Annotated in this window: 108 protein-coding genes and 1 riboswitch (2 of these 109 cut by a window edge); of the genes, 4 read left to right on the forward strand and 104 right to left on the reverse strand. The window is 44.4% G+C overall.

Features of this window, described 5'->3' with window-relative positions:
- From ACJ28U_RS09835 to ACJ28U_RS09855, 5 genes are all read right to left on the reverse strand, one after another.
- On the reverse strand, window positions 1–1,049 hold the 5' portion of the coding sequence (locus ACJ28U_RS09835; RefSeq protein ID WP_106443900.1) for a tetratricopeptide repeat protein. Its footprint begins 235 nt before the window's first position; only the first 1,049 of its 1,284 coding nucleotides appear in the window; its start codon is at window positions 1,047–1,049; its stop codon lies off the left edge, out of view.
- A 95-nt stretch (window positions 1,050–1,144) separates the two neighbouring features.
- Window positions 1,145–1,294: a hypothetical protein gene (locus ACJ28U_RS09840; RefSeq protein WP_010371675.1), complete on the reverse strand. Its 150-nt coding sequence runs from the start codon at window positions 1,292–1,294 to the stop codon at window positions 1,145–1,147.
- A 55-nt stretch (window positions 1,295–1,349) separates the two neighbouring features.
- Window positions 1,350–3,053 carry a hypothetical protein gene (locus tag ACJ28U_RS09845; protein WP_407619145.1) on the reverse strand — a complete coding sequence of 568 codons (1,704 nt, stop codon included), beginning with the start codon at window positions 3,051–3,053 and terminating at the stop codon, window positions 1,350–1,352.
- Window positions 3,054–3,155: 102 nt separating this feature from the next.
- Entirely contained in the window at window positions 3,156–3,782 is a 627-nt protein-coding gene (locus ACJ28U_RS09850; RefSeq protein ID WP_407619146.1) for a hypothetical protein, read from the reverse strand.
- Between the two features lie 26 nt (window positions 3,783–3,808).
- On the reverse strand, window positions 3,809–4,195 hold the full coding sequence (locus ACJ28U_RS09855) for a hypothetical protein (RefSeq protein ID WP_407619147.1): 387 nt from the start codon (window positions 4,193–4,195) through the stop codon (window positions 3,809–3,811).
- Window positions 4,196–4,345: 150 nt separating this feature from the next.
- On the opposite strand from ACJ28U_RS09855, the gene ACJ28U_RS09860 reads away from it, so the two are divergent.
- The gene (locus ACJ28U_RS09860; protein ID WP_407619148.1) at window positions 4,346–4,816 is read left to right on the forward strand and encodes an NUDIX hydrolase; all 471 of its coding nucleotides are present in this window, start codon (window positions 4,346–4,348) and stop codon (window positions 4,814–4,816) included.
- Between the two features lie 83 nt (window positions 4,817–4,899).
- Here ACJ28U_RS09860 and ACJ28U_RS09865 read toward each other — a convergent pair whose 3' ends face one another.
- From ACJ28U_RS09865 to ACJ28U_RS09985, 25 genes are all read right to left on the reverse strand, one after another.
- The gene (locus ACJ28U_RS09865; RefSeq protein WP_010371688.1) at window positions 4,900–5,277 is read right to left on the reverse strand and encodes a hypothetical protein; all 378 of its coding nucleotides are present in this window, start codon (window positions 5,275–5,277) and stop codon (window positions 4,900–4,902) included.
- 258 nt (window positions 5,278–5,535) lie between these two features.
- Entirely contained in the window at window positions 5,536–5,679 is a 144-nt protein-coding gene (locus ACJ28U_RS09870) for a hypothetical protein (protein WP_407619149.1), read from the reverse strand.
- A gap of 52 nt (window positions 5,680–5,731) precedes the next feature.
- Window positions 5,732–6,265, reverse strand: a complete 534-nt coding sequence (locus ACJ28U_RS09875) for a hypothetical protein (RefSeq protein ID WP_407619150.1) — start codon at window positions 6,263–6,265, stop codon at window positions 5,732–5,734.
- 117 nt (window positions 6,266–6,382) lie between these two features.
- The gene (locus tag ACJ28U_RS09880; protein WP_407619151.1) at window positions 6,383–9,568 is read right to left on the reverse strand and encodes an AAA family ATPase; all 3,186 of its coding nucleotides are present in this window, start codon (window positions 9,566–9,568) and stop codon (window positions 6,383–6,385) included.
- 2 nt (window positions 9,569–9,570) lie between these two features.
- Complete coding sequence (locus tag ACJ28U_RS09885; RefSeq protein ID WP_407619152.1) at window positions 9,571–10,740, reverse strand: exonuclease SbcCD subunit D; 1,170 nt, start codon at window positions 10,738–10,740, stop codon at window positions 9,571–9,573.
- Between the two features lie 70 nt (window positions 10,741–10,810).
- Window positions 10,811–11,743: an L-lactate dehydrogenase gene (locus ACJ28U_RS09890; RefSeq protein WP_407619153.1), complete on the reverse strand. Its 933-nt coding sequence runs from the start codon at window positions 11,741–11,743 to the stop codon at window positions 10,811–10,813.
- Between the two features lie 76 nt (window positions 11,744–11,819).
- Window positions 11,820–13,028 carry an MFS transporter gene (locus ACJ28U_RS09895; protein ID WP_407619154.1) on the reverse strand — a complete coding sequence of 403 codons (1,209 nt, stop codon included), beginning with the start codon at window positions 13,026–13,028 and terminating at the stop codon, window positions 11,820–11,822.
- 110 nt (window positions 13,029–13,138) lie between these two features.
- Window positions 13,139–13,657, reverse strand: coding sequence for an ECF transporter S component (locus tag ACJ28U_RS09900; RefSeq protein ID WP_407619155.1), 519 nt, complete (start codon window positions 13,655–13,657; stop codon window positions 13,139–13,141).
- A gap of 3 nt (window positions 13,658–13,660) precedes the next feature.
- Window positions 13,661–14,455, reverse strand: coding sequence for a bifunctional hydroxymethylpyrimidine kinase/phosphomethylpyrimidine kinase (locus ACJ28U_RS09905; protein WP_407619224.1), 795 nt, complete (start codon window positions 14,453–14,455; stop codon window positions 13,661–13,663).
- Window positions 14,456–14,635: 180 nt separating this feature from the next.
- Complete coding sequence (locus tag ACJ28U_RS09910) at window positions 14,636–14,911, reverse strand: HU family DNA-binding protein (RefSeq protein WP_407619156.1); 276 nt, start codon at window positions 14,909–14,911, stop codon at window positions 14,636–14,638.
- 246 nt (window positions 14,912–15,157) lie between these two features.
- A complete protein-coding gene (gene der / locus ACJ28U_RS09915) occupies window positions 15,158–16,468 on the reverse strand; it encodes a ribosome biogenesis GTPase Der (protein WP_043707484.1) in 1,311 nt (436 codons plus the stop codon).
- 185 nt (window positions 16,469–16,653) lie between these two features.
- Complete coding sequence (gene rpsA / locus ACJ28U_RS09920) at window positions 16,654–17,886, reverse strand: 30S ribosomal protein S1 (protein ID WP_010371718.1); 1,233 nt, start codon at window positions 17,884–17,886, stop codon at window positions 16,654–16,656.
- Between the two features lie 99 nt (window positions 17,887–17,985).
- Window positions 17,986–18,660 carry a (d)CMP kinase gene (gene cmk / locus ACJ28U_RS09925; RefSeq protein WP_407619157.1) on the reverse strand — a complete coding sequence of 225 codons (675 nt, stop codon included), beginning with the start codon at window positions 18,658–18,660 and terminating at the stop codon, window positions 17,986–17,988.
- 92 nt (window positions 18,661–18,752) lie between these two features.
- Window positions 18,753–19,397, reverse strand: a complete 645-nt coding sequence (locus ACJ28U_RS09930; protein ID WP_407619158.1) for a LysM peptidoglycan-binding domain-containing protein — start codon at window positions 19,395–19,397, stop codon at window positions 18,753–18,755.
- Between the two features lie 80 nt (window positions 19,398–19,477).
- Window positions 19,478–20,920, reverse strand: coding sequence for a RecQ family ATP-dependent DNA helicase (locus ACJ28U_RS09935; protein ID WP_407619159.1), 1,443 nt, complete (start codon window positions 20,918–20,920; stop codon window positions 19,478–19,480).
- Complete coding sequence (locus tag ACJ28U_RS09940; RefSeq protein WP_407619160.1) at window positions 20,913–21,965, reverse strand: hypothetical protein; 1,053 nt, start codon at window positions 21,963–21,965, stop codon at window positions 20,913–20,915. Before ACJ28U_RS09940 ends, ACJ28U_RS09935 begins: the two co-directional genes overlap by 8 nt.
- Before the next feature lie 130 nt (window positions 21,966–22,095).
- Window positions 22,096–22,674 carry an ECF transporter S component gene (locus ACJ28U_RS09945; RefSeq protein ID WP_407619161.1) on the reverse strand — a complete coding sequence of 193 codons (579 nt, stop codon included), beginning with the start codon at window positions 22,672–22,674 and terminating at the stop codon, window positions 22,096–22,098.
- Window positions 22,675–22,761: 87 nt separating this feature from the next.
- Window positions 22,762–22,893, reverse strand: a riboswitch (FMN riboswitch).
- 26 nt (window positions 22,894–22,919) lie between these two features.
- Window positions 22,920–23,438 carry a hypothetical protein gene (locus tag ACJ28U_RS09950; RefSeq protein WP_010371735.1) on the reverse strand — a complete coding sequence of 173 codons (519 nt, stop codon included), beginning with the start codon at window positions 23,436–23,438 and terminating at the stop codon, window positions 22,920–22,922.
- A gap of 87 nt (window positions 23,439–23,525) precedes the next feature.
- Complete coding sequence (locus tag ACJ28U_RS09955) at window positions 23,526–24,116, reverse strand: TMEM175 family protein (RefSeq protein WP_407619162.1); 591 nt, start codon at window positions 24,114–24,116, stop codon at window positions 23,526–23,528.
- Between the two features lie 45 nt (window positions 24,117–24,161).
- The gene (locus tag ACJ28U_RS09960) at window positions 24,162–24,929 is read right to left on the reverse strand and encodes a pseudouridine synthase (RefSeq protein WP_010371741.1); all 768 of its coding nucleotides are present in this window, start codon (window positions 24,927–24,929) and stop codon (window positions 24,162–24,164) included.
- A gap of 5 nt (window positions 24,930–24,934) precedes the next feature.
- The gene (gene scpB / locus ACJ28U_RS09965; RefSeq protein WP_407619163.1) at window positions 24,935–25,570 is read right to left on the reverse strand and encodes an SMC-Scp complex subunit ScpB; all 636 of its coding nucleotides are present in this window, start codon (window positions 25,568–25,570) and stop codon (window positions 24,935–24,937) included.
- On the reverse strand, window positions 25,560–26,342 hold the full coding sequence (locus tag ACJ28U_RS09970; protein ID WP_407619164.1) for a segregation and condensation protein A: 783 nt from the start codon (window positions 26,340–26,342) through the stop codon (window positions 25,560–25,562). Before ACJ28U_RS09970 ends, scpB begins: the two co-directional genes overlap by 11 nt.
- Window positions 26,335–26,706 (reverse strand): reductase, encoded by a 372-nt coding sequence (locus ACJ28U_RS09975; RefSeq protein WP_407619165.1) that lies wholly within the window; start codon window positions 26,704–26,706, stop codon window positions 26,335–26,337. The genes ACJ28U_RS09970 and ACJ28U_RS09975 overlap by 8 nt, the downstream gene beginning before the upstream one ends.
- Window positions 26,707–26,719: 13 nt before the next feature.
- On the reverse strand, window positions 26,720–27,631 hold the full coding sequence (xerD, locus tag ACJ28U_RS09980) for a site-specific tyrosine recombinase XerD (RefSeq protein WP_407619166.1): 912 nt from the start codon (window positions 27,629–27,631) through the stop codon (window positions 26,720–26,722).
- A 1-nt stretch (window position 27,632) separates the two neighbouring features.
- Window positions 27,633–28,508, reverse strand: a complete 876-nt coding sequence (locus ACJ28U_RS09985) for a S1 RNA-binding domain-containing protein (RefSeq protein WP_407619167.1) — start codon at window positions 28,506–28,508, stop codon at window positions 27,633–27,635.
- A gap of 231 nt (window positions 28,509–28,739) precedes the next feature.
- On the opposite strand from ACJ28U_RS09985, the gene ACJ28U_RS09990 reads away from it, so the two are divergent.
- The gene (locus ACJ28U_RS09990; protein WP_407619168.1) at window positions 28,740–29,291 is read left to right on the forward strand and encodes a hypothetical protein; all 552 of its coding nucleotides are present in this window, start codon (window positions 28,740–28,742) and stop codon (window positions 29,289–29,291) included.
- A 55-nt stretch (window positions 29,292–29,346) separates the two neighbouring features.
- Here ACJ28U_RS09990 and ACJ28U_RS09995 read toward each other — a convergent pair whose 3' ends face one another.
- From ACJ28U_RS09995 to ACJ28U_RS10155, 33 genes are all read right to left on the reverse strand, one after another.
- On the reverse strand, window positions 29,347–30,312 hold the full coding sequence (locus ACJ28U_RS09995; RefSeq protein ID WP_407619169.1) for a cation:proton antiporter: 966 nt from the start codon (window positions 30,310–30,312) through the stop codon (window positions 29,347–29,349).
- A 111-nt stretch (window positions 30,313–30,423) separates the two neighbouring features.
- The gene (locus ACJ28U_RS10000) at window positions 30,424–30,594 is read right to left on the reverse strand and encodes a type II toxin-antitoxin system RelB/DinJ family antitoxin (protein WP_003607683.1); all 171 of its coding nucleotides are present in this window, start codon (window positions 30,592–30,594) and stop codon (window positions 30,424–30,426) included.
- Window positions 30,595–30,739: 145 nt separating this feature from the next.
- Window positions 30,740–31,186, reverse strand: a complete 447-nt coding sequence (gene dtd, locus ACJ28U_RS10005; protein WP_407619170.1) for a D-aminoacyl-tRNA deacylase — start codon at window positions 31,184–31,186, stop codon at window positions 30,740–30,742.
- A complete protein-coding gene (locus tag ACJ28U_RS10010) occupies window positions 31,186–33,420 on the reverse strand; it encodes a bifunctional (p)ppGpp synthetase/guanosine-3',5'-bis(diphosphate) 3'-pyrophosphohydrolase (protein ID WP_010371771.1) in 2,235 nt (744 codons plus the stop codon). Before ACJ28U_RS10010 ends, dtd begins: the two co-directional genes overlap by 1 nt.
- 204 nt (window positions 33,421–33,624) lie before the next feature.
- The gene (locus ACJ28U_RS10015; protein WP_407619171.1) at window positions 33,625–37,029 is read right to left on the reverse strand and encodes a DNA polymerase III subunit alpha; all 3,405 of its coding nucleotides are present in this window, start codon (window positions 37,027–37,029) and stop codon (window positions 33,625–33,627) included.
- 101 nt (window positions 37,030–37,130) lie between these two features.
- On the reverse strand, window positions 37,131–37,331 hold the full coding sequence (locus tag ACJ28U_RS10020; protein ID WP_010371776.1) for a YjzD family protein: 201 nt from the start codon (window positions 37,329–37,331) through the stop codon (window positions 37,131–37,133).
- A 104-nt stretch (window positions 37,332–37,435) separates the two neighbouring features.
- A complete protein-coding gene (locus tag ACJ28U_RS10025; protein WP_407619172.1) occupies window positions 37,436–37,933 on the reverse strand; it encodes a dihydrofolate reductase in 498 nt (165 codons plus the stop codon).
- 6 nt (window positions 37,934–37,939) lie between these two features.
- Complete coding sequence (locus ACJ28U_RS10030) at window positions 37,940–39,829, reverse strand: ABC-F family ATP-binding cassette domain-containing protein (protein ID WP_407619173.1); 1,890 nt, start codon at window positions 39,827–39,829, stop codon at window positions 37,940–37,942.
- 3 nt (window positions 39,830–39,832) lie between these two features.
- Entirely contained in the window at window positions 39,833–41,050 is a 1,218-nt protein-coding gene (locus tag ACJ28U_RS10035) for a CCA tRNA nucleotidyltransferase (RefSeq protein WP_407619174.1), read from the reverse strand.
- Between the two features lie 1,327 nt (window positions 41,051–42,377).
- The gene (locus ACJ28U_RS10040) at window positions 42,378–43,010 is read right to left on the reverse strand and encodes a hypothetical protein (protein ID WP_407619175.1); all 633 of its coding nucleotides are present in this window, start codon (window positions 43,008–43,010) and stop codon (window positions 42,378–42,380) included.
- Between the two features lie 2 nt (window positions 43,011–43,012).
- Window positions 43,013–43,630, reverse strand: coding sequence for an ATP-binding cassette domain-containing protein (locus tag ACJ28U_RS10045; RefSeq protein ID WP_043707454.1), 618 nt, complete (start codon window positions 43,628–43,630; stop codon window positions 43,013–43,015).
- Window positions 43,627–45,666: a hypothetical protein gene (locus ACJ28U_RS10050; protein ID WP_407619176.1), complete on the reverse strand. Its 2,040-nt coding sequence runs from the start codon at window positions 45,664–45,666 to the stop codon at window positions 43,627–43,629. The genes ACJ28U_RS10045 and ACJ28U_RS10050 overlap by 4 nt, the downstream gene beginning before the upstream one ends.
- 327 nt (window positions 45,667–45,993) lie before the next feature.
- Entirely contained in the window at window positions 45,994–47,811 is a 1,818-nt protein-coding gene (glmS, locus tag ACJ28U_RS10055; RefSeq protein ID WP_407619177.1) for a glutamine--fructose-6-phosphate transaminase (isomerizing), read from the reverse strand.
- Between the two features lie 508 nt (window positions 47,812–48,319).
- Window positions 48,320–49,525, reverse strand: coding sequence for an ammonium transporter (locus tag ACJ28U_RS10060; protein WP_407619178.1), 1,206 nt, complete (start codon window positions 49,523–49,525; stop codon window positions 48,320–48,322).
- 177 nt (window positions 49,526–49,702) lie between these two features.
- Window positions 49,703–50,185 (reverse strand): hypothetical protein, encoded by a 483-nt coding sequence (locus ACJ28U_RS10065; protein ID WP_407619179.1) that lies wholly within the window; start codon window positions 50,183–50,185, stop codon window positions 49,703–49,705.
- A gap of 8 nt (window positions 50,186–50,193) precedes the next feature.
- A complete protein-coding gene (locus ACJ28U_RS10070) occupies window positions 50,194–51,300 on the reverse strand; it encodes a C39 family peptidase (protein WP_407619180.1) in 1,107 nt (368 codons plus the stop codon).
- Window positions 51,301–51,423: 123 nt separating this feature from the next.
- On the reverse strand, window positions 51,424–52,575 hold the full coding sequence (locus ACJ28U_RS10075) for an LCP family protein (RefSeq protein ID WP_407619181.1): 1,152 nt from the start codon (window positions 52,573–52,575) through the stop codon (window positions 51,424–51,426).
- A 619-nt stretch (window positions 52,576–53,194) separates the two neighbouring features.
- Complete coding sequence (locus ACJ28U_RS10080; RefSeq protein ID WP_407619182.1) at window positions 53,195–54,106, reverse strand: glycosyltransferase; 912 nt, start codon at window positions 54,104–54,106, stop codon at window positions 53,195–53,197.
- A complete protein-coding gene (locus ACJ28U_RS10085) occupies window positions 54,099–55,640 on the reverse strand; it encodes a lipopolysaccharide biosynthesis protein (RefSeq protein WP_407619183.1) in 1,542 nt (513 codons plus the stop codon). Before ACJ28U_RS10085 ends, ACJ28U_RS10080 begins: the two co-directional genes overlap by 8 nt.
- Window positions 55,637–56,764: an EpsG family protein gene (locus tag ACJ28U_RS10090; protein WP_407619184.1), complete on the reverse strand. Its 1,128-nt coding sequence runs from the start codon at window positions 56,762–56,764 to the stop codon at window positions 55,637–55,639. The genes ACJ28U_RS10085 and ACJ28U_RS10090 overlap by 4 nt, the downstream gene beginning before the upstream one ends.
- A gap of 3 nt (window positions 56,765–56,767) precedes the next feature.
- The gene (locus ACJ28U_RS10095; RefSeq protein ID WP_407619185.1) at window positions 56,768–57,706 is read right to left on the reverse strand and encodes a glycosyltransferase family 2 protein; all 939 of its coding nucleotides are present in this window, start codon (window positions 57,704–57,706) and stop codon (window positions 56,768–56,770) included.
- On the reverse strand, window positions 57,696–58,706 hold the full coding sequence (locus tag ACJ28U_RS10100) for a stealth family protein (protein WP_407619186.1): 1,011 nt from the start codon (window positions 58,704–58,706) through the stop codon (window positions 57,696–57,698). The genes ACJ28U_RS10095 and ACJ28U_RS10100 overlap by 11 nt, the downstream gene beginning before the upstream one ends.
- Entirely contained in the window at window positions 58,703–59,866 is a 1,164-nt protein-coding gene (locus ACJ28U_RS10105) for a glycosyltransferase (RefSeq protein WP_407619187.1), read from the reverse strand. Before ACJ28U_RS10105 ends, ACJ28U_RS10100 begins: the two co-directional genes overlap by 4 nt.
- 17 nt (window positions 59,867–59,883) lie before the next feature.
- Window positions 59,884–60,438 (reverse strand): sugar transferase, encoded by a 555-nt coding sequence (locus ACJ28U_RS10110; protein WP_407619188.1) that lies wholly within the window; start codon window positions 60,436–60,438, stop codon window positions 59,884–59,886.
- A gap of 35 nt (window positions 60,439–60,473) precedes the next feature.
- The gene (locus ACJ28U_RS10115; RefSeq protein ID WP_407619189.1) at window positions 60,474–61,196 is read right to left on the reverse strand and encodes a CpsD/CapB family tyrosine-protein kinase; all 723 of its coding nucleotides are present in this window, start codon (window positions 61,194–61,196) and stop codon (window positions 60,474–60,476) included.
- A 12-nt stretch (window positions 61,197–61,208) separates the two neighbouring features.
- Window positions 61,209–62,072, reverse strand: coding sequence for a YveK family protein (locus tag ACJ28U_RS10120; protein WP_407619190.1), 864 nt, complete (start codon window positions 62,070–62,072; stop codon window positions 61,209–61,211).
- Between the two features lie 347 nt (window positions 62,073–62,419).
- The gene (locus ACJ28U_RS10125) at window positions 62,420–63,187 is read right to left on the reverse strand and encodes a tyrosine-protein phosphatase (RefSeq protein ID WP_407619191.1); all 768 of its coding nucleotides are present in this window, start codon (window positions 63,185–63,187) and stop codon (window positions 62,420–62,422) included.
- Between the two features lie 124 nt (window positions 63,188–63,311).
- Window positions 63,312–63,869 carry a ribosome recycling factor gene (frr, locus tag ACJ28U_RS10130; RefSeq protein ID WP_010371853.1) on the reverse strand — a complete coding sequence of 186 codons (558 nt, stop codon included), beginning with the start codon at window positions 63,867–63,869 and terminating at the stop codon, window positions 63,312–63,314.
- 1 nt (window position 63,870) lies between these two features.
- Window positions 63,871–64,593 (reverse strand): UMP kinase, encoded by a 723-nt coding sequence (gene pyrH, locus ACJ28U_RS10135; RefSeq protein ID WP_010371856.1) that lies wholly within the window; start codon window positions 64,591–64,593, stop codon window positions 63,871–63,873.
- Window positions 64,594–64,616: 23 nt separating this feature from the next.
- Window positions 64,617–65,495, reverse strand: coding sequence for a translation elongation factor Ts (gene tsf / locus ACJ28U_RS10140; protein WP_407619192.1), 879 nt, complete (start codon window positions 65,493–65,495; stop codon window positions 64,617–64,619).
- A 183-nt stretch (window positions 65,496–65,678) separates the two neighbouring features.
- The gene (rpsB, locus tag ACJ28U_RS10145; RefSeq protein ID WP_010371861.1) at window positions 65,679–66,455 is read right to left on the reverse strand and encodes a 30S ribosomal protein S2; all 777 of its coding nucleotides are present in this window, start codon (window positions 66,453–66,455) and stop codon (window positions 65,679–65,681) included.
- Between the two features lie 152 nt (window positions 66,456–66,607).
- Window positions 66,608–66,898, reverse strand: coding sequence for a GIY-YIG nuclease family protein (locus ACJ28U_RS10150; protein ID WP_407619193.1), 291 nt, complete (start codon window positions 66,896–66,898; stop codon window positions 66,608–66,610).
- The gene (locus tag ACJ28U_RS10155; protein ID WP_010371867.1) at window positions 66,891–67,652 is read right to left on the reverse strand and encodes a tRNA1(Val) (adenine(37)-N6)-methyltransferase; all 762 of its coding nucleotides are present in this window, start codon (window positions 67,650–67,652) and stop codon (window positions 66,891–66,893) included. The genes ACJ28U_RS10150 and ACJ28U_RS10155 overlap by 8 nt, the downstream gene beginning before the upstream one ends.
- Window positions 67,653–67,730: 78 nt before the next feature.
- Here ACJ28U_RS10155 and ACJ28U_RS10160 point away from each other — a divergent pair, with 78 nt between their 5' ends.
- Window positions 67,731–68,375, forward strand: coding sequence for a 1-acyl-sn-glycerol-3-phosphate acyltransferase (locus tag ACJ28U_RS10160; protein ID WP_010371869.1), 645 nt, complete (start codon window positions 67,731–67,733; stop codon window positions 68,373–68,375).
- A gap of 43 nt (window positions 68,376–68,418) precedes the next feature.
- On the opposite strand, the gene ACJ28U_RS10165 is transcribed toward ACJ28U_RS10160, so the two are convergent.
- The 5 genes from ACJ28U_RS10165 to ACJ28U_RS10185 form a co-directional block, all read right to left on the reverse strand.
- Window positions 68,419–70,086: an NlpC/P60 family protein gene (locus tag ACJ28U_RS10165; RefSeq protein WP_407619194.1), complete on the reverse strand. Its 1,668-nt coding sequence runs from the start codon at window positions 70,084–70,086 to the stop codon at window positions 68,419–68,421.
- Window positions 70,087–70,221: 135 nt separating this feature from the next.
- Window positions 70,222–71,199, reverse strand: a complete 978-nt coding sequence (locus ACJ28U_RS10170; protein WP_010371873.1) for an NlpC/P60 family protein — start codon at window positions 71,197–71,199, stop codon at window positions 70,222–70,224.
- A gap of 131 nt (window positions 71,200–71,330) precedes the next feature.
- On the reverse strand, window positions 71,331–72,383 hold the full coding sequence (locus tag ACJ28U_RS10175; protein WP_407619195.1) for an acyltransferase family protein: 1,053 nt from the start codon (window positions 72,381–72,383) through the stop codon (window positions 71,331–71,333).
- 59 nt (window positions 72,384–72,442) lie between these two features.
- Window positions 72,443–72,670, reverse strand: coding sequence for a YneF family protein (locus tag ACJ28U_RS10180; RefSeq protein WP_010371877.1), 228 nt, complete (start codon window positions 72,668–72,670; stop codon window positions 72,443–72,445).
- Between the two features lie 91 nt (window positions 72,671–72,761).
- Window positions 72,762–73,016 (reverse strand): DUF896 domain-containing protein, encoded by a 255-nt coding sequence (locus ACJ28U_RS10185; RefSeq protein ID WP_010371879.1) that lies wholly within the window; start codon window positions 73,014–73,016, stop codon window positions 72,762–72,764.
- A gap of 116 nt (window positions 73,017–73,132) precedes the next feature.
- On the opposite strand from ACJ28U_RS10185, the gene lexA reads away from it, so the two are divergent.
- A complete protein-coding gene (lexA, locus tag ACJ28U_RS10190; protein ID WP_134658982.1) occupies window positions 73,133–73,765 on the forward strand; it encodes a transcriptional repressor LexA in 633 nt (210 codons plus the stop codon).
- A gap of 54 nt (window positions 73,766–73,819) precedes the next feature.
- Here the strand turns inward: lexA and ACJ28U_RS10195 are convergent, their stop codons facing one another.
- The 36 genes from ACJ28U_RS10195 to ACJ28U_RS10370 form a co-directional block, all read right to left on the reverse strand.
- Complete coding sequence (locus ACJ28U_RS10195) at window positions 73,820–75,769, reverse strand: LTA synthase family protein (protein WP_407619196.1); 1,950 nt, start codon at window positions 75,767–75,769, stop codon at window positions 73,820–73,822.
- Between the two features lie 164 nt (window positions 75,770–75,933).
- A complete protein-coding gene (locus ACJ28U_RS10200) occupies window positions 75,934–76,950 on the reverse strand; it encodes a hypothetical protein (protein WP_407619197.1) in 1,017 nt (338 codons plus the stop codon).
- Window positions 76,951–77,003: 53 nt separating this feature from the next.
- Window positions 77,004–77,519, reverse strand: coding sequence for an adenine phosphoribosyltransferase (locus ACJ28U_RS10205; RefSeq protein ID WP_029237453.1), 516 nt, complete (start codon window positions 77,517–77,519; stop codon window positions 77,004–77,006).
- A 4-nt stretch (window positions 77,520–77,523) separates the two neighbouring features.
- Window positions 77,524–79,830, reverse strand: a complete 2,307-nt coding sequence (gene recJ / locus ACJ28U_RS10210; RefSeq protein WP_407619198.1) for a single-stranded-DNA-specific exonuclease RecJ — start codon at window positions 79,828–79,830, stop codon at window positions 77,524–77,526.
- A 16-nt stretch (window positions 79,831–79,846) separates the two neighbouring features.
- Complete coding sequence (gene rnz, locus ACJ28U_RS10215) at window positions 79,847–80,830, reverse strand: ribonuclease Z (RefSeq protein ID WP_407619199.1); 984 nt, start codon at window positions 80,828–80,830, stop codon at window positions 79,847–79,849.
- A gap of 114 nt (window positions 80,831–80,944) precedes the next feature.
- Complete coding sequence (locus ACJ28U_RS10220; protein ID WP_134658994.1) at window positions 80,945–81,673, reverse strand: hypothetical protein; 729 nt, start codon at window positions 81,671–81,673, stop codon at window positions 80,945–80,947.
- A 13-nt stretch (window positions 81,674–81,686) separates the two neighbouring features.
- The gene (locus tag ACJ28U_RS10225; protein WP_010371904.1) at window positions 81,687–81,959 is read right to left on the reverse strand and encodes a hypothetical protein; all 273 of its coding nucleotides are present in this window, start codon (window positions 81,957–81,959) and stop codon (window positions 81,687–81,689) included.
- A gap of 92 nt (window positions 81,960–82,051) precedes the next feature.
- A complete protein-coding gene (locus ACJ28U_RS10230; RefSeq protein WP_106443946.1) occupies window positions 82,052–82,963 on the reverse strand; it encodes a DnaJ C-terminal domain-containing protein in 912 nt (303 codons plus the stop codon).
- A 116-nt stretch (window positions 82,964–83,079) separates the two neighbouring features.
- Window positions 83,080–84,909, reverse strand: coding sequence for a molecular chaperone DnaK (gene dnaK / locus ACJ28U_RS10235; protein ID WP_106443947.1), 1,830 nt, complete (start codon window positions 84,907–84,909; stop codon window positions 83,080–83,082).
- Window positions 84,910–84,965: 56 nt separating this feature from the next.
- A complete protein-coding gene (grpE, locus tag ACJ28U_RS10240; RefSeq protein WP_010371913.1) occupies window positions 84,966–85,508 on the reverse strand; it encodes a nucleotide exchange factor GrpE in 543 nt (180 codons plus the stop codon).
- A 15-nt stretch (window positions 85,509–85,523) separates the two neighbouring features.
- A complete protein-coding gene (gene hrcA, locus ACJ28U_RS10245; RefSeq protein WP_010371916.1) occupies window positions 85,524–86,549 on the reverse strand; it encodes a heat-inducible transcriptional repressor HrcA in 1,026 nt (341 codons plus the stop codon).
- A gap of 193 nt (window positions 86,550–86,742) precedes the next feature.
- Window positions 86,743–87,696 (reverse strand): 1,4-beta-N-acetylmuramidase, encoded by a 954-nt coding sequence (locus tag ACJ28U_RS10250; protein ID WP_106443950.1) that lies wholly within the window; start codon window positions 87,694–87,696, stop codon window positions 86,743–86,745.
- A gap of 274 nt (window positions 87,697–87,970) precedes the next feature.
- The gene (locus ACJ28U_RS10255; protein ID WP_106443951.1) at window positions 87,971–88,609 is read right to left on the reverse strand and encodes a DUF421 domain-containing protein; all 639 of its coding nucleotides are present in this window, start codon (window positions 88,607–88,609) and stop codon (window positions 87,971–87,973) included.
- On the reverse strand, window positions 88,609–89,055 hold the full coding sequence (locus ACJ28U_RS10260) for a DUF3290 family protein (RefSeq protein WP_010371923.1): 447 nt from the start codon (window positions 89,053–89,055) through the stop codon (window positions 88,609–88,611). Before ACJ28U_RS10260 ends, ACJ28U_RS10255 begins: the two co-directional genes overlap by 1 nt.
- Before the next feature lie 117 nt (window positions 89,056–89,172).
- Window positions 89,173–91,107 (reverse strand): GDSL-type esterase/lipase family protein, encoded by a 1,935-nt coding sequence (locus ACJ28U_RS10265; RefSeq protein ID WP_407619200.1) that lies wholly within the window; start codon window positions 91,105–91,107, stop codon window positions 89,173–89,175.
- A gap of 155 nt (window positions 91,108–91,262) precedes the next feature.
- Window positions 91,263–92,156, reverse strand: coding sequence for a glycosyltransferase family 2 protein (locus ACJ28U_RS10270; protein ID WP_407619201.1), 894 nt, complete (start codon window positions 92,154–92,156; stop codon window positions 91,263–91,265).
- A gap of 8 nt (window positions 92,157–92,164) precedes the next feature.
- Window positions 92,165–93,064: a glycosyltransferase family 2 protein gene (locus ACJ28U_RS10275; RefSeq protein ID WP_043707414.1), complete on the reverse strand. Its 900-nt coding sequence runs from the start codon at window positions 93,062–93,064 to the stop codon at window positions 92,165–92,167.
- Window positions 93,065–93,159: 95 nt separating this feature from the next.
- A complete protein-coding gene (locus ACJ28U_RS10280; protein ID WP_407619202.1) occupies window positions 93,160–94,941 on the reverse strand; it encodes a hypothetical protein in 1,782 nt (593 codons plus the stop codon).
- Between the two features lie 10 nt (window positions 94,942–94,951).
- Window positions 94,952–95,881, reverse strand: coding sequence for a glycosyltransferase family 2 protein (locus tag ACJ28U_RS10285; protein WP_407619203.1), 930 nt, complete (start codon window positions 95,879–95,881; stop codon window positions 94,952–94,954).
- Window positions 95,882–95,975: 94 nt separating this feature from the next.
- The gene (locus ACJ28U_RS10290) at window positions 95,976–97,430 is read right to left on the reverse strand and encodes a flippase (RefSeq protein ID WP_063083280.1); all 1,455 of its coding nucleotides are present in this window, start codon (window positions 97,428–97,430) and stop codon (window positions 95,976–95,978) included.
- A 49-nt stretch (window positions 97,431–97,479) separates the two neighbouring features.
- Window positions 97,480–98,586 (reverse strand): glucosaminidase domain-containing protein, encoded by a 1,107-nt coding sequence (locus ACJ28U_RS10295; protein WP_407619204.1) that lies wholly within the window; start codon window positions 98,584–98,586, stop codon window positions 97,480–97,482.
- Window positions 98,587–98,720: 134 nt separating this feature from the next.
- Window positions 98,721–99,791 (reverse strand): acyltransferase, encoded by a 1,071-nt coding sequence (locus ACJ28U_RS10300; RefSeq protein ID WP_407619205.1) that lies wholly within the window; start codon window positions 99,789–99,791, stop codon window positions 98,721–98,723.
- An 88-nt stretch (window positions 99,792–99,879) separates the two neighbouring features.
- On the reverse strand, window positions 99,880–101,580 hold the full coding sequence (locus ACJ28U_RS10305; protein WP_407619206.1) for a hypothetical protein: 1,701 nt from the start codon (window positions 101,578–101,580) through the stop codon (window positions 99,880–99,882).
- Window positions 101,581–101,645: 65 nt separating this feature from the next.
- Complete coding sequence (gene glf, locus ACJ28U_RS10310; protein ID WP_407619207.1) at window positions 101,646–102,824, reverse strand: UDP-galactopyranose mutase; 1,179 nt, start codon at window positions 102,822–102,824, stop codon at window positions 101,646–101,648.
- A gap of 160 nt (window positions 102,825–102,984) precedes the next feature.
- Window positions 102,985–103,758 carry a DUF4422 domain-containing protein gene (locus ACJ28U_RS10315; RefSeq protein WP_216807993.1) on the reverse strand — a complete coding sequence of 258 codons (774 nt, stop codon included), beginning with the start codon at window positions 103,756–103,758 and terminating at the stop codon, window positions 102,985–102,987.
- 4 nt (window positions 103,759–103,762) lie between these two features.
- Entirely contained in the window at window positions 103,763–105,142 is a 1,380-nt protein-coding gene (locus tag ACJ28U_RS10320) for a hypothetical protein (protein ID WP_407619208.1), read from the reverse strand.
- A gap of 15 nt (window positions 105,143–105,157) precedes the next feature.
- On the reverse strand, window positions 105,158–105,790 hold the full coding sequence (locus ACJ28U_RS10325) for a YveK family protein (protein WP_407619209.1): 633 nt from the start codon (window positions 105,788–105,790) through the stop codon (window positions 105,158–105,160).
- A 143-nt stretch (window positions 105,791–105,933) separates the two neighbouring features.
- Window positions 105,934–106,557 (reverse strand): sugar transferase, encoded by a 624-nt coding sequence (locus ACJ28U_RS10330; RefSeq protein WP_010371962.1) that lies wholly within the window; start codon window positions 106,555–106,557, stop codon window positions 105,934–105,936.
- Window positions 106,558–106,587: 30 nt separating this feature from the next.
- Window positions 106,588–107,370: a type I methionyl aminopeptidase gene (gene map, locus ACJ28U_RS10335; protein WP_043707401.1), complete on the reverse strand. Its 783-nt coding sequence runs from the start codon at window positions 107,368–107,370 to the stop codon at window positions 106,588–106,590.
- A gap of 156 nt (window positions 107,371–107,526) precedes the next feature.
- Window positions 107,527–108,117: a hypothetical protein gene (locus ACJ28U_RS10340; protein WP_407619210.1), complete on the reverse strand. Its 591-nt coding sequence runs from the start codon at window positions 108,115–108,117 to the stop codon at window positions 107,527–107,529.
- Between the two features lie 72 nt (window positions 108,118–108,189).
- Window positions 108,190–109,530: a GH25 family lysozyme gene (locus tag ACJ28U_RS10345; RefSeq protein ID WP_407619211.1), complete on the reverse strand. Its 1,341-nt coding sequence runs from the start codon at window positions 109,528–109,530 to the stop codon at window positions 108,190–108,192.
- 205 nt (window positions 109,531–109,735) lie between these two features.
- Complete coding sequence (locus tag ACJ28U_RS10350) at window positions 109,736–110,734, reverse strand: NlpC/P60 family protein (RefSeq protein WP_407619212.1); 999 nt, start codon at window positions 110,732–110,734, stop codon at window positions 109,736–109,738.
- Window positions 110,735–110,885: 151 nt separating this feature from the next.
- Entirely contained in the window at window positions 110,886–112,007 is a 1,122-nt protein-coding gene (locus ACJ28U_RS10355) for a glucosaminidase domain-containing protein (RefSeq protein WP_407619213.1), read from the reverse strand.
- A gap of 167 nt (window positions 112,008–112,174) precedes the next feature.
- Window positions 112,175–113,323 carry an acyltransferase family protein gene (locus ACJ28U_RS10360; RefSeq protein ID WP_407619214.1) on the reverse strand — a complete coding sequence of 383 codons (1,149 nt, stop codon included), beginning with the start codon at window positions 113,321–113,323 and terminating at the stop codon, window positions 112,175–112,177.
- Window positions 113,324–113,371: 48 nt separating this feature from the next.
- Window positions 113,372–114,733 carry an O-antigen ligase gene (locus tag ACJ28U_RS10365; protein ID WP_271681341.1) on the reverse strand — a complete coding sequence of 454 codons (1,362 nt, stop codon included), beginning with the start codon at window positions 114,731–114,733 and terminating at the stop codon, window positions 113,372–113,374.
- 12 nt (window positions 114,734–114,745) lie between these two features.
- Window positions 114,746–115,343, reverse strand: partial view of a hypothetical protein gene (locus ACJ28U_RS10370; RefSeq protein WP_407619215.1) — the 3' portion only. 50 nt of this gene lie beyond the right edge of the window; 598 of the gene's 648 nt are visible here — the last part of the coding sequence; its start codon lies beyond the right edge, outside the window — the gene reads right to left on this strand; it ends in the stop codon at window positions 114,746–114,748.

The following is a 115,343-nucleotide window of genomic DNA, read 5'->3' on the forward strand; positions in this document are numbered from 1 at the left end:
AAGTTCCAGTACAATTGTGGATCGGTTTCAGAATCATCTTCACCTAAGAACGCATTCAACAAGTTAATGTTTCCCACGTGATCACCCATGGCAACCAATAGGTTTGAATAGCCAATCGTCAACGTCAAATCCTCTGGATTATTCTCAAGCGCTTCACGATAAATACGATCAGCTTCTTCATCTTCTCCTTGGATTTGTGCAACAGCTGCCGCACGTTGGTAAAGGGTGGTGTTAAAGGCGTCGACCGCAATACCAGCTTGGTATGTAATCAACGCTTGTTCTTGATCATTTGTATCTTCATACAATTGACCAAGTGGTTCATACAATCCAGCGTATGACGGATCAATTTCTTGCAATTCTTCTAGGGCATCAATCGCCTTATCAGCCGTTTCAGGGTCTGCCGCATAGGTCATTCCCAATTGGAAACGAACATCTGGCGTCAAATCAGTCGTCTTGATTTGCTCAAGGTAGCCCAAAGCGTTCTTGAAGTTACCTACCAGTGCGTAAGCCACACCAATTCGTGACGCAATGTCCAAACCAGAGAAGCGACGCTCACCAGCTTGTAGCAACTCGCGGTAGAACGGAATGGCTGTATTGTATTGCCCCGTCGCAAAGTAGAACTCGGCCAAGGCAAACTTGATGATTGACTCTTCTGGTGCCAAATCATAAGCTTCACGGAGCTTTGCTTCAGCCGCTTCATTCAATCCTTCAGATTGATACAAGTCAGCTAGCACTAACAATGATTCAATGTAAGCATTTGACTCTGGAGAAATTTCAGCCAAATAAGCAATCGCTTCATCTGTCTTATCCTCGTCAATTGCAATATCAGCCAACGCCGTACGCAATTGATCTTCATCCGGATACTTCTCCAACAACTTCTGGTAAGCGCGCTTCGCTTGGCTTGAGAATCCCAAACCATATAGCTCCTCGGCCAATGAGTAAACTGTGTCATCGTCATCATAACGCAATGATGACGCAAATGACTTCTTTGCATCCTCCAATTGTCCACCAGACAATTCATCAAGCATGCGTTCTGCAAATGTTGCCATAAGTACCACTCTTCCTTCTTGTTTAAAGTCAACAATTTATCATACAGAAAACGCGTCAGGATTGCCAATAAAAAGGGTATCCTGACGCACTTTGGCTACTTGGTTTCTGTTGCCGTCGCTTTCGCCTTAGCACGTGCTTTTTCTAGCAACGCTTGACGTGCCGACTGCTTTTGATCACGCGTTACAGCACCCTTAGACGCTGCCCCACGCGCGAAGTCATTTGACTTGATGGTTCCCTTACCCATTCTGACATACCTCTCTTGTATAAAACGGTACTTCTATTATACAAGTCCAACGTCCTTACTTCAAAGATTTGTTCGTCAGCGCAATGACATTCGCAACAGAGGCCCCCTTCACTGTCTTGGCCTTAATCTGAACGTCATCCCCAGCTTGTAACAGCAGTGCGGTCTGCGCCTTTGATGGATCTAACGTAAAGAGCGTGTCATCATCAACTAACTTAAAAATAACAACTTGTTTATCATCAAGCGTCGCATTAGCATTGACGCGCGCTACCTTACCAGTGATTGTTTCCGTCTTAATGCTATCATCGTTGGCACTGGCAGTTTGGACGCTACCCGCTAACGCATTTCGGTAAGAAGCCAAGGCATCGGCAGAATTCGCCCCTTCACCAATGACATTTTGATCCGCCCCCTTAATGTAGGCGTACTCGCGGAAGCGTTCGTTTTGATCCATCATCGACACGACCCAAGTTGGCGTGCCATCAATGTTCATAATAACCGGGTTTGAGCCGTGCCATTTATTCTGAGGATGCAATTGCTTAGCAACCTTCATCGCCCCATCCGAATCCATGATACCAACGTTCTTACCAACGTAGAACGTCAAGTCACCAGTCCGCGTATTAATCAACGAGTATCCCTTATCCGAATCAGCGTTCGAGGTTACCGTCGTAAAGTCGTCGAAGTATGAGATTGACCGATCGTTATTAAAGACCGGTGTCACACCACTTTCTGACCCGTTTTCAGTGGGCTTAATTTGGTTCTTGTGCCGGAAATTGAAGGCGTATGGGTTACCATACGTGCGGTTCATCCGTGTAGCTGCCTCTGGGGATACCCCCGCGTCCACCCACTTTGGCAAGTCCTTAGTTGCATAAACCGTCGTCTTACCCGTGTCCGCATTGGTCAACGACACATGAATATCATTAAACACCAACTGTCCCGCCCAACGAACATTCAGCAGGGTTTGCACCCAGCATGGTTGCCCATCGTTGTCGATTTCCAAAATTGGTTCACCAACTTGTTCAAACTTCGGATTGCGCATATAAATTTTGCGAGCAATATTATGTGAGAACCAGCTGGTTTCAGAATAATCCAACTTTTCTTTGACAAAGTGAGCTGTATCGTTAATGTCAGTCGCTGAAATAATGAAATATCCTGGCAATGTGCGATTCATAAACCAGGACATAAACCCAGCGAATTCGACTGGTGCCACGTAATAAGGCTTGCCATTAATGTACTGGGCTGACAAATCCCCCAAACGGTACATAGATGAATCCGGCACTTGTGAAAAAGCCTTCTTCATCATGTTCTGCGATGCTTGTGCCGAAAGCGCAATTGGTTGATCGTCTTTTGTCAAAGGCGCCTCTTTTTTCACCGTCGCTTTAACAGAGTCATACATTGGCCGCACAGTGACTGCCTGCGAAATACCTGCCGCTAATGAAATCACAAACGCGACAATTGGAATCACAAACGGCCAGATGGTTAATCCGGCAAAACTAATACGGCTACCACGCTTAGTTACCCGTTCAACAACTTGTGCTGAAGCACCTGCAAACAGTGTCCATAGCACAAGAGCCGTTGTTTCAATGGCCACTGGACTCACTAACTGCGAGAGTGTTGGTACCGGCATGAGCCAATACACATAAATCGCATTTAGAACCGTCACAGCAATAAACGTCCAAATTGTTAGTTTAGAAATCTTGAACTTAATTGCCCAGACTAACGTAACCAACGCCGTTAGCTCGAGCACCAGAAATGATGTTAACATATCCTACCCCTAATCCATGTAATACCTTAATACTACCGTAGTTCAGACGTGGTGCCTAGACAGAAAAACGCCGACTATTTGTCAGCGTTTTTCTTTGGTTCCTTATTCTGAATCGTGTTGTGACTTCAGGTTTAGTTTAGGCAATTCTGCATGTTGATGGCCGAAATCCAACTCCGGAATACCGTGTGCCAGCATATGGGCATTTCGGTGTTCAAACTGCGCATCTTCCCACGCCGCATCGACTTCCTGCCACGACCCCGTTTGGGCCAAAATCTCACGATATTTAGCTGGCATTTGTTGCGCGCCAATGGCCACTAGGGTATCTGCATGCGCTTGTAATGCTGGACTAAATGCTGCGTGTGGTTCAGCCAACCAAGCAAACAGGCCAATTGTTTCAATTTCCAACGGGGTATAATCCGTTTCAGCAACCGGCGTGAATGTATCTGGTTCAAGGTGCATCGCTTTTGGCGCAACCAACATCTTCGGTGCAACTTCCCACTCAAAGAAACCCGGCACGTCTGTTGATGGTGTCACGCGGTTGATGGTCACAACCCCTAACTGGTAGCCCAGCGCAAGTCCTAAGGTATACTCATCCGGTAATGGTTCGTCACCAGACACCATTAAAAATTCGGTCACATCAGCGGCTGGTTCATATGGAAAAGCTAACAACGCTTGCTGACCCAGCAAGACATCGTTGGCAATTGGTTGTGGCACAACAAGAGCTTTCATTACTCATTCCTCAATCTGTTTCAGTTTTAATCTTCAAAGAGTTCCGCCAAGCGGTTCATTAGGTAGGCTTCCGCCGCTTCGACGGCATCTTCTAATTCCTCAGCATCATCTTCAGTAAAATTCCCAACAGCCTCGCGATTATGTAAATTACGGATTGTTAACAATGTTGTGCGCTCGCCGTCTGATAACCCCGTATTCAGATTCTCCAAGGCGAGACTCACCATGTCATCGGTGGCTGGTAATTCAGCAAACACTAAAAATGATTGCATAATCTTACGGCGCTCTGATTCATATTCAGCGTGGATGTCTTCTTCCGGGCGTTGGGCTTTGGCAACTTCTGCCGTTTCACGCTCAGTCACTTGGTCTAGGTACAAAACCGTCCCTAGCTCTATATCAAATTCATCAAACGTCATATCAACCTCCTGTACGTTGCTGTGGCCCTTATTGTAACATATTCACAGAAGTAAGTTAGCCAACCAAACTAGTAAAAGCGTTGATCGAAGCGTCCAAGCCACTATGATACAATGAGCTTTAGTTAAAACCTTGGGGGTCCTATGATGGTGATGGAAAATTATTTTAAAGCGCTGCGTGAAAAAATCGGCCATGATGAAATCATTATGCCAGGTGTCGCCGGTGTTCTATTCGATGACACACGTACAAAAGTTTTGCTGGAAAAACGTGGTGATGGTGAAGTTGGCTGGAGTTTGGTTGCCGGCATGCAAAACCTAGGCGAATCTTCGGTGACCACGATTATTCGGGAATTTAAGGAAGAAGCCGGCATCGATGTGGCGGTAACAGCCTTAATCGGCGTTGACTCAAATTTTCACCACACTTTCCCAAGCGGTGATCAAGCCCAAATACCCATGACTTTGTACGAAGTTAAACAGACCGGTGGTGAACTGCGCGCGGATGGGGATGAGACCTTATCACTCGCGTTCGTCCCGCTAGCTGATAATCCCAAAATGTACAACGTCCAACACCAACTAGTAATCGAACAATTACAGCGTCAGGCACCTTATGGTTGGTTTTTCTAATAACTATAATCAACTGCCACTATTTTTAGCACATCAACAAAAGGCCAGCCCAGAAAATTCTGAGCTGGCCTTTTCATTGATAGTTAATCTATTACCTGACCAATCGTTGCCAATACATTAGCCCGGTAATCTGTTGACGTCGCATTTAATTGACGCATCTTGTAATAGGCATCCTTGTAATCAAAATCACCACGGCGCGTTGCTGCGTAAACCATTAACAAGTTGCAAGCGTCAGTTAACGAGTCCATTGGACGCAACTCGCCACCCGCTTCTAACGTACGGATGTCGGTCATATAGTCTTCGTGATCAAACTCATACCACGTTTGCATCTGCAACAAGACACCAGTTGCCCATCCTTCTTCGCGGACAATCGAAGACATCGTTTGTCCTGCTCGCATCTTCCGTAAAACATTATTAAATCGGTTGTTCACATTCAGAATACTTGTCGCAATTAATGCCATTTGTCATTACCTCTACATCAAAATCTTTCTGAATTTATCTTACCACAAGTTTGTGAAATAAAGAACAATAATTACAACGAATAGCAATTGAACACGCTTACAAAGCGGTTTTTAATTGTGAAAACCTTTTCATTTTGTGATTAGTCCGACAAAATGAAAAGGTGTCTGGCTTAAAATCAGCCAGGCACCTTTTATAACAGCAATTATTGGATACGTCAGCGGTGTAACCCCGTCGACATTCCCAGTCTGCTTTATTGTTTACTTATCTTCTGCCAAAAAGGCATCAATTTCTGCTGCTGAATCAACCAACTCAACGTGAATTAAACCACGCTTCAATTGTAACTCGGTTTCCTTCGTCAATCGGGTTGCTTGCTTCTTTGCTAACTTTTCAGACTTCTTCATGAGACGGCCTCTTTTCATTTAATACCTTTATTATACACGAAGAGGCATACTCTTAATTTTCATTTGTTCGATGCAACTTTGCAAAGCACGTCATCACCCAGTGTTCAACATCAGCTGCTGCCGTTGAAAAGGTCACCGCATACCAAACGCCGAGCACCAATGCCATCAAACCAACTGTAAACATTACTGACCACACACCACTAATGCCCATATTAGGGAAAACAAAATAATCCAGTAACATAAAAATTATTGGACTCGCAATCACCAAGGTTAAGGTCATCATTAAGTCATTTTCGTGTTGGGTCCGCGCTTTGTCGGCCGCCGCGTACAAATCATGAGTTAACTCATGCAACCCAGTTGCCGTCAAAATTTGTACCTGGTCCTGTACCGCAATCGGTAAAGCTTGCTTGATCAAAATAGCAGCCATCATGCTATCGCCTGCAGCACGCGGCGCCAAGAAACGCGCGCGGCGCTTAGGTAGCATCGCGTACAAATCCGTTGCATTTAATTTTTCAGCGTAAATACCATCTTCATTTTGAGCAAATACGATTATCTCGTCTGCCAATGGTTGTACAACAAAAAACATCGCACACACCTCCATCACTAAGCCGTTAAATTTCTCTCCGAAGGACCATTATTCCCCTATTCACTAACAAAAGCAATGCGTTTGTTCTAGAAATTCCGGTAAAGCGGTTTCATTGGTTTAGACCATTCTATATGTCAGACGACTGCGTCCATCCCCAAGTTTCGTAACAACCATCTGCTGCTGAATTTGGCGTTTCATTGATTCCACGTGCGAAATGACACCAATCAAGCGACCACTTTGTTCAACCATCGAGAGTGCTTCCAAGGCCTGATTCAATGTGTTACTGTCCAGTGAACCAAATCCTTCATCAATAAATAGTGCATCAATTTTGGCACCACCAGCCCGTCGTTGCACAATCTCTGCCATCGACAACGCAATCGACAACGCTGCAATAAATGATTCACCACCTGACAACGTACTTGTCGACCGGACCTTACCCCCATCTTGATCATAGATATCAATATCTAGCCCGTTCTGGTTCGCTCGTCCTGCCTGTCGACTTGATAGCACGAATTGGTACCGACCACCTGATAACGTACCAATATAGTGTTCGTTCGCATAGGTTAAAACTTCATACAAGAAACTACGTAATACATAAGGTTCCAAACGTAGATGTAACAAATTATTACCATCGACTGCCTGAGTCAATTTAATCAAATCAGCCGACTTTGCCGTAATGGCATCAATGTCCGTTTGCAATTTCAAAATTGTAGTCTGTTGCTGTTGCAAAGCCTCTAATAGCCATTCTGCTTTATTTAAACTTTCGGTTGCTTCAGCTAAAGCAGTTTGCTTTTGCGTCAATTCAGCTTGTAACTGTGACAAATTGGGCCGTTCTTGGCCAGCAGTTAACGTCTGGCTCTGCGCAATGGCTGTCGCGACCGTCTCACGTTGCGTGTCATAAGCAGCTATTTGCCGTTCTAATTGGATTAATTCATCCGGTTGATTCTGAAGGCGTTCTAACAACACCTTAAACGCCCGTTCATCCGCAACCGGACCGTCAGTAATCGCAACGCCGAGACGACCCTTTGCCCCTTCTAATGCCGTTTGGTACGTATCTTGCTCTTGACTTAAGACTATCCGTCGCTGCGAAAGCTCTGCCTGCGTCTGTTCAGCAGAGCGAATTTTCTCGTCAGCGCTCTGGACAGCTTGTTGATAGGTCGCAATTTTTTCAGACAGCGCCTGCTGTTCGACCTCATAATCACTGACTGTTGTAAGCTGTCCGTCCGAATTCAGATCGTCTTGTTCACTGTCATTTTCAGCCAGCTGCGTCGTAATGCCCGATAATTGCGTTTGCGTCCGTGCTAGATTCTTCTTAACAGATGCAATCTCCTCCGTCAGAGTCGCTAACGTCGCTGTCAGGTATTCTTGTTTAGTGACCTGATCTGATAGGTGCTGACGTACTTGTGCAATGACAGTCTGTACGGTTGACGTATCATACGTGTCTGGCAACAAATTGTCTGGGAACACGGTTGCCCATGCTGTGAAAAATTGATTATACTCACTAGCAAATCCGTCTCGTTCTGACGTAAGTTGCTTTGCCAACGCATCATACTGTTGTTTGGTTTGTGTGGCGTCCGTCGTCAAACTCGCTTCAGTCGCGATTGCTTGTTGCTCGGCAGTCTCAGCCTCATCAACAGCCGCCATCGCCACCTTAATTTCAGCATATGAGGTGCTACCAACGTGCGGGTCAGCTCCCTCGCCAGTATAAATCTGGCCACAAACCATGCAAGCCTCACCAATTTTCAATTCACTGTGAAGTTGTTTAATCATGAGTTCCCGGCGCAATGTCGCCTTCGCTTCACGCATCGCAATGACATCCTGCAGATTAGCTTTAGCCGTATCTAGCTTACGTGTTACCTGCATCAAATTCTCAGCCTGTTGCGCGACTTTTTTCTCAGTCTGTTGCAATCGTTCATCAGTCCGTTGTAGCTCATCAGCTTGGGCAGCAAAAACCAACAATTGCTCACGCGATGCTGAAACAGACGCTACTGTCGCCAAAGATGTTTGTAGCGCAACTTCCTTGGCAGTTAATTCAGCCAATTGGGTCGTTAACTGAGCTTCGTTAGTTTGTAGCGTTTGCCGTTGCTGGGCCAACTGAGCCGCTTGCGCAATCAGCATTGCCAGACGCTGCGCATTAGGCAACAAAGTTCGTGTAATTCTTGTCAAACGCGCTTCAACAGTCTTGATATCAGCTGCTTGTGTTAAAAGTTCCGCTTTAGTAGCCTTCGCCACTGAAAGGCTATTGGTTGTAGTGGCTTCGCGTGTCGCCAACTGTGTTAATTCAGTTGCAACCCGCGCTAGTTGTTCTTCATATCGCGTCACATCATTCATGATGCTTTGCTGCTGGGTTCCCCACTGCAATAGCGTCGCTTGCTGCCGTTGCTCATTAATTTGCTCGGCTTGTTCATCAAGCTGTTGCTGCTTAGCCGTATTTTCAGCCAACAACTCAAATTGACGATTTAATTGTTCGGCCGCTTTCACCCGTTCCTGCGATTGCGCAACGGCCGTAGTTGCCGTCGCCTTTTCAGTTTCACGGGCCGTCACTATGTCTGTTAACCGCGCAATATAAGCAGTTAAAGCGGTAATTTTCTCAACGGCCGTCGGTGCGCTATCTGCAATTGCTGGATCATCCCACGAAATTTGCGACAACGCCACATCCCGTTGGGTCTCAAGATTCGTGACTTGTTTTAACGTGTCTTTTTGTTGTTCCTTCAACGACTCCGTGAACTGATTAAAAACTTCCGTCCCAAATAGACTCCGCAAAATGGTCATCTTATCATCGCTCTGAGCGGCCAAAAATTCACGGAACTGATTCTGTGGTAACAAAATGATTTTGCGGAATTGGTCTGCATTTAGATGCAATAATTCTTGAATCGCATCCCGCACAACCGGAATTTTCTCGCCCATCGCCGCGATAGGCACTTGTAAAGTTTCGTCAACCTCAGTCAATGACACTTCGGCTTTACGTTCAGTGGTATCATCGTCGGATTTCGCACCACGCTTTTTCTTTAATTGTTGCGTCGGTTTGCGACTAATTCGATAGTACCGTCCATTGTGCTCAAACCAAAAAGTCACAACCGTTTCCGCTGTTGTGGGCGCAAATTCACTACGCATTTCCTCTGGCTTACGTTCACTGGTCCCTTCACCAAACAAGGCGTAGGTCATCCCATCGAACATTGTTGTTTTACCGGCACCGGTATCGCCAGTGATCAAAAACAATTTCGATTCTGTAAATCGCTCAAAATCAACCGTCGTTTGTTCGTAGGGCCCAAAATATTGTAACGCTAATTTAATTGGACGCATCTTTATCCCTCTTCCTGTTGGCGTAACTGTACTAGTGTATCTGCGATAACACGTTCTTGCGCTGCGGTTAGTGATTCTTGTGTGACTTCTTGGTAGAAGGTCGTAATCAAATCATCATCGGACACATCATCGGCAACGACTTCTGGAATAACCTGATCAACCATCGTGAGTGCCGGTAAGTCATACTGCACTTCGACGACATCCCCATAAATGTCAACCAACGTTGCGCGTGCATTCGTTGTGTGTGCAACGCCCTGAATGCGAATACTAAAAAAGTTGGCATGATTTCTAGCATACTGTTGATAAAATTCAGGACTTATCAAGGTCTCAAACGGCGCTGATAGGACAATCAAATCTTTGGTCGGTGTAATTGGGTGCCAAGTCGTGCGGACCGCGTCGGGTGTGATATCAACAATAAAAACCCCTTTCTCCGTTTGCGCTTCCTTGGTATTGAATTTAACAGGTGATCCAGCATACTGAATTGTTTTAGTTGGACTAGCTTCACGTAAATGCAAGTGGCCCAACGCCACGTAGTCAAATGCTGAAAATTGGTCAGCAGTGATGCCCTTCAATCCACCGACGCGTGAATTCGTTTCACTAGTAAATTCATAGTCTTCATTACCTGCGCCTGTCACATAATAATGGGTGACCAAAATATGTTGCTTATGTGGATCAAATGTTGCCACCATATCTTGCACAATCCGGTTCATAACCTGTTCAATACTTTGGTACGCCGCCAATTCGTCTTCCGGGATTTGATAATAAACACGCGCGGTTGTTGGTTCAATAAATGGTAGTAAATAAATTTGCGCTTCTGGCGTTTCCACTGGTTTAAATGCACCCGCTAGCGTTGTATTAAGGAATAACCCGGTTTGCTCACGCCACTCATGGCCCGCTCCCAGACGTGTCGCACCGTCGTGATTCCCAGAGACTGCGTAAATCGGTAAATGATGGGTCAGGTTCATTTCTTTCAGCATCCGCTCCAAGGCCGTCACGGCCTGTGTTGATGCAATCGCGCGATCATAAAGGTCGCCAGCAATAATGACCCCGTCGACTTTTTCAGCAATCGCAATGTCTAACATCTTTTTAAAGGCAGCTTCCTGCTCTGATAACAAACTGAAGCCACCTAATTCTTTACCGATGTGCCAATCAGCTGTATGTAATAATTTCATGTATCTCTCATTTCTCAAATGAAAAAGGCGACCAAACACGCACAGCTTGTTTGGGTCACCTTTCAGCGTCTTACAATGTGTCGACAATCTCGTCAAACTTTTCTTGGATAAAGTCACGTGATGCTAATAACTTTTCTTGCTCATCAGTCGTTAAGTCTAGATTAGCTTCTGCTAACACGCCGTCACGGCCAATCACCGCCGGGTATGACAAATAAATGCCCATGTCATCACGTCGGTTTGAAACCACTAATTCCGCATGCGCATCAGCCATCACAGCTTTTGCAATCCGAACCGCAGCCGTTGCGACACCATAACTCGTATAACCTTTACCGTTTAACACAGTAAAGCCTCCCTTACGCGCTTCTGCCTCGATACCGGCCAAGTCAATATCACCCGCATCGGCCAACTTAGCAATTGGTTGACCAAGCACTTGCACGGTTGACCACGCGACAAATTGTGAATTACCGTGTTCACCTAAGTTATAGCCGGATACTGAACGAGGGTCTAGATCAAACGCCTCATCCACCGCACGTTGCATTCGCGCCGTGTCTAGCAAGGTTCCCGTACCAATCACCTTATGTGTTGGAAATCCAGTAACTTGCTGGAATAATGCGGTAATAACGTCGACCGGGTTTGAAATCACAATTAGCACCCCAGTAAAGCCCGATTCTTTTAAATTGGTTCCCACCGATTGCACCATACTACTCGTAAACTTTAGTTCCGCAAATCGATCACCGCTTGGATTGTCCTGTTGCAACTTAATGTTCCCTAACGTCGAAATCACAACATCCGCGTCTTCCAACGCTGACCAATCATTAATTGTGATATTACCATGCATTTCTAAATTAGCCATCGCATCCTGAAAGTCCAGTTGATCCGCCATTACCTTACGCTCGTTAGCGTCGATAAATACGTAATCATCTGCGACCCCTTGTGCAATTAACGCGTGTGCCACTGCACTACCGACGTTCCCCAACCCGATAATTCCGACTTTACGTGCCATATCATCCTCCAAAGTTTTAATAATTTCATTATACCGAAAACGGCCATTGTTCTCCACCGAACAACAGCCGTTACCTTTATGCTTTAAATAAATGTTTCGTTGCCGCCATCAACAATGCAGCTGCAATCATCAAAATCACCAAAATTAGATAAACAATATTCTGAATTTCGCCAGCTGGGTTTGCCGTAAAGGCCATCCCGTAAAGCATTGGTCCAAACGCAGACATGAAGTAGCCACCAGCCTGAGCCATTCCGGATAGTCGCGCAGTTTCAACTGGTGAATCCGTCTTTGCAGCAAACATGGTCATCGTGTAAAGGAAGAAGAACGACGTCGCAAAACCAATCAAGACGGTTAATGTCCACCAATATGCCAGCGATGACGTATCCTGATTAAACAACATAACTGCACCGACCAACGACAACACACCTGCAATAGCAATTGCCATCATCGTCCCACGGCGACGCATATGAACAAGAATGTTTGGTACGATTATCGAAATCGGCATACCGATAAATGAGTAAAACGACATAATAACTGAAATCGCCCCTGCTGACACGTGATGATGGGCCATCATCGTTGGTAACCAAGCAACTCCCGTGTAATTAATTGTGGCCTGTACACCGAAGACAATCAGAAATGGCCATGCCCGTACATTGGTCCAAATACGCTTTTTCGGCGCCACAGCTTGTTTTACAGTCGCGGCTGTTTTCACTTTTTCTGGCACTAACCGTGCTGTATAGAACCAAAAGCCCAAGACAATTGCCGGCAATAGCACCAACAACCACATCACAGCATGCCAACCGAACGTCGCAACAACCGGTGCAGTTAATAGACTAAAAGCAGCTGACCCAACCATAATTGTGGGTGAGTAAAGCGATGTATAGACGCCGACTTTATGTGAAAAATATGCAGCCACAAATGAAGGCATAAAGACATTTAAATGGGCAATACCAATTCCCACAAACACCGTGCCTAACAGCATCGTTGGCATCGTCACAATTAGTCGCAGTGCCGTTCCCAGGAAAATACTTGCAATTGACAAGAACAACGCTTTTTTTAGGCCAAACACAGCCATTGTTTTGGATGCAAAGTTTGAGATTAACAAAAACATCACCAGTGGAATCGTTGTTAAGATACCTAACTGACCGCTAGGAACACCTAACTCCGACGATATTTGCGACAACATCAATGGCAATGTCGTAATTGGCGACCGCATAATTAATCCGATCAACATGACACTTGCTGCTAATGCAATGCCCGTTGGTAAAACTTGTTTCTTACTCATGTACCCGCTCCTAAACCTTTTAAATCAAGATATCTAGCATACCATTCTTTCCAATATGAAAAAAGCCACCAGACGTCTCAATCCGGTGACTTTTTTGTTACTTTACAAAGTTAGTGATTTTTGGGCATCAAAATCTTGCGCAATGGTACGCTCAGCAACAAGGCCAAGATAAACCCGGCCAAAACTTGCATGATGTTGGCTGGTACATCGGCTAGTCCCGCCAAAAAGGCTGGACCAAGCTGCATTTTTGCACCACCGTTCAACCAGATTAAGAATGAACCGGCTAACCAGTACCCAACGACCATCACCAAACCGCCTAAGAAATTGCCGAGGACGCGCTTCCCAATCGAAGGATTTAACCCATACTTTCCAATCACCCAGCCTTCACCGCCGTGAATAAGCAATGAAAAGAACATCCACTGTGGATACCCAGCCAGCAAATCAAGCAATAAACCCGTTAGCCCACCGACCATCGCGCCGGTTCTTGACCCATAGTGCCAAGCTGCGATAAAAATACCCGTTTCCACCAGTGACACAAAACCTGTTGGCGTCGGTATTTTGGCGACATAACTTAAGACAATATTGATAGCGACAATCACGGCCGCAATAGTTAATTGTTTAGTCTTCATTTTTTATCCCTCACTCAAACGTCGTGCCGCCTGCCAAACATTACCAACCGGTAACGCGTCATTCAACGGTACGCCGTGTTTGATACCTTCGTACACAAATGCTTTTGCATCTGAAACCGCATGGGCCGTTGTTGCCCCAGCAGCTAACTGACTAGCAATTGCGGAAGAAAACGTGCAACCAGCCCCATTATTGTAGGCATTAGCCACCTTTTTTGTCTTAAACGTCTGCAGCTCATCAGCCCCCACTAAAACATCAACTGCTTCCTGACCGGCTAAACGCTTACCGCCCTTTACCACGACAGATTGGGCGCCCATTTGCTGCATAATACGAGCTGCATCAGTCATATCCGCGGCTGTTTTAATCGTTCGACCGCTTAACAATTCTGCTTCAACTAAGTTCGGTGTGGCAATAGTCGCCAACGGCAATAATTCTGCTTGAATAGCTTTCACCAATTCATTGACATTCGTCGTGCTTGTCTCTTTAAAAGCCATCACCGGATCAATTATAACTGGTAGGTGGCTGGCATATGTTTTCAAATACTTCGCAACCAGTTTAACGTGTGCGACAGTCGGTAGCAAGCCAACCTTCACGCCGGCAATATCGTCAATCGCAAAAATTGAGTCAAGCTGAGCCTCTAAAACGGCAATCGGCACGGGATGAATGGTGAAATCATCTGGCGTGACAGTCACAATGCTGGTGATAGCACTAAGCCCAAAGTAACCATATTCATTAAACGTTGCTAAATCGGCTTGAATGCCCCCACCAGCCAAAACATCCGAACCTGCAATCGTTAACATTTTTGTTGGTTTCAATCTGCCATACCTCCACATCGATATCAATAAGATTAAGTTTAGCACAGAATTTTATGAGAATGTATGAAAAAATAAAAAGAGTGAATATTGTCATTCACTCTTTCCATATTACCTACTTATTAGGTCCCACAAACAGACGTGAATCCCAATATAGCGGGCTTTAAATTACTTGATAGCGTCCTTCAATGCCTTACCAGGCTTAAAGGCAGGAATCTTTGATGCCGCGATCTCGATTTCCTCACCCGTTTGTGGGTTGCGACCCTTACGAGCTGCACGTGTACGAACTTCGAAGTTACCAAAACCAATCAATTGTACCTTGTCACCCTTTGCCAAATTATCTTGGATTGATGCAAAGACAGCATCAACTGCTGCCGTTGCGTCCTTCTTAGTCAAACCAGTTGTCGTTGCAACGTCGTTTACCAATTCTTGCTTGTTAGCCATGTTAATATCCTCCTGCTTGATAGCTGATTGGGATTCCCAATGTACGAAATGAAACTCGTTGTTCCCTTATTTCGATATTTAGAATAGCATAGTTACACGGCCTTAACAAGCGATTGTTTGCTTAAAACGTTGATACAGCGCGCTTTTCATCCTTTTTCAACAAATATTCATGTTTCACCATTATTTTTCGTACAAAAAGCGAAAAAGCACCAAATCCGAACGGACCGGTGCTTTTTAATCACTTGCTTACGTACGAGCACGCTTAATCAAGTGAATTGGTGTTCCTGTAAAGTCGAATGACTTACGAATTTGATTCTCGAGGAATCGTGCGTAAGAGAAGTGCATCAATTCTGGATCGTTAACAAACACCACAAAAGTTGGTGGTTGAATGGCAACCTGTGTCGCATAGTAAACACGCAAACGCTTACCATTGACAGTTGGCGTTGGGTTCAAAGCCAACGCATCCATAATCACTTCATTCAGCGTTGCAGATTGCACACGCTTTTGGTGGTTTTCGTTAACCTGCTTAATCAACTCAGGCAACTTGTTCAAACGTTGCTTCGTCTTGGCTGAAACGAAAATAATTGGTGCGTATGACAAGTATTGGAACTCATCACGAATCTGATTTTCAAAGTCAGACATCGTGTGATTATCCTTTTCAAGCGTATCCCACTTATTAACCACGATGATAATGGCACGTCCAGCTTCGTGCGCATAACCTGCAACGTGCTTGTCTTGCTCACGAATACCTTCTTCAGCGTTCAAAACCATCAAAACAACGTTAGAATCATCAATTGCACGCATCGCACGCATCACTGAATACTTTTCAGTTGATTCATAGACCTTACCACGCTTACGAATACCAGCAGTGTCAACCATGACAAACTCATCACCGTCAGCAGACGTAAATCGCGTGTCAATGGCATCACGGGTCGTTCCTGAGATATCAGAAACAATGACACGTTCTTCGCCCAGGATGGCATTAACAAGTGATGACTTACCAACATTGGGACGACCAATGAATGAGAATCGGATTGAATCATCATCGGCTTCGGTGTCCGTTTCTGGGAAGTGTGAGACAACTTGATCTAACAAGTCTCCCAACCCAGTTCCGTGAGAACCAGAGATTGGGAATGGATCACCAAATCCCAACGCATAGAACTCATAGATTTCTGAACGCATTTCAATGTTATCGACCTTATTAACGGCCAATACGACTGGCTTTTTTGAACGGTACAAAATTTTTGCAACGCGTTCGTCAGCTTCTGTTAAACCTTCTTGCGCAGAAACCATGAAAACAATCACATCAGCTTCATCAATCGCAATCTCAGCTTGTTGGACAATTTGCGTCATAAATGGCTCATCAGCCATGTCAATTCCACCAGTATCAATCAGACGGAATTCGCGGGTCAACCATTCTGCGCGCGTATAAATACGATCACGCGTAACGCCTGGTGTGTCCTCAACAATTGAGATACGATCACCAGCAATACGGTTAAAAATAGTTGACTTACCGACGTTTGGGCGGCCGACAACGGCCACAACAGGAAATCCCATGTTACCCTCTTTTCTGTCAGCGCACCGAGGCGGCCGACGTGTTCATTACTATTTTCGATTATACTGTTTAATACAGCATGTGTCTGTTATCGTGTGACCAGCACAAAAAATAGCCCATTTACGAAATTAAGCGTGCGTTAGGACAACCCAACACACGCTTAATTTTTTAAGCTATTAAAAGCTGATTAGTTGAAGTCCTTGAAGATATCTCCAAAGGCATCACCCAACGTAGCTGAACCCTCTTCTTCTGAAGTTGAGTAGTTAGTTGGAGCTTGTTCTTGGCGAGGACGACGTTGGCGACGAGGACGATCGTTGTTTGATTGACCTTCTTCGCGAGCAGGAGCCTCTTCCAAAGCCTTGATTGACAATGACAAACGTTGCTTGTCAGGGTTTACTTCCAAAACCTTAACCTTAACCTTGTCACCGGCCTTCAAAACATCACTTGGGTTAGCAATGTGCTTGTGTGAGATTTGTGAAACGTGAACCAAACCTTCAACACCAGGGAATACTTCAACAAAGGCACCAAAGTCAACAACGCGCTTAACAGTGCCTTCCAAAACAGTTCCTTCTGGAGCTTCTGAAGCAGCAGCTTCCCAAGGACCAGGTTGCGTAGCCTTGATTGACAATGAGATACGTTCCTTTTCAGGATCCAATCCCAAAACCTTAACCTTAACATCTTCACCAACTGACAAAACGTCTGAAGGTTGTGAAACGCGCTCGTGTGAGATTTCAGATACGTGTACCAATCCGTCTACACCACCAAGGTCGATGAATGCACCGAAGTTAGTCATGCGGGCAACCTTACCTTCAACGACGTCACCAACTGACAATTCGTTGAATACACGTGCCAATGCTGCTGAACGCTCTTCGTTCAAAACATCACGACGTGACAAGATCAAGCGGCTGTCAGCAGCGTTGATCTCAATAATCTTCGCGCGAATAGTTTGACCCTTGTATTGGTTCAAATCTTGCACGAAACGGTTCTCGATCATTGAAGCAGGTACGAATCCACGTACACCTTCAACGTCAACAACCAATCCACCCTTAACGACTTGCGTTACAGGTGCTTCCACAATGTCATCAACATTGTGCTTGCTTGCGATTTCTTCCCAAGCACGACGAGCTTCCAAACGACGCTTTGACAATAGGTATGATCCACCTTCCTTGTCAGAACCGATAGTTGAAACCACTACCAAATCCAAAACGTCTCCTACCTTGACAAGGTCATTAACGTTAGCATCACGGTCAGCCGTCAATTCGCGCATTGGGATAACACCCTCAACACCGGCACCTTCGATACCTACGATAACTTGACGAGCATCGTCAATTGCCAAGACTTCACCCTTAACTACATCGCCAACTTTAACTTCGGCTACGCTGTCAAGAGCTGCCAATAGCTCGTTGTTCTCTTCGTTCATTACAATATATCCTCCTGGTCACACGACTCTAGTAGTTATTATACCTAATCCTTTTATAAAATACTAGTAGTCACAGCCAACTTTCTTTACTAATTTATATTATTTGTTTGTTTTCGTCGCGATGATATCCTTGACCGCCGCCACAACACCATCAATTGACAGACCCGTTGTATCTAATTCAACTGCGTCGTCCGCCTTCTTGAGCGGTGAAATTTCACGGTGTGAGTCTAGATAATCACGCTTTTCAATCGCGACTTCCAGCTCAGCCAACGTGGTGTTCATACCCTTAGCTTGATTTTCTTTAAAACGACGTTGAGCTCGTTCTGCGACTGATGCAATCAAGAAAATCTTAACTTCCGCATTCGGCAAGACGGTTGTACCAATATCACGGCCATCCATGACAACGCCACCCTTAGCAGCAATGTCACGTTGCAAAGCGGTCATTGCTTCACGAACAGCCGCATATGCAGAGACCGCTGAAACATTGGCTGTCACTTCAACAGAACGAATAGCATCGGTCACCTCTGTGCCATTCAAGAAAACCCGTTGCACAGGTTCACCTGGTTCAAAAGTAATTGTTAGATCTGGCAATAGTGCTGTGACCCCGGCTTCATCTTCTGGCTTAACGCCAGCCTGAAAAGCAGCTAGCGTAATTGCGCGATACATAGCACCGGTATCAACATACACAAAGTTTAAATCTGATGCCAAAATTTTGGCAATCGTTGACTTACCTGCTGACGCAGGCCCGTCAATCGCAATTTGAATCGGATTCATTTCAGTAAGTTCCTCACTCGTTAATTTAACAATTAATTGTACGCTATTTGAGGACAAAATAAAAGAGACACAATCATTGTGTCTCCTTATTTTTACTTCACTTTTAGCGATTGCCCGTAATAACTCGAATAATTTGCCGCCGTTAAACCTGGATTCAACGCGTACAGTGCTTCAGGGGTTGTCCCGTTTGCAACGGCAAAACTGTACAAAGTACCTGACTCAAATTTTACACTTCCTGCCTCATCAGTTTCCGATGAAGACGATGACGCTGATGACGAACTAGCTGATGATGAGGATACTTCCTCAGAACTCATGCTACTTGTTGCGGCATTCGCAACGCTTTCTGACTCAGCAATCGCCTTAGACGATGCCGCGGCTTCTTTTGCTGCCTTTTCGCTAGCTGCCTTCGCTGCCTTTTTCGACGCCTGTGTGGCTGCCTGCTTTGCCCGTGACTCTGACTTAGCCGTTTCCGTTACTTTACTTGTAGTCGTCGTGGTCTTAGTTGATGTTGCAGCTGGCAATTCCGTGTTAGTGGTCGCATCTACCGGCTTATTCAACGCTTGCAAATACTTGTAAACGGGCACAAATGACAGAGCAATCACAATCAATACCAAAATTCCAACAACCATGCTGACACGTTGTGACTTACGTCGATTTTGTGTACGTGAGTATTGCTCAGGCGTGTCTTCTTTAAAAGACGCTTCCCATGGCTGTTGTTCATTATTTTTCTCGGTCATGATTGGTCTCCTTACTTCTCTTTTGATTACACCTTAGTCTACACTAACAGCTCATCAAAATTTAGTGTCACACCCATTCCTTAACCTAAATTAAAAAGTTTTGCCACTTGCGCACGCCAATCCGTCACACCAACTGGTTGTTCATCCTGTGCCGTCGCAACTAACGCAAGTTCTTCAGGGTGCCAATCATGTGCACCTACCGATTCAGTATTTGGTGCACCAGTCGTCTCATCCCCAAAGTGCGTCAGTAACGTCGCGCGGAGACCAGACGGTGACTTAGCATACCCAACCAAACGTGCCAAATCAGACTGGCGTTGTTGCCGACGTTGATCAAACATGTCCGCAATTTGGTCTGCCGTTAGCCCTTGCTTGGTATAAAAGTCTAACAAATTAGCCTTATCTTTACCGATTTCATCAGTTCCAAAGCGCTTTTCAAGGTAGCCAAAAATCACTTCACGCGTTGGAATTGTACTATCAATCATATGCAATTGCATCGTTTCATCACCGGGTACATACAACAAAACAGCTGCTGATTGCTCGCCGTCGCGTCCTGCACGTCCGATTTCTTGTAGATAATTTGCTAAATCATTGCTCAAATGATAGTGAATGACATAGCGCACATCATCTTTATCAATGCCCATACCAAAGGCTGATGTTGCCGTAATCACATCAATTTGCCCCAGCATAAATTGTTGTTGAATACGGTAACGCGACATTGTATCCAACCCTGCATGATAGGCAGCCACACGTTGGCCGGTTGTTTCACGTAACCATTCAGCCATTGAAGTTGCTAACTTACGACTCGAAAAGTAAACAATGCCCGGCCCCTTCAACTGTCGCACTAATTCAGCCAAGCGTTCACGCTTTTGGCCTTCATTATCTAGCTGTTCTGTGTGTAAATAAATATTCGGACGATCCACTGATTGGCGATAAATAAACCAATCTTCCGGTGCTAGCCCAAATGGTGTTGTGATATCTGTCATCATTTGCGGAGTGGCTGTCGCAGTTAATAACAAAAGTTGTGGTTGGCCAAGTTTCTGGTGAACTTGTGGCAAGGCCAGATAATCAGGCCGAAAATCAGGGCCCCAACTCACAATCGTGTGTGCTTCATCAACAACCAACAAATTAATCTTTACTTTTCGTAAAGCTGATTGGACCACTGTCTGACCGAGCATTTCAGGTGACACAAACAAAAACTTATACTGGTCCAAACCCCGCAAAATTGTACGGCGGGCATCTTGGGGCAATGTTGAATTTAACGCTACCACCTTAGATTCACCCGCATAATTCAAACGAGCCACTTGGTCTTGCATCAAAGACAGCAATGGTGTCACGATGACAACTAACCCTTCACGTAGATTACCCATCATTTGATAAATAAGTGACTTGCCACCACCGGTTGGCAACATCGCCAATGTATTTTTACCAGCAGTTAACGCTTCCAAGACCTCTGCTTGACCAGGCTTGAAGCTGGTAAAACCAAACTTGTCAGTCAAGACGGCAGTCAATGCTTCCTTATCCACGAGCAGCCACCTCCATTTTGGTTAAGTAAATTTCATATAAACGGAATAAGAAGAACTCACGTGGATCATCTGAAGTCCGTACCGTTGTAAATTCCCAATCATCAATTGGACCAACTAATTTTTCTTCAAAATAACTCACAACATCTGGCGTTAAGTAGTTTTTATAAGGAAAATCACGGATTGGCAACCAAATAGCCGCCGTTAATAAATGTTCACGAATTGTCCCGACTTTCAATCGGCGACTCTTCACCATTTCGTCCATCGGACGTCCTGCGATTACACCGTTATATGACGCTTGCACGCTGTTTGGCAACAAAGGCCGGTGTGCAACTGCATCCCACAATAACTTTAAAGGTGTATTCGCACCACGTTGTAATTCCTCAGACCAAATCGCATACTGATCTAATTGCCAGAAATAAAAATCTTCATCCGTCCATGTTGCTGGGAAGCCAAGTTGTTCAAAATTGAGACCCGGTGTGTTGTGACCGACCCACGTAGCAACTAAACGATCGGCATCCTCTTGCGGCCGACGCTGTAAGAAACGCTGAATTGTTAAGGCCCACGTAGCAACCAGGCGTGGCGAATTCATATTTGCGTACCATTGCTTCACCGCCAGCATTGTGCGCGGATCGATTTGCAAAGGATAGTACTTCTTATTTTCGTATGCGACCTCAGAGACGACTTGGTTGGCTAGCCAAAAAGCTTGCATAAATGTCAGAACGTCATACTTAAGCAAAACAGCTAAGTGCTCGGGCACATAATGCGCGGTTTGGTATGCCATTTGCGCTTCCTGACCGGCTGCGGTCAACACGTACTGACCTTCTGTTACTTCGGACAGCAGACCCTCTGTTACCAACGTTGCAATGCGCTGATCAAAAACTACCTTGTCCAAGCGAGGCATCAAACCTGAGATTTGCAATAAATCATAACGCAGACCCCAATACTCCGTTGACACCGTTGCTTGACGCTTCAATAAACCAAAAATCACCCTGTGCCGGCGAGGTTCATCTGCCGAAAACAGGGTGATCAAGAAATCATTTGTCAACTGCTTGACCACCTCTCACTATTTTCTACTCAGTTTAAAGAAGAAATATCAGTCGTGCAAGCAATTTAGGATAAAGTGTCCGGCTATTGCGCGGGTTTTTACACACCAGCATGACCAGCCGTCATTGGAATTAATTTAATTGTGAATGCGTGTTCGTGATGACCCGTCGCAAAGCCACAAAGACCAGACCAGCCACCGCAGTTAGGATGATACCTTCAATCAAGTTAAACGGAATTACCATCCAAAGCAAATATGTTCCCAGACCAATCGTTGCCTTAATATCGAAATTAGCAAACATCGCGTACAACGGTACCGCATAAACATAATTCAAGATGACCATTGCCAACATCAATCCGACGGTTCCCAAGATTGATCCTGCGATAAAGCGTTTAACAGTCAACTCACGGTGTCCCACCATCAACATAATGACCGTCAATAAAACACCCATCGCGACAATATTCATTGGTAACCCAATGTAGTCATTCACACCCGAATTATTTAAAAGCACTTTCAATAGTGATCGTAAAATTAAAATTGCGTAACCGCTCTTTAAATCAAGCATGAGCGCACCAATCAGAACCGGTACAAACGAAAAATCAATCTTTAAAAAAGTTGCACCAGGTATTAATGGGAATTGTGGAAATACCATTAATACAAACGAAATGGCCGCCAATAAGGCGATAACCGTTAATCGACGCGTCTTGTTCATGAAACAAATCCTCCACCTGGCATACTAAAAGGCCGGCTTCTTCACGCCAGGGCGACGTAAAAAAACCGACCATTACCAGTCAATTTATAAGTTCTTCTGCATACCAGACTTTACTGTCGGTCATGGAATCGCACCATGTCAACCGCATTCGCGGGTCGCGGACTTACTGCGTTGCAGCTTACCGCCGGTCGGGAATTTCACCCTGCCCTGAAGATATTAAATTATTGGTGTAACCTTACCACGCATTAACCATCTAAGTCAACCTTATGACGGAGCTTGTCATATGTGTGCTTTTCATTATTCAACAAATCATAAATCCGCCGAATTTGCGGTGCAAACCACTTCAGTGTCAAATCTTGGGTACCTTGCAACGTTTGAATTTGTAGGCGTCCTCGAATTAAACCCGTATCTGGGTTAATCGTATTCACTTGATCCAAAGTCATTCGTAATGAATCCAAATGGAATGGTCGCCAATGTGCAAAATACAACGTTCCTGAATCACCAAGCGCAAAAGCATACCACTTATAGCGGCCGGTTGGCTCACCAGCATCCGTTAAGCCAGCCATCTTAGTTAAAAAGGCCACCACAACTGTTTCATCATCAGCCAACGAGCTCTCAATATTCTTGAAATGCTTACGTCCTAACCAGCCCATTGGCTTCCATAGCAATGGCCAGCCAGCAACCTTGTGGCTTTTTGCGAAATCATACATGCCTTCGCCGGTCTTCATAAAATTACGACCCGTTCTTGTATCCGGTGTTGCCATGGTTTATACCTCCGTTTTTCGTGCATATCAGCATTATTGATCAAACCGAAATGACCCGTTTGTTAATATTCTATCAGAATTTTACCATTACAAATCTTCCAAAGCTCTGACGTGAACGACTGCCCGTAAGAACAGCCAACCACCCGAAACAACCAAGACCATCCCGCCGGTGACTGGTGGCCAAATAAAAGCCAACCCAGTGCCGATTAATCCAATTGCAATCAAGCCAATTCGACTACGATTCACCCGTCGCATCCGCTTTTGTACAACTGGATTTGCCATGTGCTTCGACACAATGTGGCTCAAGTTGAACAACGCGCCCACCGATAAGACATAAACTAACCCATAAGTCACACTTGGCGCAACACTATTTGGAAATTCACCAAACCACGCAGTCGTTATCGGCACCAACGACATTGGTAACAGTGTCAATACATTAATCCAGAGCAACCCACTATCAACTTTCTTTAAATTGCTGATAATCAGATGGTGACTAACCCAAAAACTCGCAGTAATAATAAAGCTCACCAAATAAGCTAAAAAGGTGCTCATCCAGGCATCATTCATAATCGCCGTCCAATTACCATTCGATGGTATCTTTAAATCCAATACCATGATCGTAATGATAATTGCGAAAACCCCATCACTAAATGCTTCTAATCGTCCTTTTTCCATCATCCTCTACTCCTACAAAAAACGACGGCCAACGCCGTCTTTTTTAGCTTACCAACGCCCTGCAGACTTTCGGTATTGCTTGCCGGCCTTCAAGGCTTGCACTTCTTCATAACGTAGTGGTCGGTATTCACCAGGTGTCAACCCTGCCAAATCCAACATACCGTAACGTTCACGGGTCAACTTTAATACTTCGTGACCGACCGCCTTCATCATTTCCTTGACCTGGTGGTACTTACCCTCGTGAATCGTCAACTTGACAATTGCCGTGTGATTCTTGGTATTCGTCGACGTGATTTCAGCACGAGCTGGCGCAGCCTTAAACGTTGTATAACGACCATTTTGCTTTGTTCGCACCGTCACTCCATGACGTAATTGTTCAAGTTGTTCGTTCGTTGGAATGCCCTTCACCTTTGCCACATAGACCTTATCAATGCGGTAACTTGGGTGCATCAAGCGGTTCGCGAGCTCACCGTCATTTGTCAGCAACAAAACACCGGTCGTGTCATAATCTAAACGACCCACTGGATAGACACGCTCTGGTTCATCCACAATATCCATTACCGTTTGACGGCCCTTATCATCATTTGTCGTCGTAACGACCCCACGTGGCTTATTCAACAAGAAATAAACCAACTTTTCTCGTGAGTCGATTGGTTCACCACTTACTTCGATTTTATCTGATGGTTCTACCTTGGTACCTAACTCACGAACTGTCTTACCGTTCACTGTCACTTTACCGTCTAAAATTAATTGTTCAGACGCACGACGTGAGGCAACACCCGCTTGAGCCATTACTTTTTGCAATCGTTCTGCCATAGGTATTAATTATCTCTTTCTGCTGTTTCAGCTAACTCAGACAAATCAACGTCAAACGCTGATTGTCCACTTTCTTCAGGCATTAATGGCAACGCAACATCTTGCTTTGCCCGTAATGCATCTAGTGCTTCTGCGGTAACAAGGGGTGGCAATTCTTCTAAATCGCCCAAACCGAAGTAATTTAAGAAGTACTCCGTTGTACCATATAGAATTGGCCGGCCCGGTTCATTAGCACGTCCACGACCTTCAACTAGGTTACGCAGCGCTAATTTTTGAATAGTTGCTTGTGATTGCACACCGCGAATCTCGTCCACTTCGACTCGCGTAATCGGTTGTTTATAAGCGATAATTGCAAGCACTTCTAATGAAGCCTGTGAAAGCGCCGTCGTTAACGGTGCTGTAAAATAACGATGAATCGTATCAGCTAGCACCGTCTTCGTGACCAGTTGATACCGTTCGTCAGTTTTCAACACGTCCAGCGCGCTACTATCATCAGTAGCATACTTCGCTGCCAAATCCTCAAGCAACCCAATCACAGCTGGCTTTGCAAAACCAGTGGCTGCCGCCATTTCTGCTACGGTGATACCTTCATCCCCAGCCACGAAGAGCAACCCTTCAATTTGCTGTAGACTATTCTTCATCGTCCAGTTCCTCATTCTCATCATATGGCACGTCACCCAGTTGTAACTGGATGGTGCCGAATTCATTTTCCTGTGTAACAACCAAATTTTGATGACGCACAAGTTCGAGCATCGCCAAAAAGGTCGTTACAAGTTTATCACGACTATCATCTTCACCAAAAAATGATGCGAACGTGCGCTTTTCGCCAGGCGTCATATCTGCCATCATGCGTGACATTTGCTCGCGAATTGACCAAGTCTCGCCACGTAAAGTTCTAGGTCGCACTTGCTTTTTCGTCCGATTAGCAACCATCTGATTGAACGCCAGTTGCAAATCAAAGAGACCCAAACCTTCAGGGAGCGGCGCCACCTCAATATCTTCCGGAATAACCATCGGCGCCCGCGAAAATTGTAATTGTCGCCCCTCTTCACGTTCACGCAAATCGTCAGCTGCCTGTTGATAACGTTGATATTCCAATAATTGGGCCATCAATGCTTCACGTGGATCCTCCTCATACACAAACTCCGCCAGATCCTGATCATATGTCAATTCTTCATTCTTAGGAATCAAATATGTAGATTTAATCGACATCAGAGTTGCAGCCATTACCAAAAACTCGCCTGCAATATCTAAATTGCGTTCTTCGGCTTGATGCAAAAAATCTAAATATTGCTCTGTGATGGCCACGATTGGGATATCTAAAATATCCATTTCATTTACTTTAATTAGATGGAGTAATAAATCAAGTGGGCCATCGAACTCATCCAAATGATAGGTTACTTCTTCAGCCATTCGCTAATTTCCGCCATTCCGTTAAAATCGGTTGAGTTGCAATGGTGCCCACTAGCACTTTGTCTGCATACCGCATTTGCAGCGCTTCATAGATTTCTGCACCAACCTGATTACGTTCATTATCGGCAACTTCAGGGCCAAAAACCACTAAACGTAATACCGCGGAGTCAAAAATCTTCTCGATACCAACCACTGCCACGTAATGCTGGGTTATCGGAGACTGCCACAACAAAATGTCTCGGCAATCGTCAGCTTGATACCATTCAATCTCACGTTGCACCGATGCAACATCATGTAGGCGTGGCAAATATGAAAGCAAGCCCATTGCAATTTTGGGTTGATCTTTTCGAACAACGACTAACATGTTGCCTCCTTAATCAAGCGCGCGGGTGACTCTTTTGATACACCTCAGTCAAACGCTTATTTGAAATATGTGTATAAATTTGGGTCGTAGATATGTCAGCATGCCCCAGTAATTCTTGCACAATGCGTAAATCTGCCCCATTTTCCAAAATATGAGTAGCAAAAGAGTGACGTAAGGTGTGTGGTGACACATCTTTAGTGATGCCCGCAGCTATCACCCACTGTTTAATGAGTTTCCACACACCCTGTCGCGTCAATTGGTGACCATGATCGTTTAGGAAAATCACCTGTTCATCCTGTTGTCGGCCAAGAAAGGGGCGTCCATCCGCTAAATAACGTTGTAGCCAATGCGTTGCAACATCACCAATCGGAATAATACGTTCTTTATCACCTTTTCCGACCGTTTGAATCAATCCTAAGTCGAGGTGTAAATTATCCAAACGCAAATTCACTAATTCACTCACACGCAAGCCAGTGGCATACATCACTTCTAACATCGTTCGATTGCGCAGACCCAACGTTGTATTGGTATCTGGTACCGCCAACAACGCTTCCACTTCGCTCAATGTTAAGACAGCTGGTAAATGCTGTGCCTTTTTAGGTGGATCAACTTGGGTCATCGGATCCGTTGTTGTCCAACCGCTATCAGTTGCAAATTGGAAAAACTTCCTTAAAGTCGACACCATGTGAATCACAGAGTTCCGTGACTTCCCCTGCGTTTCCATTTCACCTAGAAAAGCCATTATCGTAAAACGATCAACTCGAGTGAGTGGCAATGATTTTTCCTTGTCGATTAAATAAGTAAAAAAATGTGTCAAATCTTGCCGGTATGATGTACGCGTGTTGGCTGACAACCCCCGCTCTACCGTCAAATAGTGCAGGTAGTCAACCATATTATCTTCGTATGGACCTACCTGTTTGGACATCTTACTCGCCGTCACTCTCTTCAACCAAGAACAGTCCATTTTCATTTTGGGTAATCTTGCGTTGCTTATACAAGTTTCCAACCGCCCGCTTGAACTGTGACTTTGACATACCAAAATACTTCTTAATTTGCTTTGGGTCTGACTTGTCTGTAAATGGCAAGCTCTTTGTTGATGAACGCTGTAACAACGTCAACAACATCGCTGCATCATCAGAAATTGCCTCATATGCACGTGGTCGTAACGACAAGTTCAAGACACCATCATCACGGACACCGATAACACGCGCATCGACTTCCTCACCAAGACGAGGTTCGCGTTGACGTTCATCCGGGTGAATAAAGCCAAAGTTATAGTCCGGTGTAATGACCAGCGTACCAACCATCTTCAAACGGTAAACCGTCGCTTTAACTTGCTTGTTCTTCATATCTGGCTTAGCTGGAATACGTACTGCTTGCAAGATGTCTGCCGAAGCAAGTTCACCCCACAAACGATCCTTCTTATCAATACGCAATGTAATCATCAGCTTGTCACCACGTTGGGGCCACAATTCTTTAATCGTTGGCAACTCGTCCAACGACACAACAACATCCTTATTTGGTAACCCAATATTGACAAACACGCCCAAATCACGTCGGATATCCGTTACAGTGCCCCAAGCAAAGTGCCCCAAGCGAACGTCTGGAATATTTTTTGTGATTTGTAAATTATGCTTCTCATTTTCGTAAGCAAACCCTGAAACAACGCCACCAACCTTAAGTGGCTTCAACAATTCCGCCTTGTCGATTTCATACGTTAAACCATCAACTTGTGCGAAATAGTACTTGTCATTTTCATCTGTCACCTTAGCTGAGATGATATCGCCAATTTTGTGTGTCATATTTATTTTCTCCATATATCTCTTTACATCAGCTGCATCAACCACTCACAGGTCGTCCGATGCCACAGCGCTGGCAAAGCCGTTTTCACTGACATGCCGTCAGTAAACCTATTTTCTGTCTAACCTCTAGTTTACCAGATGCCCGCGATAATATGTAAACTAATTCTGCATTTTTGCGCAAGTTTTGTTAAAATAAGTAGACATTAAATTTTGAAAGCGAGATTTCCCCTCATGAAGGCAGTTGGAATGGAACCCCAAGTCTTGATCGACATTCTTGTCGGTGCCAAGATTGGTGTTGTTTACCCCTTTGGAACTGATCACCGTGGTGATTTAGTTGTTACATCATACGCACTTAAGCAAGCTGGTTTACCATCAAGCATGGCCGGCGCCGTTGTGCAATTGGAAGACGTTGAAGAAACGGCACCAGGTAACTTCGTCTGGAAGTTCAATCCAGACGTGACGTTGATTCGTCCTTTTAAGGTCCACGGCACAATGGAATTGTTCGATGTCGATGATGACTTGATTCACGCTGAACCAACAAACTGGTTCAACGTCGAAAAGGAAAACGAAGGCCACGCCAAGATTGCTGACTGGATGGATAGCTACGTAGCTACGCACCCTGACATCGATCGTATTCCTCGCGCCGAAATTCCTGACGATATCGCCGCATTGGCTATTTCATTCGATGAATGGCGTGAAGCCTACTTCAACTTCTTGTTTAAGCCATTGAAGGCGCAAAAGCAAGAATTGCGTACAAAGCGCTACGATGTCGACCCATTGTAAGCGTATTTAAAAAGCTGCCTGAATCGCAAAGATTCACAGGCAGCTTTTTTATTTTTTACCGTACTTTTTTGATAAGTGGGCGCATCATCAATGGCGCAATCAAAGTTGACGCAATGATTACGACAACAATTTCACCAAAAACTTTACCAGATAAAATACCACCAGTTGCCCCGATTTGAGCAATCACCAACGCCATTTCACCACGTGACACCATACCGGCACCAATTGCATTTCCAGTGTGCTTATCAAGCCCCGCCATTCGCGCGCCGATACCAGCACCATAATACTTAGTTGCCACAGCAAATACCGTCAGTACCACCATCGCTATCCACGTCTTTGACAGATCATGAAAGACCACATTCAGTCCGATTGAACCAAAAAAGATTGGAAAGACCGTCCATTGGCCAAACACTTCGCTAGCATGCAAAATTTTATCTGATCGAGAAGATTGACGTAGCAATACACCAAATGCAAATGCAACAATTGGCATAATGGTGTTTAAACCAAGTCCTGAACCCCCAATAAATAACGAATATGCCGTGACTAGCAACAATGCCATAATGTCATCCAGCACCGCAGCGCCTAAGATAACCGCACCCATTTGTGTACCAAGTTTACCTTGTTCACCCAGCACCGAAATGGTAATTGAAATTGATGTCGCTGCGAACACAACACCCCAAAACAGCGCAATTTGCCAGTCATAACCAAATACCAACGCAATGACTGGGAAAACAATCAATGGTGCAATAACACCCATTAACGCTGTAAAATTCGCTGCTTTGAAATTATCACGTAATTGACGCGCATCCGTTTCAAGCCCGGCGTTAACCATTAACAACAGCACACCAAACTCTGACACAATGTGCATCAAATGCGAAGGTTCAACCCAATGTAGCAAAGCAGGCCCCACAACCACCCCCGCTATCAATTGGCCAACAACCTTCGCCATTCGTAATTTGGTTGCTACCCAGCCAAACGCTAGCGTAATCACCAACAACAACACCATCAATATAATTTCCATAAAACCTACCTCCAAATCACAAAAAAGCGCGCACTTCTAATCCCCCCTGGTTACCCACCCAGGAAACTTGAAGCACACGCCCAACCGATATCTCTATTCACTTTAAACAAATTACTGATTGCGAGAGAACAAGTTACTAAATGGTGACTCACCAGTGTTCGCAACTTGCGTCAAGAAAATCTTAATGGCCGTTTGAGTTGTCAAACCTTGTGACTTGAAAATCTCATCAGCCTTATCCTTGACGTTGTCCTCAACGCGCAATTGAATCAACTTCTCTGCCATAACATTACATCCCTTCGCAAATGCTTAAATTTGTATAAACATATTGTAGCATATATCGGACTTACAATACTATCAATATCATTGCATATTACTAGGGGATTGTAGGGCTAATCTATGATTTTTATTTGACGTAGCCTAAAATCAGCTATTTATTATCCGTATCAAACACAATTGTTACGGGTCCGTCATTCACCAGGCTGACTTTCATATCCGCCCCAAATTCACCAGTTTCAACGTGAGCACCAGTTGCTGCTAATTTTGTATTAAATCGGTCATACATCTTATTAGCAAAATCTGGGGCACCCGCCGCCGTAAAACTTGGGCGATTACCCTTACGCGTATCGGCATAGAGCGTAAATTGCGAAATCGATAAAATCGCACCATCAACATCCGTTAAGCTAAGATTCATTTTACCAGCTTGGTCTTCAAATACTCTTAAATTAGTGATTTTACGTACCAAATAATCCAATTCTGCATCTGTATCAGCATCTTGAACACCAACCAGTAGCATAAACCCTTGCTTGATAGCGCCAATCTGATTACCAGCTACAGTAACACTGGCTTCTGACACGCGTTGTAGAATAACCTTCATTACTTAAACGCTCGCTTTACTTCGTAGACATCTTTGACATTCTTAATTGAATCCATAATATGTTCCAATTGGTCCAAATTTCGGACACCGACACTCATTGAAATATTAACGTTGTTGTTATGATCGATGCGACCATTTACAAAGTTTAATGACTTTGTTGTGTTGTTGACCGTCCGAATCACGTCATTCAACAATTTGTTGCGGTTGGTTGCTGTCACTGCCAAATCCGCCTCATATTCGTTCTTAGTGTCGCCGTCTGGCTTTTCCCAAGCTACGTCAACCAAGCGTTGACCTTCTGTCTCAGCAGCACGTAAATTAGGGCAACCCAAACGGTGAACTGAAACACCGCGACCCTTGGTTACATAACCAATTACTTCGTCACCAGGTACTGGCGTGCAGCAACGGCCTAACCGAACCAGCAAATTGTCAACACCTTGAATAACAATTCGATCTTCGCCGTGCTGTGGCTTTTCCTTGGCACGCTTTGAATCGTTCTCAATTGTTTGATGCTCTTCCAAAATAGCTCGTTGTTCAGCAACCTGACGTGCTTCTTCCAATTCTGCACGTTTCTCTTCTGTAAACTTGTTTGCGACCCCTTGGGGCTTCAAATCACCAAAGCCAAGTGACGCATACATATCATCAACGCTCAAGAAATGTAACTTTTCGGCCGACTTCACTTCGTTTTCAGCTGACATCAATTCATCAACATCAAAGCCTTCCTCGTTGAGCCAGTCAGCCACCATCTTCTTACCGGCTGCAATATTTTCCGCTTTATCTTGCTTACGGAAATACTGCTTGATTTTATTGCGAGCGCGACGTGTTGAAACCAAATTCATCCAATCGCGGTTTGGTTTAGCATTTTGTGAGGTCACAATCTCAACAATGTCACCCGTCTTAATTGGGTAATCAAGTGGCACCATACGGTCATTAACCTTAGCACCCGTTGTGTGATTACCAACATTTGTGTGGATACTGTACGCCATGTCTAATGGTCCTGCCCCCTTGGCAAGCTCAATAACATCGCCCTTTGGCGTAAAGGCGAATACTCGGTCAGTAAACAAATCACCCTTTACGGACTCCATGAAATCATCCGCATCGCGAGCGTCTTCTTGTAATTCCAAAATGCCTTGAATCACATTCAGCTTTTGCTGATCGGCATTTTGGACATCAGCACCCGCAAAATTACCTTCTTTATACGCCCAGTGTGCAGCCACACCAAATTCAGCAACTTCATGCATCTGGTACGTACGAATTTGAACTTCAAGTGGACGACCACCTGGTCCAATCACTGATGTGTGTAGTGATTGATACCCATTGGCCTTTGGCAACGCGATATAATCCTTAAAGCGACCTGGCATTGGTGTCCAGCGGGCGTGGATAGCCCCCAAAACAGCATATGTCTCCGGAATCGTGTCCACCAGCACACGAATCGCCAACAAGTCGTAAATTTCGTCGAATTTTTTCTTCTTATCAACCATCTTGCGATAGATTGAGTAAATGTGCTTTGGACGACCATAAACTTCAGCATGCTTCAAGTGCAATTCGGTAATCGCGTGTTCAATGTCATCAACCGCTTGGTCAACAATCTCTAACCGTTCTTGACGTCGTAATTGCATTGACTTCGCAATGTCGTGATAGGCTTCTGGTTCTAGATAGCGTAACGACATATCTTCCAGTTCCCACTTAATCGTCATAATTCCCAAGCGATCAGCAAGTGGTGCGTAAATTTCCAACGTTTCCGATGCAATCCGCTTCTGCTTTTCCTCACGCAACGCACTCAAAGTGCGCATGTTGTGCAAACGGTCCGCCAATTTCACAATAATGACACGAATGTCATGTGACATCGCTAAGAGTAATTTACGGTGATTTTCAGCTAATTGCTCCCGTGATGATTTGTATTCAATCTTTGAAAGCTTTGACACCCCATCAACAATAACCGCAACATCATGACCAAACTCACGCTCAACATCTTCTAAAGTTGCGTCTGTATCTTCGACAACGTCATGCAAATATCCCGCCACTACCGTATCCGGATCCATGTGTAAATCAGCCAAAATACCGGCTACTTGGATTGGATGAATGATGTAAGGTTCACCAGACTTACGCTTTTGTTCTTGATGGAGATTGCACGCAAAATCATAGGCTTTATCAACCTTTTTAACATGCTCCTCATTCATATAGCCGGCAACCAAGTCGTGCACTTCTTGTGCGGTTAACACTTTTGCTTCTGCCATAGATTTATCCTCTGTTTTCCAGATCAACACCGATTGGGATTCATACCCGCAGCGTCTAATCCGTATTTATCCACCTGGATAGTTACTGTCTATTGTAACGCACTTTATCCGGCTTTTGATAGCCCTTTGTATTACAGCTTGACGACAGTGTTCGTTTTTAGCCAAAAAGACGACCTATCATCTGATAAGTCGTCCGAATTGTTCTTAGTCTAACTGAAATACCACATTATTGGCCCCTAAAATCTGTTGCAAAGCGTTTAAGGTATCATCCCCATCGGTTAACCAATTTTGTTGGCCAAGTGCTAACTTTTTACCCGTTGCCTCATAGACTGCCAAAACTGGATTTTTGCCATGATGTGACTGAATCACAACATTTAACGCGTCAAGCGCGCCTGCTGCCTCAGCGGCGGCTGTTATTTTCAAATACCACCGCCCAGTTGCCCGACTGGTTAGCGCTTCCGGTTGTCCTTGATTATCGGCACCACCAAAGCGTTTAATGGCTTCTCCCGCATCCATCACCGTATTCGCCACGATTTGGATGTCGTCACGTCCGCGTTGCTGTTCGACTTTACCCGTCACAACGAGTACTTTTTCCGGTTCCAATAACGCTGCTGATCGCATAAACAATTGTGGGAACAACGTGATAGAAATCGAACCTGTTAGGTCCATGCCATCAACAAATGCCATTTGATCCCCTTTTTTAGTGCGAATCTTTTTGACATTTTCGACATACACAATAATCGTTGCCTGGTTCATTCCTACTGCCAGCGAGGCAATATCCAAACGCTTATTTTCAGGTATCGCTTTTAAGTACGGTTCGATTGGGTGTCCACTAAGATAAACGCCCAAATACTCACGTTCATAACCCAATTTTTCTGCCGATGGCAATTCAGCAACTTCCCGTACTTTTGGCGTCAGTGACGCAAAGAGCGACATCGATTCACCGGCTAAACCAACTGCGTCGATGAAACCGCGCAACGATGCCAGAATTGAGGCACGGTTGTAACCAAACTCATCCAAGGCACCTGCATACACCAACGGTTCCAATTGTTCAGCTTTGCGATATTTGCTCTCTAAACGACCAATTAAGTTACCCAAATCTTTAAACGCCCCATTTTCCTGACGCTCACGCAGAATTGATTCACGAAAATCTCGGCGCATACCACCGATCGAAGCCAAACCCATTTGTAAGGCACCCGCTTTATTCATCGAGTAGCCTTGCCAAGAGTGATTAATACTTGGGCCCAGTAAAGTCACCCCCGAAGCTTTTGCCTCCGCAATGTATGTACTAACCTTTTTCTTATCCGCAATGGCATCATTCAAAACCGCTTTATAGAAAGCCGCTGGATAATGCGCCTTAATATAGGCAAGTTGAAAGGCTAACTTCGAATAAGCAACCGCGTGGGACCGATTAAACCCGTACTGTGCAAACGTCTCGATATATCCGAATACCTGCTCAGCGACCTGACTATCATGTCCTTTTGCCACAGCTCCATTAACGAAATCTGTCTTCATGGCCGCAATTTTTGCGCCATCCTTTTTAGACATCGCACGACGCAACAAATCGGCACCACCTAGTGAGAAGCCCGCAAATTGTTCGGCAACACGCATAACCTGCTCTTGGTACACAATGATGCCATAGGTTGGCGCTAAAATATCAGCCATACTTTGGTCAGGTACGTCTTGGGCTTCTTGACCATGCTTGCGGGCCACGAAGTGTGGAATATTCTGCATTGGTCCAGGTCTGAAAAGCGCATTCGCGGCGACAATGTCTTCAAAGCGATCTGGCTGTAGTTGCCGCAAAATATTCTTCATCCCGGCCGATTCAAATTGGAAGACCCCATTTGTCATACCGTGACGGAATAAGCGTAACGTCGCGTCGTCATTTAAATCAATCGTCGCAATATTAAAATTAGCACTGTCTTCTTGTTTCTGGATTTCACGCAACGCAATATCCAAAATGTTTAAATTCGACAACGCCAAGAAATCCATCTTCAAAAGACCAAGCGCTTCTACTGGCCCCTTTGGCAACTGGGTCACCAACCGACCATCTTCACCCAGTTGCACTGGCATTGTATCAACCAATGGATCGGCTGACAGCACAACACCGGCTGCGTGCAAAGATGAATTACGTGGCAGCCCCTCTAGCTTACGGGCTGTCTCGTAAAGTAACTCACCGTCCACTGGCACATCAATGAGGGCATTACGGAACGGCTGTGATTGTTCATAGGCTGCCGTTAAATCAGCGGCATCGCGTGGCATCGCCTTTGATAGTGTATCAATTTGACTAGGATTTAGGCCAAACACACGAGCGACGTCACGAATAACTGCACGTTGGGCCATAGTCGAGAACGTAATAATTTGCGCTACCCGCTCATGGCCATACTTTTCATGCAGATAAGCAAGCACCTCTTCACGGCGGTTATCTGGAATATCAATATCGATATCCGGCATTTGTGCACGTTCAGGATTTAAAAATCGCTCAAACAATAAATCATACGCAATTGGATCAACATCCGTAATCCATAGCGTATAAGCGACCAATGAACCCGCGGCCGATCCACGACCAGGTCCCGTTCGAATCGCTTGCTTGTGCGCAAAATTAATCACGTCCCAAACGATTAAGAAATAATCCGCGAACCCTAAGTCAATAATAACCGCTAACTCTTCATCCAACCGTTGCCGGTAAACAGACTCATCAACATCAAGCCCATGCAAACGATTTTTCAATCCCGTTTGGGCTAAAGTTCTTAAATAATCAGCGGAAGTCTCACCATTGGGTGTCGTAAAAGCCGGCAACGTCACAGCCGACTTCACCAACTCAAAATCAGAGTGCGCAGCAATCCAATCGGTATTCGCAACTGCTTCGGCTAGACCAGCCGTTTCAAACGATGCTTGCCATTCATTGGGAGTCGGCAAATATGCTGTAGCCGGTTCTCGTTGTGCCTGGCCAACATTCGTAATGACCTCACCTTGCCCCAATTTTTGGATCACTTGTGCAGCAAATTGATCACTCGCGTCAGCATAAGTTACTTCCGCCATTGCTAACAACCGGGTTCCCGTTGTGTCAGCCAATTGTTTCATAGCGGTTAACAATTCTGGGCGCATTGTTGGTGTCACGCCCAAAAACACATGATCGGCTGCTGAAGCAGTAATCAACGTTTGAATCATTGTCAACGCCCGTTCCGGTTCAGCCCCTAGTACAACCGACAATTCACCAACGGCAGGCAAAACCACATATAAACCTGATAAAAATTGCGCAATATCCGCAAACGAGGTGGTGTCATGGGTTTGTATATAGCTGCTAATCGCCAAAAGGTGGTGATACCCCGTTTGGTTTTCAACTAAAAAGACAATCGGATAAGGTTGTGATGTCACCAGGCCGTGTAACGTGGCCGTTAAACCCAAAATTGGTTTAATATCGGCCGCCTTCGCTGCGCGATAAAAATTGTCCATGCCATACAGGACATTGTTATCCGTAATTGCCACAGCGGTGTAGCCCTTTGCCTTGGCAGATTTAACCAATTGGGCCGGCATCATTGGACTTTGTAACAAACTAAAGGCTGTCTTTGTCTGTAACGGTACCATTGTGGGCTCCTTTCCGAACATGTTCGTTCAAATTCGTTTTAACTTAATTTCATTATAGCGATTTGCATAACAAAAGACCACCCGCAGAACGTGAGTGGTCTTTAGAGTCGTGTAATCAACTGTTAGTCTTCAGCGTGAGCTGCATCCTTAGGCGCAGCAGACTTTGAAATAGCAGCAAATGCAATCGCACCGATTGCACCAATCACCATCGCAAATAGAGACGTTGCAGTTGCGTTGTATGAAGTTCCTTCCAAGGCACTACCGATATAACCGATAATTTCGCCAAGGATGAACGTCCAAAAGAAAGTTACGACGTACTTCATTTTTTCTACCTCTTAGCCTTTTCTGGCCAAAATGATTTTACTGTCACAGTTTACGCCTATTCCAACCATTTGTCACTTTTTAAACTGTTCCAAATGGCTAACAATTATCGGCGCGTGTATTTCACAATCCGCCAATCATAATCATTATCTGCATCGGCAGGTCCAGTAGCAACCTCTTCGGCGATCCACACTGTTTGATCAACCGGTGGCATGAGGACATCTCCCATAAAATCAGTATCCAAATAGGTGACGTACAAAATATCAGCCACTGGTAAGTAGCTATCATAAATTGCCTTACCGCCAATAACCGCCAGTTTCATGCCTTTTTCATCGGCAATCTGCTCCGCTTCGGCCATTGTATAGACTTTTTCAAAACCGGCAGGCACATCCAACGTTTCATCATGCGTTAACACCATGTTGATTCGCTCTGGCAAGGTACGCCCACCAAAACTCAGCATGGTGTTGCGACCCATCAAAGCAACTTGATGAATCGTTTGTTCCTTAAAAAACTTCATATCAGCTTTCTGTCGCCATGGAATCGAGCCATTTAATGCAATTGTGCCATTATTAGTCTGTGCCCAAATCAAAATCTTTTCAGCCACTATCGCTTACCCCTCTACGCGTTCTGACAATTCTTCCCAACGCATCATCTTATCTTCGAGCGCTTGGTTTGTTTCATCTAATTGTGCCTGTAACTCACTCAACTTACCAAAATCAGCCCCATTTTCGACCAGGTCAGCCTCAATTTGACTAATCTTACCCTCAAGTTCAGCAATGTCATCCTCAATCGTTTCCCACTCTTTTTGCTCAGACCAGGTCAACTTCTTTTTCTTAGGTGCCTCGACAACCGGTTCCTTTTCTGTAACGGGCTTAACTGGCTTTGGCGCATCCGTCGTCGGCGCCCCAAATTCAGCTAGGTAATCGCTAAACATGCCCCGGTAACGCGTAATGCGGCCGGCGCCTTGGAAGATAATCAACTGGTCGGCTACCTTGTCCAGGAAGTAACGGTCGTGGGAAACAGTAATGACAGTGCCTGCAAACGAACGCAAATAGTCCTCCAAAACCGTCAACGTACCAATATCCAAGTCGTTAGTTGGCTCGTCCAAAAGCAACACGTTTGGTTGTTGAATCAACAACTTCAAAAGGTACAAACGACGCTTCTCACCACCTGACAATTGGCGAATCAACGTACCGTGCATGAAGCTTGGGAACAAGAATTGCTCTAAGAGTTCAGCAGCCGATACAACGTTACCGTCACGATCAGTCACTTCTTCAGCAACTTCGGATAGGTACGCCAACATACGCTTGTCTTCCGGAATTGGTTCCGTCACTTGCGTGTAGTAAGCCATCTTAACTGTCTCACCAATTTCAATGAGTCCGGAATCAAGTTTTTGTTCACCCGCAATCGCATTCAATAACGTTGACTTACCAGTCCCATTGGGCCCCGTAATCCCAATGCGTTGGTTGGCTTGAATCAATTCATTAAAATCATCCAAAATGACACGGCCATCAAAGGCCAAACTAGCATGTTCAATGTTGATAACCTTCTTACCTAAACGTTGTTGTCCCATGTTCACTTCAACATCGCCTTCAACTTGACGGGTACCTTGTTGCGCTGCAAGGTCAGCAAAGGCATTTTCTCGAGCCTTTTGCTTCGTAGAACGGGCCTTCGCACCTGTACGCATCCAAGCCAATTCCTTCTTGTAAAGTTGAGCAGACTTGTGTTCAGCAACCGCTTCGGCCTCAACACGTTCAGCCTTAGAGGTCACATACTTCTCATAGTTACCAATGTATTCGTACAACTTACCAAATGACATTTCAAAAATGCGGTTCGTCACGATATCCAAGAAGTAACGATCGTGGGTAACCGTCATCACAGCACCCTTGTAATCAGACAAGTACTTCTCCAACCACTCAATAGAATCAAAGTCCAAGTGGTTAGTTGGCTCGTCCAAAAGCAACAAGTCAGGCGCTTGAATCAACACTTGGGCTAAACCAACACGCTTACGTTGTCCACCGGACAAGGCCGACACGGGCAAATCCAAATTAGGCAAATGCAACTGCGTCAAAATCGTCTTAACCTCAGACTCCGCTACCCAAGCATCCTCTTGCGTCATTTGTTGTTCCAACTTCGTGTAACGGTTCAACAATTTCTCATCAGTTGGATTAGCTGAATACGCCTCCAAAGCGGCCTCGTAGTCTCGAATCAATTGGAACACTGGTTGTGCACCAGCGAAAATAGCTTCCATCACTTTCTTATCGCCATCAAGTGGTGGCTCTTGTTGCAAATAACCGATCGTATAGTCGTTTGGTGTATTAATCGATCCACTGTCAGCAGGATTCAAGCCCGAAATGGCGTTCAATAACGTCGTCTTTCCGGTTCCGTTTACCCCGACAATCCCAACACGGTCACCCGTTTCGATTAGGAAAGAAACTTGGTCAAGCAAGGTCTTCTCACCATAAACACTCTTTAAATCAGTCGCACGTAATTGCTTCATTGTTTACTTCTTCGCTTTCTCTGCCATTGTTTGTGCCTCTGCCAAAAGCACATCATGACTATTGTTCAGGTCACCCGCAACCACTTTTTGCTCAAGTGTTGCCAAAATCTTACCAAATAACGGTCCTGGCTGCATCCCCAATTCCTTGGTTAGGTTACCACCTTTAAAGGCTAACTCACCCTTATTTTTTATCTTCAAATCTTCATAGCGTGACTTAAGCCCCGCGACATCAACAACCAGTTCACTCAACTTAGCAACCGCTAACACGTTGTCGATGGCGTTACCAGCTTCGTACAAATCCCAGGCCGCGACATCACCTAATCGGAGCTTATTGAGCAACTTAATTGAAGCCTTGATTGTCTTAACCATATCATTAGATTGCTTCCACTTTTTCAAGAAAACAACCGCATCTTCTGGTGTTAGGCCAAGCTCAAATACCAATAGTGTCCACGCTGCCACGTCATTTTGAGGTTGCGCATCTGCTAATAGTTCCGCATAACCAATCAAATCAATATCAACCACCTCAAGGCCGGGCATATACTGATTTAAATTCGTTGCAATCATTTCCAGCAGACCGTAGCGAGCCGCCTTACCTTGTAGCAACTTGGTGAACTCTACGTTCGTTCGTTCGATTGCAATGTTCGCTAATAATGGCGCATTATCCTTGATAGCTTGCAATGTGGCTGCTTCAATTTTGAAGTCTAACTGTGCTGCGAAACGAACTGCCCGCATCATACGTAGCGCATCTTCATGAAAACGCTCTTCCGCTTCGCCAACGGCGCGTAAAATATGATTCTCCATGTCTGACAAACCATCAAACATATCAATAATTTCGCCGTCCTTGGTCAACGCAAATGCGTTAACCGTGAAATCACGGCGCTTTAAATCTTCTGCCAAGGAACGAACAAACGTGACCTCATCCGGACGACGAAAATCTGTATAGGTCGACTCCGTTCGGAATGTCGTTGTTTCATATCCTTGACCGTGATCCAAAATCATGACTGTACCATGTTCGATCCCCGTATCCACCGTTCGCTCAAACAAAGCCTTCACTTCCTCTGGATACGCCGATGTGGCAATATCCACATCATGAATTGGCTTACCCAACAGCGTATCGCGGACTGATCCGCCGACAAAATAAGCTTCAAAGCCAGCCGCCTCAATCGTTTCTAAAATTGGCAATGCCGCAACGAACTCTGCCGGCATGTTCTCTAACTTCATTTCAAAGGTCCTCCTTGGACTTACTCGTCCTTTAAGTATACCAGGAAATTGTTGTTAATTTGGCGTACCGTAAATTAAACAAGGTTCACATCAAGGTTATAACGCAATTAAAATCGAAAAGGCTAACCGCTCACATTAAGAACAGCTAGCCTTTTCGTTAAGGTAAGAATATTAAAAAAGCCGATCCGTAGACAAAATACTTATAGACGTTTTTCCCACTTAATTGTAAATATGAACCATTACTTTTAATAATATAGGCTGATAGTATAACGACCAGCATGTCTAAACTTATTCCTGATACGCCGTAAATTAATCCATCTCCTATAATATTAAGTATGCGTAGTGCAAATAGTAAGACAATCAGCAAGTCAATGATGATTAATAATATCAACTGATTTTTAATAGCGTGCATTGGTTTGTCCCTTTTCCGTTTAGTTGCGGTTCTATGCTTATTTAAAGTGTTTGTTTATTACCGTTAATGCAATATACCAACTCATTAATAAGTAAAGAAACCATAATGCTGTTCGTTGTTTTATAGTTGTTGCCAAGATTGCAAATACGATTATTAGTATTAATAGTGCGACAATCTGGGCAATTCTCTTTTTATTAATGTGCATATCGTTCTAATTGCCTGCTTGTTGCTGAAAATATTTCAAAATCCTTAATTGCGTCCATGCCTATTCCTCCTCGATTACGTCATTAATTACACTCTTTGCTTTGCCATACAAACGCCCTAATCCCTCTAACAATTATGTACCATGTTTTTCTCTAATAAAAGTAAGGTCGGTTTACAGATGTAAACCGCGTTCAATAGCTCCTACTCAATGACCCATAAGCAAAGGCAGCCGATCTCAACAAAGTAAAATCAGCCGCCTATGTAAGGTTCAAAATATTAACTTTCACTTTTGGTTTCTAACAAGACTCCCAGTGCACCCAAAGTAGCTATTAAAACCGTAAAATAATTCAACTGCCATAACGTTAGTACCAATCCAAGAAAAAGAATTAACAATTCTAAATTAATTTTGTTATTTCCAGGATTTGCGCTGAATAATCTGAGAATAACAGAAATAAATCCCAGAACGCTTAGTATTGCAACAATTATTAAAAGTATCGTCTTAATCATTCGTCACCCGAAAAAGTATCCCCCCTGGCTAAACTAGCCATACCATTTAGAAAAATGTTTGTGCACCGATTACTGCACTACCACCCTTAATTTCTGATAAATCAACATCTGTTAATTAAACAATCTTTAGATTTGAAGCAAGATTATTCATTATAAGCCCTCTCATTTGGTTTATTTCATCCGAACCAGTGACAGTACGACCATTTATTTGTCAAAAAACAGATTGAATTTATTTGAAGAAGACTTTATTTGTAACATTTCTCCCTGACTAACACTAATCGTTTTCTGATTATCAGCCTTAGAGATCTGAATTGTTTTTTCTTCTCCGTCTCTAGGCGTTATTACTAATTGAACAATCCCATCAAGTTGAGTCTTGTAATTTCCTTCTACAGATTCCAATTTAAGTTTATAAGCCCCCGGCTCGATATCACTGCCAATCCCATAACGGCCTAAGTTGGTAATATTGAAACTACCATTTTTCCCTAAATGTTTAAAATCAACGGGCTTAAAAGTAATCGTTGTCTTCCCAGGAACATCAATACCGTCTCCCTTTGAAAAAAAAGCTCCCGTTATTGCACTACCTGGTCCCGGAACATATGCTGTACTTGATACATCATCCTTTGATTGACTATCCGTCGTTACTAAATATAGTCCTGTTGCACGTATTTTTTTTATAATGTGCCGATCACTTGCATTGCGCATTTCTTGCTCTACCGCCTGATTATTTTGTGATTTATATATCTTCATTTCAGGCGAAACACTATTCATTTTAAAGGCCCAAACGCCACTACCAGCGACGACTATCATGGCCAGTAGCCCTAACAACCATTTTTTCATTTTTAATACCTCAAATCGGATATGTGAATTACCTCATCCACGCATTGGTAGACATTTGGATCGTGTGTGGCAAAAATAACATAAGTTTCATCGTTTGATAAGCTCAGTAATAAATCAATTATTTCCTGTCCAGTCTCAGCATCTAACGCCCCGGTTGGTTCATCAGCAAGAATAATTTTAGGTTTCTTAAGCAGCAAACGAGCAATCGCTATTCTCTGTGCCTGACCACCCGATAACTCAAAAATCTTCCTATTCAACAAATCGACCGGTAAATGGACAGCTGATAATACTTCTAACTGCTGTTCTCGATTCTTATTCACTAACCCCAAATTGTAAGACACTGTTTGGTCTTCAATTAATGCATAATTTTGAAATATGTAACCAAGCGTTTCTCGAAAGTATTTTTGCTCTGACATTTTCCAAATATTAATGTCATCAGCCATTATCTCACCAGACGTAGGCTTCTCTAATCTCGCTATTGCATTCAGCAATGTTGTTTTTCCCGAGCCTGAAGACCCTACTAATGCATACGTCCTTCCCGGTAAAAACTCCAATGATAAGTTATCGTAAATCACGCTATTTTTATATTCTTTTTTATAGTTTTTAATCTGAATTGTCACAATTCAAAATCCCCTTTCAGAACATTTACGCTTGCCTTCTTAACGTAGAATCTTACATAACCGATAATTATAACAATTGCCATGACGTTCAATCCTAGAACGACATTCTTCAGTACCATTGACGATGTCATAAACCATGCAACCACCAGACCCGCAAAGATAGTCAAGATATACCCACCAAATTCCCGCAGAATAACATAGTCTATGTTATAACCCAGTAGCCTTTTAACACCCATCGTGTACGCTTTTTTCCTGGCAATATTCATTAGAAATTGAAATATAGCAAACAGCTGCATAATTACCAATGTCGACATAGAAACATAAGCCGCCACAATTCGCTTTTGAAGACGATTTGCCTGCATTTGAATTGAAAGGTACGGACTTGTAATATCTTCTACCTGTCCATTGATTGAGGAATCAACAGCGACTTTTTTTAACCCCGGTTGCTTGAATAGACCATTCAAAACATTTGAATACGTCGCATCCTTACCAAGAGAATTAAATGCATACGCCATATTAATTACGACAAGAATTCTATTCGTATCTGTTTGAAGTCTAGAATGGTCATAGACATATAGTTCCGCTCCCCGGTAATCAAACAAGAATGTTTTTTCATTATTCTTTACAATATGAACTTCAAAGTCTGATTTTTTAATACCCGAATTTTGGTAATATTCTAGATAAATTGCGTTTAAAACAGATTTTTTGTGGTCCTTAAATTTTTCCGGCAAAAACACAGTGGCCGGTTTTTTATTAGCAACCTTCCCCGCCAAATTCTTATGTCCTGAAAGTTTCAATGCGTTGAGATTCATGTACCGAATCCTTTTTGAAACATCAGAATCAATACCATCTCTTTTTAACTGACTGGTCATAAATTGTGCCTGTTCCTGGCTAACCATGTTAGGGACTTTAGCCGTTGAATCTTGTGAGAAAATATATTCATCATCCTTGAAATGATCCATGAACCTGCGAGCAACCTTTGTGTCAGCTCTGGCATCAATTTCACCATTATTTGAATCTTCAATACTGGGCAAAGTGACATTAACCGCTTTGTATGCGCTTAATTTTTGCCACGGTTTTAAACTGTCTAGTTGTTGTTGTAGATTTTTTTGATTTAAAACAGTTTGATTCATCAACAGCGTTAATGCAGCAAGACTAGCTAAAATTCCTACCATCCAAACTAAGTTTTGTTTCATGTTACTATCTGTTCTTTTCAACGCCTTAGCTAAGTTATCATGCTGAATAATGATGAAAAAAACCACGTTAATCAAAATAACAAAGCTCATCAATATAACAATGTTTAATCCTAACGTTGCTAATAGCGCATATGATGATAATGAGCTAAAAGCGACTTGATTAAGTAAAACATATACGCCCCAAAGTACAATCGAAACTACCGTCATTATAAATAAATCTGACGCTACACTTTTAGCGAGCGTCTTCTTCACCCCTCCGAGCATCCGCCCGACCAGCCAATGTTTGCGATACAAATTTAGCGATGCAAAATATGAGATTAAGAAAGTTAACACCATACTCCAAGAAACGACTGCTAAAATACCACTTGCCCATATCTGACTTCCAATTATGTACCAAGGTAATTGCGTTGACGTAGCTTGGATGCCAATTTGTTGTAGCTTATCAATTAACTCTCCAGGAAGTTTACTAGCACTATAATACATGCCTTTATAAGATGTGCCCTTCAAGGCAGTTAGCTCATGGAATTCAGCCGCATTATCAGCATCAGTACCGAAAGAAAATTTTCTTTCCTCCCCATTTTCATCAATAAATGTGCGGTACAGCGTGACGTCAAATTTATCTGCCCCATCTTTTAATACTTTGTAAACAGTTGAAGAGTTTAGGGATGTATCTGTAGATATTCGCGTTGCGTACCGTACAGGAAACGGAATATCTTGCGCTGACTCCATCACTTGGGTTACCCCAATCAATCCAAAAATCAACATTGCAGACGCAACTAACCATTTTTTTATTTTCATAATTTTATCAATACCAATATATGTATGGTGAGCAGAAGCCACCCACCTAGTAATTAGAAATTGTACCAATCCCGATTGCTGCTGCAGACAACAATACTTATTTATGTGCGTCAAAACAACAGTAACCAATATAAACTAGTCTTTTGTATATAACCACACCGCTAAATTGACAGTTGTAAACTTGTGAAACGTTTAACCTGAATCCAAAGCCAAATAGTGTGTGACATTTTTCAAAAAAAATACGGAATACTCGATACTTGACCGGATAAATTCACAACAAAAAAGGAGTTGCTTGGCCATATGGCAATCAACTCCTTGAGCAAAAAGCCCAAGACGAAACAGACGTCTTGGGCTTCCTTTTTAAAACTTTTATTGTACAGTGACCGACTTGGCCAAGTTACGGGGACGATCGACATCCAAGCCACGGCCGAGTGACGTGTAGTATGCCAACAATTGTGTTGGTACCACTGACAACAATGGTGACAACAATTCATTCACATCAGGCAAGATGAAATCATCACCTTCTTTGGCCAATGATTGCGTCACAATTGTGTAAGCTCGTGAGCCACGCGCTTGCGTTTCTGCCAAGTTACCACGAACCAGGCCGGCTGTCTTTGCTTGTGTAATCAAAGCAATTACTGGTGTGCCGTCTTCAATCAAGGCCAACGTACCGTGCTTCAATTCACCAGCCGCAAACCCTTCAGCTTGCACGTATGAAATTTCTTTCAACTTCAGTGCCGCTTCCAGCGAAACTGTTGAGTCAACACCACGGCCAATAAAGAAGGCGTTCCGTGACTCCGCCAAATATTGGTTAGCCACTTGTTGCAACGTTTCTTTGTCATCAACGATTCCTTGAATACCCACGGCAATCTTAGACAAATCTTGTTCCAAATCAAAACCAAGCGTTGCACGGTCAGCAATCGCATAAGCCAAAATTGCTTGCAAAGCGACTTGCGCCACGTAAGCCTTCGTTGAGGCAACCGCAATTTCAGGACCCGCCAACAATGGCAATGCATAAGTCGCTTCACGCCATAGCGTTGACTTCTCGACATTTGTTAGCGTCAGTGACTTAAAGCCTTGCGCGTTAACGTTTTGAAGCACTTCACGTGAGTCAGCCGTTTCACCAGATTGCGTCAAGAAGATAAAGAATGGCTTCTCTGACAATAATGGTTGCTCGTAAGCAAACTCTGATGACAAGTGAACTTCAGTTGGCACACCCGCCCATTGTTCAAATAAGCGCTTACCTACCAAACCGGCGTGATATGACGTACCGGCAGCGACAATGTACAAACGATCGGCTGCTTTAAGATCGTTCAAAATGGCTTGACCAACGTGCACGCCACCTTCATTATCTAGGTATTTCTCGATCAAGTGGCGAATCACAATTGGCTGTTCATCGATTTCCTTCAACATGTAGAAAGGATACGTACCCTTATCAGTTTCTGAAGCATCAATGTCCAAGTGGAATGGCTCACGGGCCGTTTCGTTACCATCAACATCGAAGAGTTGCACTTTATCGGGGTCAATAATCGCGATTTCACCATCATGTAACTCAATAAAATCGTGCGTTTGATCCAACATCGCCACCGCATCCGACGTCACCACGTTAAAGTCTTCTCCAACACCGATTAGCAATGGTGACTTTTGCTTAGCAACGTACATACGGTCTGGTTCATTACGATCCATCAACAAGAAACCATAGGCAGAGTTCGTGTCTAACAAGCTGATCAACTTACGCAAGGCGTCAAATGTTGACATGCCTTCATCCGCAAACTTACCAATTAATTGGACGGCAACTTCCGTATCCGTGTCTGAATGGAACGTCACATCGGCCAAATATTCTTGCTTTAACTCTAAGTAATTTTCAATCACACCGTTGTGAACCAGGTAAAAACGACCATCGGCTGACAAATGTGGGTGTGCATTATCAATTGATGGCACACCGTGAGTTGCCCACCGCGTGTGTGCAATACCGCTTGTTCCAGTCACATTTTTTGTACCAACCAAGGCCTCAAGTTGGGCAACACGACCCTTTTCTTTCACTAGCTGATCAGTTCCCAATGCTTGGTCAGCAACGAACAAACCCGCAGAATCATACCCACGGTATTCAAGCTTTTCCAATCCCTTCAACAAGATTGGTGCTGATTGATAATTTAATCCCGTAAATCCAACGATTCCGCAATACATATTTTGTTCCCCCTAATGCACTATCATAAACAAAGTGGTATACCCTTTTGTTTCTTCATTGCGTTTTAATACATAACCTATAATACCGTTTAAAAAAGCACGGTCAACTAAATTCCAGTATATTTTATTTTAATTGGTAAAAATTGGTATAGGTTTACGTATAGACCAATTCCGATTGATTATCGCTAATAGTTAGCTGAAAGCGCGTCCCAATTGCCTTTCACCACCTTAAGTAGCGAACCAAAAAAGCCCGGTTACACGTCAATGTGCAACCTGGCTTTTAACAATTAATCATCGCTTATTAATGCTTCTTCGCATCCTTAGCGGGGTGAGTGTTCGTATTCATCTTTTCGAAGGCACGAACAGCGCGATCAACTTTCTTATTCAACATGCTCAAACTAAACATATGAAATCCCCCTTTTCATTTTGCTATTGTAAAGAAACCCTTTACAAACTTGTAATATTTGTTTTTAATACATTACCGCGAATGATACGTATTGTCAACCCTTTATTTCGTGAACGTTAGTGACTCACCGTGTTGCAGCAAATCAACACCCGTTAACTCAGCCTTTTCACCGATTCTGAGTGGTACGATGAGGCCTACAATTTTAGCAATTGCCCAGGTCATAACGACGGAAACCGCGATTGTCAGAAGAATTCCGGCCAATTGCACCCCCATCAAGTGCCAATTCCCTTGTAACAAGCCAGTCGTTCCCGCCAGTGTTTTTGTGGCAAATACACCCGTTAGTAGACCACCGAACACACCACCGACACCGTGCAAGCCAAATGCATCCAGCGCGTCATCATAACCCATGCGGTATTTAATCACCGTCGTCGCAATGTAAACAACTAATGACACAACCACACCCATAATCGCTGCCGACACCGGCTCAACGAAGCCAGCGCCCGGTGTAATCGCAACCAACCCTGCAATGGCCCCTGACATAGCCCCAGCAACCTTAACCTGATGGAAGACCAACAAGTCGAACATGACCCATGTCAGCATACCGGCCGAGGCCGCAATACTTGTGTTAATGAAGGCCAACACTGCCACACCGTTTGCTGCTAAAGCTGACCCGGCGTTAAAACCGAACCAACCAAACCATAGCAAGCCACCACCAATGACAACAGACAGCATATTGTGAACTGTTAACGTAGTAGCCTGCTTACGCTTTCCGATGATCAAGGCCAAGGTAAGTCCTGATACACCAGAAGAAATGTGCACCACATCACCGCCGGCGAAATCTAACGCACCCATCTGAGCCAGCAAACCACCGCCCCAAACCATGTGAGCTAATGGCACATATACTAATAACATCCACCCCAGTAGAAACAAGATAAACGCTTTGAAGTTCATTCGTCCGACTACCGAACCAGCAATGATTGCCATAGTAATCATCGGGAACATCCCCTGAAACAGCGCAAACGCGCCATCTGGGATACTTAGACCTCGTGAGCTACTAGTCATGGATACCCCGTGAAAGAAGGCTGCCCGTAGATCACCAATGATTAAGCCGTGACCACTGAAAGCTAACGAATAGCCAACCGCAAACCACACTGTACCACCGATAGCAATGGCAATTAGCACCATGGCCAACGTGTTCACTGTTGATCGCACATCTGTGAATCCACCATAGAACAATGCCAATCCAGGCACCATCAACCAAACTAACGCGGCACTGACAAGTACCCATGCAATATCCGACCCCACCATATCGCTACCTCCTGATATCTCTCATCGACTTCTAATTTATAATCAGTATAGGCACTCTCTCATTGCACACTCACAATTGTGTTAGGAATGATGACATCGGCTGGTCTGGACCAATGCAAAAACCCCAGCTAGTAGCACTCGTTTAAGAAGCTACTAGCTGGGGTTTAGCATTACCTATTATTTCAGTTGCGTTTTGACGTACGTCGCAAAATCAGTATGCGAATCCTGCGCAGCTTGCCAATATTGTTGCAACGTTTGATTATCGATTGATGAAGAATCAACGCCCGCGTTGTAAAGCATAATACGAGCAGTTGATGCATCAAAAGTTGTCGTTGAAGAAGTTGCCGGTTGACTGACTGCTGTGCTAAAACTGCTTGCAATCGTTGCCTGTTCCTCGGCGACACTACTTTGTGATTCAGAAGCCGTTTCTACCGACGCACTTGTATTAGTCGCCTCATGACTCGTTTGCGTTGTAACACTTGCTGTGCTGGCGCTCGTCTGAGCTGAACTAGCTGAGGTTACCTTACGAGCAGAGCTCGTTTGGCGTGCTGTGTGATGTATTCGCTGATTTTGCCCCATTACATACGCACCAATTAACACACCAATGATAATCAGCATGCCAATGACAAGACCAATCCCTTTACCTGTTTGTTTTTGCATGTATCCACCTACTCAATCGCAAATACGGGTGTGCCGGCATCCCAATCATGTGGGTCAGCTGACAAGCGACCAATTAAACCATCCACTGAGTTCCACCCATTGTAGAATTGGTGGTTGTACGGATCAAAAACTTCTGTATTCCCACCACTATAACCGTACGCTGCTACCGCGTGACCAATCCCCACGTTAATCAAAAAAATAACTGGGTAACCATCACGCAAGGCATCTTTGACTTGCGCTGGCGTTGTAAGGTTGCGCGTTGTATGACCGAAACTATTGACCATACGAACTAAGTCACGACCTGACGCGCCATATGACATACTTGCGCCACCCAAACGATTAGCAACATCGCGTGGTGTTGTATTGATGCCATATGAACCATTCATAATCATCGCGATGCTTGAAGGAACACACCCAGTCGCCCCGAACGTGCCACCGTTAAACCAAGTACCCGACCAACGGCCATCCCACTGTGAAAAGTAAGTTGGCTTACCGGGTACTGCCCGAGAATAAAAAGTGCCATCGTTGCCAAAGTAGTACTTCTTGTTATTAATCGTTTGGAGTCCTTGTACCGCTCGTCCATCACGACCAACATAATAAGTCATCCCCCAAGCAGTTTCCCATCGTGAATTCTGCCGGACACCATTCTGGAACCAATAGTAGGCCCCCATGTAGAAACGGAACCCCGTAAAGTAGGCCCCATTAGCCACCCAACGCCAACCACTATTATTCACGGGCACGTAAGCATCTTTCACCTTACCTCGCAAAAAGAACGTCCCGTTATCTCCAAAACTATACACCGTTCCATTAATCGCCTGATTACCTTGAACAGCCCGACCGTTATCATCTGTATAGTAACGCATGCCCCAAGCATCACGCCAGCCGGCATTTTGGCGCACACCGTTAACAAACCAATAATACGTCCCCATATAGTAACGGAAGCCTGTATACGGTTTCCCATTTTCAAGCCAATTCCAACCACCATTAGCCGTAGATACTTCTGGCGAATAAACATAACCTGTCCGATTATCTGCCGACGCCGACGTTGTTAGTAGCGAAGTTGCGCCCAAAACACCCACAACTCCCATTAAAAGAGCTTTTACCACCTTATTCATTGCATTAACTCCCCAAATCTTATCTTGTTACACATTTCACTTTTAATAATGCGCTATCTTGCGGTTAAAAACAAGCATTTTTACCCTCAAAAAAAGAGTGCCAAAATAGCACTCTTTTCGTTATTATTCAGTTGGTACACCATTAGCAATCATCACATCAGTGGAAATATTGCCACCATATAAGTTACCTGTATTAGCTGCTGGCAAGCCCAACGCCTTACGCAACACATTCGTTGCACGTTGTTGTTCAGAGCTTGAAACGACTTCGGTTGAACCAGACGTCAAACTGTAACCCGTTCCTTGAATGTGATCATTCTTCACGTTGTTAGCCGCCCCTGAATACTTTGTCGCAATCGCTAACATATCATTGTAGCTCAAGTCAGTTTGCATTGATGAAGAAATTGAATTCAAGAAATCCGTATTCAACAACTTTGTTGGATTGCTCTTCGCTGCATCAACAATCCCTTGTAGCACCAATCGTTGACGTTCCTGACGTCCGTAGTCACCCTGCGGATCATCATAACGCATCCGTGAGAAGGCCAAGGCAGCCTTACCTGTCATCTTGGTGTGAGATACACCATTGTATGACCACGTTGTTGATCCTTGCGTAAAGCTGTACAAATCACCTGCGTCAGCGTGAGCCGTCTCAGGGTTGTAGGCAAACGTCAATGGTGACGTCACCGTAATGCCACCAACTTTGTTAACAACCTTTTCCATGCCACCCATGTTAACCAATGCATAGAAGTCAATTGGAATATTTAGCCAGTCCTGAATCGTCTTAATTGTTGATTCGGCTGATCCGTAAGCATACGCTGCATTAATTTTTTGTGGGAAGGTATCCTCATACCCATCAATTGCGACCAACGTATCACGTGGGATTGACATGATTGTCGTCTTATCTGTTTTAGGATTAATGGTTACAATCATGATTGAGTCAGTTCGACCTTTGTAATCACGGCCCAAAGCACCCGTGTCTGTACCCAACAGCAACAATGAGACCGGCTTACCCTCTGACAAGACAGCCGACACATCACGTGCCTTCTTCATAGTTGGTGCCACGTACGACTTATCAATAGCACTCTTAGTCTGCATATATGCATAACCGAATAAGCCAGCAATTACCAAGACAATCACCAATAAGATTGATAAAATCCAATTACGGACTTTATGTGATTTCTTTGGACCCTTATTTTTAGGGGCTTTTTGTTTCTTTCCGCCACGTTCATTCGCTAAGCGACTTGAGCGTGAAACGGGTTGTGTTTGCTCGTTATCCATGAGCCACTCCTTCTCAACTGTAATACATACTTGTGCATTTATTGTAAAACGAAACTGGCTAAATTGCCGTAATTTCCCGTTGATGTTTATTTTTTTATAAACACTCCCGTACTTGTAGTCAGTAATTCAGTCTAAAAATACCGCTACATGTCCTAAAGTCCGAAAAAACTGGCGCAAAAAAACGGTGACCGAACTGTGCTCGATCACCATCTCTTAATTTCGACTAGTTTTCATTGATGCGAGCTGCGACTAATAACGCCATCCCCATCACACCAATAAATCCACCGGCTAAAAATGACACTAACATCATCATAATTTGCCCCTCCTCGATTTCTTCTCTATCTCCTCATATTACTAATCGTTTATGAACGATTTGCGAAGGTTGTTTAGTTTTTTATCTGTCGCTTTAAACCTTGAACGCCGCTGGTAGATATTTTACACTTATGTTCGGAGGCAATTCACAATATGTATATACTGGGAATCATTTTAGCTTTTATCCTTGGCGGATTAGTTGGCGTTATTGGCATGGCCATGCTAGTCGCTGGTCGCCGTTCAGAAAAAGATTAATCATCACAAAAGCAGTCGCTTATGGCACAACGTCATCGGCGACTGCTTTTTACTACAATTTGTTTAGCACCCAGAACAGCACTCTTTTCCGCCAAGACAATGACCTAGCGTCTGACTGATATTGCCTGGTCATTTGTATCAATCGCGGCATGTTTAGCCACCCGCCAGGTTGACGGCATAGGCGTCGACTATCCATCACAACTGTGTCTGCAACTTTCGCAGCACTTAACGCAATTGGCACTATCGGTCGTAACGCTTCTAAAAAGCACTGACTATTAGCCACGATATCAAACGATAAACGGCGTGTCGCGGACTGCGCTGTTGGCATGTACTGATAATAGACGGCCGGTACAAATCGCACATCGGTAGCCACTTGGCAAGCCGTAACATTAAATAACATGTCCTCACCCATGTGCAAGGATTCATTGAACGTTAGGTTAGCGTCTCTGATTAATTGTGTGCGATAAAATTTGTTGAACGGTTCTGGCCCCACACCCTCATAGCTCGTTAACACCGGCAATTTTAACATTACCTGCATTAATTGGAATCGGTTTGCTTCGTTTAACGACATGTCATGTTGCTGACCATTTCTAACAAACAAAACCAAATCAATTTGGATCTGCTGATTTATCAGGTGCGTCTTTATAACGTCGCTTAGCACGACGCCATCCACTTCATCATCAGCGTCAACGAATGCAATGTACATTCCCTTGGCCACCGCTATACCTTGATTTCTGGCCGCTGCTGCACCACCATGCGTCGCTACGATTAATCGCCCATACTCAAATAATTTTAACTGATGTCGGATTACATCAAGACTGCCATCAGTGGAACCATCATCAATAAAAATTACCTCAACTGCCGTGACTAATCGCAATTGTTGCATTAAAGCCGGCAACGTTGTGGCATTGTTATACACTGGCACAATAATGCTCAGTAGGGGTCGCCCTTTAAAGTCACACATCGTAAATATTTCTCCCAGTTATTTGACGCCACATGATTTTGCATAAATCACGGGTTTCAATTTGGCAACTGAACGCCAAGATAAAAATAACACTATAGCCACCAATGCTACCCATCCCCATAAAAATTAAGCCTAGCCACCCCATTTGTGGTATCCACCCATGACATAAATAGTGCACGCCAACCAAACCCGCTAACGCAACATGATAGGCCGTAAACTTGATTAAAGGGCATTGGGCACTTTGCTGAAAGCCATGTTTGAAAACAAGCCACGGCTCCCACCAGAAATTAACGACTAAATTACTAATAATATTCCCCAGCAACACCGCATTGATTCCCAAATCAGTTTGCGTGATTAACCACAAACTAGTTCCCAAATTCACACCCGCTTCAATTAAAGATTTATATCGCATGGTCCAAAACAATCCCAGCGCCGCTGCAAAACTTAAATTTGCTTGGCGCAACATCGTAAATCCCAAATTAATCACGATTAAAAAGACCGTGAAATCAGCTAAAACATATGCTGGCCCAAACACTAACCGAATGAAATCTTGCATTACAGTAAAGGAGCCTCCTGCCAAGACCGTACTAACTAACGCAATTAAACATAAGTTGCGATAGTACGCAACTTGCTGTTGCGCCACGCTCTCAGTTACACCAATATGGCCAAAAACACCAACGATAGCAGCCATTACTTCACCAACTAAACTACTTAATCCTTGTACAATCAACGCGTAATTTGTATAGACACCTAAAGTACTCAATCCTAGATACTTTGAAATCAATAAATTATCGGTACCGTTAACAATAATGACACCAACCTTCGCTGAAATATTTCCAAGGACGTTCTCACGTAATTTTTGTTTAATCGTTTCTGGGATGCGTTGCGATGAACGCCAAGTCAGCATTGGATACCGTTGTTTCGCCTGCTGATTAATCAACAAATTAGCAAGTAGCGTTCCTCCAATATGGAGCGCTAAGAAGACCATATAGTTTTGCCAAAAGATTAGGACAATAATTTGCATAATGTTTTGAATGAACCGGCAGCCTACCTGATTGATATTATTTACGTACGCGCGTTGATCAGCAATAAAAAGCGAACGCGCATACGAGAAAAAATAACTCAATGCAGTACCAATAACGTACAAGTAAAACATTAACTGAATATGCGGAATCGTTAGACCTGGTTTTACAAAGAACGGTAGTCCAGCCGCCAATAAAAATCCCAGCAATAAAATAGTAAATCCAATGCCACCATACAAACGTCGATAACAAGTCAGCAGTGCATCAACTAGTCCCATATCCCGATTTGCTAAAGGTCGATACAGCGAAAATGTGATGGCCGCCCCGATGCCTAATTCCGCAAAGGACAAAATATTCATTAAATTATTAAAGAGACCGTTTGCACCTAAATAATTGGCTGACATCGTCCGTACAAAAACAATTTGCATTGTAAATTGCGATGCCAGGGTCACAAGTTGTGCCCCTGTGGCTACTATTGTATTTTTAACCGTTGACGTCGTGTGACTCATCATTGCCGTTCCTCCTTCATCACATAGGTTTTATCTGGGAACATGGCATTTTCATGAATCATTGGTGCATACGTATTGTGATACTTAGTGCCGTAATGGTAAGTTGCAAAGCTATATGTTCCTACTAAAAGTCCCATTATTGCTAGTAAAATCCATTTATTCCGTTGATTTAGTTGGCTCAATATCTGCGCGAAAATAGCAAAAATAACCAGTAACCCATCAATCAAAATGCGATCAAAATTGTAGGCCACCAAATAAAGGGGCACCATACTATAAAAAAGCAACGACATTTGCTGGCCCAACCTAATTGACGATTGTAGCTGTTGATTATCCGTCTGCTTTAAAACGGCTTCTAGTCGCCAAAATAGTAGTAATAACACCACAGCCATCGCCACGTCTAATATGATAATCATGCCTGGCTCGAACCGAAGCGCGTACTGCAACATTTTCGGGCCGATCACCGGTAAATGTGTGGCAATTGCCTGGACGAGTATAACGTAAACACGGCGCGTAACTGGCACAGCAATTAACAAAGCACCAACACTAACGACGCAAATGAACCACAACTGTGCGTTTCGCGTTCGCAACTGTCTGATCGGCAACAATAATAAAAAGAACACTGCCGCTAATTGAATGCCAGCGGCCAAACCAACCAACATCATAAAATACATCGTATCAAACCGGTGGTCCCGCCAAAGATAAGCAATCGCAACGAAAACGACAGTGGCCATCAAATAATTTCGTAGCTGTACCCCCGATTCAAAGAACTGAATGGCGGTATAACCTAACAAAACCACTCGCTTATTATCGACTTGAAAGATGTTTAACCCCCAGGCCATACAGCTCATTTCAATCGTAAAAATAACTAATTTAAACTGTTGGTAGGACAGTCCCACTTTAGTTGCCATCTGCATGAGGTGATTAAAAACCGGCTCAAATTTTGTTGGTACTTCTGGATGGGTATAGTACCAGTTGTAAACCCAATTGTCGGATACAGTAATTGGTACGTAAGCAAATATAATTGCTAACAGAACCAAAAATACTATCGACAACCGTTGCTGACGACTTGGTGTAAGCAATAACAGAATTAATTCAATCAGGACTAAACCATAAAACACACCGACCATTGCTTACTCACCACCTTTAGTGGGCCAGCACAAGACTAGCACGCAGCCAGCTAACCAAATTAGAACGTCTTTACACTGCCGGCGCCATTCGTCATCGAACCACCAACCTGTTTGCCAACGCCGTTTTGCCTGGCAGAGTTGCCGCAATACACCCACCTTATCCTTTAAGGACACGTGCCGATATCGCAAAACCTGAAACATATGGCTGAACAGTTGCTTATTAAGCAACATGTTAATTGCCGGTACATCTTGTGGTTGCGCCACATCCGTCCGGTAATCGACTAACTGTTGCAAAACCGCCACGACATCGACATGTTTTGCAACGGTTGAACTTTGTGTAATGCTGCCATCACGCACACAATACTTAACTAATGGGGCTTCCAACACCTTCACATGACTAGCCCGTAAAAACGCAATTGTCGTAAAAGCCATATCTTCAAAAAAACGTCCTGGCGGAAATAACAAGCCACTCACTAATTGTCGACGATAGATCTTATTCCAAGCACCTGTGTAAATATGTTGTAGACTATTGGTCGGTTTAAACACTTGAATAATGTTGCCTTGTCGCATTCTTTGGTAACCAAATACCACCAAATCAGTCGTACTGTCCAGTGTTTGTACCATTTGATTGATAGCTCCCGGCGTCAATTGATCGTCGCCATCCAAAAAAGCCAACCATTCACCCGTCGCCATCCGCATACCTGTATTCCGCACTTCACTCAGCCCGCGATTAAACGTGTGCCGATGGAGAATAACGTTTTCGTGAGCAGCAAACCGGCGACAATGAGTCCACGTTGCATCTGTTGAAGCATCATCGATAATGATGATCTCCATTTCTTGTCGTCTTTGTATCAAAACTGATTGCAACGTCGCATCAATGTCATCCTGCACATTGTAAGCTGCGATAATTAGTGACAGTACCGGTTGCCGATCATTTCTCATAGTTACTTTTGTTTGCAAAGCGTCGCTCCAAAATTTTCATAGTTGCCAAAGCAGCAGTTTCCTGCGCGAGTGTCGTAACCGTATCATTTAGCACCACCATCTTTGTTGTTGTTAAACGGCTACGAAATAAACACTTCACGGCAGCAACATCCTGAATCTCTAAATAACGACCAAATTTATATGAACGTGGCTTAACACATCCAGTCATAATTTGATAATAACGCATCAACCAAACTGAAATGTCGGTCACCTGACGCTCCTTATTTACCAACGCCATCTTTGTCACCTCTCTTTCGTAAAGTGAATAACCATTCATAAAAGAAGATTTCAAAAATGGTATTGCAAGATGATGATCATAGAAACGCGTGAAATATGGCAATATCGACAACAAACTTGATAGCAACCCTATTCTGATACCGTTTCTAAAGGAAAAGGCCACTCGCCAATTAGTGAACAACCATTCTCTTTTGGAAAATTCGCGGTTTATTAACGTCATGTTATTAACCGCCGTATGCGCAAAATCATCGCGCGGCATTAATAAAAATTGACTCGTCATATCAACCACTTTTTCACCGTCTGCCGTAAAAAAATCGCTTGGCCAGACTGGATTTGTAAACAAAAAATCATCATTTAACAAGATAAAGTGTTCGTTTAATCCTGGAATACGCCAGCAGTGCAGTTCAATCACATTCGAATTATAAGTTGGCAAATATTCGCTAGGAATAAAGCTAGTATGATCTACGACAACCAACCTGTTACTATCTTTAATAAAACTAGGCCGTTGCTGGTCAGTGACAAGATAGATTTTGTTTACCCATGGCGCATACTGCGCAATTGAACGCAGCAAATACTTCAACGTACCAAAATCACGATATCGTTGGTCCGACAATTCATGCTCTGGTACCGACACATGTTGTGACCTGCGTTGTTGCCAAGCTAAATCACTGCCATCAACCCAGGGGATGACAATATCAATTGGCATTTTCGTTGACTTTTTCATTGGCTCATCCCCACCTTAAGATACCGACTGTAGATACCGGTCATGATTTTATCAACTCGTGACTCATCAAATTGCATTAAGAACTCGGTATACTCGTTTAATGCTGGCTGTAACCGATCATCCTGTACGCGCTTAATCGCATCAGCTAAAGCCATAACATCCAGCGGATTAATTAACTGGCCTAATTTTTCGTCAATTAAGTAATCTGCCATGCCGGTTCCCTTGGCGCCAATCATGTATACCCCATCAATTAGTGCATTAAAGCCGCCCATGCCAAATCCTTCTCGTAGCGACGGCATGACAATCATATCTGCTGCGTAATGTAAATCTTGTAAGTTTGACTGATATCCCAAAAACGTCACCTGTTCAGACAAGCCAAGTTCAATTACTAACCGTTTAATTGTTGCTTCAGCCGTCCCGACGCCGGCAAAGAATATCTTTATCTGCGGATTTGACAATGCGTGTACCGCTTGCAAGAGCGTTGCTTGATTTTTGCGAGTACTAAACTCGCCAACCTGAATGATTGCAAAATCATCGCCTGTTAAGCCAAGGCCTGCGCGCATCCGTTTGCGAATCGATAATCGTGTCGCTGGCGAAACAGTTAATGATTGCTTCACTGGCGCACCAACGCTGGGCAAATACGAGACTCTTTGTACCGGTAAAAATCGGCTAACAGCCTCATCGGTGTGATTAATAACTACCAAATGTTGCGTCAACCAAGCTAAAGACCACTCAATTGGAAAAACTAACCAATTCTTAAGTGGTCCACCTCGAAAGAAATGAAATCCGTGCGCCGTATATAAAACCGGACAGCCCATCCCCCATGATGCTAACCGGGTCAACGCTGCCCCAATCGGTGAATGGACATGTATCAAGTCATACTGATTTTGTCCAATTAAGCGCCGCAATTGTATCATCACTTGGCAATTCGCACTCAAACGCCCAAGTCCACGATCAAAATTAATTTGATGTAAAACAATTCCCATCTCCGTCAGATCCATAATCAGTTGACAATTAGTCCGATCATCAACGGTTCCAAAGTTCTCAAAATCAGCTGCCACATGGACTTCAGCACCTAAATTAGTCAAAATCGCTAAATTACGCATATTAAATTGTTGAATCATGTTCGCCTTGGCGGCCACCATTAATACCCTTTTCAAACCTAATCCCCACTAACCTACGCCTTATCAATGTCAGACTGCTTTAGGACCTTAATTAAAGTCGCCGCAACAATACTCACATCGTGCATAAAACTAACTTGATTTGCATACATACCGTCATACATTGCTTTTTGACAGTCTGAAACGTTATTTCTACCACTTACCTGTGCTAAACCAGTGATGCCTGGTAACACCCGATCCGCACCAATGACTTTACGTTTCTCAATAACTGCCATATCGGTCACCGCTAACGGTCGTGGCCCCACAAAGCTCATCTCACCACGTAAGACGTTAAAGCACTGCGGTAGCTCGTCCAATGATGTACGGCGTAAAAATTTACCGACCGTCGTCACGTACGCATCTCGATTATGAAAATTCTGATGCGAAACCAGCGGCGTTGATCCAACCATGGTCCGAAATTTATAAACTTCAAACGGCTGACTATGGCGGCCGAATCTAGTTTGTTTAAAGATCGGATTTTCGTGTGTGACTAGCCAAATCGTACCCGCAATCACGATCATTGGCAGACTAAAAATCACCAGTAATAAACTTGCAAAAATGCAATCTAACATGCGTTTAATCAATTTTCGATATAACTGTTGTCCTATCATTTTTCAAACGTTTCCCCATAACCATAGCTTGCATAACGTTGTTTCTTTTTATTTCGATGCACCACACCAATAATTGGCGTTTGACTGAGCTTCATAATTTCAACTGTGCGTTTGATATTTGCTTTTTTTGTTTTCCCTAGAGAAACAACCAACACAACCCCATCAACCTGTTTCATCAACATTTGGGCATCTGTCACTGCTAAAACCGGTGGTACATCAATAACTACCTTGTCATAATGCTCATTGGCCCAGGTTATTATGGTTGTCATCTTTTCCGATCCCAATAATTCCGCTGGATTAGGTGGTACTGGTCCGGCTGTTAAGACATCTAACCCCGTAATTTGTGTTGTTTGCACCGCATCTCTCAGTATTTTTGCTGCTGATAGCACCGTCGTTAGTCCTCTGTTTGGCAACACTTTAAACGTCGCCTGAGCAGTTGAACGTCTCAAATCAGCATCCACATATAACACCGACTGACCTGACTGTGCCCATGTGACAGCTAGGTTACTTGCGACCGTGGTTTTACCATCAGATATTTCCGCCGATGTGATCATGACAGTTTTAAATTGCGGCAAAGTCGCACTAACAAATTCGATGTTTGTTCGGAGTGTGCGAAATTGTTCTGAAACCGGATTTTTGGGTTCGTGATACGTTACTAATTGTGCCCCAGATTTTTGCGTCAAATTATTATCCTGACGTTGTTTGTTAAATAACCTCATTATATTCACCTATTAAATACGTTGTTTGATGCGTGAGACACCCTGTTCACTTAGCATTACTCGTCGTTCTTTTAAACGACCAATGCCCGTGATCGTTCCTAAATTAGTGAGTCCCAACTCATCCGTCATAAAGGTCTCTGTTTTAATTGTTCGGTCGGTTAATTCTCGAACTACTCCAATTACCAAACCCAAACCAACACCAACCACTAGACCAGCCAACACCATTAATTGCTTATTAGGCGCCGACGGTTCAGTTGGACGCGTAGCCCGCGAGACAATCGACACATTTGAAACGGCCATAATATCTAGAATTTTCGCCTGAAAAGCATCTGCAATTGCGTTTGCAATATCGCGTGCCGCCGTTGGATTTGAGGCATCAACATTAATTGAGAACACTTGAGAATTTGTCAAGCTAGAAACATTAACCATGCGAACGAGCTGTTTCGTTGTCAGTTGACTATCAACGTACTTAGAAGCGCGCCACTCATATTGCGCTGGCTGAGCCGCGGTAATTTCAACGGTCCGTCCAAACGCATCAGTCATGTGTTTAGCAGGCTGGCGTGGCACCTTCTCAACCTTAGTTGGTAACTCCAATCGTTTGATTGCATCATTCAGGATGATTGGACGCGTCAAGATATCCTTATACGTCTGTATTAGTTGCACATCTGCCTGTTGATCACCTAACTGCACACCTTGCTGTCCTGAAGTCGCCTTACGATTAACTAAGAGCGCCGCCGTCGCCCGATATTGTGGTTGCATGACATGCGTCGCAATACCATAGGCAATACTTCCGGAAGCAACCCCCAATAGCGCCATCAACAACGCGTTTCGTTTTATAATTTGCCATAATCTACCTACATCAACGATATTGTCCATAATTAAATACTCCCCCAAGAAAGTCATCTCAAAAATAAGTACCGCCAGTGTAGCACTTATTAAAAAGCGACATATTAACGCGGTGTAACAGCAAAAAATGACTGATCTCACGTTTTTCACGCTGAATCAGTCATTTTAGCTGACATAATCCGGTATTGTAGACCAGCATTTCCCCTATCGATTTGTTTTATGCAAACGTTCATACTATATTTCAGTCCCATATCTTAATGCCATCATTCTTATTGCATGCAACCCCGTTAACTATTGCTGAATTTTCGTTTTGTCACAAAATGTTAATGTATTTTGTGCGACAAAAAAGACTGATCATCATCTTGATGATCAGTCTTTTAATAAGCTGAAAATAGTCTGTTTTTCTTAATTGGCACTATTTGCCGCCTTGAAACGCTTGTACCATTAATTAAAGCTTTCGCATTTTCGTTAAATTCAGTTGCTAAACCTGAACCATGGACAGCCACCAACTTCTCGAACGCTTTCGCCATATTATGCTGACGGCCAGGCAATCGATGTGCATCAGAGGCAACAACCTGAGCTAACCCGTGTCCAATAATATCCTCACTAAAAGCCATTACTGCTTTACCAAAAGCACCAACATATGAACTTGCGGTTACCTGAGCATAAGCCCCCTGTGAAACCAGGTCGTATAGCAAATGCGGTTCCTGCATCAATCTGCGGTTCCGTTCTGGATGAACAATCACTGGCATTATCCCTCGTTGTTGTAGCTGGAACAATATTTCGCTTGTAAATAATGGCACATCATTGGCCGGTAATTCAACTAACAGAAACGTTCCCTGCGTGTCCGTTGTTAAAATGTCACCTGCATCTAATGCGGTTAATAATTCACTGGTCAATCGCACTTCTTGTGCTGGAAATACCGTTAACGGGATTGCTAATCGTTCTAATTCCGCTTGAAAAACAGCCGTCAAATTGATGACGTCAACCGCGTGATTAATGTATTGCTCGTCCATGTGGTGTGGTGTCACCAATGAATGGGTAATCCCCTCCATTACCGCGGCACGAGCTAATTGTAATGATGCTTCCAGTGAGTTTGACCCGTCATCAATATTTGGTAATAAGTGACTGTGTACATCAATCATATGGCTCCCCCTGTTCATTTGTACTTTATCACTATACGGGATTACCCACAGCGATGCCACTCTGTAAACAAAAAAAGCACCCAACTTCAAAAGTTGAGTGCTTTTTTAAAAATTGTTAGTCGAATTAAATCGTCAACAATTCCTTTTCCTTTTCAGCAGCGATACCGTCAATATTCTTAACAGCGGCATCAGTAGCCTTTTGGATGTCGTCTTCAAGCTTACGTGCTTCGTCTTCTGACATGTCACCGTTCTTCAATGCCTTCTTGGCATCGTCCATGGCGTCACGACGAACGTTACGAACCGCAACCTTAGCCTTTTCTGACTCACCCTTAACTTCCTTAGCCAATGACTTACGAGTTTCCTCAGTCAAGGCAGGAATTACCAAACGAATCACTGATCCGTCATTGGCGGGTGTCAATCCAAGATCAGAAGCAAAAATTGCTTGCTCGATATCCTTCAAGATTGACTTGTCAAATGGTGTAATCAACAATACACGTGCTTCAGGCACAGTAATTGAAGCCAATTGGTTCAAAGGTGTTGGTGCCCCATAATATTCTGCCGTAACATTACGCAAAATTGATGGGTTTGCCACACCGGCACGGATATTACCAAGCTCGCGACGCAAAACGTCAGCAGCCTTACCCATACGCTCGTTAGCTGAATCAAGAATTGGATTAGCCATATTAGTTTACCTCCACGGTCGTTCCGATATTCTCGCCCAAGACCACACGCTTAATATTACCAGCTGTGTTCATGTTAAAGATTACCAAATTGATATCATTGTCCATTGACAACGTTGAGGCCGTTGAGTCCATGACCTTCAAACCTTGCGCAATGATGTCCTTGTGCGTCAATGACTCGAACATAACTGCGTCAGGGTTCTTACGAGGGTCATCGTTGTAAACACCGTCAACACCATTCTTAGCCATCAAAATAGCCTCAGCGTTGATTTCAGCGGCACGCAATGCAGCCGTTGTGTCAGTTGAGAAGTATGGTGAACCCGTTCCGGCACCAAAGATCACAACGCGACCCTTTTCCAAGTGGCGAACAGCCTTACGACGAACGTATGGTTCTGCCACTTGACGCATTTCAATCGCAGTTTGTACACGAGTTGGTACGTCTTCAGATTCCAAAGCATCTTGCAATGCCAAGGCGTTCATCGTCGTGCCCAACATACCAACGTAGTCAGCTTGGGCACGTTCCATGCCCAACTTTGCGCCAGCTTCCCCGCGCCACAAATTACCACCGCCGACAACGATAGCAATCTCAACGCCAAGTTCGTATACATCCTTAATTTCTGCCGCGATACTCTTGACAGTTTCAGGATCAATTCCGTAGCCGCGTTCACCAGCCAAGGCCTCACCTGACAACTTCAAAAGTACGCGCTTGTACTTTACGTCTGCCATTATTTAATAAGCCTCAGTTCTGATTAACCGATTTGAGCAGCAACTTCTGCAGCAAAGTCAGTTTCTGCCTTTTCGATACCCTCACCAACTTCGTAGCGAACGAATGACACAACCTTGCCACCCTTTGACTCTACGAACTTAGCAACAGTTTCCTTACCGTCACCCTTAACGAATGGTTGGTCAACCAATGAGATGTCAGCCAAGAACTTGTTCAAACGACCTTCAACCATCTTTTCCTTGATGTTGTCAGGCTTTCCAGCCAAGTCTTCTGAGTTCATTTGAACTTCCTTCTCGTGTGCCAAAACATCAGCAGGCACTTCTTCACGTGAAACGTAGTGTGGTGCAATTGCGGCAACGTGCATAGCAACGTCCTTGGCAACTTCTGCATCAGCACCGTCCAACAATACAACTGAAGAAATACGTCCGCCCATGTGTGAGTAAGTACCGAATTCTTGTCCTTCAGCCTTCTCAATAACTTGGAAACGACGCAAAGTGATCTTCTCACCAGTGATTTGCGTCGTGTGGATGATCATCTCGTTCAAAGTTTGGTCTTCAGAAACCTTCAACTCCAAAGCAGCTTCAACGTCAGCTGGCTTGAATTCAACGATAGCGTTTGCAACAGCGTGCAACAAGTCGTTAAACTCAGCGTTTCCGGCAACGAAGTCAGTTTGTGAGTTCAATTCGATGATTGCGGCAGCGTTGTCCTTAACGGCAACGTAAGTCATACCTTCGGCAGCAACAGCATCGGCCTTCTTAGCAGCCTTTGCCATTCCCTTTTCGCGCAATACGTCGATTGCCTTGTCCATGTCACCGTCAGTTTCAACCAACGCCTTCTTGGCGTCCATCATTCCGACACCAGTCTTTTCACGCAATTCCTTAACTTGTGAAGCAGTAATAGCCATTGTTATGGTCTCCTTGTTAATGCAAAATCTTTATCTAAATTAGTATACACGAAATCTTCTAATATATCTATTATATCGCGCAAAATTCACGGCTAGATACATTAGTATTTCATACAAACTCTATTATAACGAAAAAGACCGCCTAACAAAAGTTAAGCGGTCTTTTCTATCGACGAAATCGAATTAGTTGTTACCTTCAACGATTTCAGTCAATTCTTCGATTGAAGCTGCCTTGTCAGCACCTTCAGCTGCGAAGTCTTCTGCAGCAACAGCGTCTTCACCTTGGTTACCCTCGATGATAGCATCAGCCATCTTAGCAGTGATCAAACGAACGGCACGGATAGCGTCATCGTTTGATGGAATCTTCACATCGATTTGGTCAGGGTCGGCGTTCGTGTCAACCATAGCCACGATAGGAATGTTCAACTTGTGTGCTTCTTGCACAGCCAATTGCTCCTTGTGAGGATCAACGATGAACAACAAGTCAGGAATCTTAGGCATATCTGCGATACCACCCAAGAACTTCTCCAACTTTTCGCGTGACTTGTTCAACAAAGCCACTTCCTTCTTTGGCAAACGGTCGAAAGTTCCGTCTTCTGCCATAGCACGCAATTCCTTCAAACGTGCAACACGCTTTTGGATCGTTGACCAGTTAGTCAACGTTCCACCCAACCAACGGTGGTTTACGTAGAACATGTTTGCGCGAGTTGCTTCTTCAGCAATTGCATCTTGAGCTTGCTTCTTAGTACCAACGAACAAAACCGTTGCACCGTTAGCTGCTGCGTCGCGAACGTAGTTGTAAGCTTGGTCAACCAACTTCACCGTCTTTTGCAAGTCGATGATGTAGATGCCGTTACGCTCCGTAAAGATGTATTCTGACATCTTTGGGTTCCAACGACGAGTTTGGTGTCCGAAGTGAACACCAGCTTCAAGCAATTGCTTCATTGAGATAACTGCCATGAGTATCTGCCTCCAAATGTTTTTCCACCTAGTCTCGCATGTAATTCCGCGACCCCGAGGGCACCCGTAGAACTATTGAGTACTAGTGAGTATTTTATTGTGGTCAAAGACCATTTATGTATAATACAGGGTTTTCCCACCTCAGTCAAGCATTAGTCTCGCTTTGCTGGCGTAAAATCCGTGACACCATGTCCCCGCAGAAAAGCCACTTTGTCTGCCCGTTTTAACTTCTTAAAGGCTGCCTCAGCATGCAGAGCCTCCCCTTTAGTTGCGAACGCCTCAGCATACAATAATTTTAATGGATGGCGACTCGCCGGACGTGTGTACTTAGCACCCTTGCCCGCTTCGTGTGTGGCAAAACGTTTACCGACGTCATCTGTAAAGCCACCATAAAATGTGTTATCTGCCGTCAATAACACGTACATATAATAAGGTTTATCCATTGCTTTTTCCTTCGTAAATATCCCAGACAGCTTTCGTATACGTGTCATCATCATTGTGCGTCACAATTGGCGGTAAAATCGTAGCCCCCGTTAATGCACCATCTTTAATCGCATCAATTAGGAGGACATTAGCCGGTTCACCTGCTTTTGGATACACAAACTGAATGCGTTTTGGTGCCAAATGATTCTTCTGCAATGATTCAAGAATCTCAAACAAACGGTCTGGCCGGTGCACCATGAAAAAATGCGCCTTATTCTTCAATAATTTTTTAGCGGTGTACGTCACCAAATCCAAATCTGCTTTAATTTCATGTCGCGCAATGGCATAATGCTCATCTTCATGCATGACCGTATTTTCATTGTCTACCGTAAAATAAGGCGGGTTCGACACCACCATATCGGCAGAACCTGGCCGAATATCCGTAAAAATGTCGCGCATATCTTTGTTAATAATCGTAATTTTGTCTGTCAAATCATTCATTTGGACAGAACGCGTTGCCATATCTGCCAACCGCTCTTGAATTTCAACCCCCACGATTTGACCCGCGACTTTATGAGCCATAAACAAAGATACTGCCCCGTTACCGGCACCCAGGTCAACATTCAACCCACGACCATTTTTACGTGGCTGTGCGAAATTGGCGAGTAAGACCGCATCTAACGAAAACGAAAAAACCTCTTTACTTTGAATAATATGGACATCATCGTTGTACAACATATCGATGCGTTCGTCGGGTAATAAGTCAACTTTCATGTTTGAATTCTCCTGTATGTTTGCCAACAGCCCGCTTCCTGTGGGATAATGAAGCGTTATTATTAGGGAGGAACGAATATGTTCTACACATTCATACGTTTTGTCGCAGCCGGCGTCGTTTGGCTCATTAATGGGCGTTATAAGCTTACCGGCCAAGACAATCTACCTGAAGGCAATTATATTTTGGTTGGTCCTCACCGTACTTGGTGGGATCCCATCTTCTATGCTCTTGCAGCTTGGCCACATAAGTTTAGCTTCATGGCTAAAAAAGAGCTCTTCAAGAATCCTATTTTACGCTGGATTCTAATTCACGCCAATGCTTTTTCTGTTGATCGTGAAAATCCTGGTCCTTCGGCGATCAAAATTCCAGTCAACAACCTTAAGAAAACTGACCTCGGCGTGATCATGTTCCCATCTGGTAGCCGTCACTCACAAGAAATGAAGGGTGGCGCCATGATGATTGCCAAATTGTCTGGTAAGCCTCTTGTACCAATGGTGTATCAAGGACCCGTTAAGTTTTCTGGTTTATTCAAACGTGGCAATGTCAAGATGGCGTTCGGTGAACCAATCTACGTTGACAAGCGCATTAAGCTGACTGATGAAACAATGGCTGAATTCGGTAACACGTTGCAGGCTGCGTTTGATAAAGTCGACGCGTCAATCGACCCAAATTGGGTATACATTGACCCCAAGCCAAAGACTGAAAAAATTGAATCAAACTAACAAAAAATCCTGAGCAAAAATTCAAATTGCTCAGGATTTTTATTTATACCAACCGTCGTACCACACCGTCAACAATGTCATACCACGGCACAGCATATGCGCGATCGTCACGATCAACGACATCGCTTAGTCGCGAGACACCAACCCCACCTGTTGGTGAACTTGGTGAATCATGAAGGAAGTATTGGCCACCAAGATAAATCCCGACGTGTCCAATATGGTCCATAAAGAAAATATCGCCACGACGAATGTTCGACCATGGCACACCTTGGCCTAAGCTAGTTTGTGAATACGTCACTGCATCCCCCACATTACCAGCGAAGACACCTGAATTAGCAAAGCACCAACGAACAAACGAAGAACAATCAAACTGCCGGGCTGCGATTGACCAGCTATTATGCCCGCCACCCCACACATATGGCGAGTGGCCAACGAGTGATGTGCCAGTGTCAATGGCATGCTCAATTTGCCAATTACCAGTTCGCACAACGCCACCGCCATCCGCCCAATACTCGTTACCATTTTCCCAAACGGCCTCATTCGTCGCTTTCAGGTAAGTTCCCGGATGGAAATAGTACAACCCATTCTGCCAATATTTGTACCCTGAGACACAGCGTCCGGTCTCATCATACATATACCAAGTGCCCCATCGAGCCGGTTCGTACACATTCGTATGCTTCAAGTAGGTTCGCGCATCAAACGTATAATAACCACCCGCCCATGGTTGCACATCAGTTAGAATGCGACCATCAGCCCCAAACAAATACCACAAGCCCCATTGTGACGCCGTATAGGTATTGCGCATCATGCGACCGTCACGCAGGTTGAACATGTAGTACGTGCCTTGGAACTTCTGGACGCCCTTTTGCTTCACCCCATTACGGAATAGATAGCGATGTTTACCATCACTTAAGTAACCAGTTGCGCGTTTACCATTTTGGTAGAAAACGCCTTTTTTATAACCTGTAAATGGTTTGGGTTTGACCACTTTCTTAGTAACCGGTTTGGCTGTTGTCGAAGCAGCACGCTTCGCAACGGTTACTTTAGCGGTTGAAACAGTCGCATGCTTAGTGGCTTGTGGCGCTGCCTTAGCAGATACGACTTGCGCCGTTGATTTCGGCACTTGTTTCTTCACGACTGCTGCAGACTGATGCGTAGCTTGTGCAGAAGGTGTCACTTCCCGAGTTAATCCACGCCGACTAACCGTTGTAGATGCAGACGTCACTGATGACACACTACTTGGCACAATTTCTGTTGCTGCCGAGGATTGTGGTGAGGTGGCTGACGAAACTTCTGGCGTCGTGGCCGAACTAACGCTACCGGCTTTGTCCGTTACAGCACTGGCACTTTCACTTGATAGCGCTTGGCCAGCCGACGCCACACTACCTAGCGATTCAGTTGAACTGTTAGCCGACTGAGATAAGTGATCACTTGAGGCATCTGATTCCGCACTTGCCACACTCGTAGTATCAACTGATGATAACGACGTGGCTGGTATGTCAGCTGATGCCGATGCCGAGCTGGCACTAGTCGTTTCATCTTTTTGCAATACAACGACCTGGTCAGGTTGTGGGACTGGTTCATCAGCAACCACACCTAGTTCATCCCCATTGTCATCAGCTGACACAACAGCCCCACCAGTCATAACGCCAACAATTGCTAAAGTTGCAGCGACCCAAACTTTACCTGCTTTATACATCTTTTTGCGCATGTTCAACCTCCACTTAAAGCTTAATACTTCCTTAACTTATGCCAATAAGTGTAGTCGCTCACAAACCTAAAATCAAAAGTCCTGCTCAAAACAAAAACACAACTCAGCAAAGTGAGTTGTGTTTATCTGTCGTTATTAAATTGTGTGGTATGCCAAAGGCGCATCCCAAATATCGTGAACGCCAGTTGTCATACCTGGTTGTGGCGCATCAATCATCTTACCATTACCAATGTACATACCAACGTGGTACTCACCACCAACTGAACCCCAGAACAACAAGTCCCCTGGTTGCGCTTGTGACAATGGCTTTGGTTGTGAGCCATGTGCACGCAAGTATGCTGCCTGTTCGTAAGTTGTGCGACCCAAATCAGTCAAATGCGCGTGTTGACGCACCAATCGAATGAAACCTGAGCAGTCAACACCATATTGCGTTGCACCACCCCACATGTAAGGAATTCCCAACCAGTGGTTTGCTTCTTCAATCATTCGCGTGCCGGCATCACTATCACGCAGGAAGAACGTCCCATCATTACCAAAGTAATACGACTTACCATCAATGACACGTGTGCCTTCTACTGCACGACCAACGTTATCAACGTAGTACTTCATCCCCCAAGCAGTCTTCCACTTGTTTTGCTCGCGCACCCCATTTTCAAACCAGTAGTAGGTTCCCATATAGAAACGGAATCCCGTAAATTGTTGCCCGTTTTCGTACCACTTCCAGCCTTGGCCTGCATCCGTATAACCAGATGTCTTACCACGCAGGAAGAATGTGCCATTATCACCGAAATTGTAGGCCGTGCCATCAATAACGTAGTTGCCCTGTACTGCACGACCCTCATTGTCCGTGTAGTACTTCATGCCCCAAGCTTCACGCCAACCAGAATCCTGACGCACCCCATCGATGAACCAGTAATACGTACCCATGTAAAAACGGAATCCCGTATACTTTTGGCCATTTTCAAGCCAACGCCATCCTTCGTTTGTACTAACGTAACCCGTTTGGCCAGCTGCTGAAGCTGAGTGATCAGCTTCCATCCCCATCGCAAACGTGAAACTGGCAATAACTGACGCGATAAACGCCAATGCCTTTTTCCCTTTAAACAATGTCATATTTAACATTACCCCTGTCTTTGATGTTTTTAGAGTAACAACCCAATATGACATCTCTATTACAACGGGCTTCTTAATATTTTATTAATCTATTACAACGTGAAATAATGCACATCGTTTTCACGGTTTGTTCAAAAACGCATTGGCCAGCGCCGGTCTATGAATATTTTTCGAACAATTGGTACGCCAAGGGCCACATAAGCTATCACAATAACCGGTGCCGTGTTCAGCAACACCATCAATACCCACGCGATTGGTCGGCCGTACCACTGCACCCAGAGGCCCACTGTCGGCCCATAAACAATTTTACCAAGAATCAAAATAGCAAAGGCGTGCAGAAACAATACCACCGCCGAATTTTGGCCAACCCAGGCAATCCCATTACCCATTTGCCAAAGGCCACGTTCAATTAGCTGTGACACACCGGCCAGTGCAAAGATGCTGCCAAACGCCCCTAACAACATCTGCCAAATCGGCCCCGTGAATGTCCCCGATACGAGATAAAAAGTCCCTGCCTGGGAAGCCCAGTACCACACTGCCAAACCAGCAACAAACATCGTAACCATGCCATAGAAAGGCCACGGTTGCTTCATCCACCGTTGTGCCAGATAGCCCCCGAGTAAGAACAATTGACTCAAGAGCACCGCATTCAATGACCACGGTGCAACCGCTGGTGCTAACTGGCCCAGACCAAATAACACCAAGCTGATAATAACTAACGTGATTATTCGCCAACGGTCTGGTAGCTTGGCAACGAGCGCCTGAACACAACTAAAGACAATCGTCGCTAGGCCGAGTGCAACAAAGAACCACACCGCCCCCAGCGACATCATGCCTGCTGGCATCGTACTATTATTACCGCCCGCCCATAAGGCGCCAAGTAACGTACCCGTTAATGACCAACTTGCATGACCAAATTTTACCGCTGGCCATTCATAAGCTAAAATCAGCAACGCGAACACAATATACAACAGAATCAAGGTATTAAAATTGGTCTTGATGCGTTCGCCGAGTGGCTTAGGTCGATACAACAGACCACTAAAGAAAAAGAAAATCGGTAAATTACCTAAAAACAAAAAATTCTGTCCCGCTTGAAACGCCGGTTCCGAACCGGACACATGGCCAATAATCACCATTAACATTGCTAAACCACGTGCAATGTCGATCCATTTATATCTCATCATTTTCCCCATCAATTACAAAAAAGGACCGAACCATCTTGTTCAGTCCTTTTTAACGAGCCTTACTTCTTTGCAGAAGATTGAGCCTTCATTTGTGCCATCATTTGGTTCAAGCGCTTTTGTGAAGGCTTTTGTCCCATTGATGTCATCATTGACTTCATCATCTCTTCTGAGATAGGTGGGTTGTTCTTCAAGTACGTTTGCATTGAGCGACGTGCCAAGAAGAATCCAGCAACTGCACCCAACACAGCAGCAAGGATGACAATCAAAATCCAGATACTAGTATTCATCATATTACTCCATCATTATAATTCATATATTATTGTAGCGAACATTCGCCGTTTTGACTAGGTCATCCCGCGTTTCTTCGCGAAAACTTCATTAGTTGTCACGCAAGCCCTTTTCGCGTTGGATATCCTTCACCTTATCTGGCGTCACTTCATTACCGTCATCATCAAACACTTGGAGCATTTCAACTTGTGAACGGAATGCAGCACGGAAGTTTTCAAGGAATTCAGCCCGTAAATCCGCACGTTCTGCAATTTCGTCGTCCGTCAAACCTTCTGGCGTCTTTGCCTTGGCTGCTAATTCATTAATACGTGTGCGCACGGCCAACATGCGATCTGTTTCTGCCATATCAGTCACCACCTCATTTTTTATCGTTACTCTATTCTACCATGAAACAATGTCCAACATTCACAACTCACCGAATTACTGTAAAATAGAAGCAGATATTTTACGAGGAGGATAACATGACACAACCTGAGAGCAAGCAACTCGCAATTTTGCGGTTTGTCTACGAAAAGCAACTTGAAAAAGGTTATCCACCTACTGTCCGCGAAATCGGTGAAGGCGTTGGCTTATCATCTTCATCAACTGTCCATGGACATTTGAACCGATTGCAGAAAAAAGGGTTGTTACACAAGGATCCAGATAAGCCACGTGCACTAGAAGTCACCCCCGCTGGTATTGAAGCCCTCGGTGTCACCACTCGTAGCCAAAACATGATGCCCGTATTAGATGAGCACGAAGCCATTCCAGCCAGCAACGAAGATAGCGACTATATTGTTGATTACTTCCCCGTGCCCGAAAACCTCGTCCGCTTTGACGGTGATTTGTTCATGCTGCGCCTTCGTGGCAATGCCATGTTAAACATCGGCATGCTCGACGGTGACTTTGTCATTGTCCGCCGGCAAAACGATGCCGACAACGGTGATATTGTGGTGGCCCGTGATGAAACTGGGCAAACCCATATTAAACGACTTTTTCGCGAGGCCGATGCCTATCGACTCCAACCGGAGAATGATAATATGACGCCCATTATCGTCCGCGACCTAACCATCCTTGGCAAAGTCGTCGGCTTGTACCGGGATGCCATTTATTAATACGCTCCTAAAAACAAAAACGTTCGACACGCAAATTGCGGTCGAACGTTTTTTTTACTTCACTGCCAAGAACTGTTTACCAAGATAGTTCTTTCCGGCACTGAGGTCATATTGCACATATTTCAAGTCAGTTAACAACGCTTGTTGCTTCTTTGTTAGTTGTTTTTCCTTAATCGTCTTGCCTTGCTCATCTACAAACGTATTACGTGTGTAATTGGCAAAAGCTGGCATCTGCTTAGTTATCGCCGTCTGCAAAGCAAAGTATGGTGAAACCTTGGTGTTCGTTGCCTCGAATGTCAACGCTGGAAAATCGCTTGGCGACGCGACTGCTCGTGTTGCCGCCGGTGTCTTCCCAGCCAATTTTTTAGCCGCTGGATTCTGATAAACGAAGTAATCCGTCTCGTGAGCAACCTTGGCAGCCGCTTGCGCATCCACGAATGTAAAGACACCCGGCCAGTGATCACCATACAGAACCATCGTAATTGGTCGTTCAGACGCATCTAACTGCTTAATCAATTTGCCTAAGGCCACATCACTACGATGAACCCCTTCTAAATAGCTCTCAATTTGCTTTTTCGTGCTTTTTGAGACCGCTGGCGTTTTTACCTTATAGTGATTATTAGGATACTCACCCGCTGTATAAGGCATGTGATTTTGCATCGTCATGAGTTGCAAGAACTGCGACTGGTTTGACTTCGCCTTGTCAATTTTAGAGGTCAAAAAACGATAGGCATTCGCATCAGTTGGATAATCACCATCCTTTGCAGCACCTTGATACTTCTCAGGATATGGCGTTTGCGTGTTGTCCGTCGTGTAGAAACCATCGATACCCATTTTTTTATACGCATTCGTACGGTTATACAAACTACCAACAAAGGGGTGCAAGACATCTTTTTGCTGGAAAACGTTAGTAACGTTTGGCACCGCCTTAGCGAATGGTACAACTTGCACATAAGGCACCGACATTTCGGGGGCATACGTTGCCAATGGCATTCCCGTCAACGTCATATACTCAATGTTGGCTGTACCACCACCGTAACCCGAGGACAACATTTTACCCGAGAACGTTGCCGTTGCCTTCACCTTGTCCATATTCTTTGACACGTTTTTGCCACTATACGTCAACGACGGTACATCGTTGGGATTTGCCAATGATTCACTTAACACATAAATGACCGTTTGACCGGCCAAATTAGCTTGCCGGTTTTTATTCAATTCGGTGGCATAAGCAGCGTACTTCTTTTGAATTTCCGCCATCTTGGTCTTTGAATAACCGGCTGGTTCACGCATGATAACCGTCGAGACATTCGAAACAAAAGTCATCAGCGGTCCATTCCATAGCGCGTCATCCCCTGAACTGTAGACAACTCGTTCATAATTAAACCGCTGTAGCCATTCTTGATTTTCATCTGCAGTAGAGACAAATGGAATGGCAAGCACCCCACCGGCTACTAACACAACAACGATTCGTGACCATGTTTGTTGAAACAAGGTTGCCATGACGCCTTGCGCAAAGTGCCCGGCTCGCCGTCGACGTAACCAAAACTCAAGCCAAATGGCGCCAACTAGTAAAATCAACACGGCAACAACGGCGCCAATCAATAAGCCACGATCAACCATCCCTGACAAACCACCAGCCGCGCCCGCCTCAGACATATCACTGAACATAATTGGTTCGTTACGGGCCTTAACTTTCATAAACTCAGCCACAAACGCAACAATGGCAATAATGCCATACAAAGCAACGCTAAGAAACAAACGATTTAACAACGCCATGATGAAACTATAAAGCAAGAACGTTTCAAATACCGAAAACCAAGCTTGCGGTTTCCACATAAAATTCCATGTATAACTGAGCGCCGTACCGAGGTCAGTTGTTTGATTGTAACGGCCCCATTCTTGGAAGTACATCGCAAATTGCAACATAAATGTCGTTAAGATGCTTAGCACCAGGCCAATCAAAATTAGGCGCATAAAATTATTTAGCGCTATTGGCTGGATCATCCGTTTCAACGGAACCCAACCCTTTCTTTTATTCGTCATATACTATCTCACGATCACTATTTCTCTCTATCACTAATGAATAAGTATACCGTATTAAAACGACGGATTTTTAACAAATAGTTAACAGGTAAAACAAAAAGCAGACCATCCAGTCTGCTTTAAGATTAGTCTTCAAAATAGATTTGTCGGGCCCAATTAATTCGTCGGGCGCCCCACGTTAGTAATCCCATCACGATTAATGTCACGACAATGTTTATCAAAACATTTAGGGTATGGTCAGTAGTAATCAAACTAATGTACCCACCCATTTTGAACAGGCTCATTAAGATCGTCAAAATACTAATTTTTAAGATGACTGCATCCCCTAATTTCGCAAACCATGTCGCAAATGCGGGTGTCCATTGAATCAACCGTTGCGCAAGATACACAATTGTTAAACTACCCAAAACAGACCCAAGTGATGTAAACACCCAGTGCGGTGCGGCTGCCATAATCACATCAAATGGTCCCGAGGTTGACACACCTGTCCAAACCAAGACACCCGCAGCCGCTGTGGCGTGCCCAACTTGCCAGTCACCTGCAACTCGGAGTTGCTTACCAAGCATCATCAACGGTTGCATCACTAATGCCCCTTCAATCGACCAAGGCATCTGAAACTGTGAACTCAGGTAATATCCTAACCAGGCTAGCAAAATTGTCACCACCCATTGGTACGCCACGCGACCTGGTAGATATTGCACTACCTTAAACACGATTGTGGCCACAAACAAAGCCAAAGCAATCCAAATCATACCCGTGCCAAGGACTTGCCAATCCCCAACATGCGCAGTTGGCCAGCCATTGCCGTACAAAAATGTTGTTACGCCGTCGCGCATTGCAACGAATCGATACTGCATCCAATAAGTCCAATTAAATTTAATAATGACTTTACTGCCTAAAATAATAATGGCCGCTGTAACGGCGAACGGCACAACATAATGTTTAATGCCCTTAAGTAACACTTCTCGCCACCGCAACCCCGTCGCCCAGTAGCCAGCCACCATAAATAAAACTGGTACATTCACGATTGTTAACCACTGATAAAGTGGCTTTGCGGTTGCTTGATCAATCAGCTGTGCAACCACAATCATAATGATTGCAAACGCTGTTATCAATCGCGTTAGTTTTTGTTCTTTGGTCATAAAACTCCTCCAACTACAACAAAGGAGAAGCACAAAAGGCTTCTCCAGTTATGTTAGTAATTCATCAATGCCAAGATGTCATATCCTTCAAGACGATCACGTCCGTGAAGGGCATCAAGTTCAATCAAGAAGGCCAAGCCAACGACTTCACCGCCCAAAGCTTCAACCAACTTAATTGTTGCGGCAATCGTACCACCAGTTGCCAACAAATCATCAGTGATAAGTACCTTATCACCTGGCTTAATGGCATCCTTGTGCAATTCCAAAGCTGCCTCACCGTATTCAAGCTTGTAGCTTTCCTTAACGGTTTCGCGAGGTAACTTACCTGGCTTGCGTGCTGGTACCAAACCGATACCCATTTCGTGGGCAACCGGTGCACCGACTAAGAATCCACGTGACTCGGGGCCAACAATAACGTTTACCCCACGTGCTTGTGCGAATTCAGTAATTTGATGCGTTGCTTCTGCGTAAGCCGCCCCATCCGCCAACAAAGGCGTGATGTCACGGAATGTAATTCCTTCTTCTGGGAAGTTCGGAATTGAGGCAACATAATCATGCAAATCCAACATCTGCTTAGCTCTCCTGCTTACTTAAGTTCGTCAACAATGTTTCGAGTTCACTTGTCGAACTGTAAATCAACTGTTGTTCTAGTTCTCGCTGTGCCACGAAACGCTGATATGACGGCATTTCTTCCAAGACCACTTGTTGTGGCGCAGGCACGGCATTTAAGACGCCATCAATAATTGTAACAAATTTTGCGTCTGAAAACACCTGCAATATTAAGGTTAACATATTTCTATCGATTTGTAAGTGCGAAACGATTGCATCATACTGCGTTCGCAACGACACATCCGAAAACGATCGGGCAAATTTGTAAACCTTTGCGAAATCCGCCTTCGATGGCATCTTTTGTAAATACTTTGGTGACTTCGTGTAGAATATTGGGGCCAATCGACCAGCCGGCACGAATTTTAGCAAATCCGCTAACTGACTTAACTCGTCTGGCATATCAACAAAGGCCATCGTGCCAACACTCGTTCGATTAAAAGCATCCTCCCAGTAAATCGCTTCACCGGGTGCCTGAATCGTCGGACCTAACTGGTCATAGTGTTTTTTATTAAAGAAAATATAACTAGCCGGTTCCGCTAATGTTTGCCGGGTTAAGCGGGTTGTTCGCCAATCCAGCAGTGATGACCCCGCCGCCTCAATATCCGTTAGCATCATTTGATAGGTAACGTCACCACGGAAACGGTTCTCACTCATCGTCCCTACAATTTTGATCGATTCAAAACGCCCTGCTAAATCTTCAGCAAGTGATCCACGACCAAACGCAATCACCGGCAACGAGCCCATTTGCGTACTTGCCGTGAAACGGAGGTGTTTGCCTTCACTCATGGTTTTAACGTTTTGTACGCCGTTCAATGTCACAGCAAACAATGGCTCTGGATTACCTTCACCAAACGGTGCTAAGACTTGTAGCTGCTCATAATTCTGCGCATTAAACTCTTTAGCCGTTACTTCGGCCGCAATGCGAATTTCTGGTAAACCAGCTTCCGCAAGGCCCTGCGCATCCGCTTCAGTCCGTAAAACGTCGCGAACGGCTTGTAAGTTGGCTGTTGGAATTGTCATTCCCGCAGCACTGGCGTGACCACCAAATGCGGTTAACAAATCTCGGTGACCATCAAGACCGGCAAATAAATCAAATGCCGGTACAGAACGGCCCGAACCCTTCATCTGGCCATCTTCGTCATTGAGCACGATTGCTGGCTTGCCTGTAGCCTCGACTACCTTACTGGCCACAATACCAAGAACACCTTCATGCCAGCCTTGACCAGCGATAACCAACACCGGGTCACCCGTCAAAGTTTGTGCCTGTGCTAACGCTTCATCAGAAATTGTTGCCACCAATTCCTGACGTTCACGATTCAAGGTTTCAATTTGACCAGCCAACGCACTTGCTTCTTCTGGATCATCGGCTAACAACAGCCGGACGCCATCCGTTGCATCAGCTAAACGGCCGAGCGCATTTAAACGTGGTCCGATGGTGAAGCCAATCGTCATTGAATCAATGTCGGCTTGATTAGTGCCGGCAGTTTGCAGCAAAGCTGCTAACCCAGGGCGTGGATCTTCCTTGAGATTAGCCAAGCCCATCGCAACAATGGCCCGGTTTTCGTCAACCAGTTCCATGACGTCAGCGACCGCCCCTAAAGCGGCCAGATCCATCACTTCATCAGCTGGCTCTTCCAACAAAGCCGAGGCAACTTTAAAAGCCACGCCGGCTCCAGATAAGCCACCAAATGGATATGCCCCATCTGGGTGACGTGGGTGAACCACCGCAACCGCCTCTGGTAACTCGGCAGGCATCTCGTGGTGATCAGTCACAATGACATCGACCCCATTATTCATTAACCAAGCAACTTCATCCCGTCCAGACACACCATTATCGACTGTAATCAATAATTGCATGCCTTCTCCAGCTAGACGTTGGTACTGCGCTAAATTGGGTCCATATCCATCTTTGAAACGATTAGGCACATAATAACTAACATCAGCGCCCATCAACTCTAAGGCCCATGTCATGATGGCGGTACTGGTAATGCCGTCCACATCATAATCGCCGTACACGACAATCTTTTCGCCATTATCAATGGCGGCCATGATACGTGTAATCGCGACATCCATATCATGTAATAAGAACGGGTCATACAAACCCTCAACACCCGGACGCAAAAACGCATTAGCCGTTTCAACGGTATCATAGCCACGATTAACTAAAATTTTGGCAACCAATTCTGAAACACCAAAGGTCTCAGCGATTTCATTGGCTGCCGCCTCGTTTGCAACGGCCGGGAAATCCCATTGATAGTGTGGTGAAATCATCTGTTTGCCTCCTTACTTACTGTTCGTCTTCATCTACCGGTGTCAATTTAATTGGCTTGCTATTGCTTTGCTCACCAAACGGCACCTCGAATACATCAAAATCATTCACAACGCGAGTGTTTTCAAAAATCGTCCGCGCTTGATAAGCGAGTTCATTCGCTGACTTACCGGCATAACGCGCTGAAATATGCGTTAGCAATAAGCGACCCACCCCGGCTTTTTTAGCGACTTCAGCCGCCTGAATACTCGTTGAGTGGTAGTGATTACGTGCTTGTTTGCCTTCACCTTTACCATAGGTCGACTCGTGCACTAGGACATCAGCCCCCGTCGCAAGCTCACCGGCATTTGGTGTCTTACGCGTGTCACCTAGAATAACAACTGTGCGGCCTTTTTTAGCAGGGCCAATGACATCGGCACTCTTAATTTCGCGGCCATCAGGCAATGTAATATCGTTACCACGCTTCAATTGTCCGTATAGGGGACCTTCTGGCACTTGCATCGCCCTTAAGCGTTCAACCAAAAGTTCACCGGCGTGGTCGTGTTCGACAACACGGTAACCGAATGACAAAATTTTATGATCCAACGGCAAAGCTGTCACCGTAAATTTGTCAGTCTGCAGCACCTCACCGCCTTCGTTTGGCAGTTCGACAAACTTCAATGGATACGTTAAATGCGTTTGTGCCACGCGGAGACTTGTTTCCACGAATTGCTTAATCCCATGGGGACCATAAATCACCAATTCTTCTTCGCCACCCTGAAATGAGCGGGAAGACAACAAGCCTGGTAGTCCATAAATATGATCACCGTGCAAGTGGGTGACAAAAATCTTATCCACCTTACGTGGACGAATCGTTGATTGTAGCATTTGAATTTGCGTGCCCTCACCGGCATCAAACAACCAAACGGAATTAATTTCTTCTAGCAAGCGAAGCGCGATGCTCGTTACATTACGAAAACGAGCTGGCACACCTGCACCAGTTCCTAGAAACTCGATTTGCATGATATTAGGAACTCCTTTTATCTATCTCTCAAACAAAAAACCGCCATAATGACGGTTTAAACTAACTATTAGTCTATCATTTTTTGACGCATATTTATAGACCCACGCATTAAATCAGAAGGTGACCCGAAGCTTTGCAGATGGCCCGACCAAGATATTGCCATGACGGTCCTTGACTGTTGCAAATTGCAACTCAATATCGTTTGTCGCACCCTTCGGAATGAAAACCGTCACGGTTGCATCAGTGTATCCCCCGGCTGGAATGCCGGCCACGCTCAACTTAGGGTCATTGACCAAACCGTTTAATTCAGACATTGTTGGCTTACCCTTAAAGCCAATTGTTGTCACACCCGGTGTCACACCGAATGTCGTACTATCATTCGTAATCCGATAGGCAATGACCAATGTTTCATACCCATTGGCTAATTTAGGTGTATTCAGAACCCGTCGCGCATTTTGCAGGGCTTTTGTCGAGCGCGCAGTATTTTTGTAGCGGGCAATTCGAGTAACCTGATAAATAAAATTACGATTTTGCAACGTTGCATTCACAGCGTTGTCTCCAACCAACTTTTCTGCAACCCCACTACTCGTGAGCCGATACTGACCGACTTGCGTCAAACGACCATTTGCAACGAACTCCTTCGACTTCAAATCACTGGCAGTTGGCGTACCGGCCGATTTCTTTTTTCCTGTTGGCAAATCATGATTACTAGGTGTGTTCGCTTGTTCAGCAAACGTATGCGCTGGTTTTGTCACATTGCTGGTGTGATAAAAAAATATCACCACGCTCGCAAATACCAGTAACAAAATTGCGGTAATCAACCACCCTAAGCGTTTTTGCATTCTCATTTCTCCATCATCCAAGAACCAGGGCGTCGTCGACAATCCGGTATCCATACACCGGATGTAGCGTGAAATCATCATCACGCACCACTATCTGCAATGAATCAGGAGTCTGCATAATCACCTCCGCCAATTCTGCTTGATAGGCCACGTCCGTTGTCATGACTAGCAAATCACCATCACGCCCAAGTAAGCGAACTGGTTGCACCTGGTCATCTAGTCGCACCGCCAACAAACGATTCGTTGGCATGCCAGATGTCGCTGCTTTAAAATCTGCTAATAGCATGTCTTGCTCTCCATTGGTAATTTCTTACCGTTAATCTTACCACACAAAAAAGGTGACTAACCTTAAGATTAGCCACCTGATTAATGGTCGGTTTAACCGAAGAAGCCCTTCTTGTGCTCACCAGTCATTGCTGCTTGGAATGCCTCAAGCGCCTTCTTTTGGTCCTTATTCAACTTCTTAGGCACATCAACGTAAATCGTAACGATGTGATCACCTTGGCCACCGCGCATAAATGGCGCTCCTTGGCCACGAAGACGGAAGTTTGCTTCAGTTGGCGTACCGGCGGGCACCTTCAACTTCTTCAAACCATTAACCGTCTTCACTTCAATTTCGCCACCCAAGACAGCTGTTGCATAATCGATTGGCACACGTGAATAAATCGTGCCGCCATCACGTTCAAAGCCATCCTTTGACGCTTCAACGCGGAAGACCACAAACAAATCACCGTATGGGCCCCCGTTGTAACCGGCTTCACCTTGCCCAGACAAACGCATTTGCTGACCGTTCTCGACACCTGCAGGCACCGTAACTTTCAACTCCTTGCTTTCTTGACCACCATTATCCGTTGAACGCGTGTATGAAATTGTTGTTTCTTTACCAAACACAGCTTCTTCAAACGTCAAGTTCATGCGGTATTGCAAGTCTTGTCCCTTACGTGGACGGTTTGGATCTTGGAAACCGCCACCAAACATTTGACTGAAAATATCACCCAAATCAGAGAAGTCACCGTATTGGCCACCACCGAAGCCACCAAAGCCACCTTGACCACCAAAGCCACCGGCTTGACCGTCAGTTGCCCCGTATTGATCGTACATGGCACGTTTTTGCTCGTCACCAAGGGTCTCGTATGCTTCTTGCACATCCTTGTACTTTTGTTCAGCCCCGTCTTCATGGTTCAAATCAGGGTGGTACTTCTTTGATAGCTTGCGGTAAGCCTTCTTAATCTCATCTTGTGAGGCGTTCTTATCCACGCCCAAACGTTCGTATAGCTCCGTGTTATTCATGAGGCCAACCTCCATCATTATCTCAATATGTATCACAAAGCGAGGCTCGCACCTCGCTTTGTGTCTAATCTGTAACTGGTAGGAAAATGCACAGACTAGGAATTTAATTTTTTAAATTACTTCTTATCGTCAGAAACGTCTTCGAAGTCACCATCGACCGTGTTGTCATCACTTGATGAAGCACCGTCAGCAGCTTGGGCACCTTGCTCAGGAGCAGCTTGTTGATACAACTTAACAGCCAATTCCTGTGCAACCTTTTCCAAAGCTTCCTTCTTCGTCTTCATGTCGTCCAAGTTGTCGGCTTCCTTAGCAGTCTTCAACTCAGCAACCGCATCTTCAACTGGCTTCTTGTCCGTATCAGGCAACTTGTCGCCAACCTCTTCCAATGTCTTTTCTGATTGGAAGATCAATTGGTCAACATCGTTACGCAAGTCAACTTCTTCCTTGCGCTTCTTGTCAGCCTCTTCGTTAGCCTTCGCGTCATTCATCATACGCTCAATTTCTTCGTCTGACAATGAACCAGAGCTTTGGATGGTAATCTTTTGCTCCTTGTTCGTTCCCAAATCCTTAGCAGAAACAGAAACGATACCGTTACGGTCGATGTCAAACTTAACTTCGATTTGTGGTACACCACGTGGTGCAGCAGGAATATCAGTCAATTGGAAGCGACCCAACGTCTTGTTATCGGCAGCCATTGAACGCTCACCTTGCAAAACGTGGATATCAACAGCTGGTTGGTTATCAGCGGCCGTTGAGAACACTTGTGACTTTGACGTAGGAATCGTCGTGTTGCGGTCGATCAACTTCGTGAACACACCACCCATCGTTTCGATACCCAATGACAATGGCGTCACATCAAGCAAAACAACGTCCTTAACGTCACCAGTAATCACACCACCTTGCACAGCGGCACCCAAAGCAACCGCTTCGTCAGGGTTAATTGAGTGATCAGGCTCCTTGCCAGTCAAAGCCTTAACAGACTCTTGCACAGCAGGAATACGCGTTGAACCACCGTTCAAGATAACCTTGTCGATGTCGTTGATTGACAAACCAGCATCCTTCAAAGCTTGACGAACAGGCTCTTCCGCACGCTTTACCAAGTCAGCCGTCAATTGGTTGAATTGGGCACGCGTCAAAGTCGTTTGCAAGTGCAATGGACCAGCTTCGGTTGCCGTAATAAATGGCAAATCAATTTGCGCTTCAGTTGCTGATGACAACGTCTTCTTTGCCGTCTCTGCAGCATCCTTCAAACGTTGCAAGGCCAACTTGTCAGCCTTCAAATCAACCCCATTTTCAGCCTTGAAGTTATCGGCCAACCAGTCAATAACCTTTTGGTCAAAGTCGTCACCACCAAGGTGTGTGTCACCATTTGTTGACAAAACTTCGAAAACACCATCACCCAACTCAAGGATAGAAACGTCAAACGTTCCACCACCCAAGTCATAAACAAGGACCTTTTCGTCGTTCTCCAACTTGTCCAAACCGTATGCCAAAGCAGCGGCCGTTGGCTCGTTGATGATACGCTCAACTTCCAAGCCGGCAATCTTACCAGCATCCTTAGTTGCTTGACGTTGCGCATCGTTAAAGTAAGCAGGTACCGTGATAACAGCCTTATCAACCGTCTCACCAAGGTAATCTTCAGCGTACTTCTTGATGTATTGCAAGATAATGGCTGAAATTTCTTGTGGCGTGTAGTCCTTGCCATCAACCGTTACCTTGTAACCAGCTTCACCCATGTGTGACTTGATTGACAAAATCGTGTCAGGGTTTGTGATAGCTTGACGCTTAGCAGTATCACCGACTTGCGTCTCGCCGTTCTTAAATGAAACAGCTGATGGCGTCGTACGACCACCGTTTGGGTTAGTGATAACCTTTGGTTGGCCACCTTCCAAAACGGCAACAGCTGAATTTGTTGTTCCCAAATCAATTCCAATGATCTTTGACATAATGTTTTTACCTCTTATTGATCAATTTTTATTTTTAATAGTAAGTGAATAGTTGTTTAGTTATAAACAGCTACCATCGCTGGACGAATCACACGGTCCGCCAAGACATAACCCTTTTGAAGAACCTGGGCAATCGTATCTGCCGGGTGATCCTCATCAGCCGGTACAGATTGGATTGCTTGGTGGAAGTTAGGATCAAATGGTTCACCTTCGGCCCCAACGGCCTTGATGTCATTATCTTCCAAGGCAGATGCCAATGTCTTATAGACCATTTCGACACCCGTCTTAATTTGCTTAGCCGCATCGTCGTCAGCTTCTACTTGCAACGCACGTTCCAAGTTATCCAAAGCAGGCAAAACTGACTTTGCCAACTTTTGGCTCGCGTACTTAACTGCTTGTGCTTGTTCCTTTGCAAAACGTGTTTGCATGTTTTGCATCTCGGCGTGGGCACGCAAGTACTTATCTTCCGCTTCTGCAACCTTAGCTTCCATCGCAACCATTGGGTCGATTTCGACCGCTTCGGTTGTTTCGGTGTCAACATCCGGTGTCTCAACCGTTTCTTCAACTTCTTCTTCAGGAGTCTGCTTATCTTCTGCCATGCTAACACCTCTTTTCTATCGGTAATATTCTAATAATTGTTGTGATAACGCGGTACGATATACATCAACTAATTCGACCATATCGGCGTACATCATCGATGTTGGACCTAGAATGGCAACTGCCCCTACACCATGTTGCGGTACACGATAGGTTGCTGATACCAAACTGTAAGGTGACAACAGGCTGTTCCCATTCTCATCCCCAATTTGTACCATCACACCATCATTCGCGTTGCCAACGACGTGACGCATGGCGGTCGGTGCATCCAGTAATTGATACAGTTGCTTAACTTCTTGCAAATTGGTATCAACCGTAAAGTCCATCAAATTCAAACGACCACCAACGAAAACCTTATCACGGATGGAGCGTGCCAACACATCACCAAACAGTTGCAAAAAAGCAACCGGCGTTCGAATTGTTCGCTCCATTTTCAATGGTAAATCGCCAGAAAGTGTTCGTAGCACATCAACAATTGGTTGGTTAACCAATGTTTGATTAATGTAACGCACCATGTCATCTAAGCCATGTACATCCATTCCCTCGGGTAGTCTAAAACTCTGACTCGTTACCTGTCCATCGTTCGTCACGATAATCGCCATAATTTGCTGGCCATCGACAGGCACCAACCGGAATCCCGACAATCGCGTGTCAACTGATTCCGGCTTCAATGCAATCACCGTGTAACCTGTTAGGTTTGCCATCTCAGTAACCATTTGTTGCACCAGATCATCAATTTGTTGGAAGTTACGGCTAAATACCCGTTCCAACGATTGGTGCACAGCTTCTGACAACTGACGCCGTCGCATTAACTTATCGACATAATAGCGATAACCCCGTTGCGATGGCACCCGGCCAGAAGATGTATGTTCTTTTTGTAGCAATCCCTGCTCTTCCAACGAAGCCATTTCATTTCGGACAGTAGCCGAACTAACTGCCAACCCCAATTGTTCAAGCAAAGACTTTGATCCAACAGCTTTACCGGTTTTTGCGTAATCTTGAATTATCGCGGCTAGAATTAACCGCTGCCGTTCTGTTAACATACGCTATACCTCTCTTAGCACTCTCTATCACTTCGTGCTAACACATATTATAATACACACCATGCAAACACTTGTCAACACCTTTAGCACTTTTAATTAAAGAGTGCTAAAACGCTCACGTACGCATCAAATACGACCTAGCAAAAAGGACTGAGCCATCAAATGACTCAGTCCTTTTAACTGTTTATATTTATTAGTACCAACCAATTGCTTGAATGTGATTCCAAGCACCTTGTGGGTTACCGTAACGATTAGCAATGTATGCCAAACCAACCTTAGCTTGCCCTTCGACTGACATGTCGTAGATTCCAGTCGTTTGGAACAAGCCCACGTATTGACCATTGCGTGCATTTACATTCCAACCTGATTCGTAGTTAATCAACAAATCAAGGTAGTATTGTTGCGTTGAATCCCAACCGTGCCAAGCTTGTGCAAAGCCCATCATTTGATCCTTAACAGAGCCAGATGAAAGCTTGGTTACAACACCGTTTGCATCAGCTGAATAGTTTGCCCCATTAGCCGTGAACTTCGTGTTCTTACGCAAGAAGAACGTCCCATCATTACCGAAGAAGTATTGCTTGCCACCAATTGTTTGCAAACCTTGCACAGCACGACCAACGTTATCAACGTAATACGTCATGCCCCAGGCATTCTCCCATGAATTTTGGATACGAGCCCCGTTTTGGAACCAGTAATATGTGCCCATGTAGAATTGGAAACCTGTGTAACGGTAACCGTTTTGCATCCACAACCAACCTGATGGTGTTGCGACGTAACCATTGGCCTTGCCACGTGAGAAGAACGTGCCATTGTTACCAAAATCGTAGTTAACGCCGTTAATTTCGTTAACACCTTGCACAGCGCGTCCGTCAGCCCCAACGTAGTAGCTCATGCCCCAAGCACTCTCCCATGAGTTTTCTTGACGCACGCCATCTTGGAACCAGTAGTAAGCACCCATGTAGAAGCGGAAACCTGTGTAGCGTTGGCCATTCTCAAACCAGTACCAACCAGTACCGTCATTCAAGTATCCTGAACCTTGCACTGTTGCAGCACTAGCTGTCGTCTCAAATTGTGTTGTGTTTGCGATTGCCAAACCGGCCATCGCTGCAGTTGTTGCCAATACTAATTTCGCTTTATTACTAATCATATCCGAATTTAAACCCCATTCTTATCAACAGACTGTTCTGTATTCACGACGCATATCTGCGTCGGACTCGTTTTTACTAATTCGACTTTACTTAGTGTATCGAGTTATAGTGACAGCCGGTTAAAGTGAAAGTTTCAAATCCGCGCCTTTTATTACTTGTATGTTACAAACCAAACGACCATTACAGAATTCCGGATTTTTTGCAGGTGTTTTGTGACGATGCCTGGATATTTTTGCGAGAATATCAGTTCCGATTCTCACAGGCCTAAATTGTTTATTTTGCAAACGGATGCAAAATCACTTTACCATGAATGAACTCACCCAAATAAATATCTTCCACATCACCCTTCGTTTGCTTAGCAACTTCTTCGCGTAACCAGTCGATGTCTTTATCCAAAACTTCTAATAGATCGTAATTGGCTTGACCATCCTGGATAAGTGGATACTTAATCGTTTCCTCGCCATATTTGATAATCGTCAGTTGGCCATTTTGCTCTAGAATTGCTCGACGTACTACCTGAACCTCATCAACGCCAGCAGCGCGTAGCTTAAACATCAACTCACTAGCCGACAGACCGACCCGCATCGTTGTGGCCACATCAACCTCACCGTTCTTTATTACCGTGACTGGCGCCCCATCGATCACCCGCTTGACCCAGTAATTGTGTTCTTTCAAGAACTTAAGGAGCAAGACTAAAAATGTCCAAACAATCAGGACTAAGACAAATTGCAGTGCCGTAATATCTGAATTATAAATAACACCACCAATAATCCCACCCAAAACATAATTTTGAACTTGGTCCATCGCTGAAATTGGCGCCAAGTTACCCTTACCTAAAATATTAATTTGGATAATCAAACCGATAATCCCGATTGCCAATTTCAAAGCAATCGTTGTATAACTTGTGTCCATCACTTCACCTCAACTACTGTATGCTCGTCTAATAAGTTCGTCTTTTCCAGGGTATAGTTCGATTGATCAGCACTTAAATTCACCCGATAGAACGTTTTCCCGGCTTTAACAATTAAGTTATTGTTCAAATTGACACTGTTTACAGCCACTTGTGCTGGCTTCACGTCCCGATTATGTGCCACGTGCTTTAATAACTTAACAACCTGTGCTTTTTGAGCCGACTGGCTCTTCACTTGGTTCATATCCTGATACTGCAGTCCAATGACAAACGCTACCAATAGTAACATCATCACACTCAAATCCCGGTACTTCGACTTTAAATTATTGCGAAAATACAGCACCGCAAAAATTGCAAAAATAATTACTAATACCGCAATAACCACCGTCGTTGCCGTTTCCAACCACGAATGGCGCTGCGTCAAGTAATCAATTGTATAAAATGTCATGCCATCCTCCTATTCTTCTGTCATGTTACGCAAATTTTTGGCGGTATACAACCTGATTACCCAAAAAATCCGCCAGGTAAACTACCCAGCGGATTTTGCAATTCAAAATAGATTTAATTAACGTAGGAAGAAAGTGTGGTTCGTACCAAAGTTGTACGTCTTACCATCAATCTTAACCTTGTTACCTTCAACAGAGCGACCATCGTTACCGACATAATACTTCAAGCCCCATTCTGAAACCCATTGATTATGTTGGCGCACACCGTTAATGAAGTAGTAGTAGGCACCCATGTACATACGGAAACCTGTGTAGCGCTTACCGTTTTCAATCCACAACCAACCATCTGGCGTTGACACATAACCACTTGCCTTACCACGCAAGAAGAATGTGCCATCGTGGCTGAAGTTATAGTACGTCCCGTCGACATTATAGCCGTCGCCTTGAACGGCACGACCTTCGCTGTCAACATAGTACTTCAAGTTCCAGGCTGTACGCCATTGGTTATTGATACGTGCACCCTTTTCGAACCAGTAGTATGTGCCCATGTAGAAGCGGAAGCCAGTGAAGACTTCACCGTTTTCATACCACAACCAACCATTGCCAGCATCTTGGTAACCTGAAAGCTTTCCACGTAGGAAGAACGTACCGTTGTTCCCAAAGTCATACGCGATACCGTCGATTAAGTGGTAGCCTTGGACTGAACGACCATCTGAGCCAACGTAGTACTTGTTACCCCATTGGCTGACCCACTTGTTTTCTTGGCGCACGCCATTAATGAAGTAGTAGTAAGCGCCGTAGTATGAACGGAAGCCCGTGTATGGCTTACCATTTTCAAACCAGCGCCAGCCTTGATCCGTGTTCAAGTAACCAGACTGCGTAAAGTTACGGGCATAGTAGGTCTTGTTTGACCCAAAGTCGTACCACTTACCGTTGACCAACTTAATGCCCTCTTGCGTCGTACCATCGGTTGCGACGTAGTAGGTCTTACCACCAGCCGTTGCCAATTGGTTCTTACCCTTCAACAAACCATTGTTGCTTGGGTTAAAGAAGTATCCTTTGCCGTTAATGTTCTTAAAGCCACTGGCAAGCATACTGTTTGTCGCATACTCACGGTTACCTGACTCATCCGTTTGCCAACCGTTACTAATGAAATTCGTCTTTGAATCGTGTTCATTTTCAGCAAGGTTGCTGTTATCAGCCGTAGATACTTCAATCATCCATTGGGCCATCAAATCAGCCATCTTGGCATACGTATCTTGTGTTGGGTGAACTTCATGATCCCCCAACGTTTGTTGTCGGTTCGCATCCGTAACAACCTGATAGCCTGCTTGACGCCAGTCTAACACTGGAATGCCAAAACTTGTATAAACTTGCTTCAAAGCATCAGCCAACTGATTAAACGTGTAACCTGCTTGACCCTTAACATTCAAGTTATTCCCACCCATGTATGATGGAATTGGCAAAACACCATAAATCACCAACTTGGGATTAGCGGCGCGCATTGTTCGAATGTTCTTTTGCAAACGTTGTTGGACGTAACCAAGATTATTGTCGCTATAGTTTAAATCATTGACCCCACTTTCCAAGACCAATGATTCAGCGTTCTTGAACTGCGGATCAGCCGTGACACGCTTCAAGTTATTGGTTAGGTCGTAAGTCTTATCACCAGGTCCGTTTTGGTTACCTGAAATTTGTGAGCCACTTGATGCGTAACCCGCATGCATTGACTCCGGCTTGATGATGTTTGCTAAAAGCGTTGGGTAGTTTTGCTTAACCACTTGGTTACCATCCCACCCAACGGCTAATGAGTCACCGACGACCCATACATTTTGATAATTAAAATAATTGTTTTCTGATTGTTCTGGCGTTTCGACTGGCTGCGTGGTTGCGTTCGTCGCTGTTCGCTTTACCCCTTCAACCTTAGCCGTCGTTTGCGCTGATTCTTTTGGTTGTTGTACCACAGTTGCGGCGTGTGTTGAACCAGCCGTCGCCCATAATCCGAAACCTAACACTGCTGAGGCCAGCATTAGGCGTGCTGTTGTTTTACTCATTGATTTGCACTCCTCCCAACAATTAACTATAGCAAACATTTGTCCCAATGGCATAAAAAGTCCTGAACTTCAACTGAATATAAATATAATGGTAGCACTTTTGCGAAAGTTATAAAAAAATCGCAACGTTTGTAACAAACGTCGCGATATCTTAATTACTTATCCTTAGGGAATTCAATGGTTGGCTTAAACTTACGACCAGCCTTGATACCACTAATCATTGTATCAAAACGCTTCTTCTTGTGATCCGTCCGCACAAAAATCAAGCGGAGGAAGTCCCAAGCAATTTTACCGTTTCCGCGCATGTGACGGAAAAAGTCACGCTTGCGCATCGTGTAAACGCGATTACGGTACATGTTAAAGTACCAAGGCAAACGACGTTCAATATCGTTGGTAATATCATCTTCTGTATTTGAACGCATCTTGTGCGTGACAGAAGATGCCGGCACTAGATAACCTGGCGCAATCCGTCCAGCACGCTCCGTATACTCCAAATCATCAATCCAAATAAAGAATTCCGTAATTGGCAGCCCGATTTGGCGAACAATATCCCGTGAGAAAAATGATGACACGAATGTCGCATTTTCAATTCGAACAGGTTCTTTAAATTCTGTATTCAACGTCGTCTTATACGTCCCATATTGACGGAGTACGTTACGAACTGATGGCTTGCCATCACTAAACATTACCTTTGAGGCCAAGAAGCCAAAATTAGGATTTTGTTCCGCGAATGCCGTCAATGGTTCCAAAGAATCTGGGTGTACCATCGTATCATCGTCCATTACCCAAACGTAATCATCATCCGTTTGTTCATAAAAGTAACGAATACCGGCATTGAACCCACCAGCACCACCAAGGTTCTCAGACATCCGCACATACGTGATGCTGTCGCCCAATGATTCTAAGTAATCTTGTGTATCTTGCTCAGATTTATTATCAATCACAATTAAGTGTGACAATTTTGGCTCAACGGCTTGCAAAGCGGCAATTGCCTCTTTTAACATTGGCAAGCGGTTGTAGGTCACAATCACTGCGCTTACTTTTGCCATAATATCTCTTATCCCTTCGCCTTGTTCTTAGCAAATTCTACCTTTGGCTTGAAGAACCAACCAGTCGTGACACCCTTAAGGACCATCTTCAAGCGAAGCATCTTCTTTGGTTGTCCGTTAAAGAAAATCATTGCTGCTTCATAGGCAATGCGAATGTGTGCACGCAAGAAGCGGACAAAGCCACGATTGCGACTGAAGTACATCCGGTTACGGAAGGCGTAGAAGTAACGTGGTACACGATCAATTGAATCAAGCGATACATTTGACTCCACGTTTTGTGCCATCTTGTGAATAACACGTGATGTTGGCACCATGTAGCCTGGGTAAACACGCGCCGCACGCTCCGTATACTCAATATCATCACCCCAGATGAAGAATTCCTTCACTGGTAGGCCAATCTTATCCACGACTTCACGACTGAACATCACTGAGACGAACGTCGCATTACGCAACTGTTCCATTTCAGTCGCATCCAATGGAATCTTCTTAAACCGGTCGATTGGGAATGGCAAGTTCATCTTGGCACGTGAGTTATCCGTCCAACGGACATCTGAAGACAAGAAGCCAAACTTGTTGTCAACCTTAGCGGCACTGCCAACAAGTTCTGTCAAAGCCGTTGGCGTTGGGACCGTATCATCGTCCATCAACCAAACGTAATCATCGACAGTTTCTTCCATGAAGTAACGAATACCCTTGTTAAAGCCACCCGCACCACCAATATTTTCTTCCAAACGCACATAACGGATTTGATCACCCAAACTCGTCAAGTACTCCTGGGTATCAGCATTACTCTTGTTATCCACAACAATAATGTTGTCCACCGGCGTTTCTGAGGCTTGCAAAGCTGCAATAACTTCCTTCAACATTGGCAGACGGTTGTACGTAACGACGACAGCGCTAACAGTCATATCAATCAGTCTCCAAACTAAAATTCATTCAATATCTTTTTATTGTATAAAAACACTCCTTTCAGTTTACCACATCCAGGAGTGTTTCATATATCTTATTCTTTCTCTTTATAAAATCTACGTAATTGGGCAATGCCCGCACCAAAGGCTAAGAGGCCCCAGCTAATTGCGGCCACATACTGCGTGGTTGGCAACCAACCTGGCGTCTGATAACCCAAGACTAATGTATTGCGACCAGCCTGCTGTTTGACAATGGGTGCACCAATCCGACTCAGCTTAACGTTATTTAGCATTTGACCATTTAACGATAGCGTCGTCTCCGCATACTTCACAACTGGCAAAGTAACGGTTGTCGCCCGCTTAGCTTGCCAAGTCAGGTGCAATTGGCCATCAACAACCGTTCGTTTCATTTTCGGCAAACGATTTCCCACAATATCATGCAAATACGCTTGATCTAACCCATTCTTCGTATACCAATCTTTGCCAGTCAATGATGTTGCCGTTTTCTTTGAAATCGGTAAATAATCTGGGTAGTTTTGCGTGCCGTCTAACATCAAGCGACTTAAATCCGTTCGTCGTTCGTCGGCCACTAGTTGTTTTAACGTCAACTTCGGCCTGGTGTACGCCGTTAAACCGACCACTGTTTTCAGATCCGACTGTGTCGCCATCTTATCAGTCATCGGCGTGAATAACATCCCCATCGCTAAGACGCCCGTCGCCAATGTCGCCACCTGCATACCTGAAGACGCCGCAATTGGCTGCTGTTGCAACCACAATAGCAAGCCAAACACAATCAAAATCAAGCCCGGAATACCAAAACGAAGCGCAAATTGGAAAGTCGACAACCAGTTATCAGCATCTTTCATAATCATACGCCATGGTAGTAATTGTGAGCCGACTACAACAAGTAACACGCCACCCAACAACGTCCATTGTGTCGTGAAATCCAACCGTGGTCGGCACTGGTTACGCAAAACCAAGGTGGCAACTGCAATGACAATCAAAACCATCGCAATTAACGATAGATTGTGACTCCCATCCCAAGTAAATCCCAGCGTATCGGCCGGTATATCACCACGCAATTCAATAAACGGTCGCAACAAGCGGTTACTCATGTTCACATGCAAAAATGGCATCCAAACATTGACTGACAGCAGCAATGCCAAACCTGCCGCCAATAGCCCATTCAAGACCATGAACACTGGTCGCTTCGCCCGAAAGACCGCTGGCACTGCGAACCACACCAATACCAGGAGCATAAACAAAGTTGAGAGCATGTGCACTTGAATGCCCAATGCCATCACAGCGCCCATCTGCCATGGGTTAATCGGCCGATCCGGTTGCTGGAGCATCCGAATACCAATCCCCACAGCTAGTGCGATAAACATGGCGCCAACGCTCATAAAGGCTTGATTGGCAAACCAACTTAGGCCCGGTAAAGAACCAACCATAATCATTGATCCAGCCACGCTATACAGGCGGCGTACGTGGGCCCAACGCAATGCCAAGTAACCAGCCAACAGTCCACCAAATGCAATGATGAAATTAGACCAAAATTGCCAACGGACCCAACTGCCTGCTAGCAATAGCAGTAGTCCATTTAGATAAGCGAACCATGGCCCATAGACCGCATTCACAATCCGCCCTGATTGATTAAAGCCAAACAACGACACAAAGTAATTGAATTGGCCCGTTTTCAGTTGCATCGCCGCATCGTAGAACCGGTGCAAGTGGAAAAACGCGTCCACGCCCAACACCATCCGGTTCTGATTTAAAATTGGCAATGCGAATAATAATGCAATAATAACAAAACCAAGCACTGCTTGGCTATCGCGATAAGCGCCAGTTTGTCGATATTGCGCAAACCTTCTTCTCATCGCTCTCTCCCTACTTTACTTTACGAGCAATATAAATTGGTCGCTTCTTAACTTCTAGATAAATACTTGAAATATAACGACCGACAATGCCCAAACTCAATAGTTGCACGCCACCAAGCGCCAACATGATCACAATCGTTGATGGCCAACCAAAAACTGAATTTTCTGGATGCAACAATGCCCGAACAAATACAATCACAGCACCAACTAGCGCCATCACGAAAGCAATAGTACCGAGTACTGAAACCAACAGTAGTGGTGCCTTCGAGAAATTCACAAAACCATCAATTGAATACCTGAACAAACTCCAGAAATTCCAAGATGTCGTGCCGGCAACGCGATCCTTATTCTCATACTCTAGATACTTTTGCTTAAAGCCAACCCATGAGAAGATGCCCTTCGAAAAGCGGTTATATTCTTGCATACTCAAGATCGCATCAACCATTTGACGGGTCATTACGCGGAAATCGCGTGCCCCTTCAACGATATAGGTGTCTGACACCATATTAATAATCTTATAAAACAAGCTTGAAAACCAAGAACGAAGCTTTGGCTCGCCGGCACGCGTTGTGCGGCGTGCGCCAACGGCATCCCATTCACCAGATGAGACGCCCGCCAACATTTCTGGCAATAACTCAGGTGGGTCTTGCAAATCTACATCCATGACTGCGATATAATCACCTGTCGCGTGTTCCAAACCAGCATACAAGCCAGCTTCTTTTCCAAAATTACGTGAGAATGACACCAAATGTACGTTTTCATCACGTGCAATCAACGCTTCAACTGCGGTAACCGTCCCATCAGTTGAACCGTCATCGATGTACCAATATTCGATATCATATTCAGCAAAATTTTTGCGTTCAAGTTCAATCGCATCGTAGAAGATTGCTACTGTCTCTTCTTCGTTAAAAACCGGTACGATAATTGATAACTTAGACATATCTGTCCTCTTTCATATATTTAATCAGCCTGTTCCAGTATAGCAAAAAAGCACCCCTAATTGGGGTGCTTTCACAATTTTATAATATCTGATTTTACTTGTGGAGACGTCCTTTGATAAACCCTTGTACAGTCAACACAAAGTTAGCTCGCATCAGGATGACCATAATCACGTATACCACGACACCAACCCCAATCTGTGCTACGGTGCTTGTTGGGAATGGTGGCATTCGCCAAGCCATCGTCGCAATGACTGCAAACATAACGACACCCGCTACGAGATACTTCCACAAACCGTGGAACAAAACGCCTAATTCAAGTTGGTGACGAATGACATAAACCTGGTAAAGGGTTACAGCGAATTCAGCGATAATCGTCGCGACCGCTGCTCCATACAAACTCCAAAGCGGAATAAAGATAAAGTTCAGCAACACATTAACAACCGCACCAACCGTCACGGAAATTGTGAAATCCCGGGTCCGGTTAACCGGCATCAAATATTGCGTGCCGATAACGTTACTCCAAGCGATAAACAAGACAATTGGCGACAAAATCGTAATTGTCCAACCCGCTGGTAAGAAGTTTGGGCCCATGTACCAAATTGACATCTTTGGACCCAAGGCCATCATCCCGAACATCAAAGGCGCAGCCATCGCTGTCACAAAGTCCATTGACTTGTAAATCGCATCATTGACCGCTTTCGTGTTACCGTTGGCATAATGGTTCGCCACACGTGGCAACATAACCGTTCCCATCGCCGTCACTAGGGCCAACGACACTTTGACAATCTTATCCGCGTTTTCATAAAAGGCTGACAAACTAATTGAGCCACTAGCAAACAAAGGCAACATCGTCTTGTTCAACTGCAAATAAATTTGCGTGGCAATCGTTGGCAAAAATAAGCCTAATGTTGGTAATAAGTGGTGACCGAAGTTCAAAGTCGACAACTTCGGCAACTTCACCTTACCTGGAATGTAGAACCACATCGTGATATTACCAATCACTTGGGTGAGTGCCAACAATAGAATGTAGTTATCGACATCATCAGCTGACTTAACCAGGATGAAAATCAACACCACCATGGCAATCTTAACCAACGAATTACGGACAACCGTCTTCTTAAAGTCTTCCAAGCCCATGAAGTACCATGAAATATCGAGCAGCCCTGAAACAATCACCCAAGTCTGCAAATACAGTTGGTGGTTGTTTGTTGAGAACTCACCCGGTACATGGCGCATCATGTAGACAAAGACGACATAAATCGCAATTGCCAACAGACTGACCATTGTGTGCAGTCCTTGGATTTCCCAAAACCGTCGATCACGTAACTCACGGTCATCACGCACATACGCAATTTCACGTTGACCATACAACGTGATACCTAACGTGGCAAACAGCAAGAAGTAACTCACAATCGAGTTAGTCCAAGCCTGCACACCCATCCCATCCGCGCCAAGCACGTGTGACAGGTACGTCATCGTAATCAACGGTGCCAACACAGTTAGCAGTTGATAGAAGACGTTATACAAATAATTTTTTACGACTTGCATGTCATTCTCCGACTGTTTTTTAAACTTATCAGTCTAGTATAGCGCAAAATTAGCGCAAATAGAATGTACCATTCGTCCCGAAGTTATACACCTTATTGCCAATCTTCACATGTGATCCCTGGACAGAACGACCATCACTACCAACGTAGTAATTCAAGCCCCACTCTGACACCCAACGATTATGTTGGCGAACCCCATTGATGAAGAAATAGTATGCGCCCATGTACTTACGGAATCCAGTGTAACGTTGGCCATTTTCAATCCATAACCAACCATCCGTTGTGTTAACGTAACCATTCGCTTTACCACGCAGGAAGAATGTGCCGTCGTGACCAAAGTTGTAGTAGGTCCCGTTAACTTTGTAACCATCTCCCTGCACCGCTCGGCCTTCACGATCAACGTAGTATTGGAGATTCCAAGCAGAACGCCACTTATTATCAATACGTGAACCATTTTCGAACCAGTAGTACGTTCCCATGTAGAAACGGAACCCCGTAAACTTACGACCATTTTCAAACCAGAACCAGCCATTACCATCATTGATGTAGCCAGAAGCAGGTTTTCCCTTCAAATAGTAGCTGCCATTCTTATAGCCATCGTGGTCTAATTGATCAAAATGGTACTCTTCAATCAAATTAATGAGCGATTGGGCATACGTTGGCGCCGTTGCATAACGCCCTTGTAGCCCATAAGCCGCTTCTTTATAATTTTTAGCCCGCGAACGCCAGGCACCTGCGTAATATTCTGGATTCCACGACACACCGTTCTTAAGCAACTTGCCTTGCGCATCCACTGACTCATACGCCGAAGGATACTTAGCAAACTGTGCTTGAACTGAATATGGCTTGCCACCTGAATACTCAGTTGTCCACATCGTGACTGATTGTCCATTAAAAGCACCTTTAACACCGAAATAATTGTTGGCTTTCGTACTCAACGCACTCTGTCCCCAACCACTTTCCAAGGTTGCTTGTGCCATTTGAATTGACGGATATAGCCCATATTTGCTTGTATCCGCTAAAATTGCTGGCGTCATCTTATTCACGAACGCTTGTTGTTGTGTCGTCATTGTCGCTGCATCAACTGGGGTGGCTGTTATAACGATACCCAACGTCATAACTCCCGTTGTCAATGCAATCTTTAAGGTTTTATCCATACGCTAACCACCATTCCTAAACACTCTGTAAAATTTAACAAACTCTCTCAAACTATATTATAGCGCAGTGGACAAAAAGAAAGAGATGTGTAACACCTCCTCGGCTTACACATCTCTTAAACAACTTAAGTATTTTATGGCAATAAACGATTTACACCTGGAATTTTTTGTAATCCCAACACAATCGCCACACTGATGACCCATACCACCATTGGCAGCGCCAACATATGATAATAAGAGCTTTGATCAAGGTGCAATAACTTCTCTAGCACCGCAATCACAAATTCGTGAATGACGTAAACACCCAACGACACACCAGAAAGATGCTTCAACCAAACCGTTGTCTTTGGACCCGGTTGCCAATCGAGCGGGAAGTGCGTTTTTGCCCAAGCCCAGACCCCCAACGGCATCAAAAAGCCACCGATGGTGAAAATACTATACGCATCGCGTACGGTCTCATGGCGCCACGCTGAGAAAATAATCGTCAAACTAAACATAATGACGAACCCCAAAACACTTGCGCCGTACAGCACATGACGCATACGTTTTGAGATATCAAAGTTATGGAGATACCAACCGACAAAGAAAATACCAATGCCCGTCGACAAGACCATTGGAATGTTGTTCACCAACTGATCTGGTGCCCGGTGGAAAAGCGTGTAGGCGTAGTTAACCACACCGACCCCAATGACATATAAGGCGATGATATATTCGACCACTTTTTGATTAGCCTTTGTCGCAATCAATGACAAAAAAGGCACGGCCAAATAAATTGGAATGATGAAATAGAAGAACCAAAAGATTGGTTGAATCGTGTCATATTCTAACCCATTCCAAAAGCCAATCAACGACCAATCAGGATTATGACCGACAAAATGATTCCAAGCATACCAGACGAACGTCCAAAAGATAAATGGAATTAACACCTTCGCCCAGCGCTTCTTAAAGAATGTTTTTGTGTCGTACCGCTCGCGATAATTAAATAAGTTGGCGCCCGAAATCATAAAGAAAATCGGTACCGCCCAAATAAAGGCAATTTGAATCACCAAACTCAGCACCCATCGGGGTGAGTCTGGCGTATATTGAAAGGCAAATTCTGAGGTGTGCAACCACATCACTGCAATCGTCGCAATGATATTCAGAATATCCATATAGTAAAACCGCCGGCTACGCTTCTTGACCGGGGTTACAGGTTGATCTGCCATGTCACACGGCTCCTTTTAAATTATTGCTTACAAATCAGTATACCGAAAAAGACACCTCGCGACGATGCGAAAGGTGTCTTTTTAATGTTTATTTAGCCTTCCGTCTGTGCCAACTAGTCACAAATAGAATCACCCAACCAATTGCAGATAACAACCAAACTTGGTAAATCCACTTCGGTGTTGTGTAGCTGACCGTCAAACGATGTTCACCCGCCGTCACGTGTACGCCAATCGAACCCCGTTTCGTTTGCTTGGCCGTCACACGATGGCCATCTAGCATCACCCGTTCATTACCGTACATCAGAATTGGCACATTTAACTGTCCTGATCGTGGCGCGTCGACTTTAAATGTCGCCGACGTCAACCGATACGTCGCCTTAGCCTTAATTGACTGATTGCCCAAAAAAGTTTGGTGTGCGAGGAACGAATAGTAATTCTCGACTGGCCACGCATTTTTAGGTGCATAGTCGAGCATGCCGATATAATCGTGACGCGCACCCGGTTTATTCAGAGCTGCCAGTTGCTTATCATTCGCCGTGAAACTTGTTTCAAACAACGCGGTGGTTGCCTCAAACCGTTGATTCGTTACCAATGGTTGCTGGTGCTGGCGCGTATAAATCAAATTCTCCGTAAACGCCAAGTAACTCCCCGCACTGAACAATAACACAACCAAAGTCGTAAGCGCCTGTTGCTTTGGTAAAGCAAAGACTCGCACTAATTCGCCCGATAAGTAAACGATCAAGAACAATGAACTCAAACCAAGCAAGCGGAACGGAAATTGGACTAATGCTTGTACATTCTCAGAGAGCGCTCGCCAAGGAAAAGTTGAAGACGCCATGATAAATAACACGACTCCAAGTCCCCAGATTGCCAACTCACGCGAGAAACGGCGGCGCCATAATTGTACTGCACCAATCACAATTGCTAAAACGCCAACCAATCCAATGTTTTGATTTAGGCCATTCAGTGAGTACACTAAGCTTTGGCCCAAGTCATACATTTTACTAATCGGCCCTTGCACCGTCGTAATAATCGTCGTTTGGCGGTTTTGGTACAAGAATGGCAGGTAAATGACAGCCGTCATGACGACGGTCATCACTACCGCTTTAACAAAATTAAGTACGCGTATTTTTTCAAGTCGCAAGCGTCGGGTCAGGACTAATAAACCCACAATGATGACAAACAATGTGAGCGTCAAAACTGTACTCAACATGTGAGCGTATAAGATTAAGGTTAAGCCTGCCGCCAGTGCCCGCCACTTACGCGCGTCACCTAAGAACACGTTATATAACCCAACAAACGCCAACGGTAGAAACGCAAATGCCAACATCTCACCAAACACAAACTGATCATACGCTAAATAAGTGCGGTAACTAGCAAATCCATATAGTAACGCAAAAATAATTGACCGCATGCGCTGTGATTGATATTGATTCATAGCCAGATATGCCACAATTAACGTCACAAACATCACAATCGCTTCACCTAGGTAAAAAGCGTGAATTGGATTATGCATCACTGCGAACAAGCCGGACCACCCGAGCATGTATACAAACGGGTAGAAGAAATTGCTAGCACTACCAATGTTAGTTAGCACATTAAAGTAGCGATATGGTATTTCATGCGCTTGTACGCCTTGTGTCAGTCCCGCCAGCCGATTAAGGTGAAACAATAAATCACCTTGACCATAAATGGTGCCCCGATTCCAGTAAGGGAGAACCGACATGCCCGCAATTACCACGAACAACAGTATCACCAACAAATGTTGTAAAACTACTTTTTTATTCATAAGCCCCTCTTCTCGAAAAAAGCCAATCATTCAACAACAGAACGATTGGCTTTTTTAAATACAGATTAGTGTTCTTCGTCGTGTGCGAAGTTGAAGCTTGAAGGAATCTTGAATTCCTTACGTACTTCATTCAAAGCAGCGTTGAAGACTTGGTCCATATCGAAGTAACGGTATTGTCCCAAACGACCACCGAAGATAAATTGATCCTTGTGTTGGCGCGCTTCCTGAGCGTATTCCTTGTACAAGTTCGTGTTCTTCTCGTCGTTAACTGGGTAGTAAGCTTCCTTCGTACGGTCCCATGTTTGTGGGTATTCCTTCGTAATGATCGTCACACCATCGTCTGACAAACCATCGAAGTGCTTCCATTCCATCACACGCGTGTATGGCGTCTCAGCATCCGTGTAGTTGATAACTGAGTTTCCTTGGTAGTTATCTGAATCGATAACTTCGTGCTCGAAGCGCAATGAACGGTACTCCAACTCACCGAACTTGTAGTCGAAGAATTGGTCGATCATTCCCGTGTACAAAATACGTGGGAACTCAGCAATGTATTCATCCTTGTGCTCGAAGAAGTCTGAGTTCAAACGAACATCAATCAAATCGTTATCCAACATCTTCTCAAAGATTTGCGTATAACCACCGATTGGAATACCTTGGTAACGGTGGTTAAAGTAGTTGTTGTCATAAATGAAACGAACTGGCAAACGCTTGATGATGAAGGCTGGCAATTCAGTCGCCTTACGTCCCCATTGCTTTTCCGTGTAACCCTTAATCAACTTCTCGTAGATATCAGTACCAATCAATGAGATCGCTTGCTCTTCCAAGTTACGTGGCTCGCGGTCACCCAAGTCAGTCAAAGCAGCAGCCTTTTGCTCTTCGATCTTAGCCTTGGCTTCAGCTGGCGTCTTCGTTCCCCACATCTCGTAGAATGTGTTCATGTTGAATGGCAAGTTGTACAACGTACCCTTGTAGTTGGCAACAACTTGGTTTTGGTAACCGTTGAATTCAGCGAATTGACGGATGTAGTCCCAAACTTCCTTGTTGTCCGTGTGGAAAATGTGAGCACCGAAGTCGTGCACCGTAATACCGTGCTCCGTGTGTGTGTACATGTTTCCAGCGATGTGTGCGCGCTTTTCAATAATCAATGAGCGCTTTCCACGCTTAGCTGCTTCATAAGCAAAGATTGAACCAAATGGTCCAGCACCTACGATCAGGTAATCGTAGTTCTTATCATTCAAAGTCATGATTTGTCTTCCTTCTGATGATTTTTGTATAAAAAATATCCTGAAATTACTTTACCATAATTTCAGGATATTTCACACTAAAAGTGTGACAATAACTGGGCTATTTTATCACTTTATAATCAAAAACCACGCGCCATAGGCAGGTGGTTTTTGATTGATATTAGAAGTGAACCTTCTTATTGGCATTCTTGAAGAACTTACGCTTCAAGAATTGGGTTCCCTTGTCCAACCAATTTGTTTTCTCAGTTGTAACCAGTGGGAATTCCATCACACGCTTTTGCTTGGTGTTCACCCATGTGTCCATCAAACGCTCTGATAAGAAACCAAAGACACGACGTTCCTGTCCTTCATATTCAAGATATGGAATGCGCTCTTCTACGGCCTTCAACACATCGAACATGAAGTCGGTGTACTCTTGAAAATCAGCTTGGCGCATAATGCTCATATTGAACAAGTGCGCTTTTGTGCTGTTACCCATTGCATCAAACGCAGCCAAGTAATCCGGATACTTTTCGGCAATCACCTCACGCATCACATTATATGGCTCATGATTGTGCGCATTAAAGTAGTGATCCTTTTGCGTTTCGATGTAGTAATTACGTTGCTTAGGCAACAACACATCCGCAGTTTCCAAAGCGTTACGGATATCCGTTTCTGTCAAAATGTCAGTCAAATCGTGACTAGCTTTCTTACCAAAGTAACGGCGGTAGTGCATCAAGCCAATCACATCTTCATCTTGCAGATTATACTTAGCCCAGTACAACGCCGTCAACTCGTTGTAGAACGGGTTCATTTCAGACATGTTTTGACCAGTGTTATCTGGTGTGTAATTAGCTGGATAACCCTCCTGTAGCGCAGCCCCGACCATGACCGGTAGATACGTTTGATCTTTAGGCATTTGGTACGGCTTGTGTACAGCAACTAAAATTTTCATTTAACTAAATTCCTTCGTTTTGTAATTCATCCTCTGCTAAGTGGACCACCCGCCAGTAGAAGAACAACATCAATAGCATCGGCCATGACGTTGCATTAGCTGGCGTAATACCGGCCGTCACAATTGTAATCGCGACAGTGACCAAGAATGACTTAATCATCACCCGATAAAACATCACGTGGTCAGACGCACTTCGCTTCAAACGGCCGAGTGTTTTCACCGCCCGCGTAATCAACCCTAGCAACAGCCAGAAGCCAATTAAAACAAAGATAACACCATAGCGGGCTAACCAACCAAACACATCATTCAAAATTGGATATGATTGATTCTTGTAAACATCCATATATTCAGCATTGTTTTTTGACCACTCTGGCAAATTCTGCACGATATAGTGACCTTCGTAACCATAGCCAACCCCAAACAATGGATGATGGAGCCAAGCACCAATTAAACCAATTGTACCGCCTAGACGATTATCGGTGCCGCCCTTTTGGAACAACCACTGGTTTAGCATCGCGTTAACCGACGGCACTAATTGATACGCTGCGGCAACTGCAATTAAGGCGATCACCACCCCACCCGCGATAAACAACTTTTGTTTACGTGGCGCTGCAAACCAATAAGCAACGGCAAGTAGCCCAATCATTAAGAACCCAGTCGTGGTCTTGGCCATGAATAGAATAACGACAATAATGGCTAACAGAGCCCACGTCAACCACAATAGCCACTTGCGGTTTTTGAAGTTTTTCAGCGGCTCTTCAGCGATCATAATTAATAATGGCGAGAACGTTAATCCCAGCAACAATGCTAAAAATGACGCTTCCGGCTCTAACCCGTTGACACGCCACAATGTTGCCACATAACTCCCATTATCATAGAAATTACGATCTAACCAATGGCGTTCGAACAGGCCAGCAATCGGATTGATAATGTGACTTAACCAGAAAGCACCATCAATGAAGGCGATTTGAGGCAAAACAATCACCACAATGTAGACAATCAAGCTAATCATCACTGACTTGACGAACTTCACGGCATCTTCATAACGCTGAATCGCCATCTTCTGGACTGTATACGCAATCCAAATCACAAGAATCATCTGAATAAACGACACTAGCCCGTGAAGCAATCCATAGATTTGCTTTGTATCACAAACCACAAAGGATTGGTATGCCATCAGGATTAATTGCACAACCACAAAAGCGCCCCATAAACGAAGCGTATTTGTTTTGGGTAGCACAGTTTGTAACTGAGCGGGTTGCAAATAGATTTTCACCATGATGTACATCGAGAAAACCAAAACCGCAAGTTGAGCGAATGAATCAAAGAAGAAATACGTGTATGTCTTCGGCAAAAGCGCGAATGGCATTAACCATGCAACCATACGAATCTCCTTTGCTTAGTTCTTAGCAGCCGTCACGTTCTTGTAAACACCCACAAAGAATGCCAAGACAACCCCGATTGCCAAACCAGCAACGGCACCAAACAGTGCTGCCTTCTTTGGCGAACCAGCTACCATCGTATCCGTGTTGGCTTCCTTTGCCTTCGTCATCAACTCAGGCTTTGGCATGTCCGAAATCAACTTAGGTGCGTTTTCGGCATATGACTCAGCAAAAGCGTTAACAATCTTGATTGCTTGCTTAGGCTTAGCAATACCCTTTGCCTTTGCCTTCATCAGCAACGTCCCATCTGTAATTGACAATGACACTTCCGAGCGCAACGTATCAGCTGATACCTTCACACCCTCAGCCTTCAAAGTCTTCACAGCTGGCTTAATCACCTTATCATCCTTGGCAACCGTCTTGTATGTCTTCAATAACCAAGAGTCAGCCACGATTCGTGAATTTGGATCCTTCACGCCGGTGTTTGACTTAGCAACGTACATTGCGCGTGTTGCACTGTAGCTTGTCGCTGCAGGTTGCTTGTTCATCACGTACATGGCACCGCCACCAACAATTCCAAGGACAATAATCCACCAGGCATTGCGCAACATGTGCTTAAACAAATCAGTCACTGTAAATTGATTTTCCATCACTTCGTAGTTCCTTTATGTATATTAAAATTTTTGATGCTATAAATAGCAACTTCCCTTAAATGCGAAAAACTCGCCAATACCCAGTATACAGGAGTTTTGGCGAGTTTTATAGAACTGTCACGATTTCTTAATCTTAGAAATCACATCGCACCGTCACCCTTAAAGATGGCGAAAACGGTCATAAATAGAATTTTAAAATCAAACCATAAATCAGCATGGTCAACATAACTAATCTCTAGGTCAGCTCGTTCTGGGTATTGTATTTCGCTACGTCCACTAGCTTGCCAAAGTCCCATGGCACCCGGCTTCACTGATAAGAACTTATCAACACGATCACCGTATTCAATCAATTCTTTCTCAACAACTGGTCGTGGTCCAACAATACTCATATCACCAATCAAAATGTTGATAAATTGTGGCAATTCATCAATTGATGTCCGACGAATGAACGCCCCAAACTTGGTGATACGTGGATCTTCTTCAGTCGGTAACTTGTAGCCGTTCTCAACGAACTTTGCATACAATTCTTTGTTGGCATACAGCTTTTCTTCTGCACCAACAACCATTGAACGGAACTTGTAAATTCCAAATTCACGGTGATTCATACCGATACGACGCTGCTTATAAAAGACAGGCCCTCGGTTTTCACCGAAAAGATAAAAGGATGAAATCACCAAAAAGATTGGCGAAAAAACAATCAATGCGAATAACGACACTGAAATATCCAAAAATCGCTTAGCAAAAATGTAACCTGAATGAGTCACGTCATTGCTCCCTTCTGTGTCAGTAATTTTTTAAAGATACTTGGCGTCAAACTCAGGATCTTGTGATGTCAAAATCTTTGGTCCATCATTTGTAATCGCAATGGTGTGTTCATATTGCGCTGACCATGATCCATCTTCAGTTGTCACTGTCCAACCATCATCTTCTGATGTTTCGACCTTCCAACCACCCATGTTAACCATCGGCTCAATCGTAATCGTCATGCCTGGCTTCAAACGCAAACCGTGTCCAGCAACACCATAGTGTGGTACGGCTGGCTCTTCGTGCATCGTTGGTTGAATACCGTGTCCGATATATTCACGCACGTTACCAAAACCATTTTCGTCTTCAACGTAAGCGTTGATAGCCGCCCCGATGTCACCAATTCGGTTACCAACTTGAGCTTGTTCAATACCGATGTACAAGGCCTTGAACGTCACATCCATCAAACGTTGTACTTCTGGTGACACCTCACCGACAGCGTAAGACCAAGCTGAATCTGAATAATAACCATCAAGGTCAACTACTGTATCAACCTTGACGATATCACCTTCGTGCAAAATCAATTCTTTGCGAGGGAAAGCGTGGGCAACTTCATTGTTCACTGACACAGTCGTTGCAAATTCGAAGCCTTCAAAACCAATTTGTGCAGCGCGTGCACCGTGGTCTTCAATATACTTGCGACCGAATTCTTCGATTTCCCATGTTGAAATACCAGGCTTAATGATATCGCGCAACCCTTTGTGCATGCCGGCGATAATCGCACCAGATTGGCGCATACCTTCAATTTCACGTTCTGACTTAATAGTAATCATGTTTTCTAACCTGCTTTGTTTTCTTTTTCCCCTCATAACTAAATATCTATTATACGCCAAAAATAGCGTTTTATGGCAAATTTATACGAATTTATTAAGAACAAAAAAATAACCCCCGCCGTTGAGCGAAGGTTATTTGCTAATGATTGTTCGTCATTATGAATTTGCTGAAGCAGATGTTGCTGATGAATCAGCGGCATCTGACGCAGTCGATGAACTGGCTGAACCAAAGTGAGACTCATACGTTGCAACAACGGGTTGTTGCGTTGATGAAGACTCACGAATCAATTCCTTCATCTCTTGGTCACCCAAGATTGAATCATCCAAGTGAGCAGCTTGCAATTCCTTGCGGGCATCCGCAATCATATCACTTGAAATGTTCGTGCCATCAGCAGTTTGGTTAGGATCGTACGATGCCATCCCCGAGTTGCTAGATGCTGGGGCACTTGAACTTGAAGCCGCATCGCTCGATGCCACTGGCGCAGCTTCTGATGACGCTGCGCTAGACGTCGCTTCTGACTCACTTGAGGCAACTGAAGAAGATGCTTCTGACGATGCTTCACTTGATGAACTTGCTGATTCAAGTGCTGACGTTTCTGCCTTCTCACTTGATGAACTGCTCTTCTTAGATGAAGACGTTTCTTCTGTACCAGGGTGTGTGTTCGTGTTTGCTGTCGCAAAGTAGAACCCACCACCGATAAGTGCTACAACAATAACACCCAAAATGGCTACTGCACTTTTTTTCATAATTTTGTCCTCCGTAGTCTTCATGACTCCCTAGTACCATTATACTAGATATTCACGATAATTTACGAATAATTAGCGAAGGAAGAATGTACCGTTATCACCGAAGTAGTACTTCTTACCATCAATTGTTTGCCAACCTTGTACGGCACGACCATCGTTACCTACGTAGTAACGCAATCCCCAAGCATTTTCCCATGAATTGTTTTGGCGTTGTCCGTTTTGGAACCAGTAGTATGAGCCCATGTAGAAGCGGAAACCAGTGAAGTACGAGCCATTCTCATACCACTTCCAGCCAGCTCCCATATCCATGAATCCTGACCATGGTGACAAGACACCATTACCATCAGCCTTGTACTTTTCTGCCTGGTTACTTACGATACCATTCTTACGCAAGTAGAACGTACCATCAGTACCGAAGAAGTACTTCTTACCACCGATCGAACGCACGCCTTGTACGGCACGTCCGTTGCTATCTGTGTAGTACTTCAAGCCCCAAGCTTCACGCCAACCATTATCTTGACGAATTCCACCATTACCGAACCAGTAGTACGTACCCATGTAGAAGCGGAAACCATCAAATGGCATCCCGTTCTCATACCAGCGCCAGCCACGACCACCATCGTAGTATCCTGACGCCTTCTTACCGTTGACGTAGTACACATCCCCACGGAAGCCAGTGAATGAATCACCCTTCATTGGTGAGCCGTAATCAATTGAGACATCAAATACACCGCTCACACCTGGGAACGTCGTATTTGAGTTCCATTGCCAAGCACCGTATGAACCGTACCATAGATCATTCTTGTTTGGGTTGTATGGATATGAGGCCATCCAAACATTGCGGTTACCGAATGATGACAAGTTCATGCCCATTTCTGATGAATAGCTGGCATATGTGTACAACATTTGGTTGTTGTAACCCAAATCATTCAAACGGTTACGGAAAGCCAATGCGTTGTTCGTCACATTCCCAGTCTTCGTGCTACTATCTTCCAAGTCATCAACCATGACAACTGACTTTGACAAGCCCAAGTTTGCAGCTTGGTTAGCAAAGTAATTCGCTTCAGTAACAGCACTACCAGAATCAGTAAAGTGTGCGTAGTGATAAACACCAATCTTCAAGCCAGCTGCTTGCGCGTTTGCAATTTGTTGGCGAGCGTATGGGTTAACGTACGTCGTGTGCTCCGTCAACTTCACGATGACACCCGTTACGCCGTACTTCTTCATTGTTTGGAAGTCTGATACTGACAAGTTTGGGTTCCATGATGAGATATCAACGAAATCCATTCGTGGCGCCGTTGAATCACCAGCTGTCGTTGATTCATATGTAGCCGCGTGCACTGGTGTTGTGACAGCAACCATACCGATTGAGGCAGCGACAAGACCACCCATTAGCAACTTTGAAAACTTCATGTTGCAATCCCCTTTTATAAATAAATAATTTCTACTTTTTATGACGTCTTCTAGTTTACGCATTTAAAATGTCGAAAGCGTTACAGCAAGATTTGAACTCACTACTTTATCTTTACAACAGAACGAATTTTCTATGAATTTTCAATGTCCAAATGAGACAAAGATAGGGCGACCAATACCAGTCGCCCTATCCTGACTATCATTTTTAGAAGTTAACCGTGTAGGCTTGTGGGTCACCCCAAACACCACGGATACCCGTTACCGTACCATATGTGGCTGAGTCAATCATCTGACCATTACCAAGGTAGATGCCGACGTGATACTCATTTCCTGTACCACCCCAGAACAACAAGTCTCCCGGTTGAGCTTGTGAATATGACTTAGGTTGACTACCATGTGATCGCAAGTAAGCTGCTTGGTTCCAAGTAACTGAACCAATATCTGGCAAACCAGCTTGTGAACGAACCAAGGCAACGTAACCAGCGCAATCCACACCGCTCCAAGTCTTACCACCCCAAGCGTATGGCAAACCAAGCATCTTCTTCGCTTGATCTGGCATTGCGTTCTTAATTGAACGCTCGAAGAACGTACCATCGTTTCCGAAATAGTGTGTACCACCAGAAACGTGCTTCACGCCTTGTGAAGCACGACCATCACCATCAACGTAATACTTCATGCCCCAGGCATTTTCCCACTTGTTTTGTTGGCGGACACCGTTCTCAAACCAGTAGTACGTACCCATGTAGAACCGGAAGCCTGTAAACTTTTGACCACCTTCATACCACTTCCAACCTTCACCTGCATCCGTGTAGCCAGACGTCTTACCACGAAGGAAGAATGTACCATTGTCACCAAAGTTGTAGGCAACACCATTAATGACGCGGTTACCTTGGACCGCACGTCCTTGGTTATCCGTGTAATACTTCATGCCCCAAGCTTCACGCCAACCTGAATCTTGACGAACACCATTAATGAACCAGTAGTACGTACCCATGTAGAACCGGAACCCCGTGTAACGTTGGCCATTTTCAAACCATAGCCATTGTCCGTCAGCATTCAAATAGCCTGACTTATGTTGTGATTGAATGTTTGCTAGTGTGTCAGCGTGTGACACCTCTTGTTGTGCAACAACCGCAGTCGTCATTGCAGCACCAGCAAGCATCGCAGATTTAACTGCAGTTTTCAGATTTTTGTATTTATCCATTGTCAAAATTGATTCACTTTCTGCTTACTTAATACCTAATAAACCATACTTACGATATAGTAGCAGAAAAACGTAACGATTCAATTACAATTCGTTAGCACAACGTTAAAATGCGGTAATCAGGACATCCTGATTACCGCATTTGCAATATCTATCTCATATAAAAAGTGCCGTTTGAGCCGAAATTATAGCGCTTACCATCAATCACGTGAATGCCTTGCACTGATCGGCCATCATTGCCGACGTAGTAATGCAGGCCCCACTGCGACACAAATTGATTGTGTTGGCGCACACCATTACGGAAGTAGTAGTAAGCTCCCATGTAGAATCGGAACCCCGTGTACATCTGCCCATTTTCTATCCAGCGCCAACCTGCTGGTGTATCAAAGTAACCGCTCCAAGGCTGCAACTCACCAGTACTTGATGCCCGGTACTTCTCTTGGTTATGCGCCACAGTTTGATTAGTTCGCAAATAAAATGTCCCATCGGCACCGAAATGATATCGCTTACCACCGATGGTACGCAACCCTTGTACGGCACGTCCTTCACCATCAACGTAATAGCGATATCCCCATGCGCTGCGCCAAGCATTGTTAATACGCGCACCGTTTTCGAACCAATAATACGTTCCCATATAGAATCGGAACCCTGTAAACTTCTGGCCATTTTCATACCAGAACCAGCCAGTACCGTCGTTAATATACCCACCATCCATTTCTTGAAGATGATAAGTTTCGATAACACGAATCAACTTCGCGGCATAATCAGGTGCCGTTGCATACTTTCCTTGTAGCCCATACGCTGCTTCTTTATAATTCGAAGCCTTTGATCGCCAGGCACCTGAATAGTAATTATGATTCCATGACAATCCGTTTGCCAATAGGCGCGCATTGCCTTCAAGCGATTCGCGAACACTGTTGTACTTTGCAAATTTTTCGGTCACCGTAATATAGTGGCCATTCACATATTCCTGGGTCGGCATCGCAACATACGCGCCACTACCACCCCACTTCACACCGAAATAGTTATTTGCCTTAGTTGAAAGCTGACTAGTACCCCAACCGCTCTCTAAAGCTGCTTGGGCCATTTGAATTGATGGATAAATCCCATACTCATTCGACACAGCCATCACTGCAGCCCTATTATTTTTGATAAACGCTTGCACTTGTGCGTTCGTTGCCCCAAAGGCTTGTTGACTCATGACCATCGTTGACATAAACGCCAACAACGTCAATAAGATTCCTTTGACCGTCTTTACTGCATTTCCACTCATGTAAACCGCTCCTCACAAAATAAATCCAGCCCTTAATATACCAAACAACCATAAAAAAGGCTGTGAACTATCAATGAATTTCATTACAGTTCACAGCCTTTTATTACAGGTTCGAGTCTATTTAATTGTTGTTAATTGTCTGTATCCAACATTGTTGATCTAAACACTTAAATCATGACGCCAATCTTAGCAAACCAACTTTTTACATGCTTCGCCGCCAGATTATAACCATACCCGGCTAAAGCACCCAACAAGAACACCACCAAGACATAACCAAGCAATGTACCCATGAACGCAACATCCAATCCAAATCCGGTTAAGCCCCAACTTGGAATGACGTGGGCATAGAGATAAGTTGCTGTTTGAAAAAAGAAGTCAAACGGTGCGCCAACGTGAAAAATGTAGATAAATAGGGTCGTGCCCGCCAACGAATTGACACTCTTACTTGAAAATTTCAAGCGCATAAACAGCGCAAAAATGATTGCCGCTAATACATACCCTGGGTAACCAATAAAGAAACCGGCGGCCGGCTTGGCATCAAATGACCAAACGTGCAAAACGCGCGCTAAGAATTCATGAGCCAGCATGTAATAAGCAATGAACATAATAATTCCTGCCCACAAATAACGTGATTTAACGTGTTGTAGTGGATTAAATTTACGCATATACCCACCCAATAAATAACCGACAAAAATCGTTGCCGCATTAATAGCGTCTCGGCCCAACGACAGGAACAACGTGAATTTAAACAAGACAGAAACAAAAATAATGACAATAATCAGTGCCAAAAAAGTTCGGTTATCTGTTAATTTATTTAGAAAACGATTCAGCGGATTAATGACAACTAACAGTAAGAAGTAAACACTCAAATACCAAAAGCCACCTAAATAGCCAAAAATCAAATGACTATCATCAAAAATATTACGCGTCGTATTAATTAATTCATAGAAAACCGGCCCAACCACGCCTAGCTTCCGCACTGCCATATAAATGACTGCAATAATGACACTAATGATGACTCCGTTATAAAGCAACATGCCAGCAAACTTAACGGCTGTAGCCATTGCCCGTTCAAAAGGATTTTTCTTCTCACGTGCGCTGATCAAGAAGTACCCAGAAATCATCGCAAACAAAATGACACCTAGCTGGCCAAACACATAACGCAGCATCAACAACACACCGCCTAATTCAATATTGTTAGAAATATATTGTGAATCACGTGTGCCAACAAAATTAACTAGACTGTGAAAGATAATAATCATTAACATTGCGACAATCCGCAACAACTCAAAATTACTTTGCTTTTCTTTTTTCATGCCCTACTCCTACAAAATAAAAGCGCCAATAAGGCGCTTTTAAAATTCTTATAAACTTGCTTCTGCTAAATGAATCACGCGCCAATAAAAGAAATACATCAATAACATTGGCCACGAAAAGGCATTTATTTGTGTAATCATCGCAACCATTAACGTTAATGGCACCATAACAAAGAATGCACGGATGACAATCCGATATTCAATCTGTTCCGGCTTGTCTGATTGTATCAACTGACGGTAGACATTCACCGCTCGAACAATCAAACCACCAAGCAACCAAATTGCACTAATCACAACAATTGCACCAAACCTAGCTAACCACCCCAAAAAGTCATTCAACACTGGATAAGCGGTTTTGCTATAAAAATTAATATACTCAGAATTGTGTTTACTCCATTCTGGTAAGAATTGCTCAATGAAGTTCCCTTCATTTCCGAAACCGACCCCAAAGAATGGATGGTGGATAAATGTCTGTAACAAACCGATGGCACCACCAAGACGATTGTCAGTTCCTTGCTTAGCAAACAACCATTTTTCGAAAATATCATGGACAACCGGTACAAAAAAGTACGCTGATATTACCACAGCTAACGATACAGCCCCGGCAATAAACAACCACTTACGCGTAGAACGTGGCGCAAACAATACCGTAAACAGGCCGAGTAAAGCAACCATCAGATAACCACTTGTCGAGCGAGCCATTAAGAACACCAGACTTAAAACGGCTATCAACACCCAAACAAGTTTTTGCAGGCGTCGTCCATTCTTTAGACGTTTCATTGGTTCTTGGACAATCGACACCAATATCGGCCCAAAAACAAGTCCCAGCAGCATAACTAAGAACGGTGCTTCAGGCTCGAAACCGTTAATACGGTGTTGCGTGGCTACATAACTTCCCGCATCATACCAAGCTCGGCTATCCCAATGACGTTCAAACAAACCCGCCAAAAAATTTGTCCAACCGGTAAATGGTAGTCGGAATGAAACCGCCAATTGTGGGACAATAACCACAACTAGATAAACCACCAAAGAAATAATTAATGATGCCAGAAATTTAAAGACTGAATCTGCATCACGAATAAATATCTTTTGTATCGTGTACGCAAACCAAATAACAATAATTAATTGCACGAACGTAAACCAACCGTGAATCAGGCCATACGTTTGATCACTATCACCATACGCCAGCGCATGCCAACCGAACAGTATAAATTGCACGACAATCAGTGCGCCCCAAATTTGAAGCGTACGTCGTTCTGGCAAAATATCTTGCACTAACGCCGGCTTAAAATTTAGTTGTACCAACAAAAAAATCAAAAACACAGGAAATGCAATTTGTGCAAAATTTTCAAACAGCGCGCTCGTAAACGTTTTTGGCAACAACGCAAACGGTAGTAACCAACCAACCATGCTGGCTACCTCCTATTGACGCTTTGAAGGACGCAAGTTTGCAATAATACCTGTAAACAGTGCCAAGATGATACCAATGCCTAACCCAGCACCAGCACCAAAAATGGCAGCCTTCTTTGGTGAAATCGGTTCAGAATCATCAGCTTTTGCAGCCCCTTGAATTGCCACCATCAATCGTGGTGCTGGCATACCTGGCACCAACTTAGGCGCCTTCGTAGCAAAAGCTTGCGCATAACTGTTAGCCAATGCAATTGCTTCTTTTTCATTTGGCATCAATACACGAGCACGCACCGTCAAAGTCCCAGATACTTGTTGCAACTTAGCGTACTTAACAACCGCCGCGTTATCTATTTTTTCAAACCCAGCAACACGCATCAAACGTGTTGTTTCATTCACAATTGTTCGATCATAAGAAACTGACAAGTATGTACGAACCAAATCCTTGTCAGCAGACAAGGCAGACTTTGGATCCTGCATCTTAACATAATTTGCATGACCAATGAACATCGCGCGTGAAGCTGAGTACGTGCCAGATGCCGGTGCGCTGTGCTTAGCAGCAAAGAACATGCCACCAGCTCCAATAATCGCTAATACGATAATCCACCACAAG

The organism is Weissella sp. MSCH1 (assembly GCF_045799135.1).
In the GTDB taxonomy this organism is placed as follows: domain Bacteria; phylum Bacillota; class Bacilli; order Lactobacillales; family Lactobacillaceae; genus Weissella.

What these genes read in the sequence shown, in the direction of transcription:
- ACJ28U_RS09840 (WP_010371675.1), bottom strand. Translation starts at nt 1,294, where the DNA reads ATGGGTAAGGGAACCATCAAGTCAAATGACTTCGCGCGTGGGGCAGCG.
- ACJ28U_RS09845 (WP_407619145.1), bottom strand. Translation starts at nt 3,053, where the DNA reads ATGTTAACATCATTTCTGGTGCTCGAGCTAACGGCGTTGGTTACGTTA.
- ACJ28U_RS09850 (WP_407619146.1), bottom strand. Translation starts at nt 3,782, where the DNA reads ATGAAAGCTCTTGTTGTGCCACAACCAATTGCCAACGATGTCTTGCTG.
- ACJ28U_RS09855 (WP_407619147.1), bottom strand. Translation starts at nt 4,195, where the DNA reads ATGACGTTTGATGAATTTGATATAGAGCTAGGGACGGTTTTGTACCTA.
- ACJ28U_RS09860 (WP_407619148.1), top strand. Translation starts at nt 4,346, where the DNA reads ATGGAAAATTATTTTAAAGCGCTGCGTGAAAAAATCGGCCATGATGAA.
- ACJ28U_RS09865 (WP_010371688.1), bottom strand. Translation starts at nt 5,277, where the DNA reads ATGGCATTAATTGCGACAAGTATTCTGAATGTGAACAACCGATTTAAT.
- ACJ28U_RS09870 (WP_407619149.1), bottom strand. Translation starts at nt 5,679, where the DNA reads ATGAAGAAGTCTGAAAAGTTAGCAAAGAAGCAAGCAACCCGATTGACG.
- ACJ28U_RS09875 (WP_407619150.1), bottom strand. Translation starts at nt 6,265, where the DNA reads ATGTTTTTTGTTGTACAACCATTGGCAGACGAGATAATCGTATTTGCT.
- ACJ28U_RS09880 (WP_407619151.1), bottom strand. Translation starts at nt 9,568, where the DNA reads ATGCGTCCAATTAAATTAGCGTTACAATATTTTGGGCCCTACGAACAA.
- ACJ28U_RS09885 (WP_407619152.1), bottom strand. Translation starts at nt 10,740, where the DNA reads ATGAAATTATTACATACAGCTGATTGGCACATCGGTAAAGAATTAGGT.
- ACJ28U_RS09890 (WP_407619153.1), bottom strand. Translation starts at nt 11,743, where the DNA reads ATGGCACGTAAAGTCGGAATTATCGGGTTGGGGAACGTCGGTAGTGCA.
- ACJ28U_RS09895 (WP_407619154.1), bottom strand. Translation starts at nt 13,028, where the DNA reads ATGAGTAAGAAACAAGTTTTACCAACGGGCATTGCATTAGCAGCAAGT.
- ACJ28U_RS09900 (WP_407619155.1), bottom strand. Translation starts at nt 13,657, where the DNA reads ATGAAGACTAAACAATTAACTATTGCGGCCGTGATTGTCGCTATCAAT.
- ACJ28U_RS09905 (WP_407619224.1), bottom strand. Translation starts at nt 14,455, where the DNA reads ATGTTAACGATTGCAGGTTCGGATGTTTTGGCTGGTGGGGGCATTCAA.
- ACJ28U_RS09910 (WP_407619156.1), bottom strand. Translation starts at nt 14,911, where the DNA reads ATGGCTAACAAGCAAGAATTGGTAAACGACGTTGCAACGACAACTGGT.
- der (WP_043707484.1), bottom strand. Translation starts at nt 16,468, where the DNA reads ATGGGATTTCCTGTTGTGGCCGTTGTCGGCCGCCCAAACGTCGGTAAG.
- rpsA (WP_010371718.1), bottom strand. Translation starts at nt 17,886, where the DNA reads ATGAACGAAGAGAACAACGAGCTATTGGCAGCTCTTGACAGCGTAGCC.
- cmk (WP_407619157.1), bottom strand. Translation starts at nt 18,660, where the DNA reads ATGAATCCGATTCAAATTGCGATTGACGGGCCTGCGTCAGCAGGTAAG.
- ACJ28U_RS09930 (WP_407619158.1), bottom strand. Translation starts at nt 19,397, where the DNA reads ATGACCGAGAAAAATAATGAACAACAGCCATGGGAAGCGTCTTTTAAA.
- ACJ28U_RS09945 (WP_407619161.1), bottom strand. Translation starts at nt 22,674, where the DNA reads ATGAACAAGACGCGTCGATTAACGGTTATCGCCTTATTGGCGGCCATT.
- ACJ28U_RS09950 (WP_010371735.1), bottom strand. Translation starts at nt 23,438, where the DNA reads ATGGCAACACCGGATACAAGAACGGGTCGTAATTTTATGAAGACCGGC.
- ACJ28U_RS09955 (WP_407619162.1), bottom strand. Translation starts at nt 24,116, where the DNA reads ATGATGGAAAAAGGACGATTAGAAGCATTTAGTGATGGGGTTTTCGCA.
- ACJ28U_RS09960 (WP_010371741.1), bottom strand. Translation starts at nt 24,929, where the DNA reads ATGGCAGAACGATTGCAAAAAGTAATGGCTCAAGCGGGTGTTGCCTCA.
- scpB (WP_407619163.1), bottom strand. Translation starts at nt 25,570, where the DNA reads ATGAAGAATAGTCTACAGCAAATTGAAGGGTTGCTCTTCGTGGCTGGG.
- ACJ28U_RS09970 (WP_407619164.1), bottom strand. Translation starts at nt 26,342, where the DNA reads ATGGCTGAAGAAGTAACCTATCATTTGGATGAGTTCGATGGCCCACTT.
- ACJ28U_RS09975 (WP_407619165.1), bottom strand. Translation starts at nt 26,706, where the DNA reads ATGTTAGTCGTTGTTCGAAAAGATCAACCCAAAATTGCAATGGGCTTG.
- xerD (WP_407619166.1), bottom strand. Translation starts at nt 27,631, where the DNA reads ATGTCCAAACAGGTAGGTCCATACGAAGATAATATGGTTGACTACCTG.
- ACJ28U_RS09985 (WP_407619167.1), bottom strand. Translation starts at nt 28,508, where the DNA reads ATGACACACAAAATTGGCGATATCATCTCAGCTAAGGTGACAGATGAA.
- ACJ28U_RS09990 (WP_407619168.1), top strand. Translation starts at nt 28,740, where the DNA reads ATGAAGGCAGTTGGAATGGAACCCCAAGTCTTGATCGACATTCTTGTC.
- ACJ28U_RS09995 (WP_407619169.1), bottom strand. Translation starts at nt 30,312, where the DNA reads ATGGAAATTATATTGATGGTGTTGTTGTTGGTGATTACGCTAGCGTTT.
- ACJ28U_RS10000 (WP_003607683.1), bottom strand. Translation starts at nt 30,594, where the DNA reads ATGGCAGAGAAGTTGATTCAATTGCGCGTTGAGGACAACGTCAAGGAT.
- dtd (WP_407619170.1), bottom strand. Translation starts at nt 31,186, where the DNA reads ATGAAGGTTATTCTACAACGCGTGTCAGAAGCCAGTGTTACTGTAGCT.
- ACJ28U_RS10010 (WP_010371771.1), bottom strand. Translation starts at nt 33,420, where the DNA reads ATGGCAGAAGCAAAAGTGTTAACCGCACAAGAAGTGCACGACTTGGTT.
- ACJ28U_RS10015 (WP_407619171.1), bottom strand. Translation starts at nt 37,029, where the DNA reads ATGTTCGGAAAGGAGCCCACAATGGTACCGTTACAGACAAAGACAGCC.
- ACJ28U_RS10020 (WP_010371776.1), bottom strand. Translation starts at nt 37,331, where the DNA reads ATGAAGTACGTCGTAACTTTCTTTTGGACGTTCATCCTTGGCGAAATT.
- ACJ28U_RS10030 (WP_407619173.1), bottom strand. Translation starts at nt 39,829, where the DNA reads ATGAAGCAATTACGTGCGACTGATTTAAAGAGTGTTTATGGTGAGAAG.
- ACJ28U_RS10035 (WP_407619174.1), bottom strand. Translation starts at nt 41,050, where the DNA reads ATGAAGTTAGAGAACATGCCGGCAGAGTTCGTTGCGGCATTGCCAATT.
- ACJ28U_RS10040 (WP_407619175.1), bottom strand. Translation starts at nt 43,010, where the DNA reads ATGAAAAAATGGTTGTTAGGGCTACTGGCCATGATAGTCGTCGCTGGT.
- glmS (WP_407619177.1), bottom strand. Translation starts at nt 47,811, where the DNA reads ATGTATTGCGGAATCGTTGGATTTACGGGATTAAATTATCAATCAGCA.
- ACJ28U_RS10060 (WP_407619178.1), bottom strand. Translation starts at nt 49,525, where the DNA reads ATGGTGGGGTCGGATATTGCATGGGTACTTGTCAGTGCCGCGTTAGTT.
- ACJ28U_RS10065 (WP_407619179.1), bottom strand. Translation starts at nt 50,185, where the DNA reads ATGCAAAAACAAACAGGTAAAGGGATTGGTCTTGTCATTGGCATGCTG.
- ACJ28U_RS10070 (WP_407619180.1), bottom strand. Translation starts at nt 51,300, where the DNA reads ATGAATAAGGTGGTAAAAGCTCTTTTAATGGGAGTTGTGGGTGTTTTG.
- ACJ28U_RS10075 (WP_407619181.1), bottom strand. Translation starts at nt 52,575, where the DNA reads ATGGATAACGAGCAAACACAACCCGTTTCACGCTCAAGTCGCTTAGCG.
- ACJ28U_RS10080 (WP_407619182.1), bottom strand. Translation starts at nt 54,106, where the DNA reads ATGTGTGACTTTAAAGGGCGACCCCTACTGAGCATTATTGTGCCAGTG.
- ACJ28U_RS10085 (WP_407619183.1), bottom strand. Translation starts at nt 55,640, where the DNA reads ATGATGAGTCACACGACGTCAACGGTTAAAAATACAATAGTAGCCACA.
- ACJ28U_RS10090 (WP_407619184.1), bottom strand. Translation starts at nt 56,764, where the DNA reads ATGGTCGGTGTGTTTTATGGTTTAGTCCTGATTGAATTAATTCTGTTA.
- ACJ28U_RS10095 (WP_407619185.1), bottom strand. Translation starts at nt 57,706, where the DNA reads ATGAGAAATGATCGGCAACCGGTACTGTCACTAATTATCGCAGCTTAC.
- ACJ28U_RS10100 (WP_407619186.1), bottom strand. Translation starts at nt 58,706, where the DNA reads ATGAAAAAGTCAACGAAAATGCCAATTGATATTGTCATCCCCTGGGTT.
- ACJ28U_RS10110 (WP_407619188.1), bottom strand. Translation starts at nt 60,438, where the DNA reads ATGTTAGATTGCATTTTTGCAAGTTTATTACTGGTGATTTTTAGTCTG.
- ACJ28U_RS10115 (WP_407619189.1), bottom strand. Translation starts at nt 61,196, where the DNA reads ATGAGGTTATTTAACAAACAACGTCAGGATAATAATTTGACGCAAAAA.
- ACJ28U_RS10120 (WP_407619190.1), bottom strand. Translation starts at nt 62,072, where the DNA reads ATGGACAATATCGTTGATGTAGGTAGATTATGGCAAATTATAAAACGA.
- ACJ28U_RS10125 (WP_407619191.1), bottom strand. Translation starts at nt 63,187, where the DNA reads ATGATTGATGTACACAGTCACTTATTACCAAATATTGATGACGGGTCA.
- frr (WP_010371853.1), bottom strand. Translation starts at nt 63,869, where the DNA reads ATGGCTAATCCAATTCTTGATTCAGCTAACGAGCGTATGGGTAAGGCT.
- pyrH (WP_010371856.1), bottom strand. Translation starts at nt 64,593, where the DNA reads ATGGCAGACGTAAAGTACAAGCGCGTACTTTTGAAGTTGTCAGGTGAG.
- tsf (WP_407619192.1), bottom strand. Translation starts at nt 65,495, where the DNA reads ATGGCTATTACTGCTTCACAAGTTAAGGAATTGCGTGAAAAGACTGGT.
- rpsB (WP_010371861.1), bottom strand. Translation starts at nt 66,455, where the DNA reads ATGGCAGTTATCTCAATGAAGCAATTGCTTGAAGCTGGTGTTCACTTC.
- ACJ28U_RS10150 (WP_407619193.1), bottom strand. Translation starts at nt 66,898, where the DNA reads ATGGATAAACCTTATTATATGTACGTGTTATTGACGGCAGATAACACA.
- ACJ28U_RS10155 (WP_010371867.1), bottom strand. Translation starts at nt 67,652, where the DNA reads ATGAAAGTTGACTTATTACCCGACGAACGCATCGATATGTTGTACAAC.
- ACJ28U_RS10160 (WP_010371869.1), top strand. Translation starts at nt 67,731, where the DNA reads ATGTTCTACACATTCATACGTTTTGTCGCAGCCGGCGTCGTTTGGCTC.
- ACJ28U_RS10165 (WP_407619194.1), bottom strand. Translation starts at nt 70,086, where the DNA reads ATGCGCAAAAAGATGTATAAAGCAGGTAAAGTTTGGGTCGCTGCAACT.
- ACJ28U_RS10170 (WP_010371873.1), bottom strand. Translation starts at nt 71,199, where the DNA reads ATGACATTGTTTAAAGGGAAAAAGGCATTGGCGTTTATCGCGTCAGTT.
- ACJ28U_RS10175 (WP_407619195.1), bottom strand. Translation starts at nt 72,383, where the DNA reads ATGATGAGATATAAATGGATCGACATTGCACGTGGTTTAGCAATGTTA.
- ACJ28U_RS10180 (WP_010371877.1), bottom strand. Translation starts at nt 72,670, where the DNA reads ATGAATACTAGTATCTGGATTTTGATTGTCATCCTTGCTGCTGTGTTG.
- ACJ28U_RS10185 (WP_010371879.1), bottom strand. Translation starts at nt 73,016, where the DNA reads ATGGCAGAAACAGATCGCATGTTGGCCGTGCGCACACGTATTAATGAA.
- lexA (WP_134658982.1), top strand. Translation starts at nt 73,133, where the DNA reads ATGACACAACCTGAGAGCAAGCAACTCGCAATTTTGCGGTTTGTCTAC.
- ACJ28U_RS10195 (WP_407619196.1), bottom strand. Translation starts at nt 75,769, where the DNA reads ATGATCCAGCCAATAGCGCTAAATAATTTTATGCGCCTAATTTTGATT.
- ACJ28U_RS10200 (WP_407619197.1), bottom strand. Translation starts at nt 76,950, where the DNA reads ATGACCAAAGAACAAAAACTAACGCGATTGATAACAGCGTTTGCAATC.
- ACJ28U_RS10205 (WP_029237453.1), bottom strand. Translation starts at nt 77,519, where the DNA reads ATGTTGGATTTGCATGATTATGTTGCCTCAATTCCGAACTTCCCAGAA.
- recJ (WP_407619198.1), bottom strand. Translation starts at nt 79,830, where the DNA reads ATGATTTCACCACACTATCAATGGGATTTCCCGGCCGTTGCAAACGAG.
- rnz (WP_407619199.1), bottom strand. Translation starts at nt 80,830, where the DNA reads ATGCAAATCGAGTTTCTAGGAACTGGTGCAGGTGTGCCAGCTCGTTTT.
- ACJ28U_RS10220 (WP_134658994.1), bottom strand. Translation starts at nt 81,673, where the DNA reads ATGCAAAAACGCTTAGGGTGGTTGATTACCGCAATTTTGTTACTGGTA.
- ACJ28U_RS10225 (WP_010371904.1), bottom strand. Translation starts at nt 81,959, where the DNA reads ATGCTATTAGCAGATTTTAAAGCAGCGACATCTGGCATGCCAACGAAT.
- ACJ28U_RS10230 (WP_106443946.1), bottom strand. Translation starts at nt 82,963, where the DNA reads ATGAATAACACGGAGCTATACGAACGTTTGGGCGTGGATAAGAACGCC.
- dnaK (WP_106443947.1), bottom strand. Translation starts at nt 84,909, where the DNA reads ATGTCAAAGATCATTGGAATTGATTTGGGAACAACAAATTCAGCTGTT.
- grpE (WP_010371913.1), bottom strand. Translation starts at nt 85,508, where the DNA reads ATGGCAGAAGATAAGCAGACTCCTGAAGAAGAAGTTGAAGAAACGGTT.
- hrcA (WP_010371916.1), bottom strand. Translation starts at nt 86,549, where the DNA reads ATGTTAACAGAACGGCAGCGGTTAATTCTAGCCGCGATAATTCAAGAT.
- ACJ28U_RS10250 (WP_106443950.1), bottom strand. Translation starts at nt 87,696, where the DNA reads ATGATTAGTAATAAAGCGAAATTAGTATTGGCAACAACTGCAGCGATG.
- ACJ28U_RS10255 (WP_106443951.1), bottom strand. Translation starts at nt 88,609, where the DNA reads ATGGACACAAGTTATACAACGATTGCTTTGAAATTGGCAATCGGGATT.
- ACJ28U_RS10260 (WP_010371923.1), bottom strand. Translation starts at nt 89,055, where the DNA reads ATGACATTTTATACAATTGATTACTTGACGCAGCGCCATTCGTGGTTG.
- ACJ28U_RS10265 (WP_407619200.1), bottom strand. Translation starts at nt 91,107, where the DNA reads ATGAGTAAAACAACAGCACGCCTAATGCTGGCCTCAGCAGTGTTAGGT.
- ACJ28U_RS10270 (WP_407619201.1), bottom strand. Translation starts at nt 92,156, where the DNA reads ATGGCAAAAGTAAGCGCAGTGATTGTGACCTACAACCGCTTGCCAATG.
- ACJ28U_RS10275 (WP_043707414.1), bottom strand. Translation starts at nt 93,064, where the DNA reads ATGACTGTTAGCGCTGTCGTCGTTACGTACAACCGTCTGCCAATGTTG.
- ACJ28U_RS10280 (WP_407619202.1), bottom strand. Translation starts at nt 94,941, where the DNA reads ATGAGAAGAAGGTTTGCGCAATATCGACAAACTGGCGCTTATCGCGAT.
- ACJ28U_RS10285 (WP_407619203.1), bottom strand. Translation starts at nt 95,881, where the DNA reads ATGTCTAAGTTATCAATTATCGTACCGGTTTTTAACGAAGAAGAGACA.
- ACJ28U_RS10290 (WP_063083280.1), bottom strand. Translation starts at nt 97,430, where the DNA reads ATGCAAGTCGTAAAAAATTATTTGTATAACGTCTTCTATCAACTGCTA.
- ACJ28U_RS10295 (WP_407619204.1), bottom strand. Translation starts at nt 98,586, where the DNA reads ATGGATAAAACCTTAAAGATTGCATTGACAACGGGAGTTATGACGTTG.
- ACJ28U_RS10300 (WP_407619205.1), bottom strand. Translation starts at nt 99,791, where the DNA reads ATGGCAGATCAACCTGTAACCCCGGTCAAGAAGCGTAGCCGGCGGTTT.
- ACJ28U_RS10305 (WP_407619206.1), bottom strand. Translation starts at nt 101,580, where the DNA reads ATGAATAAAAAAGTAGTTTTACAACATTTGTTGGTGATACTGTTGTTC.
- glf (WP_407619207.1), bottom strand. Translation starts at nt 102,824, where the DNA reads ATGACTTTGAATGATAAGAACTACGATTACCTGATCGTAGGTGCTGGA.
- ACJ28U_RS10315 (WP_216807993.1), bottom strand. Translation starts at nt 103,758, where the DNA reads ATGAAAATTTTAGTTGCTGTACACAAGCCGTACCAAATGCCTAAAGAT.
- ACJ28U_RS10320 (WP_407619208.1), bottom strand. Translation starts at nt 105,142, where the DNA reads ATGGTTGCATGGTTAATGCCATTCGCGCTTTTGCCGAAGACATACACG.
- ACJ28U_RS10325 (WP_407619209.1), bottom strand. Translation starts at nt 105,790, where the DNA reads ATGGAAAATCAATTTACAGTGACTGATTTGTTTAAGCACATGTTGCGC.
- map (WP_043707401.1), bottom strand. Translation starts at nt 107,370, where the DNA reads ATGATTACTATTAAGTCAGAACGTGAAATTGAAGGTATGCGCCAATCT.
- ACJ28U_RS10340 (WP_407619210.1), bottom strand. Translation starts at nt 108,117, where the DNA reads ATGAAAAAAAGTGCAGTAGCCATTTTGGGTGTTATTGTTGTAGCACTT.
- ACJ28U_RS10345 (WP_407619211.1), bottom strand. Translation starts at nt 109,530, where the DNA reads ATGAAGTTTTCAAAGTTGCTAATGGGTGGTCTTGTCGCTGCCTCAATC.
- ACJ28U_RS10350 (WP_407619212.1), bottom strand. Translation starts at nt 110,734, where the DNA reads ATGGATAAATACAAAAATCTGAAAACTGCAGTTAAATCTGCGATGCTT.
- ACJ28U_RS10355 (WP_407619213.1), bottom strand. Translation starts at nt 112,007, where the DNA reads ATGAGTGGAAATGCAGTAAAGACGGTCAAAGGAATCTTATTGACGTTG.
- ACJ28U_RS10360 (WP_407619214.1), bottom strand. Translation starts at nt 113,323, where the DNA reads ATGAAAAAAGAAAAGCAAAGTAATTTTGAGTTGTTGCGGATTGTCGCA.
- ACJ28U_RS10365 (WP_271681341.1), bottom strand. Translation starts at nt 114,733, where the DNA reads ATGGTTGGTTGGTTACTACCGTTTGCGTTGTTGCCAAAAACGTTTACG.